General features: G+C 43.8%; 67 protein-coding genes. 35 read left to right on the top strand and 32 right to left on the bottom strand.

What is annotated here, in order from left to right:
• Window positions 1–102 precede the first annotated feature (102 nt).
• Together dsbB and nhaB are read right to left on the bottom strand one after the other, a co-directional pair.
• Window positions 103–627: a disulfide bond formation protein DsbB gene (dsbB, locus tag ED652_RS04195; protein WP_017107302.1), complete on the bottom strand. Its 525-nt coding sequence runs from the start codon at window positions 625–627 to the stop codon at window positions 103–105.
• 397 nt (window positions 628–1,024) lie between these two features.
• The gene (gene nhaB / locus ED652_RS04185; RefSeq protein ID WP_122053567.1) at window positions 1,025–2,617 is read right to left on the bottom strand and encodes a Na(+)/H(+) antiporter NhaB; all 1,593 of its coding nucleotides are present in this window, start codon (window positions 2,615–2,617) and stop codon (window positions 1,025–1,027) included.
• A 640-nt stretch (window positions 2,618–3,257) separates the two neighbouring features.
• Here nhaB and fadR point away from each other — a divergent pair.
• Window positions 3,258–4,097 (top strand): fatty acid metabolism transcriptional regulator FadR, encoded by an 840-nt coding sequence (gene fadR / locus ED652_RS04180; protein WP_065111011.1) that lies wholly within the window; start codon window positions 3,258–3,260, stop codon window positions 4,095–4,097.
• A gap of 138 nt (window positions 4,098–4,235) precedes the next feature.
• Here fadR and ED652_RS04175 read toward each other — a convergent pair whose 3' ends face one another.
• Entirely contained in the window at window positions 4,236–4,715 is a 480-nt protein-coding gene (locus ED652_RS04175; protein WP_017107299.1) for a DUF1456 family protein, read from the bottom strand.
• A 188-nt stretch (window positions 4,716–4,903) separates the two neighbouring features.
• Window positions 4,904–6,964 carry a methionine--tRNA ligase gene (gene metG / locus ED652_RS04170; RefSeq protein ID WP_102472651.1) on the bottom strand — a complete coding sequence of 687 codons (2,061 nt, stop codon included), beginning with the start codon at window positions 6,962–6,964 and terminating at the stop codon, window positions 4,904–4,906.
• A 157-nt stretch (window positions 6,965–7,121) separates the two neighbouring features.
• Between metG and apbC the strand changes: the two genes are divergently transcribed.
• The 3 genes from apbC to ED652_RS04155 all read left to right on the top strand — a co-directional run bounded on the left by apbC (window position 7,122) and on the right by ED652_RS04155 (window position 11,331).
• Window positions 7,122–8,198 (top strand): iron-sulfur cluster carrier protein ApbC, encoded by a 1,077-nt coding sequence (gene apbC / locus ED652_RS04165; protein WP_122053566.1) that lies wholly within the window; start codon window positions 7,122–7,124, stop codon window positions 8,196–8,198.
• Window positions 8,199–8,456: 258 nt separating this feature from the next.
• Window positions 8,457–9,098, top strand: a complete 642-nt coding sequence (gene udk / locus ED652_RS04160) for a uridine kinase (protein WP_004734002.1) — start codon at window positions 8,457–8,459, stop codon at window positions 9,096–9,098.
• Window positions 9,099–9,204: 106 nt separating this feature from the next.
• Entirely contained in the window at window positions 9,205–11,331 is a 2,127-nt protein-coding gene (locus ED652_RS04155) for an AsmA family protein (protein WP_122053565.1), read from the top strand.
• A 220-nt stretch (window positions 11,332–11,551) separates the two neighbouring features.
• Here the strand turns inward: ED652_RS04155 and cobO are convergent, their stop codons facing one another.
• Window positions 11,552–12,157: a cob(I)yrinic acid a,c-diamide adenosyltransferase gene (cobO, locus tag ED652_RS04150; protein ID WP_122053564.1), complete on the bottom strand. Its 606-nt coding sequence runs from the start codon at window positions 12,155–12,157 to the stop codon at window positions 11,552–11,554.
• Between the two features lie 84 nt (window positions 12,158–12,241).
• Between cobO and ED652_RS04145 the strand changes: the two genes are divergently transcribed.
• A complete protein-coding gene (locus ED652_RS04145) occupies window positions 12,242–12,691 on the top strand; it encodes a low molecular weight protein-tyrosine-phosphatase (RefSeq protein WP_122053563.1) in 450 nt (149 codons plus the stop codon).
• A 114-nt stretch (window positions 12,692–12,805) separates the two neighbouring features.
• On the opposite strand, the gene ED652_RS04140 is transcribed toward ED652_RS04145, so the two are convergent.
• Together ED652_RS04140 and rne are read right to left on the bottom strand one after the other, a co-directional pair.
• Entirely contained in the window at window positions 12,806–14,353 is a 1,548-nt protein-coding gene (locus ED652_RS04140) for a SulP family inorganic anion transporter (RefSeq protein WP_102465492.1), read from the bottom strand.
• A 258-nt stretch (window positions 14,354–14,611) separates the two neighbouring features.
• The gene (gene rne, locus ED652_RS04135) at window positions 14,612–17,800 is read right to left on the bottom strand and encodes a ribonuclease E (protein WP_122053562.1); all 3,189 of its coding nucleotides are present in this window, start codon (window positions 17,798–17,800) and stop codon (window positions 14,612–14,614) included.
• 617 nt (window positions 17,801–18,417) lie between these two features.
• Here rne and rluC point away from each other — a divergent pair.
• A complete protein-coding gene (gene rluC, locus ED652_RS04130) occupies window positions 18,418–19,362 on the top strand; it encodes a 23S rRNA pseudouridine(955/2504/2580) synthase RluC (protein ID WP_122053561.1) in 945 nt (314 codons plus the stop codon).
• 240 nt (window positions 19,363–19,602) lie between these two features.
• Here the strand turns inward: rluC and ED652_RS04125 are convergent, their stop codons facing one another.
• Window positions 19,603–20,184, bottom strand: coding sequence for a nucleoside triphosphate pyrophosphatase (locus ED652_RS04125; RefSeq protein ID WP_122053560.1), 582 nt, complete (start codon window positions 20,182–20,184; stop codon window positions 19,603–19,605).
• A gap of 149 nt (window positions 20,185–20,333) precedes the next feature.
• Between ED652_RS04125 and yceD the strand changes: the two genes are divergently transcribed.
• From yceD to ED652_RS04050, 15 genes are all read left to right on the top strand, one after another.
• A complete protein-coding gene (gene yceD, locus ED652_RS04120) occupies window positions 20,334–20,861 on the top strand; it encodes a 23S rRNA accumulation protein YceD (RefSeq protein WP_004733994.1) in 528 nt (175 codons plus the stop codon).
• A 44-nt stretch (window positions 20,862–20,905) separates the two neighbouring features.
• Window positions 20,906–21,076, top strand: a complete 171-nt coding sequence (gene rpmF / locus ED652_RS04115) for a 50S ribosomal protein L32 (RefSeq protein WP_004737376.1) — start codon at window positions 20,906–20,908, stop codon at window positions 21,074–21,076.
• Window positions 21,077–21,085: 9 nt separating this feature from the next.
• Window positions 21,086–22,111 (top strand): phosphate acyltransferase PlsX, encoded by a 1,026-nt coding sequence (gene plsX, locus ED652_RS04110; RefSeq protein WP_012603565.1) that lies wholly within the window; start codon window positions 21,086–21,088, stop codon window positions 22,109–22,111.
• Between the two features lie 5 nt (window positions 22,112–22,116).
• Window positions 22,117–23,067 carry a beta-ketoacyl-ACP synthase III gene (locus tag ED652_RS04105; RefSeq protein ID WP_122053559.1) on the top strand — a complete coding sequence of 317 codons (951 nt, stop codon included), beginning with the start codon at window positions 22,117–22,119 and terminating at the stop codon, window positions 23,065–23,067.
• Window positions 23,068–23,147: 80 nt separating this feature from the next.
• On the top strand, window positions 23,148–24,071 hold the full coding sequence (gene fabD, locus ED652_RS04100; RefSeq protein ID WP_122053558.1) for an ACP S-malonyltransferase: 924 nt from the start codon (window positions 23,148–23,150) through the stop codon (window positions 24,069–24,071).
• A gap of 25 nt (window positions 24,072–24,096) precedes the next feature.
• Window positions 24,097–24,831, top strand: coding sequence for a 3-oxoacyl-ACP reductase FabG (gene fabG, locus ED652_RS04095; RefSeq protein WP_010437280.1), 735 nt, complete (start codon window positions 24,097–24,099; stop codon window positions 24,829–24,831).
• Between the two features lie 166 nt (window positions 24,832–24,997).
• Window positions 24,998–25,231: an acyl carrier protein gene (acpP, locus tag ED652_RS04090; RefSeq protein WP_012603569.1), complete on the top strand. Its 234-nt coding sequence runs from the start codon at window positions 24,998–25,000 to the stop codon at window positions 25,229–25,231.
• Between the two features lie 93 nt (window positions 25,232–25,324).
• Window positions 25,325–26,569 (top strand): beta-ketoacyl-ACP synthase II, encoded by a 1,245-nt coding sequence (fabF, locus tag ED652_RS04085; RefSeq protein ID WP_060467361.1) that lies wholly within the window; start codon window positions 25,325–25,327, stop codon window positions 26,567–26,569.
• 104 nt (window positions 26,570–26,673) lie between these two features.
• Window positions 26,674–27,552 (top strand): aminodeoxychorismate lyase, encoded by an 879-nt coding sequence (pabC, locus tag ED652_RS04080; protein WP_122053557.1) that lies wholly within the window; start codon window positions 26,674–26,676, stop codon window positions 27,550–27,552.
• Window positions 27,549–28,565, top strand: coding sequence for an endolytic transglycosylase MltG (gene mltG, locus ED652_RS04075; RefSeq protein ID WP_122053556.1), 1,017 nt, complete (start codon window positions 27,549–27,551; stop codon window positions 28,563–28,565). The genes pabC and mltG overlap by 4 nt, the downstream gene beginning before the upstream one ends.
• Window positions 28,566–28,575: 10 nt before the next feature.
• Window positions 28,576–29,208, top strand: coding sequence for a dTMP kinase (gene tmk / locus ED652_RS04070; protein WP_122053555.1), 633 nt, complete (start codon window positions 28,576–28,578; stop codon window positions 29,206–29,208).
• 6 nt (window positions 29,209–29,214) lie between these two features.
• Window positions 29,215–30,180, top strand: coding sequence for a DNA polymerase III subunit delta' (locus ED652_RS04065; protein WP_122053554.1), 966 nt, complete (start codon window positions 29,215–29,217; stop codon window positions 30,178–30,180).
• Window positions 30,171–30,938: a TatD family hydrolase gene (locus ED652_RS04060; RefSeq protein ID WP_076656971.1), complete on the top strand. Its 768-nt coding sequence runs from the start codon at window positions 30,171–30,173 to the stop codon at window positions 30,936–30,938. Before ED652_RS04065 ends, ED652_RS04060 begins: the two co-directional genes overlap by 10 nt.
• A 445-nt stretch (window positions 30,939–31,383) precedes the next feature.
• Window positions 31,384–32,814, top strand: coding sequence for a PTS glucose transporter subunit IIBC (gene ptsG / locus ED652_RS04055; RefSeq protein ID WP_122053553.1), 1,431 nt, complete (start codon window positions 31,384–31,386; stop codon window positions 32,812–32,814).
• A gap of 228 nt (window positions 32,815–33,042) precedes the next feature.
• Window positions 33,043–33,447, top strand: coding sequence for a hypothetical protein (locus ED652_RS04050; RefSeq protein WP_122053552.1), 405 nt, complete (start codon window positions 33,043–33,045; stop codon window positions 33,445–33,447).
• A gap of 112 nt (window positions 33,448–33,559) precedes the next feature.
• Here ED652_RS04050 and ED652_RS04045 read toward each other — a convergent pair whose 3' ends face one another.
• Complete coding sequence (locus tag ED652_RS04045; protein ID WP_060982319.1) at window positions 33,560–34,153, bottom strand: outer membrane beta-barrel protein; 594 nt, start codon at window positions 34,151–34,153, stop codon at window positions 33,560–33,562.
• Between the two features lie 145 nt (window positions 34,154–34,298).
• On the opposite strand from ED652_RS04045, the gene ED652_RS04040 reads away from it, so the two are divergent.
• A complete protein-coding gene (locus ED652_RS04040; RefSeq protein WP_122053551.1) occupies window positions 34,299–34,388 on the top strand; it encodes a YnhF family membrane protein in 90 nt (29 codons plus the stop codon).
• Window positions 34,389–34,429: 41 nt separating this feature from the next.
• Window positions 34,430–35,644, top strand: a complete 1,215-nt coding sequence (locus tag ED652_RS04035; RefSeq protein WP_122053550.1) for a patatin family protein — start codon at window positions 34,430–34,432, stop codon at window positions 35,642–35,644.
• Window positions 35,645–35,804: 160 nt separating this feature from the next.
• Here ED652_RS04035 and pyk read toward each other — a convergent pair whose 3' ends face one another.
• Window positions 35,805–37,253, bottom strand: coding sequence for a pyruvate kinase (pyk, locus tag ED652_RS04030; protein ID WP_017107273.1), 1,449 nt, complete (start codon window positions 37,251–37,253; stop codon window positions 35,805–35,807).
• Between the two features lie 320 nt (window positions 37,254–37,573).
• Here pyk and ED652_RS04025 point away from each other — a divergent pair, with 320 nt between their 5' ends.
• Together ED652_RS04025 and ED652_RS04020 are read left to right on the top strand one after the other, a co-directional pair.
• Entirely contained in the window at window positions 37,574–38,791 is a 1,218-nt protein-coding gene (locus ED652_RS04025; protein WP_122053549.1) for an ROK family protein, read from the top strand.
• 168 nt (window positions 38,792–38,959) lie between these two features.
• Window positions 38,960–39,901 carry a chemotaxis protein CheV gene (locus tag ED652_RS04020; protein ID WP_017107271.1) on the top strand — a complete coding sequence of 314 codons (942 nt, stop codon included), beginning with the start codon at window positions 38,960–38,962 and terminating at the stop codon, window positions 39,899–39,901.
• 310 nt (window positions 39,902–40,211) lie between these two features.
• Here ED652_RS04020 and ED652_RS04015 read toward each other — a convergent pair whose 3' ends face one another.
• From ED652_RS04015 to ED652_RS04000, 4 genes are all read right to left on the bottom strand, one after another.
• Window positions 40,212–43,289, bottom strand: coding sequence for an error-prone DNA polymerase (locus ED652_RS04015; protein ID WP_122053548.1), 3,078 nt, complete (start codon window positions 43,287–43,289; stop codon window positions 40,212–40,214).
• Between the two features lie 89 nt (window positions 43,290–43,378).
• Window positions 43,379–44,851 carry a DNA polymerase Y family protein gene (locus ED652_RS04010; protein ID WP_122053547.1) on the bottom strand — a complete coding sequence of 491 codons (1,473 nt, stop codon included), beginning with the start codon at window positions 44,849–44,851 and terminating at the stop codon, window positions 43,379–43,381.
• A gap of 3 nt (window positions 44,852–44,854) precedes the next feature.
• Entirely contained in the window at window positions 44,855–45,562 is a 708-nt protein-coding gene (gene imuA / locus ED652_RS04005; RefSeq protein ID WP_122053546.1) for a translesion DNA synthesis-associated protein ImuA, read from the bottom strand.
• Window positions 45,563–45,716: 154 nt separating this feature from the next.
• Window positions 45,717–46,457, bottom strand: coding sequence for a YciK family oxidoreductase (locus tag ED652_RS04000; protein WP_029225624.1), 741 nt, complete (start codon window positions 46,455–46,457; stop codon window positions 45,717–45,719).
• 137 nt (window positions 46,458–46,594) lie between these two features.
• Here ED652_RS04000 and sohB point away from each other — a divergent pair, with 137 nt between their 5' ends.
• Entirely contained in the window at window positions 46,595–47,662 is a 1,068-nt protein-coding gene (sohB, locus tag ED652_RS03995) for a protease SohB (protein WP_012603584.1), read from the top strand.
• A gap of 169 nt (window positions 47,663–47,831) precedes the next feature.
• On the opposite strand, the gene ED652_RS03990 is transcribed toward sohB, so the two are convergent.
• The 8 genes from ED652_RS03990 to ED652_RS03955 form a co-directional block, all read right to left on the bottom strand.
• The gene (locus ED652_RS03990; protein WP_122053545.1) at window positions 47,832–49,412 is read right to left on the bottom strand and encodes a SpoVR family protein; all 1,581 of its coding nucleotides are present in this window, start codon (window positions 49,410–49,412) and stop codon (window positions 47,832–47,834) included.
• An 11-nt stretch (window positions 49,413–49,423) separates the two neighbouring features.
• A complete protein-coding gene (locus tag ED652_RS03985) occupies window positions 49,424–50,695 on the bottom strand; it encodes a YeaH/YhbH family protein (protein ID WP_017107264.1) in 1,272 nt (423 codons plus the stop codon).
• Between the two features lie 100 nt (window positions 50,696–50,795).
• A complete protein-coding gene (locus ED652_RS03980; RefSeq protein ID WP_029223565.1) occupies window positions 50,796–52,730 on the bottom strand; it encodes a PrkA family serine protein kinase in 1,935 nt (644 codons plus the stop codon).
• Between the two features lie 432 nt (window positions 52,731–53,162).
• Window positions 53,163–53,663, bottom strand: coding sequence for a YfbU family protein (locus ED652_RS03975; RefSeq protein ID WP_017111072.1), 501 nt, complete (start codon window positions 53,661–53,663; stop codon window positions 53,163–53,165).
• Between the two features lie 237 nt (window positions 53,664–53,900).
• On the bottom strand, window positions 53,901–54,641 hold the full coding sequence (pflA, locus tag ED652_RS03970) for a pyruvate formate lyase 1-activating protein (RefSeq protein ID WP_017111071.1): 741 nt from the start codon (window positions 54,639–54,641) through the stop codon (window positions 53,901–53,903).
• 164 nt (window positions 54,642–54,805) lie between these two features.
• On the bottom strand, window positions 54,806–55,807 hold the full coding sequence (locus ED652_RS03965) for a lipid A deacylase LpxR family protein (protein ID WP_122053544.1): 1,002 nt from the start codon (window positions 55,805–55,807) through the stop codon (window positions 54,806–54,808).
• Window positions 55,808–56,016: 209 nt separating this feature from the next.
• Window positions 56,017–58,293: a formate C-acetyltransferase gene (gene pflB / locus ED652_RS03960; RefSeq protein WP_017107258.1), complete on the bottom strand. Its 2,277-nt coding sequence runs from the start codon at window positions 58,291–58,293 to the stop codon at window positions 56,017–56,019.
• A 306-nt stretch (window positions 58,294–58,599) separates the two neighbouring features.
• Window positions 58,600–60,141 (bottom strand): DUF3360 family protein, encoded by a 1,542-nt coding sequence (locus ED652_RS03955; protein ID WP_016767646.1) that lies wholly within the window; start codon window positions 60,139–60,141, stop codon window positions 58,600–58,602.
• 441 nt (window positions 60,142–60,582) lie between these two features.
• On the opposite strand from ED652_RS03955, the gene ED652_RS03950 reads away from it, so the two are divergent.
• The 5 genes from ED652_RS03950 (at window position 60,583) to ED652_RS03930 (ending at window position 65,549) form a co-directional block, all read left to right on the top strand.
• Window positions 60,583–62,079: a flagellar sheath protein A gene (locus tag ED652_RS03950; protein ID WP_122053543.1), complete on the top strand. Its 1,497-nt coding sequence runs from the start codon at window positions 60,583–60,585 to the stop codon at window positions 62,077–62,079.
• A 260-nt stretch (window positions 62,080–62,339) separates the two neighbouring features.
• Complete coding sequence (locus tag ED652_RS03945) at window positions 62,340–63,110, top strand: ABC transporter ATP-binding protein (protein WP_017107256.1); 771 nt, start codon at window positions 62,340–62,342, stop codon at window positions 63,108–63,110.
• Between the two features lie 169 nt (window positions 63,111–63,279).
• Window positions 63,280–64,050, top strand: coding sequence for an ABC transporter substrate-binding protein (locus tag ED652_RS03940; protein WP_122053542.1), 771 nt, complete (start codon window positions 63,280–63,282; stop codon window positions 64,048–64,050).
• Between the two features lie 78 nt (window positions 64,051–64,128).
• A complete protein-coding gene (locus tag ED652_RS03935) occupies window positions 64,129–64,869 on the top strand; it encodes an ABC transporter permease (protein ID WP_004736534.1) in 741 nt (246 codons plus the stop codon).
• 2 nt (window positions 64,870–64,871) lie between these two features.
• Window positions 64,872–65,549: an ABC transporter permease gene (locus ED652_RS03930; protein WP_065111034.1), complete on the top strand. Its 678-nt coding sequence runs from the start codon at window positions 64,872–64,874 to the stop codon at window positions 65,547–65,549.
• A gap of 80 nt (window positions 65,550–65,629) precedes the next feature.
• On the opposite strand, the gene xthA is transcribed toward ED652_RS03930, so the two are convergent.
• From xthA to emrD, 3 genes are all read right to left on the bottom strand, one after another.
• Complete coding sequence (xthA, locus tag ED652_RS03925) at window positions 65,630–66,436, bottom strand: exodeoxyribonuclease III (RefSeq protein ID WP_017076717.1); 807 nt, start codon at window positions 66,434–66,436, stop codon at window positions 65,630–65,632.
• A 169-nt stretch (window positions 66,437–66,605) separates the two neighbouring features.
• Window positions 66,606–68,696: a S9 family peptidase gene (locus ED652_RS03920; protein ID WP_162929895.1), complete on the bottom strand. Its 2,091-nt coding sequence runs from the start codon at window positions 68,694–68,696 to the stop codon at window positions 66,606–66,608.
• Window positions 68,697–69,027: 331 nt separating this feature from the next.
• Window positions 69,028–70,233: a multidrug efflux MFS transporter EmrD gene (gene emrD / locus ED652_RS03915; RefSeq protein ID WP_065678765.1), complete on the bottom strand. Its 1,206-nt coding sequence runs from the start codon at window positions 70,231–70,233 to the stop codon at window positions 69,028–69,030.
• A 513-nt stretch (window positions 70,234–70,746) separates the two neighbouring features.
• Between emrD and ED652_RS03910 the strand changes: the two genes are divergently transcribed.
• Window positions 70,747–72,864 carry a methyl-accepting chemotaxis protein gene (locus ED652_RS03910; RefSeq protein WP_122053540.1) on the top strand — a complete coding sequence of 706 codons (2,118 nt, stop codon included), beginning with the start codon at window positions 70,747–70,749 and terminating at the stop codon, window positions 72,862–72,864.
• 144 nt (window positions 72,865–73,008) lie between these two features.
• Here the strand turns inward: ED652_RS03910 and ED652_RS03905 are convergent, their stop codons facing one another.
• The 5 genes from ED652_RS03905 to dinG all read right to left on the bottom strand — a co-directional run bounded on the left by ED652_RS03905 (window position 73,009) and on the right by dinG (window position 77,893).
• Entirely contained in the window at window positions 73,009–74,142 is a 1,134-nt protein-coding gene (locus ED652_RS03905) for a cupin domain-containing protein (RefSeq protein ID WP_122053539.1), read from the bottom strand.
• 36 nt (window positions 74,143–74,178) lie between these two features.
• A complete protein-coding gene (gene rsmS / locus ED652_RS03900; protein WP_017107250.1) occupies window positions 74,179–74,349 on the bottom strand; it encodes a pleiotropic regulatory protein RsmS in 171 nt (56 codons plus the stop codon).
• Complete coding sequence (locus ED652_RS03895; RefSeq protein WP_122053538.1) at window positions 74,339–74,887, bottom strand: primosomal replication protein; 549 nt, start codon at window positions 74,885–74,887, stop codon at window positions 74,339–74,341. Before ED652_RS03895 ends, rsmS begins: the two co-directional genes overlap by 11 nt.
• A gap of 22 nt (window positions 74,888–74,909) precedes the next feature.
• Window positions 74,910–75,689 (bottom strand): TSUP family transporter, encoded by a 780-nt coding sequence (locus tag ED652_RS03890; RefSeq protein WP_122053537.1) that lies wholly within the window; start codon window positions 75,687–75,689, stop codon window positions 74,910–74,912.
• Between the two features lie 128 nt (window positions 75,690–75,817).
• Window positions 75,818–77,893 carry an ATP-dependent DNA helicase DinG gene (dinG, locus tag ED652_RS03885; protein ID WP_122053536.1) on the bottom strand — a complete coding sequence of 692 codons (2,076 nt, stop codon included), beginning with the start codon at window positions 77,891–77,893 and terminating at the stop codon, window positions 75,818–75,820.
• Between the two features lie 513 nt (window positions 77,894–78,406).
• Between dinG and ED652_RS03880 the strand changes: the two genes are divergently transcribed.
• On the top strand, window positions 78,407–79,366 hold the full coding sequence (locus ED652_RS03880) for a porin (RefSeq protein WP_122053535.1): 960 nt from the start codon (window positions 78,407–78,409) through the stop codon (window positions 79,364–79,366).
• Window positions 79,367–79,457: 91 nt separating this feature from the next.
• Window positions 79,458–80,123: a DUF2057 domain-containing protein gene (locus ED652_RS03875; protein WP_254051680.1), complete on the top strand. Its 666-nt coding sequence runs from the start codon at window positions 79,458–79,460 to the stop codon at window positions 80,121–80,123.
• A 115-nt stretch (window positions 80,124–80,238) separates the two neighbouring features.
• On the opposite strand, the gene ED652_RS03870 is transcribed toward ED652_RS03875, so the two are convergent.
• The gene (locus tag ED652_RS03870) at window positions 80,239–80,967 is read right to left on the bottom strand and encodes a pseudouridine synthase (protein WP_122053533.1); all 729 of its coding nucleotides are present in this window, start codon (window positions 80,965–80,967) and stop codon (window positions 80,239–80,241) included.
• Between the two features lie 339 nt (window positions 80,968–81,306).
• Here ED652_RS03870 and ED652_RS03865 point away from each other — a divergent pair, with 339 nt between their 5' ends.
• Complete coding sequence (locus tag ED652_RS03865) at window positions 81,307–83,532, top strand: NADP-dependent isocitrate dehydrogenase (protein ID WP_122053532.1); 2,226 nt, start codon at window positions 81,307–81,309, stop codon at window positions 83,530–83,532.
• Between the two features lie 323 nt (window positions 83,533–83,855).
• Here the strand turns inward: ED652_RS03865 and cspD are convergent, their stop codons facing one another.
• Window positions 83,856–84,077, bottom strand: a complete 222-nt coding sequence (gene cspD, locus ED652_RS03860; RefSeq protein ID WP_009846336.1) for a cold shock domain-containing protein CspD — start codon at window positions 84,075–84,077, stop codon at window positions 83,856–83,858.
• Between the last annotated feature and the right edge of the window lie 523 nt (window positions 84,078–84,600).

Raw genomic sequence — 84,600 nt, 5'->3', positions numbered from 1 at the left:
ACCACAACGGTATGCTAAGAACAAAAATGCCGTTCACTCTTAAGTGAACGGCATTAGACCTGTTGGTCGACTTTTTCGTTTCTGAACATGATGAGCTAATTGTTAGTCATTCTTTGATTTAACGAATTGAGACACAACAACAAAGCCGAAAGCAACCAAGTTACCCGCGAAGATAATCACTAGCCATTGAGGCATAGAAAGTTCTAAGAACTGCCACACAACCTTGCTGCAGTCTCCGTAAGCTTCAAACATCCACGGAACCCATTTGTTTAGTGGCGCCCAACTAGGGAAGGTCACGAATAAATCACAGGTTGCAAAAGGAGACGGGTTGAACTGGTAATCGACGTGCTCTAAAGCCAGCGTCAAACCCTTGTACGCGCCAAACCCCCAACCAGCAAGACCTAGCCAACGTGATATCGGGTTATTTGGAGCTATAGCGCCAATCATTGCCGCGACACCGATAGCAAGCATGGCAACGCGCTCGTAGATACACATCACGCAAGGGCCAAGCATCATTACGTGCTGGAAGAAAAGGGCACACGCTTCAAAAAATAGTATGAAAGCCAGCAGTAAAAGCCAAGATAAACGTCCCTTAGAGAAGTCTTTGAGCATTGCAAAAAAGTTCACGAATTTAATCCCGTCTATAAAATAAAAAAGCTCTGAATACTCAGAGCTTTTTATCTTGGATAAGTTTCCTAATCAACTAATATTTTTGATTAGCTAGGGAGTGTTAACCTTTCGCGGTTAAATTTTGTTCGAGATAAAAGCGTTTTAATCGCGGCGAGGGGAAAGTAGCCTAGTTATTCTAAGCAAATTCCCCTCAACAAAGAGGAAAACGCTTTTAGCCGAACCCTTCGGGCAGCGTTTGCTGGTTATTTCTACTACGTTATCGGTTTCTCATGTAGGCTAGCTACACATCAAAGCCTCTGCCTTGTATAAATACCCAGCAACTAGCTGCAAAAATCAGCTCGAAAGGTCAACACGCCCTAAATACACTTATTGTGTTTCGCAACACAAAATCAGATTAGTGACCACCAGAAACCACTGGAGCAACGACTTCACCAGTGCGCTGAATAATCCAACCTGCATCGTAGAACCAGGCTGTCATCGGTTCAACAAAGAACACGATACCAGCAAGGCCAACAAGAGCCAGTACGATAGTGTATGGCAAAGCCATGATAACCATGCGGCCGTAAGACAGTCGAATTAACGGGGCAAGTGCCGATGTTAATAAGAATAGGAATGCAGCTTGGCCGTTTGGCGTAGCAACAGAAGGTAGGTTAGTACCTGTGTTGATAGCAACAGCAAGTAGGTCAAATTGGTCACGAGTGATGATGCCTTCAACCAGTGCAGTTTTCACTTCGTTGATGTAAACCGTACCTACGAACACGTTATCTGAAACCATCGATAAGATACCGTTGGCTACGTAGAAGAGTGCGAGCTGTGCGCCTTTATCTTCAACGTGAAGTACTGCATCGATCACTGGCTTAAATAGTCCTTGGTCGATGATTACTGCAACGACTGCGAAAAAGACAGCAAGAAGGGCAGTAAATGGTAGCGCTTCTTCAAAGGCTTTACCCATCGAGTGCTCTTCAATCACACCAGTAAATGCCGTTGCTAAGATGATAACTGAAAGACCAATCAAACCGACTTCAGCGACGTGAAGCGCAAGGCCAACAATAAGCCAAACTGCAATTGCACTTTGAACCCATAGTTTTGCTACGTCTTGTTTTGTACGGTTTGCGCGTTCTTTGTTGTCAAATTCAACTAAGATTTGGCGAACGTTATTTGGCAGTTCTGCACCGTAGCCAAATACTTTGAATTTCTCTACAAGTGCACAAGTGATAATACCGCAGAAGATAACAGGCAGCGTTACAGGCAGCATTCGGATGATAAATTCACCGAACTCCCAACCTGCTTGTTTAGCAATTACCAAGTTTTGTGGTTCACCTACCATGGTCATTACACCACCCAGTGCTGTACCAACACCGGCGTGCATAAGCAATGAACGTAGGAAAGCACGGTAGTTTTCTAAGTCATCACGAGTTAGCTCAGAGATCTCTTCATCATGCGTATGATCGTGCGCAGACGTAGTGCCTTTACCTGATGCGACTTTGTGATAGATAGAATAGAAGCCAACTGCAACGCTGATAACAACGGCGATAACTGTTAGTGCGTCTAGGAATGCTGATAAGAAAGCAGCAGCAACACAGAAAGCGACAGAGAGTAAGATTTTAGATTGGATGCCAAGCAAGATCTTCGTGAAAATGAACAAAAGCAGTTCTTTCATGAAGTAAATGCCAGCAACCATGAATACGAGCAAGAGTAATACAGGAAGGTTTGCTTGCAGCTCGTGATAAACCATTTCTGGTTTGGTCATGCCAATGGCGACTGCTTGAATAGCTAATAGACCACCCGGTTGAAGAGGGTAGCATTTGAGAGCCATAGCTAGAGTGAAAATAAACTCAACCACCAACAGCCAGCCCGCAACAAATGGGTCAACTAGGAAAAAAACAAACGGGTTGATGATTAAAAAGGAAATGATGGCAAGTTTATACCAATCAGGAGCTTTACCAAGGAAGTTCTTGATAAAAGCGTTTCCGAGAGACATCGGCATGTTAATACTCTTTTATGTTGATTATGAATAGACAAGCAATACAACATTTTGAGAATCGAGCTATAAAATTGATTAAAAACTATAACTAACAGTGACTTAGAAAAACTACATTCCATGTAATGTTCTGTGGTCTTGCCAAGTCACTCCCTTAGAAACTCAAGCACTGCTTATTTTTGAGCGCAACTCTACTCTTAGATAACATTTAGTCAACAGGAAAAGCCCTGTAGCACTAAAAATACCTCTTTTTTGTTGAGAAACGCGATCAAAGTAGCGCAAGCATACCACTTAAAATGTGATAAAAACCGACTAGAATCAATATTTCAGCGAAATGATTGAAATCAACATAATAAAGACTGTTTATGTGTGATTATTACAACTTAATATTGCATTTTAATTACCTTGTAAATATGACCAATGCCATTGATTTTTAACGGTTTTTGTTGTGTTAATAAGTTGTTGTAATGGTGGTTTATAGTCACTTGCATTCCAAACTCTAAGTGTAAACGCGTGCTTAACTTTAGAGCTTTAGCTCTATTGTTGTATTTGGGTGAGTAAAGTTTTTGGGGGTATTTCAGCTAGGTAAGACTAGTGGTATGATGAGTAAATTAGAACATAATAATTAAATTGGATTGAAGTGTAGATGGTCATTAAGGCGAAGAGCCCGGCAGGATTTGCAGAAAAGTATATCATTGAAAGTATTTGGAATGGCCGTTTCCCTCCAGGTTCTATCTTGCCCGCAGAGCGTGAGCTTTCTGAACTGATTGGTGTTACACGTACTACGCTTCGTGAAGTACTACAACGTCTTGCTCGTGATGGTTGGTTGACGATCCAACACGGCAAGCCAACTAAAGTTAACCAGTTTATGGAAACCTCGGGTCTTCATATTCTTGATACGTTAATGACGTTGGATGTTGATAACGCAAGTAAAATGGTAGAAGACTTGCTTGCTGCACGTACCAATATCAGTCCTATCTTTATGCGTTATGCATTCAAAGCAAATAAAGAAGCGTCTGAGCGTACGATTACTAACGTGATTGAATCTTGTGAAGCCTTACTTGCGGCACCGACATGGGATGAATTCCTAGAGTCTTCTCCGTATGCAGACAAGATCAAACAGTCAGTGAAAGAAGACGTAGAAAAAGATGAAGCGAAGCGTCAAACGATCTTAATTGCTAAAACGTTTAACTTCTACGATTACATGCTTTTCCAACGTTTAGCATTCCATTCAGGTAACCAAATCTACGGACTGATTTTTAACGGTGTTCGTAAGCTTTACGACCGCGTTGGCAGCTACTACTTCTCTAACCCGGAAGCTCGTCGTTTAGCCATGGAATTCTACAAAGACTTGTTTGTTATTTGTGAAAGTGGTGAGCGTGAAAACCTGCCACTTGTGATTCGTAACTACGGTATCGCCAGCGCACAGATTTGGAACGAGATGAAAACAACGTTGCCAACAAACTTTACTGAAGACGACAGCTAAGTCTTTTCATTTGAGTACGGCTAGGTTTACTTGTTAAGTAAACGACGTAAAGAGCACAAAAAAGCGGCGAGATAATCAAATTATCTCGCCGCTTTTTATTTATCGATAGTTGGTGAAAACTTATCAATAGGCAGTAACTTACCCTGCAAACTCTTCTGAGTCTGGGCGGTTAGTAAACTGAACACCATTTAAGTAATCACAAAGTAATTGGTCTTCACACACTTTGTAGTTCTTATTTTCTGGCTTGCGGAAGTAAGCGCCGATCTCGTACTTACTTAAGCTAACACCAACAACTTCTAGTACATCAAGCACATCTTCAGCTTTCATGTTTAGCGCGATACGCAGCTTCATGAAAATCATGTTGTTCGTTAGTGCAACTTCAGGTTTTGGCTGCTCACCTTCTTTCTTGCCACGCTTCAGGTTGATGAAACCATTTAGAAATACCGCTAACTCTTTGTCTTTCATCGTTGCGCATGACTTGTCGTTATCTTCTTTCAGCCAGTTAATCACTTTATCGTGAGCAACGGTAACGTCAGCTTGTTCAATAGCTTTGATGATTTGTGCATTTTTAAGGTTTAGTGCGTGTTGAATACGACGCAAGATTTCATTGTTAGTCACAGGGTAGTCCTAAAAAGGTATCTGGGAGTGAATATGGCTCCAATCAAATATATTGGATTTGATAAAACACATTTTACTCTACATAGCATAGTTGAGGGCGACTCTAACAGAGAACGCTTATTTTCCATAGATATAAAAAATCCCCATAACATGGCTGTTATGGGGATCTTTAAGTGGCTAAACCGGCATTACATTACGCGCATACCTGGTTGAGCACCTTCGTGTGGTTCAAGGATCCACAAGTCACTGCCACCAGGGCCAGCAGCTAGGATCATGCCTTCAGACATACCAAACTTCATCTTACGAGGTTTAAGGTTTGCTACCATTACCGTTAGCTTGCCTTCTAGCTCTTCAGGTTTGTACGCTGACTTGATACCAGAGAATACTTGGCGAGTCTCACCACCGATGTCCAATTGGAATTTCAGTAGTTTGTTCGCTTTTGGTACTTCTTCACAAGAGATGATACGAGCAATACGCATATCGACTGCTGCAAAGGCATCGAACTCAATCTCATCTGCGATTGGCTCTTTGTCTAGCTCAGTTTGGCTTGCTTGCTCTTTTTCAGCTTCTGCTTTTTCTTTCGCAGCGGCTTCTGCGGCTGCATCTTCTTTAGAAGACTCGATCATTGCTTCCACTTTCTTCGGATCAATACGGCTAAACAGCGCTTTGAACTTAGTGATTTCGTGATCAGTGAGCGGTGTAGTAATAGCTTCCCACGTTAGCTCTTCGTTTAGGAAAGCCTCAGTGCGAGCCGCTAGCTCTGGCATAACAGGTTTCAGGTAAGCCATTAGTACGCGGAATAGGTTAATACCTACAGAAGAAACTTCTTGAAGCTCTTTCTCTTTGCCTTCTTCTTTCGCAAGAACCCAAGGTGCTTTTTCGTCAATGTACTGGTTCGCTTTATCAGCTAGTGCAGTAATTTCGCGGATAGCGCGGCTGAACTCACGAGTTTCGTATAGCTGACCGATACGCTCAGCAGCAGCAACGAATTCGTTGTATAGCTCAGGTTCTGCAAATTCAGCAGAAAGCTTGCCTTCAAAACGTTTCGTGATGAAGCCAGCGTTACGAGACGCTAGGTTAACAATTTTGTTTACTACGTCAGCGTTTACACGTTGAGTGAAGTCTTCAAGGTTAAGGTCAAGGTCATCAATACGGCTGTTTAGTTTCGCAGCGTAGTAGTAGCGTAGACACTCAGGGTCTAAGTGGTTTAAGTACGTACTTGCTTTGATGAATGTGCCTTTCGACTTAGACATCTTCGCACCGTTCACCGTTACGTAGCCGTGTACGAATACGTTGTTTGGCTTACGGAAACCAGCGCCTTCTAGCATTGCAGGCCAGAATAGGCTGTGGAAGTAAACAATGTCTTTACCGATGAAGTGGTAAAGCTCAGTTGTACTGTCTTTCTTCCAGTATTCGTCAAAGTTTAGATCGTCACGCTTGTCACATAGGTTCTTGAAAGAAGCCATGTAGCCAACAGGTGCGTCTAGCCATACGTAGAAGAATTTGTTTTTCTCGCCTGGGATTTCGAAGCCAAAGTAAGGTGCATCACGTGAGATATCCCACTGTTGCAGACCAGACTCGAACCATTCCTGCATTTTGTTTGCAGTTTCATTCTGTAGAGAGCCAGAACGAGTCCACTCTTTAAGCATGCTTTCGAACTGAGGTAGGTCGAAGAAGAAGTGCTCAGAATCTTTCATTACTGGAGTTGCGCCAGAAACCGCTGATTTAGGGTTAATTAGCTCAGTTGGGCTGTATGTCTCACCACAGTTATCACAGTTATCACCATACTGGTCTTCTGACTTACACTTAGGGCAAGTACCTTTTACAAAGCGGTCTGGTAGGAACATCTCTTTCTCAGGATCGAAAAGCTGAGAAATAGTACGGCTAGAGATGAAACCGTTCTTTTTAAGTTCTAGATAGATGTGAGAAGCTAGTTCGCGGTTCTCTTCGCTATGTGTGCTGTGATAGTTATCAAAGCTGATATCAAAGCCAGCGAAGTCTTTTTGGTGCTCTTCACTAACAGCAGCGATCATCTCTTCTGGCGTGATACCCATCTGTTGAGCTTTAAGCATAATTGGCGTGCCGTGAGCATCGTCAGCACAGATGAAGTTTACAGTGTTGCCACGTAGACGCTGGTATCGAACCCAGATATCAGCTTGGATATGCTCAAGCATATGACCAAGGTGAATAGAGCCGTTAGCGTACGGAAGCGCACAAGTTACCAAAAGTTGTCTTGGATCAGTTGCCATACTTAATAATTCGCTTTTTTGATAGGTATAAATTTTGAGAGGTAATACTACTTTATAACGTGTGATACGCCAAGTTATCAGACAAAGGATTCCCCTAGTTTTTTAGGGGTTCAGTCTTCATCTCGTGGGTGATAGCATAAATAAAAAAGGAGCCCCAATGCGTAACTTTACTTCTAAGCAAGATTTCTGTTCATGGTTGAATGAGTTCGAGTCACCAATCCTCATACCAGAGTGGGCGCTACACCAAAATATTGTATCGGTTGATCCGCGTGGATCATTTGTTATTACTTTACCTTTTGCTGCGAATCAACTGGCTGCTGATCTTAAAGACTGGATTAACGCTCAGATCGAACAGCAACTTGTCAGCGCTTTTCAATTCGAAGTGAATGTGAAGCCATCAGCGCTTGAAACTACCGTCGCCACACCATTGAAAGGCGTTAAGAACATTATCGCGGTAACGTCTGCCAAGGGGGGGGTGGGTAAATCGACAACTTCAGTAAACCTTGCGCTTGCGTTATCTAAGTCAGGTTCAAAAGTGGGCTTGTTGGATGCGGATATCTATGGTCCATCTGTGCCTATGATGCTTGGTCAACTAGACGCAAAACCAGAAGTACAGAATAACAAATGGATGATGCCAATCGAAGCTCATGGCATTTTTACTCATTCTATCGGTTACCTTGTATCAAAAGATGATGCGGCTATCTGGCGTGGTCCAATGGCGGCGAAAGCATTAGGTCAGCTCGTGAACGAAACGGTTTGGCCTGAATTGGATTACCTTGTTATCGACATGCCACCGGGTACGGGTGATATTCAGCTAACGCTTTCGCAGCAGATCCCAGTTACGGGTGCGGTAGTCGTGACAACACCTCAAGATTTGGCTTTAGCCGATGCACGTAAAGGCGTGGCGATGTTCGATAAAGTGAGCGTGCCGGTTGCAGGCTTAGTGGAAAACATGAGCTACCATATCTGTAGTCACTGTGGCGAGAAAGAGCATATCTTCGGTGCTGGTGGCGCGGAAGCTATGTCGGAAGAATTCTTCCTTGATATTTTGGCGCAGATTCCACTGCATATTGATGTGCGAGAAGACATCGATGCGGGCTGCCCAACTGTTATACGTCGTCCGGACAGCGAACATACTCGTCACTATCTTGAATTAGCTGAAAATGTGAGTGCGAAGATGTTCTGGACGGGAAAAGCGAGACCGGAAGCGATTAACTTTTCTGTGGTTGATTAGAGTAGATCAGCCTTAAAGCCGTATAAATAATACTTGGGTGAGATAAATAGCTTTTGGATTTGGCTAGATAGTCATTGGGTTTGTGCAAATAGTTGTACGCTAGTGATTCTAAAGCAAACGATTACATTCATTTAATGTATAGATAACATCAATTTGACTGTAATTAGCAAGAATGGCGACTAGAATCTATATTGTTTAGCCCCTATAATCAGGCGGTTTATCTCTTCCCACCACCAAACCATATCGGGTGCAAAATTAATGTCTGATAATAATCAATGTGTCATCGTAGGTATCGCTGGCGCTTCAGCATCAGGAAAAAGTCTGATTGCTAGTACAATTTATAATGAGTTGCGCGAGAAAGTAGGCGACCATCAAATTGGTGTTATCACGGAAGATTGCTACTACAGCGACCAAAGCCACTTGAGTATGGAAGAGCGTGTTAAAACTAACTACGATCACCCAAATGCACTGGATCATGACCTTTTATGTGAACATCTACAGCAGCTAATGAGTGGTAATGCCGTAGAAGTTCCTGAATACAGCTACACAGAGCACACACGTACTTCTGAAACGACTACACTTACTCCTAAGAAAGTGATCATTTTAGAAGGTATTCTGCTTCTGACAGACCCGCGTCTTCGTAAACTGATGCACGCAAGCGTGTTTATGGATACACCGTTAGACATCTGTCTACTACGCCGTGTTAAGCGTGATGTAGAAGAGCGTGGTCGTACAATGGACACGGTACTTAAGCAATATCAAGAAACAGTACGTCCAATGTTCATGCAGTTTATCGAGCCTTCAAAACAACATGCGGACATCATCGTTCCTCGTGGTGGTAAAAACCGTATTGCGATTGACGTGCTAAAAGCGCACATTGCGAAGTTGTTGAAGTCTTAATCGAATAAAATTTTGCCTAAGTGACTCACTTAGCTTTATTTTTTACCGAATCAGTGGCACTTTTATAGTGCCATTTTCTTTTGGAATCTAAGCAAGGAATATGCGGATGAAGAAACTACTCATTTTCATAGCTGTACCAGTGTTTGTTGTCGTTGCAGCAATTCTGGCACTAGTGCTGTTAGTGAACCCTAACCAATTTAAGCCATTAATTGTCGAACAAGCCCAAAAACACACAGGCCTAGAGCTCGTGATCGAGGGCGATATCAACTGGCAATTCTTCCCATCTATTGGCTTCGAACTTGGTCAGACTGAATTACGTAACCCTGAAGGATTCACCCAACCAAACCTGTTTAAGGTTGATACCGTTGGCGTTGATGTTTCTGTTACCCCGCTATTTAGCAACCAACTAGAGATCGGCAACATTACTCTAGATGGTGCAGAATTCTATTTAGAAACGCTTAAAGATGGTCGTAAGAATATCGACGCGCTAACGCAAGCATCAGCTCCTCAAGAGTCTGAGCCTGCAGCTGACGCAAGTTCTGAATCAACACCTGCGCCCCAAGAGCAAAGTGCTACAGACGCATCTGGCTGGACGATCAACCTTGCAGGCGTCACTGTTTCAAATGCATTGTTTGAGATGGACGACAAACAAGCTGGTTCATTCACTAAGCTATACGATGTGTCTTTGAACCTTTCTGAGTTTGCCGTTGATACATGGACAACCGCCACGTTTGCGGCTTCTGGTGAAAACAATCAACAGAAGTTCTCTGCAAACGGCAGTGCTGAATTCAAATTAGCGGAAGGCTTTGCAAGTTACGCACTGCGTAATATTGACTTAAACGCTAAGTTCAATGATCCAGCAACGTCGATTGAGTCAGCAAAGATTGGTTTGAATACGTTTGAGTTCGATAAGGTAAACCAACTGACTTACGCTGTAATCGGTAATGCGGCTGGCCTTGACCTTGATCTTAAAGGTGGCGGTGAACTTACCGTCGATAGCGCGATTTCAAAAGTAACGCTGAACAAATTAACGTTAGACTCAACATTCAAAGGCGACACGCTTCCTCAGTCTCCAATGAAAGTCGACATGCAGTCTGATTTAAGCTTCGATCTTAACAAGAGCCACCTGAGCTTTGTGTTAGAGAAGCTACAAGCTAACGCTATTGCTTTAGACGGTAAAGCAGACGTAACCCTATCTGAAATACCAAAGGTTCGTTTTTCTCTCCATAGCCCGAATATTGATTTAGATGAATTCTTAGGTTTAGGCAACTCAACAGAAACTGCGAGCACCGCGCCTTCAGATTCTGCTGGTGGCTCAACTTCAAGTGCTGGCAGCTCGGCTCCGGCGAAAGAAGTCGAACCTGACCTTTCTGCATTGAAAACGCTCGACGTGAAAGGTGATATCACGATTGATAAGTTCAAGGCGAGCAATGCGAAAATGCAGAACGTTAAAACAGCATTTTCGGTAAACCGTGGTATCGCAGAGCTAACATCATTCACATCGAATCTTTACCAAGGCTCTATTTCTGCTACCGCTAAGCTAGACGCTCGTAAAACACCAGCGACTTACACGGCTAAGAAGAAAATTAAAGGCGTTAAGGTTCAACCGTTACTGGTTGATGTAGCGAATAACGACATGCTGGAAGGTACCGGTAATATCGATGTTAACGTTAAAGGTAAGAGCCTGACGCCAACTGGAATCAAGAAGAACCTAGTTGGAACCATCGCGATTAACTTTGAAGACGGTGCGGTAAATGGCATCAACGTTGCTCAACTGATTCGAGAAAATTACGCTAAGATCAAAGGCGAAAAAGTCGAAAGCAAAGATGAGACTCAAAAGACTGACTTCAGTGCAATGAAAGCGACACTGAAAGTTGATAAGGGTTGGGTTTCAACGAACGACTTATCGGCACAGTCACCACTGCTACGTGTGACCGGCCAAGGTAAAGCAAACTTCATCAATGAAACGGTCGACTTCCTTGTTCGTACATCGATTGTTGGTTCGCTTGAAGGTCAGGGCGGTAAGAACATTGATGACCTGAAAGATGTGACCATCCCAATTAAGGTGACAGGCCAATGGGCTGACCCGAAATTTGCGCTTGTTTTTGATGATGTGTTGAAACAAAAAGCACAGAAAGAGATCGACCGTGGTGTGAATAAGCTAACGGATAAGATCAAAGACGAGAAGACCAAAGAAGCGGTTGATGGTTTGTTGAAAGGCTTCTTTAACTAAACCTTTCTAACTCGCATATAAACGAAGCGCCATTCCTGTTGAAGGAATGGCGCTTTTTTTTGGATGCTTATATTACTTTCGAGAGATTCCCTATGACACTCGTCCCTCGTTCTAGGGAATGACGATCGGTGCTCGTCCTTTATTTAGGGGAGTAACACTGAAGAGTCGTCATCCTCGAGAGGGAAGAATGACCGAGTCGGGGATCTCTAGTTGAATGCGATTACCAGTCAACGCCTTGCAGAGCTTTGACTCCAGATTCAAAAGCGTGTTTTACGTTACGAACTTCTGAAACAGTATCTGCCATCTCCGTTAAAGTGCGGTGCGCGCCACGCCCAGTAATGATTACTGACTGCATTTTAGGGCGGTTATTCAGAGCTTCCACCACTTCATCCAGTTCGATATAGCCATAGCTCACCATGTAAGTCAGCTCATCAAACAGAATCACATCAATCGACTCATCGGCTAGCATGCGCTGACACTCTTTCCACACGCGCTGCGCGGCTTCGATATCTTGAGCCTTGTTTTGGGTTTCCCAAGTGAAGCCGGTTCCCATAACTTGGAATTCCACATCCAGTTTTTGAAGAACGCTCTTTTCGCCGTTATCCCAAGTCCCTTTGACAAATTGTGCAACGGCACATTTCTTACCATGACCAACTGCACGTGTAATGGTACCAAAACCGGATGTTGATTTTCCTTTACCATTACCAGTGATAACCAACAATAGTCCTTTCACTTCTTGCGCTGCTGCAACACGTGCATCGACTTGTTCTTTTACTTTCTGTTGTCTTGCTTTATGGCGTTGTTCTTTGTTGTCTTCGGTCGACATAACAAATCCTTTTAAGTTGTGATTGTGCCTATCATAGCCTAACTTAACGATAGCAAAAACCATCGGAAGAACAGGTGATTACGGATGAAAAAGATACTCGTTGTTTGCATGGGGAATATTTGTCGTTCGCCAACAGGTGAAGCGGTGCTCAGAAAGAAGGCCCAGCAGATGGATATTGATGTAACGGTCGACTCCGCGGGGACGATTGGCTTCCATCAAGGTAACCCACCAGATTCACGTTCTAAGTCAGCAGGTGAAAATCGTGGCTACAGCTTCAAAGGTATTACGTCTCGCAAGGTAGTGATGAATGATTTTGATGAGTTTGATTTAATACTGGCCGCAGATAAGGCAAACTTAGATGATCTAACGGATCAGTGTCCTGCCCACCTCCAATATAAGCTCGCGCTATTTTTGAGTTTTGGAGAGTCGCAGTATCAAGAGATCCCGGATCCTTATTATGGTGAGGGAAATGGTTTTGAATTGGTGTTGGATTTGATTGAAGAGTCTAGCGAAGCGATATTGCGCTCAATGTAGTATGGGGGCAATGTTTGTTGTTGGGTAATAAGTCTAAGGGCTGGCTTATAGGTATAAAAAAGGCCGACATTCAATGCCGGCCTTTCTAAATCTAGCTTTAGGTTATGACTAAGCTTACTTAGACATTACTTTGTAGATTGGGTCTTCTGCAACGTTCGCTTCAACTAAGCTACCGGCTTTGTGCAGCATAGCAACACAGTCTTGGCTTAGGTGGCGAAGGTGAAGTGTCTTACCTAATGCAGCGTAGCGCTCAGCAATCGTGTCGATCGCTTCAATTGCAGAGTGATCAGTCACGCGTGAGTTTGCGAAATCAACGATAACATCTTGTGGATCGTTGTATGCGTCAAACAACTCAAGGAAGTTAGCGGTTGAACCAAAGAAGATTGGACCGTTAACTTTGTACTCTTTAGAGCCTTCAGCGTTAACTGATTTGTCTGCGTAGATGTGTTTAGCATGTTGCCATGCGAACATGAGTGCCGAAGCAACAACACCCACACCAACAGCGACCGCAAGGTCCGTTAGTACTGTTACCACGGTAACCAGAACGATAACGAAAAAATCTTGCTTAGGAACGCGACGCGCAAGCTTGAAGGTTGCCCATTCAAACGTACCGATAACAACCATGAACATTACGCCCACAAGTGCTGCTAGAGGAATCATTTCAATCAATGCAGAGCCAAACAGGATGAACATTAGTAGTGCAACTGCCGCTACGATACCTGAAAGACGACCACGACCACCTGAGTTTACGTTGATCATCGATTGACCGATCATCGCACAACCACCCATCGCACCGAATACAGAACACGTTACGTTAGCCATACCTTGACCAACACATTCACGGTTAGATTGGCCACGAGTGTTTGTCATTTCGTCTAGTACCGTCAGTGTCAGTAGAGACTCGATCAAGCCGATAGCTGCAAGGATAATTGCGTATGGCAGGATGATTTGCAATGTTTCGAAAGAAAACGGAACTGCAGGAATTGAGAAAGTTGGTAGAGAGCCCGCTAGCGTAGCGGCTTCGTCACCAGACATCGTACGTAGGAAGTCAACAACAGTACGAGTTTCGAGATCAAGTCCTACAACCAAAGCCGTTACCGTTACAATAGCAACCAGTGAAGAAGGTACTGCTGTAGTGATTTTAGGTAAGAAGTGGATGATACCCATAGTGAGTGCTACTAGGCCTAGCATTAGTGTCATTTGGCCGCTTGGTAACCAAGTTAACGCTCCCGTTACGTCTGGCGCTTTAAATTGACCAAGCTGAGCAAGAAAGATCACAATCGCCAAACCGTTCACGAAACCAATCATTACTGGGTGTGGAACGATACGGATAAATTTACCTAACTTGAATACACCCGCTGCAATTTGCAGAAGACCAGCCAGCATAACGGCTGCGAATAGGTATTGAACGCCATGGGTTGCTACTAGGCTCACCATTACAACAGCCATTGCGCCAGTTGCACCAGAAATCATACCTGGACGACCGCCGAAGACAGAAGTGATTAAACCTACGATGAATGCTGCGTAAAGACCAACCATTGGGTCAACGCCAGCAACAAAGGCGAATGCTACGGCTTCAGGTACCAGAGCTAGGGCTACTGTAAGACCTGAAAGCACGTCATTTTTTACAGAGTGCTTTGAAAATTGTGGGAATTCGAACATGTTTGCTCAGCTATGCTAAAAATGGATTTACCGACACGAGTGTATTGCGTAGCCAAACAGTGATGGAAAAGAGCGGCAATAGCTAAGTGTCGAAAAGATAAGTGCGCGAATGCTACCCAAAAATGTGACTAAGTTCAAGGTTGAACCTAACTTTGAGTAATATATCTGTTAATTTTTATTCGATTAGTAGATATGAAAAAGGCTGCTTTAATAAGCAGCCTTTGATTCTGTTTACTTGTAATTATTTATTAGTAATCACTAGTAGTTTGGCTTAGTCATACCTGCGCCAGCTTTGTTCGACGCTGCCTGACTGCCTGCACCTTTCGATACAAAACGCTCAGTGCGGAACGGAGCTGCAACAACTTCAATCTCTTTGATCTCTTGTGGACCAGGAGCTTTAGTCATTGGTGAGCCTGCTTGCTTCTTCGCAACCGTTGCTTTTGGTGCAGCTTGAGGAGCTTCTGCTTTTACAACAGGCACTTCTTCAACTTTTGCACTTTCAGCTTTAGGTGCTTCAGCTTCAACAACTGGTGTTGTCTCTTTTGCTGCAACAGGCGCTTCGACTTTCGTTGCTTCTACAATCACTGGAGCTTCAACTTTCTCAGTTTCAACGACCACTGGTGCTTCTTCAACGACTACAGGAGCTTCAGTTACCTGAGCTTCAGAGCGAGTTTCTTCAGCAACAACTGCGTTTTCACGAGAGATGATTACTTTACCCATAGCTAATTCAGGACAAGCAAAACCGCCAGCCATCACTACGTTGCTCTGAGGTGCATTCTCTTGAACTGTATTTTGTTCTTGAGCTTGAACAGCAACTTGAGTTTCAGTAGCAACCTGAGTTTCAACAGCAACGTCCATTTCAGGTTTTGTCTGATTATGGTGAGGTTTTGGAATGAAGCGAGGCATCACTTTACCCATAGCCATCTCTGGAGAAGCTACACCACCTTTACGTAGGCGGAATGGGTTAGGGCGACGATCACGACCGCGACGACGACGTTGACCACTTGCACGTAGGTGACGTGGAGAACGACGGTTACGACGTTGCTTCGGCTCTTCCTGTTCAGTTTGCTCAGAGTTTGCTTGAGTTGCTTCTACTTGTTCCGCAACTTTCTGCTCTTGTGCTACTGATTGATCTTTCGCAATAGACTGTTCTTTAGCAACAGCAGACTCATTTGACGAGTTTTCTGCAGCTTCAGCTTGTTGGTCTTTAATACGAACTTGTTTGTTCAGTTTACGACGCTGACGACGCTCTTTAATCTTAGCTGCTTTCGCTTCTGGCTTAGCCTTAGGCGCTTCTAGTTTATCAGCTTGAGCTTCTGCCGCTAGCTGTAGACCTTCTTCTGCTAATTTAGATGGTGCTAGCTCTTCGCGTTGCTTCTGCTCATCACGTGGCTTATTGCGACGGTCTTGCTTAGGCTTACGAGGCTGACGAGTTTGCTGTGGAGCAGTTTCTTTCTGCTCTTCAGGTTTCTCATCACGAACTGGTTTACGACGGCGTTTGTTGTCACGGTTTTCGTTACGATTGTCACCACGTTCGTTACGTTGTTCGCTACGGTCACCACGCTCGTTACGTTGTTCGCCACGGTCACCACGTTGGTTACGACGGCGGTTGTCGTTACGATCACGGCGTTGACGGTTACCATTGTTGCGATTGTTCTTAGGTTTCTCTTCTTGCTTCTCTTCTTCTTTTTTCTCTTCTTGAGTTGAAGAGAAAAATAAGAAGCTACCGATAGCTTTGAAGAAACGACCAACTAAGCCTGGTTCTTGAGTCGCTGCTGATTCAGATTTTTTCTCTTCTACAGCTTTAGGTGCTGGAGCAGGAGTCGGTGCTGATTGAGCAGGAGCCGCGAAGCCTTTAAGAGCTGGCTCTTCGATCTTCTTAGGACGAATAGTCTGTTCTGCTGGTTCTTTGCTTTCTACTTCTTTTAGAGCTTCTAGCTTGGTAGGCAGCAAGTAAGACAGTAGATCGAACTCTTCACCTTCACGAACACGGATAACCTCAAAGTGTGGTGTTTCCATGTCAGAGTTAGGAACTACAGTGATCTTAACTTCTTGGTTCTTCTCGATGTGGTTTACTGAGCGACGTTTCTCGTTCAATAGGTAAGAAGCGATTGGAACAGGCACAACAGCAAGTACTTGTGCTGTGTTGTCTTTCAGAGCTTCTTCTTCGATCAGACGTAGAACAGATAGTGCTAGTGATTCGTTATCACGAACAACACCAGTACCTGTACAACGAGGACAAATGTGGTGGCTTGCTTCTGCTAGTGATGGGCTCAAACGTTGACGAGACATCTCTAGAAGACCAAAGCGAGAAATACGACCAATCTGAACACGTGCACGATCTAAACGAACGGCATCACGTAGACGGCTTTCAACTTCGCGTTGGTGGCGAACCGGAGTCATATCGATGAAGTCGATAACAACAAGACCACCTAGGTCACGTAGACGTAATTGACGTGCAATTTCATCGGCTGCTTCTAGGTTAGTGTTTAGCGCTGTTTCTTCAATATCGCTGCCCTTTGTTGCACGAGCAGAGTTGATATCGATAGAAGTTAGAGCTTCTGTTGGGTCGATCACGATAGAACCACCAGACGGAAGACGAACTTCACGTTGGAAAGCAGATTCGATCTGGCTTTCAATCTGGTAATGGCTGAATAGTGGCACTTCACCATCGTATTTCTTAACGCGATTCATGAAATCTGGGCGTATTAATTGAATGTGCGCTTGTGCACGTTCAAAAATAGTATTGCTGTCGATTAGAATCTCGCCAATATCACGACGTAGATAGTCACGAATCGCGCGAACGATAACGTTACTTTCTTGGTGAATAAGGAAAGGAGCTGCATTTGAATCAGAAGCTTGCTTAATAGCGCCCCAGTGATTCAATAGAACGTTCAAGTCCCACTCTAGCTCTTCTGCACTTTTGCCAACACCTGCTGTACGCACGATTAAGCCCATGCCTTGAGGAAGCTCAAGAGTGCTTAATGCTGCTTTCAGTTGAGTGCGTTCATCACCTTCGATACGACGAGAAATACCGCCAGCACGAGGGTTATTAGGCATAAGAACTAAGTAACTACCAGCCAAAGAGATGAAAGTTGTCAGTGCAGCGCCTTTGCTACCACGTTCTTCTTTCTCAACTTGTACGATTACTTCTTGTCCTTCTCTTAGCACTTCTTTAATGCTAGGACGGCCTTGGTATGTATAACCTTCAGGGAAGTATTCGCGGGCAATTTCTTTAAGAGGGAGGAAACCGTGACGTTCTGCGCCGTAATCAACAAATGCCGCTTCTAGGCTTGGTTCAATACGGGTAATACGTCCTTTGTAGATATTCGCTTTCTTTGACTCGTGACCTGGACTTTCGATATCTAGATCGAACAGTCGCTGGCCATCAACCAAAGCGACACGCAACTCTTCTTTTTGAGTTGCGTTAATTAACATTCTTTTCATTTAGAAATTCTCATTGTCTTTTCTTATTTTCATCATTGGTCTTATCGCTTTATTCGTTTCTCATGGTGCCAGATCCCATGGCTTTATCGGTGCAGCCTCCCGGCTGGAGAGGGATGCTCTGGGGCACGTCAGTCATCATAGGGAGTTAGCCTATGATCCGCGATGTGGCGGTGAATACTCAACATGAGTGTACGTGAGTAGAGCGATAAGGAACTCAGTTGACCGTGTCTTACGCCGATTGCAGCACTGTCTAATCTGAGTCATCTACTCATTTACTTGCTTATGAATGGTTAGCTGTTTAAATATTAGTCAATCCACTGATAGCAGCTGTGAACTATAGCAGTGGTCGGTAAACACAGCAATCTGCTTTGTCGTAATGCGGTAAAAAAAACAGTTTTTGTTTGGGTTTTGATAGCTCTAACTCACTGTCTATAAATAATTTATCAATTGATATTTTAATTTGCAGGAAGCTTGGTGCTTTTTTGTTCGAAGAATCAAAGAAATATAGAACTTCAATGACCTTTTAGGGATAGATCAGCAGGGATTATAGATAAATAAGTTCAGAATAGGGTTAAGAAAATCTCAATTATCAAAAGTGACAGTGATACAATAGCCCAATGAGCGAAATTAGAACCCAAGTCCAATTTGTCGACATTGACGAAGATATGGCTGGTCAGCGTATTGATAACTTCTTACGCAACCAATTAAAAAATATCCCGAAAAGCATGATTTACCGAATCGTGCGTAAAGGCGAAGTCCGCGTAAACAAAAAACGCATCAAGGCTGAATACAAACTAAAAGCAGGTGATTTAGTTCGTATTCCACCAGTCACTATTGAAGAGAAAACAGAAGAGAACGTACCAAGCACTAGACTCAATAAGGTTTCGGAATTGGAACAGTGCATCATTTATGAAGATGATCACATGCTGATTCTTAATAAACCGTCGGGGACTGCCGTTCACGGTGGTAGCGGGTTAAAGTTTGGCGCGATTGAAGCATTGCGTGCACTTCGCCCTGATGCTCGTTTTCTTGAATTAGTGCATCGTATTGATAGAGATACGTCTGGCATTTTGCTTGTTGCTAAGAAGCGCTCGGCGCTAAGACACCTTCAAGCACAGTTCCGTGAAAAAACGGTTCAAAAATACTACTTCGCTTTAGTGATGGGCGAATGGAAGAACAGCTGTAAAGTGGTTAATGCCCCTTTATTGAAAAACGAAGTAAACAGCATTGTTCGCGTTAACCCGAATGGTAAGGCTTCTGAAACTCGTTTTAAGGTTTTGGAAAAATTCCAAGATGCGACGTTAGTTCAGGCAAGCCCAATTACCGGCCGTACGCACCAAATCCGTGTGCACGCTCAGTATACTGGCCACCCAATTGCTTGGGACGACCGTTACGGTGATCGTCGCTTTGATGCTTACACGGGTAAAGTGGGATTGAATCGTTTGTTCTTACATGCCGCCAACATTAAGTTTACCCACCCAGGTAGCGAAGAGAAGATGGATATCTCGGCTCCAATGGAAAAAAGGCTAGAGAGAGCACTCACTGGTCTACGTAAGCTTTAAGAAGATACGCAAGGGTTAGCTGTTTTTAGCCTTACTTCTCTACTAACAAAAAAGGTTGACGAAATTCGTCAAACTTTTTTGTTTTCATCTGTTGTAGAAGATCCCCAACTCGCTCTTGAGGATGACGACTTTTTAAAGTCAGGTTCTACATCATGAGCTGATTGGATAATGTAGTTATCTTCGTCCTTCCCTAGACTGACGAAGGAAGGAGTCGGGAATCTCCAACAGAGAGAGTACCCGCTATAACACATTCATTCCTTGCGCTTCTAACATATCGACCAGATCGATCAGCGGTAAGCCGATCAAGGTATTCGGGTCTTTACCTTCCATTTTCTTAAATAACGCGATACCTAACCCTTCACACATAAAACTGCCAGCGCAGTAATAAGGCTGCTCTTTCTCAACATAAGCAATGATCTGCTGATCTGTTAAATCACGGAAATGCACGATAAAGGTATCTAAGCGAGTGTCGGCTTTATTGGTTTCACTGTTCCATACCGTTATCCCAGTATAGAAAGTGATGCTTTTACCGCTTTGGCGAGATAGTTGCTCAATCGCTTTTTCACGAGTGTGTGGTTTACCAATGATTTCTCCATCAATCACACACACTTGATCGGAACCAATCACTAGGCTTGGTTTTTCAACCACACAAGACTTGGCTTTTGTCTCGGCAAGACGCGTCACTAACTGTTGAGGTGTCTCTTTTGGAAGTGGCGTTTCATCGCAGTCAGGCTTCGCTGTGACAAAGTCTAACTGTAGTTTTTTGAGGATCTCTTGCCTAAATGGAGATGTAGAAGCTAAAACTAGTTGGTAATTTCTCATTTTAATTTACAATTCGTGTAAGCATTTAGTTCAGGATAACGTAACTTATCCTGCTATTCATAATGCTCTGAACAGGAAAGGTAGGAAAGTACATTTTTTTTGCCATTTCCTTTGACTAAACACGATTTGGAAGATAAGATTCGCGCCCTATGCAAAAGGAAAAAATACCGCGTACAGTTGATCCGGCAAGAACGGCTCAAAAACGACTCGATATGGATGGTATCATTCAAGTCAGTCTTTTGAAGCGTTTAACTGAAACAACTGAAGGCGTAAAACGTGACGCGCAAGTCTCAATGTCATTTGGGCTTGATGAACAACGATTAGTCGTTATCTCTGGTAAAGCTAACGTCGAAGTCGATTTAGAGTGTCAACGTTGTAATGAGGTTTTCGCACATGAGTGCGATGTCCAATTTACTTATACTCCTGTTTACAGCGAGAAAAGTGAAGAGGAAGCACCGGAAGAGTACGATTTGGTAGATCTGAACGAGTACGGTGAGTTAGACCTGATTCAATTAGTTGAAGACGAGTTCATCCTTGGATTGCCACAAATAGCAATGCACGACGATGCGAAATGTAGCGTTAACTCAAATAACTTGGTGTTTGGTGAACTTCCTGAAGAAATTGAGGAAGATAAAAAGCCGAATCCATTTGATGTTTTAAAAAACTTAAAGAAGTAACTTATTAGTAAGTATCTTTAAGAATTTACATAGGAGTAGGGTCAATGGCCGTACAAAAGAGCAAGAAATCACGTTCAATGCGTGGCATGCGTCGTTCACACGATGCGCTAACTACAGCAGCACTTTCTGTAGACGCAACTTCAGGTGAAACTCACCTACGTCACAACGTGACTGCCGAAGGTTTCTACCGCGGCAAAAAGGTTATCAACAAGTAAGGTTGACCTTTGCAAAATCTAACCGTTGCGCTTGATGCAATGGGCGGGGACTTCGGTCCTCGTGTTACAGTGCCTGCCGCCGTGCAGGCACTGTCGTATTTCCCAGAGCTAAAAGTCATTCTAATAGGTGATCGCAACGCGATCACATCTCAATTATCTTCATTAGGTCGAATGCCTGATTCTCGTTTGAGTATCCAGCATTGTGATCGAGTCATTTCCAATTCTGAAAAACCTTCACTGGCCCTACGCAACAGTCAGGGTAGCTCTATGCGTGCTGCTATCGATCTGGTTGCCGAGTCACAAGCTGATGCTTGTGTGAGTGGTGGCAACACCGGCGCACTGATGGCGTTATCTCGTTTCCGACTCAAACTCCTTCCTGGTATTGATAGGCCTGCATTGGTTTCAGCTTTGCCTACCGCTTCTGGCAACCGTACATGGATGCTTGATTTAGGAGCGAACGTTTCTAGTGACGCGGATTCACTGTTTCAGTTTGCCGTAATGGGCAGTGCATTAGCAGAACAACATTTAGGTCGCGTGCCTCGTGTCGCTATCTTGAATATCGGCGCTGAAGAAATCAAAGGCAATGACCTTGTAAAACGATGCGCTGAAATGTTGTCGAATACTCAGTCTGTGAACTTCATAGGCTATATTGAAGGTAATCAATTACTTCAAGATGCTGCTGATGTCGTCGTATGTGATGGTTTTGTGGGCAATGTCTGCTTAAAAACGTGTGAAGGTACGGCTCAGCTCTTTATTGATAAGCTAAAAACGCGCATGATGGCTTCAACAATAAAGGGTTGGATCGCCAGAATGTTGTTTTCTGAGCTATTTACTGAATTAAAAACCTTGAACCCCGACCAGTATAACGGCGCAAGTTTGTTAGGATTGCGCGGCATTGTCATTAAAAGCCATGGAAGTGCTGATGTGTCTGCAGTCGTCAACGCGATTGGTGAGGCAGTACACGAGGTCAAACGACAAGTCCCCAGTCGCATTAGCGATCGTTTGGAAGCGGTTTTACTCGAGAGGCATTATTAGTCTTCATGTATAGCAAAATTTTAGGTACTGGCAGCTACTTGCCATCTCAGGTGCGTACTAACGCAGACTTAGAGAAAATGGTAGAGACTAGCGATGAGTGGATCGTTGCTAGAACAGGTATTAAAGAGCGTCGTATTTCAGCGGAAAACGAAACTGTTGCGGATATGGCGTTTTACGCTGCTGAGAATGCCATTGAAATGGCAGGTATCGACAAAGAAGATATTGATTTAATCATCGTTGCGACAACCAGCAGTAGCCACACATTTCCGTCTTCGGCATGTCAGGTACAAGGCAAGCTTGGTATCAAAGGCTGCCCTGCGTTTGATTTGGCTGCGGCGTGTTCTGGTTTTGTCTACGCACTGTCTGTTGCTGATCAACACATCAAGACTGGCATGTGTAAAAATGTTTTGGTAATCGGTGCGGATGCACTGTCAAAAACCTGTGATCCGACTGACCGCTCTACTATCATCCTATTTGGTGATGCAGCAGGTGCGGTGGTTGTAGGCGCAAGCGAAGAGCCAGGTATTTTGTCTACTCACATTTACTCTGACGGTAAATACGGTGAGCTTCTAAGCTTAGAAGTACCAAAGCGTGGCGGTGATGCAGACAAATGGCTGCACATGGCAGGCAACGAAGTATTTAAAGTGGCAGTAACTCAGCTTTCTAAGCTAGTTAAAGACACATTAGCGGCGAACAATATGGATAAGTCAGAGCTTGATTGGTTAGTTCCGCATCAAGCGAATTACCGTATTATCTCTGCAACCGCTAAAAAGCTGACAATGTCGCTTGATCAAGTAGTGATTACTCTTGATAAGCACGGCAATACGTCGGCAGCAACCGTACCAACGGCCCTAGATGAGGCTGTTCGCGACGGGCGAATTAAACGTGGTCAAACGCTTCTACTTGAAGCATTTGGCGGCGGCTTCACTTGGGGTTCTGCGTTAGTTAAATTCTAACCCCAAGCGATAATCAACAAACAAGGCACATAACTTATGTGCCTTATTCAATTTTTTGCTTTGCTTAAAGGAAAATTACAATGAGCAAATTTGCTATCGTATTCCCAGGCCAAGGCTCTCAAGCTATCGGTATGCTTGCTGACCTAGGCGAACAGTATGATGTTGTTAAAAAGACATTTGCTGAAGCTTCAGAAGCACTTGGTTACGATCTATGGGCATTGGTTCAAGATGGTCCAGTAGAAAATCTAAATGAAACTTTCCGTACTCAACCGGCTATACTCACTGCGTCTGTTGCAATTTGGCGTGTATGGCAAGAGCTTGGTCTAGAGCAACCTGCAAACCTAGCAGGCCACAGCCTAGGCGAATATTCTGCACTAGTATGTGCGGGTGTTATCGACTTTAAAGAAGCGATCAAGCTGGTTGAGCTACGTGGCCAACTAATGCAAGAAGCAGTTCCTGCGGGCGTTGGTGCAATGTACGCAATCATCGGTCTAGATGATGAAGCGATTGCGAAAGCGTGTGAAGAAGCGGCGCAAGACGAAGTTGTGTCTCCAGTTAACTTTAACTCTCCTGGCCAAGTTGTTATCGCAGGTAACAAGGCGGCAGTAGAGCGTGCTGGTGCTTTATGTAAAGAAGCAGGCGCGAAACGTGCTCTTCCTTTACCTGTATCTGTGCCGTCTCACTGTGCTCTTATGAAGCCTGCAGCAGACAAGCTAGCGGTTGCTCTAGAAGCTCTGGAGTTCAACACGCCGGCACTGCCTGTTATCAATAACGTCGATGTTATTGCTGAAACAGACCCTGCAAAAATCAAAAGCGCACTTGTTCGTCAGCTTTACAGCCCAGTTCGTTGGACTGAAGGCGTACAAGCGATGAATGAGCAAGGCGTTGAGAAGCTACTAGAATTAGGCCCAGGTAAGGTTCTTACTGGTCTAACAAAACGAATCGTAAAAACTATGACAGCTGCTGCAGTTAATGACACTGCATCACTAGAAGCTGCTAAGTAAATAAACACTTAATAGAGAAGTTATGATGAATTTAGAAGGCAAAGTTGCACTAGTTACAGGCGCAAGCCGTGGCATCGGTCGTGCAATCGCTGAACTTTTAGTTGAACGTGGTGCTAAAGTTATTGGTACTGCTACGTCTGAAGGCGGCGCTGCTGCAATCAGCGAGTACCTTGGTGAGAACGGTAAAGGTCTTGCTCTTAATGTCACTGATGTTGACTCAATTGCTGCTACACTGAAAACCATCAACGATGAATTCGGTGCGATTGACATTCTAGTTAACAACGCAGGTATCACTCGTGATAACCTTCTTATGCGTATGAAAGACGATGAGTGGAATGACATCATCGATACTAACCTGACGCCTATCTTCCGCATGTCTAAAGCTGTATTGCGTGGCATGATGAAGAAGCGCCAAGGCCGTATCGTAAACGTTGGCTCTGTAGTCGGTACTATGGGTAACGCTGGTCAAGCTAACTACGCAGCAGCAAAAGCTGGTGTAATTGGTTTCACTAAATCAATGGCTCGTGAAGTTGCGTCTCGTGGTATTACAGTGAACACTGTAGCTCCAGGTTTCATCGAAACAGACATGACTAAAGCGCTAAATGATGACCAACGTGCAGCAACTTTGGCGAATGTACCAGCAGGTCGACTAGGTGACCCTCGCGAAATCGCTGAAGCTGTGGTATTTTTGGCGTCACCTGCGGCAGCTTATATCACAGGTGAAACACTTCACGTCAATGGCGGTATGTACATGGTGTAAATTATGTGCAACATTTGTGCATGATTTAAGTCAAGATCATACGTAATTTCGGTTAAAATCGTGAAAATTGTGGTTTGACCAGAAAAGTTGACCTTGCAACTTTCAATAGATTGAATAAACTACGGAAAACATCGCATAAAGCGAACTCTGTAAAGGAAAAGAAAAAATGAGCAACCTCGAAGAACGCGTAAAGAAAATCATTGTTGAACAGCTTGGTGTAGACGAAGCTGAAGTTAAAAACGAAGCTTCTTTCGTTGATGACCTAGGTGCAGATTCTCTAGACACAGTTGAGCTAGTAATGGCTCTAGAAGAAGAATTCGACACTGAAATCCCAGATGACGAAGCTGAGAAAATTACTACTGTTCAAGCTGCTATCGATTACGTAACTAGCGCTCAGTAATAATCTCTCCCAGGCGGTCACCTTGACCGCCTGTGTTTTATCTAACTTATCTATCCTCATCTTAAATCACCTCAATCCCCGGAGTGTAATATCGTGTCCAAGCGTCGTGTAGTTGTCACTGGCATGGGTATGTTGTCGCCGGTAGGCAACACTGTAGAATCCTCTTGGAAAGCCCTGCTAGCTGGTCAAAGTGGTATCGTTAATATCGATCATTTTGATGCAACCAATTTCTCAACTCGTTTTGCAGGTCTAGTTAAAGACTTTAACTGCGAAGAGTATATGACTAAAAAAGATGCTCGTAAGATGGACTTGTTCATCCAGTACGGCGTCGCAGCAGGTATTCAAGCTTTAGATGATTCAGCCCTAACTATTACTGAAGAAAACGCTCCTCGTGTAGGCGTTGCTATCGGTTCTGGTATTGGTGGTCTTGGTTTGATCGAAGCCGGTCACCAAGCTCTAACTGAAAAAGGCCCTCGTAAAATCAGCCCGTTCTTCGTACCGTCGACGATCGTGAACATGATTGCGGGTCACATGTCTATCATGCGTGGTCTACGCGGTCCAAACATCGCGATTTCTACGGCATGTACGACTGGCCTACATAACATTGGCCACGCGGCTCGTATGATCGCATACGGCGATGCTGACGCAATGCTAGCGGGTGGTGCTGAAAAAGCATCGACACCACTAGGTATGGGCGGTTTTGGTGCGGCTAAAGCACTGTCTACTCGTAACGATGAGCCTCAAAAAGCTTCTCGTCCATGGGACAAAGGCCGCGATGGCTTCGTTCTTGGCGACGGTGCAGGCATGATGGTTCTTGAAGAGTATGAACATGCTAAAGCTCGTGGCGCTAAGATTTACTGTGAGCTAGTTGGCTTCGGTATGTCGGGTGACGCTTACCACATGACATCTCCAAGTGAAGATGGCTCTGGTGGTGCACTAGCAATGGAAGCGGCTATGCGTGATGCAGGCATTACTGGTGAACAAATCGGTTATGTTAACGCACACGGTACTTCGACTCCTGCAGGTGACGTAGCTGAAGTTAAGGGCATCAAGCGTGCTCTTGGCGAAGCAGGCAGCAAGCAAGTCTTGGTTTCTTCTACGAAATCAATGACAGGCCACCTTCTAGGTGCTGCTGGTTCTGCTGAAGCGATCATCACAGCGATGTCTCTAATTGATCAAATTGTTCCACCAACAATCAATTTAGATGATCCTGAAGAAGGCTTAGATATTGACTTAGTACCCCACACTGCGCGTAAAGTTAGCGGTATGGAATATGCTGCATGTAACTCATTCGGTTTCGGTGGTACAAACGGCTGTTTGATCTTCAAAAAGATTTAATCATCTTATTAAAGATGTAAACATTCGTAGATAGTCATAATTAGACTTGTTTTTAAACGGCTTGATGCTTTAGCATTGAGCCGTTTCTTTTTATGGGGAAAAACATGTTTTGGGTTGATGGAGAAAGCCAGCAAACTGTCGATATCTTGGATCGCTCGTTTCAGTACGGGGATGGCTGTTTTACCACCATGCTTGTCCAAGAAGGTCAGGTTCAACATTTTTATGATCATCAATGTCGTGTCGACGAATGCCTTAAAGCGTTACGTATTCCGACACTTGATTGGGATGTTGTTAGCCTTTGGATCGATAATGCACTTCAACATATCCAAGATAACGATCTTCACGGAACAAAGAGCCTTTATGGTTCAAAGATCCTCCATGATACAAACAAGCCTCATAATCAAAAAGCTGGGATTAAGCTACACGTTAGCCGTGGGGCCGGCGGTCGTGGCTACAGTGCCAAGAATATCGCCAAGCCAACGATAACCATCAGTACATTTGATTTCCCTCGTCATTATTCAGCGTGGCAAGATTCTGGTGTAGAACTCGGTATCTGCCAACAAGCATTAGGTTTGAGCCCACTGCTCGCAGGCCATAAGCACAATAATCGTCTTGAGCAGATCTTGATGAAAGATGAAATGGATCAGGCCGATGAAGCTGATGGTGTAGTTCTTGATATCTCGGGCAATGTGATTGAAACCACCATGGCCAATCTATTTTGGCGAAAAGGTCAGATGATATATACACCTCAACTCACGCAAAGTGGTGTGGCAGGGGTTATGCGTAAGCAAGTGTTAACCGCGCTGAATCAAGCTGAACTTTCCGTTACAATTAGTGACTACTGCTTATCTCAACTCATGCAAGCTGATGAGATTTTCATGACCAACTCCATCTTAGGGGTTGCCCCAGTTACCCGTATTAGTGATACCCAATTCAACATTGGAACCTTTACTCGTAGCCTTCAAGGACAACTAAACTCGTGATCAAAAAGTTATTTATTTTTATTATCTTGTGCTTAATCGCAGCCGCTGCTGCTGGTTTTTATGTTTACAACCAAGCGCAAGATAACCTGAAACAAGTTATTCAATTAGAAAAACCGCAGGTGGTTACCGTTGCTTCAGGCAGCAGCTTTAACCGTGTTCTAGCACAGTTGATTAACGAGGGGCTTTTTGAAGCTTCTCCTTACGAGAAATTAATCCGTAAGTTACATCCTGAGCTTGTAGACGTAAAAGCGGGTACATTCCTGCTTGAACCCGGTTTAACCCTAGAGCAGGCGCTACAAGTGCTTGTAGAAGGGAAAGAGCACCAATTTACCATTACCTTCGTAGAAGGCAGTCGTTTTGACGAGTGGCTTGTTCAGCTAAAAGACAACGAATTCATTCAGCAGACGTTGAATGATGTCTCTGAAAAAGAGATCGCACAAAAGCTTGGTATCGAAAATGAAAAGCTAGAAGGCCTTTTCTTAGCGGAAACATACCACTATACCTACGGCACAACGGATTTAGATTTGTTGAAACGTGCCCACCGAGATCTAATGAACGTAGTCAATGATGAATGGGAAAATAGAGCCGAGAAACTGCCTCTTAAATCGCCATATGAAGCGCTAATTCTTGCGTCTATCATTGAGAAAGAGACTGCAGTAGCATCAGAGCGTGAACGTGTGTCTTCTGTGTTCGTTAATCGCTTGAACAAGCGTATGCGTCTGCAAACTGATCCAACGGTTATCTACGGCATGGGTGACAGCTACGATGGCAACATCCGTAAGAAAGACTTACGCACACCAACGCCATACAACACCTATACAATGAGTGGATTGCCACCGACACCTATCGCTATGGCAGGCAAAGCGTCGATCAACGCGGCGTTGAATCCAGAGAAGAGCAATTACTTGTATTTCGTTGCGAGTGGAACAGGTGGTCACGTATTTTCAAAGAGTTTGACTGAGCATAACCGTGCAGTACGAGCTTACTTAAAGCAATTAAGAAAAAACAGATAAAGAAATAATTATGAATCAGTCGAAATTTATCGTGGTTGAAGGCCTTGAAGGCGCAGGCAAAAGCACAGCAATCAATGCCATCGTTGAGACATTAAAAGCGTCGGGTGTTGAGGATATTGTTAATACTCGCGAGCCGGGTGGTACTGTCTTAGCTGAAAAGATGCGCTCATTAGTTAAAGAAGAGCACGAAGGCGAGAAGCTTCAAGACATGACTGAGTTGTTGTTGATGTATGCAGCACGTGTTCAATTAGTAGAAAACGTCATCAAGCCTGCACTAGACAGTGGTCAATGGGTATTGGGTGATCGTCATGATATGTCTTCACAGGCATACCAAGGTGGTGGCCGCCAGATCGCACGCACGACTATGGAATCACTGAAATCAACCACGCTAGGCGGCTTTAAGCCCGATCTAACGCTATATTTGGACCTAGACCCTAGAGTAGGGTTAGAGCGTGCTCGAGGCCGTGGTGAGCTTGATAGAATTGAAAAAATGGACATCTCATTTTTCGACCGCACGCGTGAGCGCTATTTAGAAATTGCAGAACAAGATGATTCTGTATTTGTGATTAATGCGCAGCAAGAAATTGAGCAAGTAGCCGCTGATATTAAAGTCGCGTTAACTGCTTGGCTCGACAAACAGTAGGTAGTCATGGCTGAAGTGTATTCTTGGCTCACCCCAGTATGGAGTGAGTGGAAAAAAAGTCTCGATGCGGAGCGTTTCCCTAACTCTGTGATTGTTAATGCACCGGAAGGGCTCGGCGTTGATGCGTTGATTAGCCAACTTACCGACGCATTGATGTGTACGAATTATGAAAGCGAGTCGTGCGGGTTTTGCCACAGCTGCGAATTAATGAAGTCAGGCAGTCACCCTGATTTTCATGTGATCTCACCAGAAAAAGAAGGTAAGTCGATCACGGTTGATCAAGTACGTGCTAGTAACCGCTGGGCTCAGGAGTCTTCTCAGTTAGGTGGTTTGCGCGTTATTTTGCTTGCCCCTGCTGAAGCAATGAACGAATCGGCTTCCAATGCATTGCTGAAAACTCTAGAAGAGCCATCAAGCAAGTGTATCTTTATTCTTTCGACTCGCAATAGTAACCGATTAATGCCAACTATCATCAGTCGCTGTCAGCAATTCAATGTGGTCAGCCCGCAGTTGGAAGCTGGCTCAGAATGGCTTGATGGGGAAGTCGGCAAGGCTGTTCCAGCGTATATTTTAGCGCTTAACGACAACGCGCCTTTAAAAGCAAAAGCGATGTTTGAGCAAGATGGCGTTGAAGCATCAACAAAAGCGCTCGATGGCTTTGTGAATGTGATAAAAGGCACTCAACCTGACATGCTAAAGTTCTCTACAGAGCTTAGCAAAGACCCTTTAATTCAACTTGGCTGGCTTTGGCATTTATTGTCGGATGTACAGAAGCTGCATTTTGGTTTGGCGAACCAAGCTATTACTCCGAGTGCAAAAGCACTGTGTGAGGTGATGTCTTACCAAAGTGCTTATGCAGCATCGAATAAACTGCTGATATTGATTGAGCAGTTAAAGCAACACCCTGGGCTCAATACGGAGCTACTCATAATGAATTGGCTAATAGCCACTTGCGAGGAAACATGTTCGTAGATTCCCACTGTCACTTAGACAAACTGGATTACCAAGATTTACACACCAGCGTAGAAGATGTGGTTAACAAGGCGAAGGCTGCCAATGTAGACCAATTGCTTTCCGTCGGTGTGACACTAGATTCGTTTGAAAACATGCTCGAGATGATCTCGCCGTTTGATAACGTTAAAGCCTCTTGTGGCGTTCACCCTCTCGATGTTGAAAGTGATTTCTGTCTAGAGACAATGCGTGAGTACGCGAGTAACCCTAAAGTAGTGGCGATTGGTGAGACAGGCTTAGATTACCACTATCAACCTGAGACAGCTGAATTGCAACAACTGCGATTTAAGCAGCATGTTGAATTGGCCGTTGAGCTTAATAAACCTTTGATCATCCATACACGTAACGCACGTGAAGACACATTGGCTATTTTACGTGATGGCGGAGCTGAGAAGTGTGGCGGCGTTATTCACTGCTTTACTGAAGATCAAGCGTTCGCTGAAGCGGCAATGGAGTTAGGTTTTTATATCTCAATTTCAGGTATTGTGACCTTCAAACAAGCTACAGAACTCAAAGAAGTTGTTAGGAAGCTTCCTCTCGATAGGCTATTAATCGAGACAGATTCTCCATATTTGGCGCCAATTCCATATCGTGGCAAGCAGAACCAGCCTGCATATGTTGTCGAAGTTGCCGCCTATATTGCACAATTGAAAGGCTTGTCAATGAAAGAGGTTGCTGAACAAACAACCAAAAATTATCAAAAACTTTTTTTGCGATAAAAAACGAAGTAAATAAATAAAAGGGAGCGAAAGCTCCCTTTTTGTGTTTTTGATCACCAAAAATGCTTTTTTTTTTTAATGTTTACTAATTATGTTGAACTTGAGATGGCTATTTATAACATTTGTAATTTTGTTACTAAAAATAACATTCGCCCCTATTTTATTTACCCAGTAAAATAATAGGTCTTGTTAAATATCTCCTTTATTTTCAATAAATTAAATAATTGTAAAGCATTGCATTTCTAGATTTGACATGTGATCCAAGACGTGTTTTGAAACTAAATTTCGTAAGTGACTAGAAAGTTAGCTCCCCATCAATATATATTTAGCGGCAGAAAATATAATGCAATACATGGTTACATTTTCACTGGGTGCTAACATATAGGCTACGGGGGTGTGCCGTTAGAACCCATATAATTATTTTATCTTTATCAGGAGCATAAACATGTTTAAGAACCTTTTTGCTAGCCTGCAGAAAGTTGGTAAGTCTCTGATGCTTCCAGTATCAGTTTTACCAGTTGCGGGTATTTTGCTAGGTGTCGGTGCAGCAGATCTTCCTTTCATTCCAGAAATCGTTTCAAACTTAATGGAACAAGCTGGTGGTTCAGTATTCGGTCAAATGGCACTACTGTTCGCAGTAGGTGTTGCACTTGGCTTTACTAACAACGATGGTGTGGCTGGTCTAGCTGCTATCGTTGGTTACGGCATCATGACTGCTACACTTGGCGTAATGGCTGGTGTAATGGGCGTTGATAAAATCGATACTGGTGTACTAGGTGGTATCCTAGTCGGTGGTGTTGCTGCTTGGGCATTCAACCGTTTCTTCCGTATTCAACTACCAGAGTACCTTGGCTTCTTCGCTGGTAAGCGTGCTGTGCCAATCATCACAGGTTTCTCTGCGATCGGTCTAGCAATCCTACTATCTGTAGTATGGCCACCAGTTGGCGGCGCTATCTCTGCGTTCTCTGATTGGGCTGCTCACCAAAACCCACAAGTGGCGTTTGGTATCTATGGTGTCGTTGAGCGTTCTCTAATTCCATTTGGTCTTCACCACGTTTGGAACGTACCTTTCTTCTTTGAAGCTGGTACTTGTGTAAACGCTGCTGGCGAAACTCAAAACGGTGTTCTTACTTGTTACCTAGTTGCTGATGACGCATCTCGTGCAGCGGGCAATGGCTTCGGTCAGCTAGCTGGTGGTTACATGTTCAAGATGTTCGGTCTACCTGCTGCTGCAATCGCGATTGCACACTCAGCTAAGCCTGAAAACCGCGCTAAAGTAATGGGCATCATGGCTTCTGCTGCGTTGACTTCATTCCTAACGGGTATCACTGAACCAATCGAATTCTCTTTCCTATTCGTTGCTCCAGTACTGTACGCAATCCACGCTCTACTAGCTGGTTCTGCATACGTTCTTGCGAACACTCTAGGTTTTGTACACGGTACATCTTTCTCACACGGTCTAATCGACTTCCTAGTTCTATCTGGCAACTCGTCTAAGATGGGCTTAATGGTTGTATGTGGTATTGCTTACGCTGCAATTTACTACATCGTATTCCGCACTGTGATTAAAGCTCTAGACCTTAAAACTCCAGGCCGTGAAGACGAGACTGAAGAAGAGTCAGTTGCAACTGGTTCTGAACTTGCTGGTGAGCTAGTTGCTGCATTCGGTGGCAAAGCGAACATCACTGGTCTTGACGCTTGTATTACTCGTCTACGTGTTGCAGTAGCTGATACAGCTCTTGTTGACCAAGACAAACTGAAGAAACTAGGCGCAGCAGGTGTTGTTGTAGTTGCTGGTGGCGTACAAGCTATCTTCGGTACTAAGTCTGACAATCTTAAAACAGATATGGATGAATGGATCCGTAACAACGGTTAATTCACTGATTCAATAGATTGAAAGGAGGCCGAAAGGTCTCCTTTTTTGTTTTCTGCTCAATGGCATCCCTTTTTACGCTTACTCTTTTCAACTCAATCAGTTATCGAATAACTCGATGTGCTAATGCTCAATTGCCCGCTTTGGGTACCTCTTATCTTTAACTTTATGATGACAACATCCGTTTTGATTTAAGTAATCTATCTTTTTTGAACACAGTCTGAGAATATTATGAAACATCGTTACCTAATTGGCCTTATGTGTTGCAGCGGAGTATCGCTAGCTCATGCTTCTGAAGCTCCAAACCTAGAAGTTGGCTTAGCCGTCGACCAAGATCTAAGTGTTGTTGTTGAGTTCGATCAAAAGTATCGCGCCACAGTCGGTAATGATGGTGCAGCATTCGATTATATTTTTAAGCGCGGTCAGTTTGAGACTGAAGCGCCTTTAAGCTGGTATGTCGGTGCTGGTGCGTGGGCTGAATGGAATGATGACTTTGGTTTACGCTTGCCGTTAGGCGTGAAGGTTAACTTCTATGAAGGTTGGAATGCTTACGCGCAAGTTCACCCTGAGCTTGACATGTACAGAGGGGTTGAGTTGCAAGTAGGCGGTGCTCTGGGTGTTACCTACAAGTTCTAACTTGAACTAAAAAACGTTTTAATAACGATAAAGCCAGCATTTAGCTGGCTTTATCGTTTCATCAGACACACTTATTTCTTCTAACTCATTTCGTTTGAGAACAGGCTTTGACTTAGAATGTAAAACTCAGCCCGACATTGGCCTGGAATTGGTTCATCCAATCGGTATCAAAGCGGATAATGCAGTCTTGCCCTGTGCTCGGTACACTACAAACACCGGATGTGTCGTTATCGACAACCGTGCCTAGCCAGCGGATTTGAGTGTTTAAAGCTAAGTTGTCACTCAATTTGTACTCTAAACCACCAAAGATAGAGGTGGAGAATCCATACTTATCTTTCGCCCAGTCAACATCAACGTAAGACGCTCCAAGACCTAGCCCTAGATAGCCGGACAATACAGGAGAAGCCGGGTAGTAGATGCTGCTTTGAAAGTGTAGGTATTGGATGGAAGAGCTCAAGTTGAGTGTTTCTAACTCAGATCTCTGATTGGAATAGAAAAATCCAATGCGTCCTTTTTCAAGTGGCGTTTCAATTGCAAAAGTGTAGTTTTCAGAGCCTTTCATGTCATAAGTTTTACCATCCTGGTCTTCGACACTACCGCCGCCAGTATAACCCACCATTGGAGTAATGATGATTTCCGGCGAAGCATTCGCGCTTGAAATGGAAAGAAGCGTAACCAGTGCCATCATATTTGCTTTGTTATTCATGAGTATATCCTTGTCCATACACTTACTAATTGTGATGGTTACATCAATATTGTGCGACTAATTTCAACGATTCTTGAAGATACTTCACACACCTGATAGTACTTAAATAGAGACTCGACAAATTAATAATAAGCCAGAGGTGTCTATGGACCATAATCTGAAAAATGCTCTACAAATAACAGCGTTTATCTACACCATCATTCTTTCATTTGGCTTTATTGCGATTGGTAGCTAATACCATCTATTGCGAGGCTGAGTTTTTATACTCAGGGAATAATGAATAGTGGGATTATAACCAATATTGATTCGGCAATAGACTTAGATTACTACGCTAAGTTTATTGCTGGAAAAACAGCACTGGTTGCCCAAGGCGGCGGACAGCGAAGTATTTTTACGGCTGGTGTGCTGGACGCATTTCTTCTTTCTAATTTTGACCCCTTCGACGAATTCTTTGGCACCTCAGCGGGTGCGCTTAATTTGTGTGCCTATCTGTGCCGTGATAAAGGGCTAGGTCGTTCTTTTGTTCTTGATTTAACGACGGCTCCAGAATTCTTCAATCTTTTCTCCTATATACGAAAGCGCCAAAACTTAGGTTTAGAGTGGGCCTTAGAACAAATCATGGCTTACCCATACAAGCTTGATCTTGATTTGGGACGACAAACCTTAGGTGACCGACATTTCTCTGCAGCAGTAACCGATTCCAAAGACTTACGAGACCACTATTTTCCGTTGATGGGAGAAGACTGGTACAAGGTGATGATTGCGACCTGTGCTATTCCTCGTTTGTACAATGATGAAATCTTCATTGGTGACAGTGCTTATGTTGACGGTGGCGTGTCTGCGTCTATTCCTGTGCAAGAAGCATGGCGTAGGCAAGCTCGCTCAATAGTCGTGATACGTACTGAGCCTGTATTGGAAGAGGGTGCTGAGCTATCCAATGAGATTCAACGTAAACACGCCTTAGTGAAAGCACCTCAGCCAATATCGGCAGAGGAGTTGGAGTGGTTCCGTGAGTCGTTTGATAGTGTGCAAGACCATTGGCAACAAAAAGTAGATCAATGGAAAACTGATTGGACGTCATTCTTTCAGCAGCAAATTCTCCGTTCAAAGGAACAAAAGCGCGATAGAGGGCACCTTGATCTGCTCAATGGTGGACGATGGCTATTTGGTGCTGATGATATTTACCGTTTAAGTCATTTGATTGGCGATAAGTTTGATTCTGGCTTAGCTGACATGTTGATGGTTCATTATCAGACCTACTCATTAACTCAGAACTTTTTGAACTCTCCACCGGACGATGCGTTTGTTGTTCAAATTGCACCCAGCAAACCGCTTAAGTCGAGCTCTTTGATGAGTGACAAGGAAGACTTGCTGTACGATTACGAATTAGGGTTAGAGGCGGGTTACCAGTTTGTAGAAACCTATACTTTAACGGAAAACGCTCGCAGTTCACACATGCCACAGTTGGTGACTTGCGCTGCTGATAAGTAATATTCGAAATTGCTAAATAATACTCGAATTTGAAAGTTAGTACGCAATGAGCTAACAATATTCTGAAGTGAGAAAGGGTTACTGAACTTAGTTCAATAACCCTTTTTTGGTCTTGGCAGGGTCGCTGAGCAACGAACTGACCTAATCAAATACAACCATGTTAAGTGACAGGCAAGATTCTCATGCAGTTGGTTGAACCCGCCACATCCATAATGTCGCCTTGAGTGACGATCACTAGGTCACCAAATTTAAGGTGTCCTTTCTCTTTCAAGCAAGTGAGCGTAGACAGTGCGATATCAAAGCTGTCTTTGGCTTCTGTCTCGAAGTAGATAGGGGTAACACCTCGATACAAAGTACAGCGGTTCAGCGTTCCTTCATTACGAGATAAGGCGTAAATAGGCATATCGGCACTTAGGCGCGACATCATCAGAGCAGTGCGGCCTGATTCGGTTAGAGTCACCACACCTTTAATGCCTTCCATATGGTTTGCAGAATAGATGGTTGCCATGGAGACAGTTTCTTCAGCCGTCACAAAGGTACGGTCAATACGGTAATTAGACTGGTTGTTAATGCCCGCCATTTTTTCAGCGCCGATACAGACTTCGGCCATTGATTTCACCGTTTCAACGGGGTAATCACCCGCTGCGGTTTCACCTGAAAGCATCACGGCATCGGTGCCGTCTAGTACGGCGTTGGCCACATCCATTACTTCTGCACGAGTTGGCATTGGCGCGGAGATCATCGATTCCATCATTTGAGTTGCGGTGATCACTGTTCGATTAAGCGCTCTAGCACGGCGTATAAGCTGTTTTTGTACTCCAACTAATTCTGGGTCACCAATTTCCACTCCGAGGTCACCACGAGCCACCATGACGACATCTGAGGCCATTATGATGTCATCCATGTTCTCCACAGTGGCAACGGTCTCTGCTCGTTCCACTTTCGCAACAAGGTGAGCTTCTAATCCTGCTTCTCGTGCTAACTGACGAGCGTAGTGCATGTCTGCGCCGTTGCGTGGGAAAGACACGGCCAAATAATCGACTTGGATTTGAGCGGCGGTGATGATGTCTCGCTTGTCTTTGTCGGTGAGCGCTTCTGCAGACAATCCTCCGCCTTTCTTGTTAATGCCTTTGTTATTCGACAGCGGGCCACCAATGGTGACTTCAGTATGAACGCGACAGCCTTCGACTTCGGTGATTTTTAATTGAACGCGACCATCATCAAGCAACAGTACATCGCCAGCTGACACATCGTTTGGTAACTCTTTGTAATCAAGGCCTACGGCTTGTTGATTGCCTTCACCTAAACCTAGGCTACTGTCGAGCGTGAACTTGTCGCCTACTGCGAGTTGGATTTTACCGTCTTTAAAAGTAGACACTCGAATCTTGGGACCTTGTAAGTCGCCGAGGATTGCGATTTGAGTACCGAACTTTTTCGCTATTGCTCGGACTTTTTCAGCGCGTTGAATATGGTCATCGCTGCTGCCGTGAGAGAAGTTCATACGGACGATATTGGCGCCGGCTTTGATGATCTCTTCAAGGACGTTACCTTTATCTGTTGATGGTCCTAAAGTGGTGACGATTTTTGTTTTTCTTAATTCTGATGTCATGAATGCTCCGAAGGTGAGACCTAGAAAATCTTGTACAAGACAGAATTAAGTATATGCATTAATTGATAATTTATTGGGAGCTAGGAAGATATTTCTGTATTTGCTGTTATTTATTGAATTTAGGACTCAAACACGATGTTTTTTTATGAAAATTAAGTCTCAAATTATCGATGTGGGTGTTAATTTTTCTTAAACTATTTGACTAGATACACAAAGATTCATGTATATACGTGATACTGGTCACGGCGATATATCAAGTCACTTCACAATTACTTCGCAAAGTAAAAAAATTAACCCGTTGATGATTTCTGGAGCGTAAAATGTACATGGCTCAACCGGGCCATATTGATCATATCAAACAGGTCAATGCTGGTCGTGTATATAAACTAATTGACCTTAAAGGTCCTATTTCTCGTATCGAACTGTCCAAGCAAAGTGAGTTGGCTCCGGCGAGTATTACTAAAATTACCCGCGAACTTATTGAAGCCCACCTTATCCATGAGACGACGGTTCAAGAAGCCACGACTCGTGGACGTCCTGCTGTGGGTTTGCAAACCAATAATGAAGGTTGGCAGTTTCTGTCGATGCGTCTTGGTCGTGGGTATCTCACGATCGCGCTTCATGAGTTGGGTGGCGATGTACTTATCGATACTAAAATTGATATTCACGAACGTGACCAAGAGGATGTGCTTGCTCGTCTTCTGCATGAAATTGATGAGTTTTTCCAAACCTATGCGGAACAGCTCGACAGGGTAACCAGTATTGCAGTCACTCTGCCGGGTCTCGTGAATTCTGAGCAAGGTATTGTGCTGCAGATGCCGCACTACAACGTTAAAAATTTAGCGTTGGGCCCAGAGATCTACAAAGAAACGGGTCTACCGGTCTTTATTGCCAATGATACTCGAGCTTGGGCATTAGCTGAGAAGCTGTTTGGTCACTCACAAGATAACGATAATTCAGTTCTTATCTCGATTCACCATGGTGTCGGTGCTGGGATTATCCTAGATGGCCGAGTTCTACAAGGTCGCCACGGTAACATCGGTGAATTGGGTCATATCCAGATCGAGAAAGAGGGCAAGCTTTGTCATTGTGGTAACCGAGGCTGTTTAGAAACGGTGGCGAGTTCGAAGGCGATCCGTGAGCAAGTCAAAGAACGATTAGCCAATGGTGGAGAATCCACACTTACTGTGTTTGAAGATGTCACGATTGAACAAATCTGCGCTGCCGCAGCGGCGGGTGATCCGCTAGCGGTAGAAGTGATTGAACAATTAGGCCGTTACCTAGGCTCTGCGATTGCGATTGTGATTAACCTATTCAACCCTGAGAAAATCTTGGTGGGTGGTGTTATTAATCAGGCTAAAAGCGTGTTGTACCCTGCGATTCAAAAGTGTATCGAAGAGCAGAGTTTATCGGTTTACCATCAAGATTTAGAGCTGGTGGAATCTCGATTCTATAAACAAGCAACCATGCCGGGTGCTGCGCTTGTTAAACAAGCTTTATACGATGGTCAATTATTGATGAAAGTCATTGAAGGTTAATCCCTCTTTACTCTTCCTATAGCCTTACCTAACTCTTATCATCTCCTTAAACTATGTATAACGTTATTTGTTGTACTTAGTTTAAGCATTCTGTGCAATGGCGCTTTGCTTTAACCTATTGAAGTAGGCTATTGTAGCCTCAGTTATTATTTGTCACTAAGGTGTTGTATGTCTGGCGTTTTAAATTCGGTTGATCAGAGAACCAAACTAGTCGGTGAAAACCGTCTGGAACTCTTGTTATTCAGCTTAAATAGTCGTCAACTATTTGCGATTAACGTATTTAAAGTGAAAGAAGTCCTAAAAGTGCCAGTGTTAACTCGCTTACCAGGTTCTCACCATCATATTACGGGTGTGGCTTCTTTACGTGGCGAATCGGTGCCTGTTATCGATTTGCGCAGCGCGATTGGCTTCCCTCCATCTCGTGATGAGACTCAAGAAAATAACTTGATCATCACGGAATACAACCGAACCGTACAAGGCTTCTTGGTTGGACAAGTGCGTAATATCGTGAATACGACGTGGACTGAGATTCAGCCGCCGCCAAAGACAACGGGTCGTGCAAACTACTTAACTGCTATCACGCACATTCAAGAAGAAGAGCAACATAAGATCGTTGAGATCATTGATGTTGAAAAGGTACTCGCTGAAATCATCGATTATGACGTTTCGATTTCTGACGGTGTTTTAGATGAGCAGCTTGCTAATGAAATGGTTGGGCGTAGTGTGCTTATCGTTGATGACTCTTCAACCGCGCGCAATCAGATCAAAGGCACCTTATCGCAACTGGGTTTGAACATTATTGAATGTTGCGATGGCCTACAAGCGCTTAATCTGCTGAAGGGGTGGTGTGACGAAGGCAAAGACATCAATCAAGAAATACTGCTGATGATCACCGATGCCGAAATGCCTGAAATGGACGGTTATAAACTGACTCATGAAGTGCGTACTGACCCTAGAATGCATGACTTATTTATCACGCTAAATACCTCATTAAGTGGAAGTTTTAATGAAGCCATGGTTGAGAAAGTAGGGTGTAACCGCTTTATTTCTAAATTCCAACCGGATCTCTTGGTTGAAGTGACTCAAGAGCGAATGCGCCAGATTTTATAATTAATGCAGCTGTACGGTTTGTTTTGAGTGACCTTATGGAAAACGTTTGCTAATATTGACGGAGTATATTTTTCTTAACAAAATATGCTCAACTACTAGCGTAACTTTTCACTCACAATCTAAAGTAGTTCCTCTTAATGATATGGTTGACTTCAAAAGTCGTAATGACTTTGAGCTTATTACTATATAGGGAATTTAAGAAAAGACGTACGGAAGCTGAAGTTGAGTCATAACTCAACGATTTGAATTGAAGGGAGGCTGATGCCTCCCTTTTCCTTTTCTGGTGTTTATGAAAGGGTTATTTGAAGCGCTAATGAAAATCTCGAGATTTGGTGTTCAAGCCAACAATTTCATCAGTTATATCGATAAGCTTCCCCGCAATCACATGCACGACTTCGCCTTCCTTCTCTAAGACTCCTTGTACCTTTAAAGCCTTCGCTGTCAGATAAGCTTGCTGCTGTGCGCGTGCAGTGGCTCCCCATACCACCACGTTAATATTGCCTGTGTTATCTTCTAATGTGACAAAGGTGACACCGGCTGCGGTACCGGGTGATTGCTTGCCAGTGACCAATCCAACAACCGTGACCATGGATTTGTGTCTTTGTTGTTTTAAGTCTTTCATATGGGTGAATCGACCAAGTCGGTTCGCTTCTTCTAGCAAGGTGATAGGGTGTTTGTTTAACGATACGCCGACGCTGGTGAAATCCTCCAATAGATCCTGCATCTCATTTGGTTTATGCAAGGCGTGCTCTACCTTGTCATAAGCCTGACGAAATAGAGGCAGGTCAGAAGCGGAGTCCATCAGTGCCCAACGAGTTTGGAAACGATCCCCGGAAACATTGTGCAGCGCATTAGCCGAGGCGAGCAGTTCGATGTCTTTTTTATTGATCGATAGTTGTTTAACCTGACTCGGATGGCGATAACCGGAGCGTGGGCGATTGGCGAGCATACTCTGAATGCCATGTTCGCTTAGGCCTTTGATTTGCCTCATCCCTAATCTGAGCGCCAAACCATTCTGGTGAGATATCACGGTGTGATCATCTTGTGAGGCGTTCACACACACAGGAAGAACCACCACATTGTGTCGTTGTGCGTCTTGTACCAACTGTGATGGGCTATAGAACCCCATAGGTTGGCTATTGAGCAAGGAAGCGTAGAAGCATTCTGGGTAGTAGCATTTCAACCAAGCTGAGCAATAGGCTAAAACGGCAAACGAGGCGGAATGGCTTTCTGGAAAACCGTATTCACCAAAGCCGCATATCTGTTTAAAGATTTGTTCGGCAAACTCTGTTTCATAACCGCGTTTTTGCATGCCTTCGATGAGCTTGTTTTTAAACTTAAAGACGTTGCCATTTTTCTTCCAAGCTGCCATGGCGCGTCTGAGCTGATCCGCCTCTCCACCTGTGAATCCTGCGGCAACCATCGCGAGCTTAATCACTTGTTCTTGGAAGATCGGTACACCCAAGGTGCGTGACAGTACCGATTCAACATCCTTAGATGGATAACTGATTGGCTCAATGCCATCTCGACGCTTGAGAAACGGATGAACCATATCGCCCTGAATAGGTCCAGGACGAACGATAGCGATTTGAATCACTAAGTCGTAATAAGTCTTCGGTTTAAGCCTTGGCAGCATGCTCATTTGCGCGCGTGATTCAATTTGGAATATCCCGACGGTGTCTGCTCGCTGAATCATGCCATAAACCTGAGGATCGTCTTTAAGGCGAGTGATTTCAGCGATAGACAGGGAGCGTCCATGGAAGTGTTTGATAAGGTCGAAGCACTTACGAATCGCAGAAAGCATACCAAGCGCGAGCACATCGACTTTCAGCAAGCCTAAGGTTTCAAGATCATCTTTATCCCATTGAATAATGGTTCGGTCGTGCATCGCCGCATTCTCGACAGGAACCAGTTCATACAAAGGCCCAGAAGAGATCACAAAACCACCAACGTGCTGAGACAGGTGACGTGGAAAGCCAATAATTTCATTAACCAAATGGATAAACTGTTGGCCTTTTAAAGAGTCAGGTTGCAGTCCTAATTGAGTCAATTGTGCCTGCCAACCTAAGCTTTTGTCTCTGCGGTTGGTGTTTTTTATGAAGTAATCAAGCTGGGTTTCTTGTAGCCCTAATGCTTTGCCGACATCTCTGACCGCGCTTTTAAAGCGGTATGAAATGACAGTGGCGGCAAGTGCTGCGCGTTCTCTACCGTATTTCTTGTAGATGTATTGGATGACTTCTTCACGGCGTTCGTGCTCAAAATCGACATCAATATCGGGCGGCTCATCGCGCTCTTTACTGATGAAGCGTTCAAATAGCACTGAGATTTGTCTTGGGTCGACAGAGGTGATTTCTAAGCAGTAACAGACCACGGAATTGGCCGCTGAACCTCGACCTTGGTAAAGAATCCCTTGGCTTTTGGCAAACATGACGATGTCGTGGATCGTGAGAAAAAAGAAAGGGTAGTCAAGCTCGTCAATCAGCCCCAGTTCTTTCTCTATGATTTGTTGAATGTCGTTAGGCACGCCTTGCGGGAAGCGAGCTCGTTTTCCTTTCTCGACTAACATGCGTAGATAACTCATGGGTGTCTCACCTTGAGGAATCAGTTCGCTTGGGTATTCGTAGCGCAAGCTGTCTAAATCAAATTCGCATAGTCCAGAGATTCGGTTGCTTTCTTCTAGCCATTCAGCTTTGAATATATGAGAGATCTTATTGATGCTGCGTAAACAGCGCTCGGCATTGGCGAGTAAGTGACTGCCCACTTCAGTAATGGGACGTTGGTACTTGATTGCAGTGAGTGAATGCTGCAAGGGTAAGCGATTAGCGTTGTGCATCAGCACGCCACCACAGGCAGTAATCGGTAGTTGGTGATGTTGTGACAGCTCAACACAGTAATCCGTGTACTGCTGGTCGGTTTGTTTTAGGTGTCGTTGTAAGCCAATCCATAATCGACCGGAGTGGTGTTGATAAAGCCATTGCCCCCAATGTGCGTCTTCATTTTTCTGTTGAGGAAGCCAAAGAATGAAGCAGTGTTTAGCCGACATGATATCCCACTCAGAGAGCTGATAATGTCCTTTGCTACTACGACGTCTCGCGTTGGTAATAATACGACACAGCTCGGCATAGGCTTGTCTATTCGGACATAACAAGACAACTTGGCACTCTTCATTTAACCAAAACATGCTCCCGACAATTTGCTTGAGCGACAGTTTATGTTGCTTGATCGCAGAGTGAACCTTAACGATGCCCGCGACTGAGCACTCGTCAGTAACAGCGAGTGCTTTGTAGCGTAAAAAGTCGGCCTGTAAAACAAGCTCTTCCGCATGCGAAGCTCCCTCTAGAAAGGAGTAATTACTTTGGCAGAAGAGCTCTGAGTATTGCTGAGACATAACGTAATCTCACTTAACCATTGCGGATGAACATGATTGAAAAGGGGCGTTTAAATGAAGCAAGTAGCAAGAACGACTTACTAAACTGACTAGCTGAACAAACCGTGTAAGAACCACTGTTTATCGGGTGTTCTGAATACCCATAGCCATCGACCGTTTTCACTGTGAGCAATAAAATAGTCACGAATGATTTTCTCGCCATCCCACCATCCAGAAACAATGCGCTCAGGGCCTTGAGACAAGGTGACGCTTTCGGTTAGGGCTTCGGGCGCTGGCAGTAAAATACTCGGTCTGAGTCGTTGTTGGCTGATGTTGGGAGTTGTCGCAGTTTGTTGCGTGACCTCTTGGGAAATTTGTCCCTTTTTTACCGTATTCCCCAGTGTCGGCAGTGAATATTGGTTAGCTTTTTCTGGCCTAGGATCGTGCAGTATTTTGGGAGTCTGAATACAAGCTTGCCCAAGCTTTGCTTGAAGCAGCGAGAGCAAATCTAGCGCAGCAAGCGTTCCGGTATTGCCATCGAAAAGATCATGGTAGGCGACTTGCGGTTCTCCATGACGAATCAAAGAGAGAGTCAGTCCCTGTACGGGTGCTGTTATCTTCAGTGACTCTAAGGTTAGATGGGTTAGGTTCGCCCATTTGGCCGCAAGGTAATCGCCCTGTGCAGAATAAAAAGAGACATGATGATCGTCTTTATCCCTTAGGTGTAAAGTCAGCGTTAACTCGAAAGCAACTCGGTCACGTAACCTCAAAAAGCACTCGAGCTGATTCAACAATTTCAGCAAAGGCTTTTCGATGAACAGGATGTTTTCAATATCAAACAGCAGCTCCAAATATTGTTGGAAACTCTCTGGTGGGTGATAGAAATCAATCGGGTGCTTGAACTGCCCATTAAGACGACCAACGTAGTTCACCAAGTCGATATCAAAGCGGCGCGCGACATCTTGCAAAGGCAGTTTTAACAAGTCTTCAACGACATTGATACCAACACGATTCAGGCGCTCAACTTGTTTAGCAGGCAGTTCGCTTGAACTCAGTGCTTGTTGATTAACCCAAGCTTTCATTTGTTCAACATTGTTCGTCGCTTGGTTGATGGATTGTTTACCTAAAAGGATTGCAGAAAGCGGCGAATAACCTGTAGCAAAGCTGAACTGGATATTGAGCGTTTCTAAATGGCTTTTTAGTTCATGCCAGTAGTTATCTAGCCCATCGTAAAGCGACAGCATGTTAGAGGCCTTAATCAATAATCCATTTGGCGGCAGTAACGCCATGTCGGATGTGACCAGATAGGCCCATTGAGCAATCTCTTTCAGCTTACTTTTTTCTAGCTCAATGCTGTAAGGGTGGACGTGTAAGTTATGGCAAAGCGCGGCCGCAGACCCTAGCCCCATGCCGAGTGTGATACCCGATTGCAACGCGGCTTGGTTAGCTTGCAGCACACGATGATCTTTCTCATCGACGATGATAAGAGGCTGATTGTGTGAATCTTCGTTAGAACCCAATTCATTAGAGTTAAACAAGGTGTCCAATTGTAGGGATGAGAAATGCAGATACAGCCACAGCATACGCTAGCCTTGCTTCGCAATAGGAAAAGCCAGCACCGTGTTACCAGACAACGCCTGAGTTGAGCTGTTTTTATCGATGACTTTTTCTGTGAGTAACGGCCAGTTCTGGCTCATGTCCAGAATAAAACTGCCATACGACCAGCTGCCTTTTCTTTTCGTGACTTCAACCTTTAACCCTTGGGCGTGAGAAGACAGCTTCATGCTTAAAGAAACGGGTAGGGATAACTGATTATGGCTAGTGGCTTTGAAATGAAATTGCAGACACTTGCCCGTTTCGCTTGCCGCTTGCAGGCGCTTGGTTTGGTGTATTTCGAGATCGGCTCCCCATAACAATACGGAGTGACAAGCTCCGCTTTTTAGGCACTGTTCGGCAGCCCATAAGGCATCGAGACCGCGTTGAGGCTCGATCACCAAGATGTTATCGAGCTCGATTCCTTGGTTGCTAAAAAACTCGGCACAGATCTTCCCTGGCGGGTTAATGAATATGGCCAGTTTTTGTGAGTTTTGTTGAGCTAAATAGGGCATAAGGAGACGAAGTTCGCCGATCCCTTGTTGTGATTCAACCTCAATAACGCCGTGCGTCGGGAAGCCGCCATCAAGCTGTTTATCCAATTGAGGATAGCCTGTCGAAGTGGTACTTCCTTGCGTTGTTGATTGTAATCCTTTCCAGATTAACTGGCGGTCTTGTAAGTTTTTTATTAGTTCATGCATAATTAAACACCTGTATATTTATACAGTATATTTAACAATGAAAAAGATGCAAAGAGAAATGACGAAAATTAGCGGAAGTAAGTGTTAGTTGATTGATTTAGATACAAAAAAAGCCGCTATTAAAGCGACTTTTTGTTATTGCTCATAATATCAGCTACTTAGGTTGAGCATCGATACATTGGCCATTAATGTCTGTCACACTTGGGTTCATTAAGTGTAGATACAGCGGGATGATGTCGAGTGGCGTTTTTAACTTGTTCGCATCTTCACCTGGGTACGCTTTTGCACGCATGCGTGTTTGAGTGCCACCTGGATTAATCGCATTAACACGGATATCAGTACCTTCAAGCTCATCGGCTAAGATCTGCATCATGCCTTCTGTAGCAAACTTTGAAATCGCGTAAGTACCCCAGAACGCGCGGCCAGAGTGACCAACCGTTGAAGAGGTAAAGACAATACGACCCGCTTCCGCTTTCTTAATGACCGGCAGTAACGCTTGAGTCATTAGAAATTCAGCCTTAACGTTGATTTGCATGACGCCATCAAACGTTTCTTCATCGATTTGATCGAATGGACTTAACGTGCCAAGCACACCTGCGTTATGCAGTAGACCATCTAAACGACCGAACTGTGATTCAATGGTTTCAGCCATGTCGATGTAGTTCTGTTTTGTCGCGCCTTTTAAATCCAATGGGATAATCGCAGGCTGTGGGTAACCAGCACTTTCGATTTCGTCGTAAATTAATTCAAGGTTTTTGACATTGCGGCCTAACAGAATAACAGTTGCACCATGTTGAGCGAAACTTAGCGCGGCTTGGCGACCAATGCCAGCACCGGCACCTGTAACCAAAATTACTTTATCTTTGAGGGCATCTGTAGAGATTGGGTAATCCACTGTGCTTATCCTTCTTTCTTTTATTATGTTCGTCATTCCATTGATGTTTAATCACACAGATAACCGCAGGAATGATGAGAAATTCTTGGTAATCGTGACAAGATGGTTACAATACACTAATTCATACAATAGGGGATATGACATTGGAATTTTTGTTGGACTACGGCTTGTTTTTAGCCAAGATTGCGACCGTTGTAATCGCCATCATTGCAATTTTAGTGATAGCTAAATCTGTGGGTGGAAAATCAAGCGCGATTAAAGGTGAGCTGGAAATCACGAACCTATCTGAGCACCACAAACAAACGATTGAACAACTAGAGCACCATTTGCATGATGATGCTTTCATCAAAGCACGTGATAAAGCAGAAAAGAAAGCGGAAAAAGAAAAAGTAAAATCACGTGGCAAAGAAGTGAAGAAAGCAGCGAAAGAGGGTGAGCTTGATAGCAAGCGCGAACCACACCTATTCGTTCTTGATTTTAACGGCAGCATTGATGCGAAAGAAGTGGCTTCATTACGTGAAGAGGTGACGGCGGTTCTGGCTGTGGCTCGTGAAGGTGACGAAGTGTTGCTTAAACTGGAATCTGGCGGTGGCATGGTTCACGGCTATGGTTTGGCGTCTTCTCAACTTGACCGTATCAAAGCGGCAGGTCTGCCTTTGACTATTTCGGTAGACAAAGTAGCAGCAAGTGGCGGTTACATGATGGCATGTATTGCAGACAAAATTGTGTCTGCACCTTTTGCTATTGTTGGTTCTATTGGTGTTATCGCTCAACTACCAAACTTCAACAAACTGCTTAAAAAGCACGATATTGAGTTCGAACAGCTAACGGCGGGTGAGTACAAACGCACGCTTACTATGTTTGGTGAGAACAGCGATAAAGCACGTGAGAAGTTTAAAGAAGAGCTAGAGGAAACTCATGGTTTGTTTAAAGACTTCATTCGTGACCATCGACCTGCGCTAGATCTTGAAAAAGTAGCAACCGGTGAGCACTGGTTTGGTACACAAGCGCATGAACTTGGGCTGGTGGATGAGATTAGCACTTCTGATGATTTAGTCGTAGCGGCATGTAAGGATAAGACGGTTCTAGCGATTCACTACGTACAAAAGAAAAAACTATCAGATAAGCTAGCAGGCGTTGCAGGTAAATCTGCAGACAGCGTGCTGATGAAGCTGATTGAACGCGGCCAAAAGCCGATTGTTTAAGCTTATTTAGTTCTAGGTTTTCATTTAAAGACGTTTAAGCCTTAAAAAGAAAGCGCATAAGTCATCAGACTTATGCGCTTTTTTATTGCTCCACTTCCGAGCGGGTTTAACCACTATGTTGTAGGGGGAGCGGAGTCTTATACCAATCACTTACTTATTGTGATTAGCATTAAATCTTGGCTCCATAATCATTTCGCTTCGGACAGGTGGTCAATATTTCTCTATGACCTGTGTCTTTGAGCTCTTCCAAAATCACATCAAAGCCCCATAAGCGATAAAGGTGTTTTAATACTTCATCGTAGCCTTTATCTAGCGGGATACGGTCATGAGGCACATATTGCAGTGTCATTGAGCGATCACCACGAACATCGACATTAAACACCTGAATATTCGGCTCAAGGTTGCTTAGATTGTACTGCGCCGCGAGCTTTTCTCTAATCAGGCGATAACCAGGATCATCGTGAATCGCACTGACTTCAATGGTGTTTTTACGGTCGTCGTCGAGTACTGAGAACAGCTTAAAGTCACGAATGATCTTTGGAGAAAGGTATTGGCTGATGAAGCTTTCATCTTTGAAGTTGTGCATCGCAAAGTGCACCGCTTCTAACCAATTACTTCCGGCTAATTCAGGGAACCACTCTTTGTCTTCATCGGTGGGCTCTTCGCAGATGCGTCGGATGTCTCTAAACATTGCAAAGCCAAGTGCGTAAGGATTTATCCCACTGAAATAAGGGCTGTTGTAGGCGGGTTGAGCAACCACACTGGTGTGACTGTGTAGAAACTCTAAGATGAACTTATCACTCACCAAGCCTTCGTCGTAAAGGTGGTTAAGAATGGTGTAATGCCAGAAGGTTGCCCAACCCTCATTCATTACTTGAGTTTGTTTCTGAGGATAGAAGTATTGGCTTACCTTGCGAACAATACGAACACACTCTCGCTGCCAAGGTTCAAGCAGTGGGGCGTTCTTCTCAATAAAGTAGAGAATGTTTTCTTGAGGCTCACTAGGGAAACGTATCTTGGTTTCTTCTTCCTTACTTTTGTTCTGAGGAACCGTTCTCCAAAGTTCGTTCACTTGAGATTGCAGATACGCTTCACGTTCTTCTTGTCTTGCGGTTTCTTCTGCAATGGAAATCTTCTCTGGGCGTTTGTATCTGTCTACGCCGTAGTTCATGAGAGCATGACAAGAATCGAGAAGTTTCTCGACTTCAGCTACACCGTATTTTTCTTCGCAATCGGTAATGTATTTTTTCGCGAACAATAGATAGTCGATAATCGAGCTTGCATCAGTCCAGGTTTGGAATAGGTAGTTGCCTTTAAAGAAAGAGTTGTGGCCATAACAAGCGTGAGCCATTACCAGCGCCTGCATTGTGACCGTGTTCTCTTCCATTAAGTAAGCGATACACGGATCTGAGTTGATCACGATCTCGTACGCTAACCCCATTTGGCCGTGTTTGTAGTTTTGCTCGGTTTGGATGAACTTCTTACCAAAAGACCAGTGGTTGTAGTTGATGGGCATACCAATACTGGAGTAAGCATCCATCATCTGCTCAGAGGTAATCACTTCAATCTGGTTCGGGTAAGTGTCTAAACGGTAATGCTGCGCCACACGCTTAATTTCTACGTGATATTGCTCTAAGAGGTTGAACGTCCAATCTGGGCCATCAGGCAGCATCTTGTCGTTTCTCTTCTGTGTCGCCTTGTCTCTATCGGCAATGTTTGATTTTTCTGCAACGTTTGATTTCGCTGTCATGGCAAGCCCCCTTACGCTGTCTCTTTCTGGAACAGTTCTCTAAACACAGGAAAAATATCATCCACCGTTTTAATGTTCTTCATGGCGAAGTTATCGAAGCTAGCTTCTAGCTTCTCGTACTCGTGCCAAAGCGTTTGGTGTGAACGGCGCGTAATCTCGATGTAAGAGTAATATTGGCAAGTCGGCAATAGCGTGTTGACCAGTAGTTCTTTACAGCGAGGCGAGTCATCAGCCCAGTTATCTCCATCAGAAGCTTGTGCTGCGTAGATATTCCACTCATTAGCAGGATAACGATCTGCGACAATTTCTTTCATTAGTTTCAGTGCACTGGAAACGATGGTACCACCGGTTTCTTGCGAGTAGAAAAACTCATGTTCATCGACTTCTTTTGCCTGAGTATGGTGGCGAATAAACACAACATCGACGTTTTCGTAGGTGCGGTTTAAGAACAGATACAGAAGGACATAAAAGCGCTTAGCGATGTCTTTGGTAGCTTGATCCATTGAGCCCGACACATCCATTAGGCAGAACATTACCGCTTGGCTAGATGGAATAGGGCGCTTCTCGTAGTTTTTGTAACGTAAATCGAAGGTGTCAATGAATGGCACGCTCTCAATGCGTTTACGCAGTTCGGCGATCTCTTCTTTTAGACGTGTTTCTTCAAAGGGTTGTGCAGGCTCAGTCATTTTAACTTGGTCGAGCTGCTCCATTAGAGTATTTAATTCCCGCTTTCTGCCCGCCGTCATCGCTGTTCTTCGAGCGAGAGATTGTTGTAGAGAGCGGACAATAGCGATGTTGGATGGAATCCCCGCACTTTGGTAACCAGAGCGGTGTATCTTCCACTCAGTGATTTTGTTGACCTGGTTTTTTTCGAGATTAGGGAGTGCCAAATCCTCAAAGAGAATGTCTAGGTACTCATCCTTTGATATTTGGAAGGTAAATTCGTCTTGGCCTTCGCCATCAGGGCTTGCATCACCTTGACCTGAACCGCCACCTTGACCACCACCTTTAGGGCGTTCGATCTTGTCACCCGTGATGAACTGGTCATTACCTGGGTGAACACGTTCTCTTACGCCGCCTTGGCCTTGATGAAAGCTAGGCTCTTTGATGTCTTTATGGGGAATAGTAACGTCTTCACCCGTTTCAGTATTGGTGATTGAGCGTCGGTTAACTGCATCGGCCACAGATTCTTTGATTTGCTCTTTATGGCGTCTTAAGAAGCGCTGTCTATTTACAGCACTCTTATTTTTGCCATTGAGCCTCCGATCGATAAATTGTGCCATAAGAACTCCCTCTCAGCTGATGTCGCGATCCTACTTTTATAGGTTGTAAGAGTTATTGGTTTGTATGAGCTGCTCGCTTGAACAGCTCAGTACAGTTTGGTTATGAGGATTTACGAACTCTTAGGTACCACTCGGATAGCAGTCTCACTTGTTTCTCGGTGTAGCCTTTTTCCATCATACGAGCAACGAAGTCGTCGTGTTTTTTCTGATCATCCGTTGAGGTCTTAGCATTGAACGAAATAACAGGAAGCAACTCTTCTGTGTTGGAGAACATTTTCTTCTCAATCACAGTGCGCAGTTTCTCGTAGCTCGTCCAAACTGGGTTTTGACCGTTATTGTTGGCTTTGGCACGAAGCACGAAGTTCACAATCTCATTTCGGAAGTCTTTAGGGTTACTGATACCGGCAGTTTTCTCGATTTTCTCAAGTTCACCATTCAGAGAAGCACGGTCAAATAGCTGTCCTGTTTCTGGATCACGGTACTCTTGGTCTTGAATCCAGAAGTCAGCATAGGTGACGTAACGGTCGAAGATATTCTGTCCGTACTCAGAGTAAGACTCTAGGTAAGCGGTCTGAATTTCTTTACCAATGAATTCTACGTAACGCGGTACTAGGTATCCTTTCAAGAACTCAAGATACTTCTCAGCGGTTTCTTGAGGGAACTGCTCACGTTCGATCTGTTGTTCAATAACGTAGAACAAGTGAACCGGGTTTGCCGCCACTTCGGCTTGGTCGAAGTTGAACACGCGAGACAGAATCTTAAAGGCGAAACGCGTTGATAGCCCAGACATGCCTTCGTCAACGCCAGCATAATCTCGGTATTCTTGGTAGCTCTTCGCTTTTGGATCGGTGTCTTTTAAGGTTTCACCATCGTAAACACGCATTTTGGAGAACAGAGAAGAGTTTTCAGGCTCTTTCAGTCTCGAAAGGATACTGAATTGCGATAGCAGAGCGAGTGTACTTGGTGAACATGGTGCATTTGAGAGTTCACTGTGCTCAAGCAATTTCTGGTAGATCTTCACTTCTTCAGAGACGCGTAGACAGTAAGGGACTTTTACAATGTAGACACGGTCGAGGAAGGCTTCGTTGTTCTTGTTGTTACGGAAGGTTTGCCACTCTGACTCATTCGAGTGAGCCAAAATCATGCCATCAAACGGCAGCGCGGAAAGCCCTTCGGTACCGTTGAAGTTACCTTCTTGTGTTGCCGTAAGTAGAGGGTGCAATACCTTGATTGGTGCCTTGAACATCTCCACGAATTCCATCACACCTTGGTTGGCTTTACACAGCGCACCAGAATAGCTGTAGGCGTCAGGATCATCTTGAGAGAAGTGCTCAAGTTTACGAATATCGACTTTACCTACAAGTGAAGAGATATCTTGGTTGTTTTCATCACCCGGCTCTGTCTTCGCGATCGCAACTTGATCTAGAATCGAAGGACGCAGCTTGATGACTTTGAATTTAGAAATATCACCACCGAAATCATGGAGGCGTTTTGCCGCCCAAGGTGACATGATAGAGCGGATGTAGCGCTTCTCTATTCCGTACTCTTGTTTCAAAAGATCGCCATCTTCGTTTACGTCGAACAGACAGAAGGGGTGATCATTTACTGGGCTTCGCTCACCATCAGCAGACAGCACATAGATTGGCAGTTTTTGCATCAGTGCTTTTAGCTTTTCAGCAAGAGAAGATTTACCACCGCCCACAGGGCCGAGTAGATAAAGGATCTGTTTACGTTCTTCTAAACCTTGTGCAGCGTGTTTTAGGTAAGAAACAATCTGTTCAATCGCATCTTCCATGCCATAGAAATCTTTAAACTCGCTGTAGCGCGATATGACACGGTTCGAGAAAATACGACTTAGATGGGGGTCTTGAGCGGTGTCTATAACCTCCGGTTCGCCGATGGCCAGTAGTAAGCGCTCAGCAGCGTTAGCGTAAGCACTTTTATCGTCTTTACACAGCCCTAAGAACTCTTGCAATGTGAGCTCTTCTTCCTTGGCTGCTTCATAACGTGATTGATAGTGGTCAAAAATACTCATAGTCACATTCCCCTTGTTAACCAGTCAAAACTGATGAGCGATTGAAAAATAGGCTCTCCCTACATTTTAAGATTAGACCCGCTTCCACAATTTTGCTTAACAATTATGCATTTATTTACAACTTTGGGTATGAGAAGCATCGTCAAAGCAATGCGTAACTTGAGCTGAGTCGAATGAAATTATTTTGTATTCGAGGGGGCTGGGCGTTTGTTTTATGATTTGAGGAAGCTTTCCAATTTCCGTACTGGATTTATGTGGATTAGATGATAATTGAGCCTTATGGATTGGCCTTAAATAAAAGGCTATATAACGCACTTAATTATTAAAAAATCGAGCAGGAAAAAGGGTTACTCATTATGAGTAACCCTTTTGTAAAAACGGATTTTTTACATCAATTTTCGTAGTTGAAACCTTATGCGGTTAGCACAAAGCTTAAGCACTAAAGATTTGAGATAGCTCTGTCGCACATAGGTGATACTGGCGAGGGCAATTGCGCCATGTTGTTAACATGCGGCGGTATTTCTCTAGCATTGGCATTTGGCTGTTGAAGTGGTGATCAGCTTTGTCAAATTGAGGGTAAAGACCTTCAGAGTCAACAAGGAAACGTACGTAATGTACGATCTGCGCTTCAGAAGCGATATCGAAACCTAGGAACTGCAGGCGGCGTTGATCAACTTCAGCACGTTCTTGTTCTGCTAGCATTTTGTTTGACTCTTGCATGGCATGGTACATCTCCATGATGTCGATAACTTCGCGACATTCGGCTTCAGTCAAACAACCAAATTCTTTGTTAAGTTCACGCATTTGAAGTTCGTAACCACGCTCTACAACCGTTTGTAGACGTTGGTATTTAGCTGAGTTCTCAGGATCCATTTGAGACATTAGGTAATATTGATTTGATAGAATTAGACGCTGAGCATTGGTCATTTCCATGGGAGGAGCCTCACTAAAAACTAAATGTTATATTCTTTTGTTGCAGTAAGAGTAACAGCATTCCTACGAGTGGAAACATGATCTCAACACGGATTTAATATGATTTTTTGAATTGATAAACAAAAGTTGTAAAGAAAAGTGAAAGGGTCGTTTTAGCCATAAAACAAAACGCCCCAATCGAAATTGAGGCGTTTAAAATAGAGGTTGAGCACCGTCTTTATTCGAACTTTATCAGTATTAGTATTTTACGTTTGAATGGTACTGACTAAGGACAGCGACAATCTCGTCCATTTTCTCTTTGCTTGGCGGGTTTGTGCCTTCAAGCGGGTAGTCGTAACCCAGAGCTTCCCATTTATGAGCACCAAGCTTGTGGTATGGAAGAAGTTCTACTTTCTCGATGTTATCCATGTCTTTGATGAATTCACCAAGAAGATGAGCATCTTCAGGCGTATCTGTGTAACCAGGAACAATCACGTAACGAATCCAAGTCTTCTTACCGATTTTGTGCAGGTAGCGTGCAAAATCCAGAGTACGTCTGTTTGATACACCAATGAAATCGTGGTGTATCTCGTCTCGCATATGTTTTAGATCCAACATGACTAGATCAGAGGCCTCTAGTACTTCATCGACCACTTCAGTGTGCTTACGAATGTAGCCATTTGTATCAAGACAAGTGTGAATGCCTTCAGCTTGAGCTGCTCGGAAAAAGTCACGAACAAACTCAGGTTGTAGCATCGCTTCACCACCAGAACAGGTGATACCACCACCAGAGGCTTTCATGAAATGACGGTATGATTTTGCTTCGTTGATGATCTCTTCGACCGTTACTTCCTTTCCGTCGTGAAGATCCCATGTATCGCGGTTATGACAGTACATACAACGCATTAAGCAGCCTTGAAGAAACACAATGAAGCGGATACCAGGGCCATCGACGGTACCACAAGATTCGAATGAGTGAATGCGACCAGTTGTAGACATGAGCTATTCTCGTAGAGGAATTTATACTGTTTATTTTATTACAAAAACGGTACATAAAATAGGGTCAAATGGTAACGAGACCTTTAAAAATAAAGGCAATCATCGGTGATGATGATTGCCTTTATTAAACTTGAAAAGTAAAGGACGAAAGCCCTTGCTGGTGGCTAGAAGAAAGCAAACATTGTGATGCCGCCAGTGGTGTATACCGACTCTTTTGCTTCTTCGTAATCAGGTGTTTTTGCGGTTAGCGCGAAAGACGCACCGACGTATTGGTTGTACCAAGCAAAACCCAATACAGCGGTCGCTTGGATGTTCTCTAATGTCACGTCGTAGATAGCGGGATCTTGGTTATTTTTATTGGCGTACTCGTCAACACCTGAACGATCACCTTCGATTGTTAGGTCGTTGAATCGGTAACGACCCTCAAGGCCAGCATAGGTAAACCAACCGCTGTTTGATGCGCCGATCATGCCCGGTTTGAATGGGTTTTCCGTGGTTATGTTGGCTGCACCAAAGTTGCCGCCCAAGTCAGTACCCCAACGGAACATAAAACCAGTCGAGATATCACTTCTAAAGTTACCCACGTTGATCTCTGAAACGTTAGAGATCTCGTAGTCAGTATTTGCTAGCGCTTGATTACGCATTAGGTTGAAATGGCTCAAATAGCCAACGCTACCTGCGTACTCATCATCAATTTGGTATTCCCAACCCATAGGCTCGTCTGATTTAGTGATCGAGTGAACCAGCTTTTGAGCGTCTTCAGAAAGTGCGCGCTCGCCCGTTGTACCAAATGTAATGTTAAAACGTTGGGCTTGCTGTGGGTTCAAGCTGATGTAGTTGAATTCCGTGTGCAAGTAACCTGCGTATGGGCGATCATTAGCCGATGGCGTTTCTAACTCAATGTCAGAAGGCGTATACATTTTGTGGCCAATGGTGATTTCCCACTTATCTAAGGAGCTTGCGCCCCAATAGGAAAGACTTAATGGCTTGACCCAATCGTATGGGGTAATACTTGATGATGTGTAACCCAGGAATAAACCGTTGGTATAATCTTGGTCGACACCAAAGATGCCATCGTTGTCTAACGCAAAAGTTAACGTAGAGCGTTCAGATGCCAATGATGAAAAAGAGAGAAGAATCAGTGGTAAACAACGAAGGTATTTCATGTAGCAGTTACTCTAAAATTATGAACCGAGATAGTACCGTAGTTTGCGCAAATTTGTGGAAAAAAAGTGAATAGAAGAGGGCTTTTTCTGCTCAATCTAACATTTTGAGAGACTGGTGAAGTTAGTTCGATTTATGTCAGATATAAAAAAGCCCCGCACATTGGCGAGGCTAATTATTATTACTGAATGGTCAGCTTAAGCGTTTAGGCTTATAGAGATTCAGTAAATGTACGTGCGATTACGTCAGCTTGTTGCTCTGTAGTTAGAGAGTTAAAGCGTACAGCGTAACCAGAAACACGGATTGTTAACTGAGGGTATTTCTCAGGGTGCTTAACTGCGTCTTCAAGAGTTTCACGGTTAAGAACGTTAACGTTAAGGTGTTGACCACCTTCAATGCCAGCTTCGTGGTGGAAGTAACCATCCATTAGGCCTGCAAGGTTAGCACGTTGGCTGTCTTGTTCTTTACCTAGTGCGTTTGGCACGATAGAGAACGTGTAAGAAATACCATCTTGTGCGTCAGCAAACGGTAGTTTACCTACAGACGTTAGTGAAGCTACAGCGCCTTTCTCATCACGACCGTGCATTGGGTTTGCACCAGGAGCGAAAGGAGCGCCAGCACGACGACCGTCTGGAGTGTTACCTGTTTTCTTACCGTAAACCACGTTAGACGTGATAGTAAGAACTGACTGTGTAGGGATAGAGTTACGGTAAGTCTTAAGCTTACGGATTTTGTTCATGAACGTAGAAACTAGTTCACAAGCAATATCATCTACACGAGAGTCGTTGTTACCGTATTTAGGGTAATCGCCTTCGATTTCGAAGTCAGTTGCGATACCGTCTTCATCACGGATTGGCTTCACTTTAGCAAACTTAATTGCAGACAGTGAGTCAGCAGCAACAGACAGACCAGCAATACCACAAGCCATAGTACGACGAACGTCACGGTCATGAAGAGCCATTAGAGACGCTTCGTAGCTGTACTTGTCGTGCATGTAGTGGATGCTGTTTAGCGCAGTCACGTATTGCTTAGCTAACCAGTCCATGAATGTGTCGAGGCGACCCATTACGTCATCGTAGTTAAGTACTTCGTCAGTGATCTTGTCGCCAACTGGGCCAACTTGCATTTTAAGCTTCTCATCAACGCCGCCGTTGATTGCGTAAAGCATAGTTTTTGCAAGGTTAGCACGAGCGCCGAAGAACTGCATTTGCTTACCAACGATCATTGGTGATACACAACAAGCGATTGCGTAATCATCAGAATCAAGGTCAGGACGCATTAGGTCATCATTTTCGTACTGGATAGAAGAAGTATCGATAGATACCTTCGCACAGAAACGCTTGAAGCCGTCAGGCAGTTGCTCAGACCAAAGAACAGTGATGTTTGGCTCTGGAGAAGGACCCATTGTGTATAGAGAGTTAAGGAAACGGAAGTTCGAACGCGTTACTAGCGTACGACCGTCGATGCCCATACCACCCATAGACTCTGTTGCCCAGATTGGGTCGCCAGAGAATAGCTCATCGTACTCAGGAGTACGTAGGAAACGAACCATACGCAGCTTCATTACGAAGTGGTCGATCATTTCTTGAGCTTGGTCTTCTGTGATTTTACCAGCAGCGATATCACGCTCTAGGTAGATGTCTAGGAAAGTCGAAGTACGACCTAGAGACATTGCAGCGCCATTTTGAGATTTAACAGCAGCTAGGTAGCCGAAGTAAGTCCACTGAATCGCTTCTTGAGCAGATTGAGCTGGCTCAGAGATATCGAAGCCGTAAGTCGCTGCCATTTGCTTGATTTGACCTAGAGCACGGTGTTGCTCAGAGATCTCTTCACGCAGTTGCATTGTAGCTGCAAGATCTTCGCCGTTCTCGAAACGCTCTTGTAGAGAAGCGAATTGAGCTGCTTTGTCTTTCATTAGGAAATCAATACCGTAAAGTGCTACGCGACGGTAATCACCAATGATACGACCACGGCCGTAAGCATCAGGAAGACCAGTCAGAACACCAGACTTACGACATTTTAGGATATCAGGCGTGTAGATATCGAAAACACCAGCGTTGTGTGTTTTACGGTATTCTGAATAGATTTTTGAAACCATCGGGTCAAGAGTTTCACCGTATGCTTTACAAGAACCTTCAACCATACGTACACCACCGTTAGGGATGATTGCACGTTTTAGTGGTTTTTCAGTTTGTAGACCAACAATTGTTTCAAGGTCTTTTTGGATGTAGCCCGCATCATGAGAAGTGATGGTAGAGATAACAGAAGTATCGAAATCTACAGGTGCTTTAGTTGCGTTTTCCTGTTTGATACCTTCCATTACCGAAGCCCAAAGCGTATTAGTCGCCTCAGTACCTTCAGAAACTAGGAAAGACTCGTCGCCTTCATATGGCGTGTAGTTCTTTTGAATGAAATCACGAACGTTTACTTCGCTTTGCCACTCACCTGCAGCAAAATCTTCCCAAGCTTTAGCAAATTGCTCTGCCATGACATACCTACCTTTTTAGTAGAAAAAATTCGTACTTAACACTGTTGAGCCAGCGCCCCTCGTAAGGGTAGTACACTCTTATTAATAACAATATATATGAGCATATAAGCTTCATATGGTTATATATATTGTCACTACTTTTTATATGTTGTCTTTACTCTATGAATTCAAGACTACGCTAAAAAATTCCTGCAAACCTTAAACTAAATCAATAAATACCAAAAAAAGTTGAAAAAATTTGAGTGACAGGGGTTGCCACCCAAACTTTTTTTTAGTCTCAATACTACTTTTGTGTAGTAAAGACCATTATAGCCAAGCTTTTAGACCATATTGGCTTTCTAGCATACCAACTGCAAGCATTGCTACTAGACAGATAACCAGAACACCGACTGGGATAACAATCTTGTCGACAAATGACAGACGCTTCGCACGCTCTTTATCACCAATCAGACCGTTGTTATCAAGCAGCATTGTTAAAGCCCAAGCTAATACCGGGTTAACAACTGCTGAACCAAAGATACAGATACCAGCAGCTTGTGAATCTTTTGAATCCTTAACCATCTGCATACCTGCTTCAAGTAGAGGTAGAGATACACCTACAAGTAGCGCAACACGCATTACTGGTGGCCATACTGCTACGTCCATTGGGAAACCAAGAATCGCAACGATGATACATAGTGAACCAAGTAGAATCGCACCGCCTGGAATAGGACGCTTCGCGATTGCTGCTGGGATCATGTAAGTACCCCAAGAAGATGTGATGTTACCACCACCCACTGCAGTACCCACCATTTGACGCACAGAACACATCGTCATTGTGTCATCAACATCCATCAGAACTTTTTCAGAACGTTTAGGGTAGTTCAGTTCTTGGAAGATACGGTGACCTAGGAAATCTGGCGACCACATTGCTACGGCAAGAATTGCGAATGGTAGAGAAGCGATGAAGTGTTCAACGTTTGGCAAGCCAAGCATCCAACCTTCAGAAGTAGAACCCCACCAGTAAACTGGGTTTAGGTTTGGAATACCCATTTCAGTTTCGAATACGATATCGAAACCAGCGCCCAATGCTAATGCAATAGCAAGACCTGTGAACGCACAAACTGGGATAGCTAACCAACGCTTGTTCACTTTCGCTAAGAAAGCGTAGATAGCGATAGTAATAGCAAGAACGATTAAACCAACGTAACCCATGCTACCCGCTTCAACAGTAGAAGATTGAAGACCAACCGCCCATGCTTGAATCGAATTAATTTGGCTCATGGTACCGGTTAGGCCTAAGAAGATAAGCAAGCCACCTGCCGTACCTTCTGAAGTCAGGTTAACAAGTTTAGAGCCGCCTTTAAGGAAACTTAGGATTAGACCAAAGACACCGATAAGGATTGCCAATGCAAGAGGGTGAGCACCAGCAAGAGCGATGGTACCGATAAGAGGGATCATTGGGCCGTGGTTGCCGGCAAGGTTTGCTTTAGGGTTAAAGAAACCAGAAGCAAGAATACAGAACAGCAGTGCAGGAATAAGCATTTCTACACGAGCAACTTCAATCGCGAAGTCTTTACCCAAGTTTACGTGATCCCAAGCTTGAGTTAGGCCATCGGCCCAAGACATCATTACTGCTGAGTACATCGCAATGATACCAATGGTACCAGCAAGTGCAGGAACAAGATCTTCAAGTTCAAAACGGAAATCACGGCCTGGAAGGTTTAGGCCAAAACGACGAGGCTTCATGATTTGAAGTTCGTGATCTAAGTAATCTGAGCGGCTCTCAAATTCAGAAGCAGGGCGGTGAAGCTCTTTATAGCTTTTCTCTTCTACTTCAGAGTTCGCATTATTGACAACGTCTGACATAGATTCCTCATATTTTATGTTAGTAATTCTAAAATTGAATTCTATAAGTTCGCGTAATTGCGTAATTGCGTTATTTCTTAGTTATAACTTATTAACATTATGTTGCACGTTTTTGATGTGCTTTATGCAGTTAAGTTAAAAGAAATATTTGGCATTTTTAATGCCTTATTGTGTGCTGAGAAGTCTAACAAGCTTACTCTTTAGGGTGATTGATCTTGATCACTTTATGAGTGTATGTGAAAGAAAGCTACAAAACGAAGCGTTTCATTAACTTCTCATTGATGAATTATGTAATTTTTTTTCACAAACTGACGTTTTTATCGTCTTGTCACAGTTCTTATCCTTAGTAAATTCCATTTTTAATGATTGGCTTACTTTTTGCTTAATCGCTGATAGATATTTAATTTTGGCGAGCTGTTGCCACAAACAGGACGAAAATCGATGAAAAAGACACAAATGTTGCCACTAGCGGCAATAATCTCAGGACTACTGGTTGGTTGTGGCGGCGGAAGCGGCGGTGGAAGCGGCGGTGGAAGCGGCGGCGGCGCGCCCGCAACCCCGAAATATACCTGGCAATTATTGAGCTTGAGCTCTGTAGAAAGAAGCGTGGTGGGAAGTGGGTGTTCGATCATTGGTCAGGATGAATCTGATGTAAACGGGACAAAGGTTATTGCAGCTTATGAAGCTACCGCTAACTATAATATTTTGTTCCATGACGAGAATGGTGTCATTACCGCAACAAATCAATCAGATACTGATGGTCGTTTCGTTATCGATAGTAAAGATGTTCCTGATGGAGGTTATGTATCTCTAGAAGAAATCGATGGATCTATCCAAGGAACGCAAGATGTATATATGTTTACTGTAGCGAAAGAGCTCCTTTCAGATATGACATTAAATGTTCGTCAGCACTATTCGACGTACTCTTGTTATCAGGGTGAGCAGTCACAAAAAGTGACTAATGATCCGAATTCGGCAGTAAAAGTTGACCAAGTAGATGCCAATACAAGTTACTACCAGAGTAGCTATATCGATAACTCTGTTAACGGCAATACAATTGCAAGTGGTATAAAAGTCAATTCAGATGTCCCGGCATTAAATAACGTATTAGTTACCTTGTTTGATACTTACAGCAGTGGTGAAAGTAGAGGTTTGAGTCACTATGCTGTTGTGGATTCTAGCTATATCTATGATTCATCTCAGGGTAGTGGTAACAAAAGTGGGTTGCCAACTGATGAGAATATTGTCGAGCCAGTATTTACAGCTACTGGGTTGACGTTGAATAACACAAGTAAAATTGACGTTGAAATAGATAATGAGATCCATACTTGGCAGCCGATTTACGAGTCAGGACAAGTTTATAGTGTTATTGACGGTACATCAGTGATTGATAATTGGTCGTTTGATATTGAAGCGAGCACTGATGGAGCTTCTGGTAGCTGGAATGCCAAAATCTATGATTCTGTAGATTCAACAGGTACTACAGTCGTTTTACCTACTTTGAGTACATTGAACGTATCTATTACTAACTCTGGCTGTGCTGGCTATTGTTTGAGTGCTGATGGTTACAGGGTATCAGAATATCAAATTCAAAGAACACACTTAAGATCTTCGAACAACAATAACCGAAACTTCTATCAAACTATTTTTGCTGCGCCAAATAAAGATCAGGTGTTGATGAGTAGTACGGATGAAGTGTTACTCATTGATAATAACAGTGACCGTCTAGAGTTGTCTTTAGCCCAGTTAGACACGGAAAGTGAAGCGCAGGTGAAGCAGTTTTTTGCACATAATATCGACCCTCAAGTCCTAATTTCGTCGACTATTCCAAATTACAATGATGTGAATGGCCTACTATCTATGGCATCAGGTGATAAGTCGAGAAGAATCGAGATCATGGGAAGTGAGGTACAGTTTTATCAGCAAGGCGTAAACTAACTGACAACAGTAATGTTCAAATAAATGAACTTCACATTTTGTTAACTAAAAAGCCCCGTTAATTGGGGCTTTTTTATAAGTGCTATTCATGTAATTGAGATGAAAACGCTACTTAGTGCATAATAAATCAGAGATAAGTGCTATTTATTCCTTAATGATAGGTTAATAATTTGTTGCATGTTATTCCGTGTGGTGCTAGTTTGTATCGCATGAAAAGGTCGGAGTACCTTGCATTTTCACAAACTTGGGAGAGAAAGCGCATGAAAGATGTACCAGCGCTGGACATAAAGGATCTACACAAAACGTTTGGTCAAAATGAAGTTTTAAAGGGAATTTCACTTTCTGCGCATAAAGGCGATGTAGTCTCGATTATCGGATCTTCTGGGTCGGGTAAAAGTACTTTCCTTAGATGTATCAACCTTTTAGAGACACCTACCGCCGGCGAAATTTGGGTTAATGGCGAATTAATTCAAATGAAAAATAACCGCCAAGGAGTTTCCGTTCCTGCAAATGAAAAACAAGTTCAACGAATCCGTTCTCGTTTGGCTATGGTTTTTCAAGGCTTTAACCTTTGGTCTCACCTGACCGTTCTCGAAAATGTTATCGAAGCACCCGTTCATGTCTTAGGCGTACCTAAAGCACAAGCAATTGAAAATGCTGAGCTGCTACTGAAGAAAGTAGGACTATATGAACGCAAAGATTACTACCCGGGTCATTTATCTGGCGGTCAACAACAGCGTGCTGCGATTGCAAGAGCGTTAGCGGTTGATCCTGAAGTAATGTTATTTGATGAACCGACATCTGCACTTGACCCTGAGTTAGTAGGGGAAGTTCTTGGTGTAATGCGTGACTTAGCCGAAGAAGGAAGAACCATGCTTGTGGTAACACATGAAATGGCTTTTGCTCGTGATGTATCCAACCACGTGATGTTCTTACATCAAGGTCTAGTGGAAGAACAGGGCGATCCAGCTAAACTGTTTACGGCACCTGAATCAGAGCGTCTACAACAGTTTATCTCTTCTATCTACTAATAAGCAGCTATGTACGCAGTCGATTGAAGTAAATAAAAATTGAAATATTGTTGTTAAGGTCAATGACAGCGGTATAAGCAATAAAACACAACAAGTAATTTAATAAGTAACAACAAACACAATATTAAAATTAGCAAAACATAAAAACCTAAATCACAGGAGTAGGGATATGAAAAAGTGGTTATTAGTAGCGGCACTTGCTGCAACTGCTGCAACGGGCGTAGCTCAAGCAAAAGAATGGAAAACAGTACGCTTCGGTATTGAAGGTGCTTACCCTCCATTTAGCTGGACTGAAGCTGATGGTTCACTAAAAGGCTTTGACGTCGATATGGCGAACGCACTTTGTACTGAAATGCAGGTGAAGTGTAAGATCGTAGCGCAAGATTGGGATGGCATTATTCCTTCTCTACTTGCTCGTAAATATGATGCGATCATCGCGGCAATGTCGATTACAGAAGAGCGTAAGAAAAAAATCGACTTTACTGGTAAGTACGCACTTATCCCAAACAAGTTCATCGCTAAAAAAGGTGCAGGCCTTAACTTTGATGATCTAAGTGGTCAAAAAATTGCCGTTCAACGTGCAACAACTCACGATAAGTACCTAACAGACAACTACGGCGACACAGTAGAAATCGTTCGTTACGGTTCATTCGATGAAGCTTACCTTGATCTAGCTAACGGTCGTGTTGCTGCTGTTCTGGGTGATGCATCGGCTCTAGAAGAAGGCGTACTCAACAAAGCGGGTGGCGGAGACTACGAGTTTGTTGGTCCATCTCTAACCGATCCTAAATGGTTCGGCGATGGTTTTGGTATTGCTCTACGTAAGCAAGACAAAGATCTGACTAAACAGTTAGATGCTGCAATCCTTTCACTACGTGAAAAAGGCATCTACCAAGATATCGCGGCTAAATACTTCAACTACGACGTATACGGCCAGTAATTTCTAGCGTCACTTCTTAAGGGAGAGGTTACCCTCTCCCTGTCTACCAACTTTTTCGCAGTTCTGTTGGAATTCATTATGTTTGATTTACAAGGATATGAAGCTTCGATCCTGAAAGGGGCGGTGCTTACGATCGAAGTTGCCTTGCTGTCGCTAATTTTAGCTATGGTTCTTGGTATGCTAGGTGCCTTAGCTAAACTCGCGCCTTATCGCTGGGCTCGTGCTATCGCAACCCTCTACACAACCGTTATTCGAGGCATTCCTGACCTCGTATTGATGATGTTGATTTTCTTTGGTGGACAAATCCTTTTAAACAACAGTTTGTACTCCATCAATGAGTGGCTCAATGAATGGTTCACGTCGAGTGACCCTAACCATGAGTGGACCGCTTACTTACCTGATTATATCGATGTCAGCCCATTTATTGCCGGCGTCTTAACGATTGGCTTTATCTTCGGTGCTTACATGGCTGAAACCTTCCGTGGTGCCATCATGGCTGTTGATAGCGGCGAAATGGAAGCGGCAAAGGCCTATGGTATGGGCCCTGTATTAGCGTTCCGTCGTATCCTGCTTCCGCAAATGATTCGTCATGCACTGCCGGGTTTTGGTAACAACTGGTTGGTTCTACTTAAGACCACCGCGTTGGTTTCGATTATCGGTTTAGAAGACATGGTACGTGTTAGCGCATTGGCTGCAGGCTCAACCAAAATGCCATTTACCTTTTATATGACAGTGGCACTTATTTTCCTATTCTTCACCAGTGTTTCGACGGGCTTGCTTAAGTTGGTTGAACGTAAATTCAGTATCCACGCGAGGTAGTTATGGACTTTTCATTGATAATTGAAAGCCTGCCGATTTACCTTAGTGGTTTATGGACAACGGCTTGGATGGTTTGTGTAGCTTTGATTATTGGCTTATGTGTAGCCATACCATTAGCTATCTCTCGCAACAGCCCAAATATGCTGATTAACGCTCCTGCTTGGTCGTTCATCTATTTCTTCCGTGGTACGCCATTATTGGTGCAGTTGTATCTGATTTACTACGGTATGGACCAATTTTTCCCAGTGAAAGATACCCTATGGGAAAACGCATGGTTCTGTGCATTGGTTGCGTTTATTCTGAACACGTCGGCTTATACCGCTGAAATCATCCGTGGTGCGATTAACGGTTTACCGAAAGGTGAAGTTGAAGCAGCAAAAGCATATGGCATGAGTACACCGAAGACATACCGCCGTATCATTCTGCCAAGTGCTCTTCGTCGAGCGTTACCGGCTTACAGTAATGAAGTGATATTCATGCTTCACGGCTCTGCAGTTGCAGGTATCGTAACGATTATGGACTTGACTGGCGCAGCACGTTTGGTTAACTCACGTTACTACGCTCCATTCGAATCTTTCTTAACAGCAGGCCTATTCTACATGGCGCTAACGTTTATCATCATCGCGATTTTCAAGTTCGCAGAGAAACGTTTCCTAGCTTACCTAAGACCGCTTAGCTAATAAGTACACAGTAACAATTTCAGTTCAACAAACGGCGCTTTCATAGCGCCGTTTTTTATTGATAATAACTAATTTACTCGTTACTTAAACGTCGACCAAATCGGCGCATGATCAGACGGTTTTTCGATACCACGTAGCTCATAGTCGATACCTGCTTCAGTACATTTATCAGCAAGTTTCTGAGTCGCCAGTACTACGTCAATTCGTAGGCCGCGGTTGTCCACGAAACCTTTTGAGCGGTAATCAAACCACGAGTATTGGTCGTTTACTTCTGGATGTAGTAAACGGAAGCTATCTACAAAGCCCCAATCCATCAGTGTTTTCAACCATTCGCGCTCTTCTGGTTGGAAAGAACACTTGCCTGTTTTCAACCAACGTTTCGCGTTAGGTTCACCGATGCCGATGTCTGCGTCGATAGGGCTGATGTTAATGTCGCCCATCACAATGACTTGTTCATCCTTGTTGTGATAGTCATTTAGGTAAGTCATCAAGTCTTTGTAGAACTGGCGCTTGTATGGGTATTTAGTCTCGTGTTTGATGTTATCCCCTTGAGGGAAGTAGCCATTAAGCACGGTAACTTTTTCACCGTTTTCGTCTTCAAAAGTCGCCATGATCATACGCTTTTGATGGTCTTCGTTGTCAGTAGGAAAACCCTTCTGCACAGAGATAGGTTCTTGCTTACACAGCATAGCCACACCGTAGTGTGCTTTTTGGCCATGGAAGTAAACCTTGTAACCCATCGCTTCAACATCAGCGAGCGGGAAGGCTTCATCGTGCACTTTAATCTCTTGAAGACCAATCACGTCGGGTTGGTGTTTGTCGATAATCGCTTGCAGTTGATGAAGGCGGGCTCTAAGGCCGTTGATATTAAAGCTAATAACTTTCATTTGTTTTTATACCTCTCGGAAACCTTTGTACTGCGAGTTTTCAAAGATTTTTTGATTTGGTTGATTTCATGGTTCATCGTATTTAACCATGCTTAATAATTTCTGTCGCCACTTTATAAAGACAAAATGGCGACATTAAATGGTGTGAATACCTACAGTTACGTTGAGCCTACTGAGTTTTTAGCAAGTCTAAAAAGAAGGCATATTCAAGTGCGTCTTCTTTTAATCGTTTAAATCGACCAGAAGCACCACCGTGACCGGCTTCCATATCGGTTTTGAACAACAGCACATTGTTGTCTGTTTTTATTTCACGTAGTTTCGCCACCCACTTCATCGGCTCAAAGTACTGTACCTGTGAGTCATGCAGACCTGTTGTTACCAACATATTCGGATAGTTTTGTACTTTAATGTTGTCGTATGGCGAGTAACTCAGCATGTATTCGTAGTAGGTTTTATCGTTCGGGTTGCCCCATTCGTCATATTCGTTTGTGGTTAGAGGAATTGATTCATCAAGCATGGTTGTTACCACGTCTACAAACGGAACGTGTGCACCAATACCACGGTACAGTTCTGGTGCTTGGTTGATGATTGCGCCCATCAATAGACCGCCGGCAGAACCACCAACGGCGAACACTTTATCTTGTGCGCCATAGCCTTCTTCAACAAGCCCTTTGGTTACATCGACAAAATCGTTAAATGTGTTTTGTTTGGTCAGTTTCTTGCCGTCTTCATACCAAGGGCGACCAAGCATTTCTGAACCGCGAATATGCGCGATTGCATAAACGAAGCCTCGGTCAAGTAGGCTTAGACGAGCTGAGCGGAAGGTAGGTTCAATCGTCGAACCGTAAGAGCCGTAGCCATATTGGTAGATTGGGTTAGTACTGTCTTTCTTGAATAAGTCTTTACGATAAACCAAAGAGACAGGTACTTGCTTACCATCGCGAGCCGTTACCATGATTCGCTCTGATTGGTAGTTTTCCGCTTCGAAATCACCCAATACAGGTGTTTGCTTCATTAGCTCGGATCCACCTGTATTCAGGTCGAAATCATAGTAAGTGCCTGGCGTGGTTAAGCTGCTGTAGTAGACACGAACTTTTGAATTATCTAATTCATAGTTACCAGTCAGGTAAGCGGCAAAAGCGGCGTCATTGAACTCAAGTGGGAACTCTTTGCCCGTTGAGAGTTGGCGTACTTTCACTGTAGATAAGCCATTTGCACGTTGCTCGTAAACAAGATGGTCATCAAATAACTCGAAATCGACAAGTTGAGTATTATCATCGGCTGGGATGACATCGACCCATTTTGAACGGTCGTGCATATCTTTGGTTGTGACTTTCATTAAGCGGAAGTTGACGGCTTGGTAGTTGGTGTAGATGTAGTACCAATCACCTAGCTTAGCGATGCTGTACTCAATGCCCGTTTCCTTTGGGTAAAAAGGTTCTGCTTTCGCGTTTGGGTTGCTGGCATCGATGACTGAAACGCCGCTGGTTTCTGTGCTCGAGTGCCAAATGTACACCTGTTGACCATCTTTACTCTTACTTAAGCCAGTGTAGTAAGCAGTGTCGGTTTCTTCGTAAATCAACTCATCGTTTGTCTGAGGTGTGCCTAAGACATGGCGGAAAACTTGGTAACCCAATAGCGTTTGTGGATCTTTCTTGATGTAATAGAAGGCCTGGTTGTCGTTTTGCCAGGCAATTGAACTCGAGGCACCTTCAATTTCATCAGTTAGGTATTCACCGGTCGTGAGGTCTTTAATCTTAATGGTGTAAACACGACGGCTCAGCGTATCTTCGCCATAGGCCAACAAGTTTTCGTTTGGACTGATCGTTAAGCCGCCAATACTGAAGAATTCGTGTTCTTTTGCCAGTGCGTTAACGTCTAAGATGACCTGCTTATTTGTGCCTGCAAAGTCTTTTGCGCGCAAGTGAACTTCGTATTCGTTGTCGCCCGTGACTTCATTCGAATAGAAGTAGCTGCCTTTACGAACTGGTACCGAATTGTCATCTTTCGCGATTCGGCCTTTGATCTCATCAAATAACTGTTCTTGTAATGCATTAGTGTGTTTCAACACGGTCTCTGCGTACTGATTCTCTTGCTCAAGGTGTTGCAAGATCTCTGGATCTTGGCGCTCATCATCGCGCATCCAGTAGTAATCATCGATTCGGGTGTCACCATGAACCGTCATTGCATGAGGGACTTTCTTAGCTACGGGAGCTTGGGTTTGATGTGCGATGAGTTGCGATGGAGAGTTGTGGTCCATGGTTGTTATTCCTTGATTGCTGCATCCGGCGACAAGTGCGGCCGATACGGCTAATGTGGTTAAAGCGAAACGCATCTGTATATCCTATTGTGTACCTTACTCGTTTTAATGCCAGCATCCTTTAGTGGTTAGTTTTCTTCCAGTGATGTTATTTATAATGGGATTCTGGATTGGTACTTTCAGCGTAAGTGTCTGTTATTGTTTTCAATAAATCAAAGTAATGTTTAATGGAATCGATGGTGGATGTGAGCTGGGGGCAAACGTGCAATGAAAAAGGGACACACTTTTCAGTCTGTCCCTCTTCGTTGTTTGAGCTGAAGTAGAGTTTACTTTAGATAGCCAATGGCATTTCGTTTGAATGGTCAGGTTTACGATTAACCCAACGTAAACCAAGCATGGCGATGAATGACATTGCAATCATCAAGCAACCGAGCGGCAGTTGGTCTTGAGCTGGGAAGAACGAGGCCAGTAGTGTTGCGATGCCAGCACCTAGGTTTTGCATACCACCCAAAATCGCACCTCCAGTACCTGCGTGGTACGGGAATGGCGAAAGCGCCCCTGTTGTTGCCGCCGGGAATAAGATACCAGCGCCCAAAAAGTAAATCGTAGCACCGCCAATCAAAGTTAATGCTGTTGTTTGACCAAATAGACCTGGTATCAACACCACGGTAGACCCTACCAAGATAGCAACTAGTCCAACATTCAGAGCGCGGCGCTCACTGCTACGTTGTGCGATGTAACTGGATAGGCCAGCACCGACTAAGTAACCTGGAATGGGTAATACAAACAACAAGCTTACTGTGGTTGCTGGCAAGCCAAGTACCCCGCCAAGTAATACACCTGCCGCAGCTTCAAATACCGCTACACCTGCAAATGTTGCGACCAATACCAATAAGAAACCTTGGAAACGTTTGTCAGATAGAACGAATTTGTAGCTGTTGGCAACCGATTCATGTTTGCGTCGTTCTTTTGGCAGAGTTTCCATCATGCTCGTCATCATGGTGATCACCACTGCGATTCCAAACAGCGCCAGGAACAAGTAGCTAGAACGCCAACCGAAAGCTTCTGTTAAGTACCCACCTAATACAGGAGCCATCAATGGTGAGAAAATCACACACATGCTAATTAAGCTATTTGCACGGTGCAGTTCTGCGCCTTCAAAACAGTCGCGAGTCAATGTACGAGACATCGCACCACCACAACCGATGCCCAAACCTTGTATAAAGCTACCTGCTAAAAACCATTCATATTCGTGAGCAAACAATGCCACCAAAGTACCGATGATGTAGATGATCAAACCGACGACGATGATTGGTTTGCGACCTAGGCGATCAGAAAGTGGACCGTATGCAAATTGCGACAGACCATAAGGGATCAGGTAGCACGCCATCACAGCTTGAAGCGAAGATGCTGAAACCAAGAACTCACCCGCCATATGACCGATAGAAGGCACGTACATCGTTTGAGTCATTTGACCCACGGCAGTCAGGATAGCGATTAAAAAGGTAAGTTTCGCTAATGGAAACGAGGCGGACATTTGCGTATCTCTCCAAAAATTAGGACGTAAAAAGCCTTGGCGTTCCATTAAGGAGAGCCAAATAAGTAAAGTAACCTGGGAATCTAGGCGCGAGATATTAGAGATTGAGCGTCTACTTAGCAACCAAAAAGTGTGAAGTTGATCAAGATAAAAATCTATAGATTGGATTATAAAAACTAATCCGAATTTATTGAGGTTATAAAATAATAAGGAGTCATTGTCTTCCTTGAAATGTTGCAATTACTCTGAATAAATTTGCGTTATTCATGACCGGAAGCGTAGGCACAAAGAAGCCTAAGTCTGACAAGCTGAAAGCTCTTGAAATCAAAGCAATAACAGACAAAGTACACGATTTATTAACATTTCTATAAACTTTCGTTTTATATGCACGTAATTTGTGCTGTAATTATCCGCTAAGCTATTCGTCTAACTCATTCACATTGTGCATAGCAATTTGTTACTAATGTGATGGTTACGGTTATGGAAGTCTTTTGGCTTAAATAAGGATATTAAATGCGCTCTCTATCAGTACAGTGGAAAATAACCCTCTTAGCAGGTTGTTGTTTAATCATTACGTCACTGTCTCTCATTGGTTTCTCGATCTACAACGCGACGAGCAATCAACAGGTCATAAAATCTCAAAGCTCAGAATCGGTGATTAACAAAACTCAACAGTTGTTGGCATCCGTTTCTCAGCTTAATGCTCAAGAAACTCAACGTTATGTCGATGAAGCTATTTATCGAGCAGAAATGTTGGCCTCTAGTGCTCAGTTTCTAAAGAACAACGCAGACGAAAACTTTACCCCAAGTGAAGAGCTTCGTACTGCGTTAGATGAAATGGTTCGTCGTTCCGTTTTGAACTTTGATTCTATTCAAGGGGCTTACCTAGTCTTCAAGCCCGATTTACTTGATGCTGAAGATGCGAATTATGTCGATGCGGATTATGTCGGCTCGAATGAAAGAGGGCGTTTTGCTCCTTATTGGAAGGTCGCAGATAATGGCGAGAATGTTCTTCCAAACGTGTTATCAGAATCAACATTGAGTGATAACAGCAATAGCGAACGCTTTTTCTGTCCTTTGTCATCTGGACAAACGTGTATTAGTACGCCAAGAGTTGTGAGTAGCGGTGGTCAAGAACTGCTTACGTCTTCGATTTCGGTGCCTATCATCGTTGATGATGTAGCGATTGGTTTCTTGGGCATCGACTTAAGGCTCGATGGTTTGACCAATGTTGTCACTCAATCGGATCAAAGCTTGTTTGAAGGTGCAGGCGCGGTTTACGTCGTGAGTTTAGATGGTTCCGTTATCGCTTCTGATGATCAAAGTATTGCGGTTGGTTCGAGTTTTCAAAGCAACAATACAAGTGGCGATCTAATGACGGACTTTATCTTTGGTGGTGAAGTCACGACTCAATGGAGTGAGAATGGTGAGTGGTTACTCGCATTTGCACCTGTTGTTGCCGCCAACCAAACTTGGGGTGTGCTGTTTGAGATTCCAAGAGCGAGTGTGGTTGCTGACGCGAATCAATTGGATGCCATTATTAGTACTAAGCTAAGCGAAGGTATTAAGACTGAAGTGATTGCGGGTATTAGCTTTATTCTTTTCGGTCTAGCGATCATCGCTTTTGCTTCACTGTCCATTGTTAAGCCTATTCGACAGGTAGTTGAGAGACTGAACGATATTGCTTCTGGTGAAGGTGATTTAACGCAACGCTTGGAAGTGAAATCTCAAGACGAAATTGGTCAGTTGTCACAAGGGTTTAACCTGTTCTTAGACAAGCTTCAACACACTATTAAAGAGGTGATTCAGACCACTGAGCAAGTGGCGAGCACGACAAGCCAGGCGAAGGCCTCTGCATCAAGCACTCGTGAAAGTAGTGAGTCTCAGTTTAAAGAAGTGGATCTTGTGGCGACCGCGGCAGAAGAGATGACTCAGACTTCGGGCTTAGTGGTACAAAATGCTGAAATAGCCGTTGATGCCGCTTGTGAAGCGAATCGTTCTGCTCAGCAAGGCCAACAGGTTATCGAACTTTCTGCCGGTGAAATGAGAAAGCTGGTGGATCGTATGTCGAGCGCCGTGCCTATTGTTGAAGAGTTGGCTAAAAATAACGGTAACATCACTGAGATCTTAAGTGTGATTGAAGGGATCTCTGAACAAACCAACTTACTGGCATTGAATGCCGCGATTGAAGCGGCTCGTGCAGGTGAGCAAGGTCGAGGTTTTGCCGTCGTTGCTGATGAGGTAAGAAATCTCGCAAGCCGCACACAGTCATCGGTTGGTGAAATCAGAGCGGTGATCGACAAAGTCCACGCGGGCACTCAAGATGTCGTTGAAGCGATACAAGAAGGTAATATTCTCGCTAACGACACGGCATTACATGTTCAAAAAGCGGTCGAAGATCTGGGTTCGATCTTTACTTCTATAGCAGCGATCAGTGATATGAACAACCAGATCGTGAGAGCGGCAGAAGAGCAACAATCGGTTTCCGGTGAAGTGAACCAAAGTGTCGTTAATATCCGTGATTTGAGTGCGAAGATCTTGGATCAAGCCGCAGCTTCTGAACAAGTGGGTAGCGAAATTGATCAACTGTCCCAACAGCAGCAGAAATTGGTTAATCAGTTCAAGGTTTAGTCTAGTTGTTCACTGTATAGCTTTTAAGCTTAGTTAACAATTGAATAGAAAAAGGGACAAATGAAGATTTCATTTGTCCCTTTTATTTTTCTTGGGCTCTAACGCTTTAGGGCTTGGCGATATCCGCGAAACCGATTAACGAAGTTAGTCTTCGATAAACCAGTAACCTTTATTCACCAATTCCGTCACGACGGTTACACCTGAAGGAGAAAGGTTAGTTGTTGAGTTAATTACCGAATCATCACACAGTACGTTTAGTAGCGAAGAATCAGCCTGTTCAACTTTAACGACTTCCCCATTGATGTAAGCTGTGTTGCTTTCATTCTCATGGTATAGCGCCTTTAACCCCGATACTCGACAGATCTCGCCTTCTGACTCTAAGTGTTGGGCGATTTCTTCTTCTGTCCATAATGGCTCAGGCGCGACGATATCTAGCTGGTGGCGTGATTGGCTTAGCAGACACCCCATGAATTCACTGATGGTTTCAGGTTGCTCTAGTGCAGATTTCAACATGTCAGTGAGATTGCTTAAATCCGATGAACGAATTTTGCCGTAGCCTTCTTGTGTTTTGAACTCTGGATCATGCAGGTGAACATCACCCATATCATGCGCCAGTACAAAATCCGCAAAGTTGCTGATTAGCTCTTGTTCTTTTGGTGAACGGTAACCAATAGAGTAGCTCATTGAAGGTTCTAAGGTAGTGCCTTCATGAGGAAAACCTGGCGGGATGTAAAGAATATCACCGGGCTCTAAAGTTTCATCAATGATTGGATCAAAGCCTTCAATTTGACGAAGAGCAGAAGCTTGAATGGTTTCTTGGTACTGACCTACGTCTTTTGCTCCAACCTTCCATTGTCGCTTACCTTGACCTTGGATGATGAACACATCGTATTGATCGATATGTGGGCCTACGCCACCTTGAGGTGCTGAGTAGCAGATCATCAGATCGTCGAATAACCAGTTTGGCAATTGTTGAAAAGCTTCAGTCAGCTGGTTAGCGCCTTGGTGCCAATGGTTTGCTGCTTGCACGACTAGTTGCCAATGAGTTTCAGTGAGTTCACCGAACTTATCTTCAGAGAAAGGGCCGTGTTCTGCTTCCCATTTATTATCAAGGTTAGATATAAAGCGAGAATCCACTTCTTCTTCCATCGATAAACCAGCAAGTTCTTCTGGTGAAATAGGGTCGACGAAGTTTTGGAATCCACCTTTTAAGATGGTTGGTTTTTTATGCCAGTAATTTTCAAGAAACTCGGGCATAGAAAAGCTAAGTTGGTACATGTGAATCCTGTCTATATTTATGCTAGATGCTAGATGCTAGATGCTAGATGCTAGTTTGGCTTGTAAATCTTGTTGGACAATTTTAATTGCCTCTAACGCTACTTTTGGGTCGATTTCGTTGCTTTCGAGCAGGTAGATCAGGTCGACAGCTAACTTAACTTCTTCTGGGGCGTTGTCCAGTGGGGATGGTGAGTTATCAGTGCTCATTTCGCTTAGGGTTCTCTAAGTTGATCAATCTTTCAATATTTTTCATGGAGTCTTCGCAGCGTTCTAATCGTTCTTTTGCTAATTGCCAAGCCTCGTCCGCTTTTTTCTTACTGTGGCGAGGCGCAGAGTCAAACGCTAACTTTCGTACTCGAACTAAATCGACTAACCGCTTTTGCCAATCTTGATGTTGAGCGAGTTCGTTATATAGGTCGTTAAGATTTTTTCCTGACTTACTTTTTCGATCTAATCTTAAATCATGATTAGCTAACTCTCTTTGGACAGCTGCTATTTGATTGGTTAACTTTTCGGTTAGGTAAGTCGCTCGAGATGCAGTGAGCTGATTATTAGCCTGCTCTCGCAATATGGTGCGGTAGGTTGTCTGAGCTTCCATTGCGTAGGGAAGCAAAATAGACGCGCTACATTTAAATAAAGTTCTGTCGAATAACGCTTGATGGTAAGCGCCCCTCGATTTATCAACTTGAGAGCAATGGCCAATCAAGGTATCAAGAACACTTTTAAGCTTTGAAAAATGATTCATGTCTCTTCCCGAATGCTGGTGGCTATAAGTTTACAAACCAAGCTTCGTAAGCCAGCTTAATCGCAAGAACGCTAACAACGGTTACAAACACAGGCCTTATAAAAGTAGCGCCAAAACGAATGGCTGAGTGTGCCCCTACGAATGCACCTGCCATTAAGCATACACCCATGGTTAAACCAAGCACCCAATCAATATGACCAAGAATAGCGAAGGTCACCAAAGAGGTAAAGTTACTGGTAAAGTTCATGGCTTTGGATAGACCAGAGGCAAGTAAGATGTTTAAGCGATAAAGCGCCATCGAGCTTACCGTCCAAAACGCGCCAGTTCCTGGGCCAGCAACCCCATCATAAAAGCCAAGAATGAATCCTTGGTACTTTTGTTTTCTCTTAAGCACAGGGCAAGGCTTAGGAGACACATTATGGCTCACATCTGGAGTCTTATGAAAAATGGTATAGACTGCTGCTGCAAGAATGACTAGCGGTAATACCTTCTCTAACCACTCTGTGCTTATGGCATCAACAGTCAGGGTGCCGATTGTTGCACCTATTAAAGTAGATATGAATGCATTTACCCAACATTCAGGTTTGAACAGCTTCTTGCGATAGTAAGTAAAAGCGGCTGTTGATGAGGCGAATGTTGCGGCCAGCTTATTAGTACCGAGTGCAATGTGTGGTGGTAAACCAAGCGATAGCAAAGCTGGTACAGTTAACATTCCTCCGCCACCGGCGACAGCATCAATAAAGCCTGCAGCAAATGCAACCAAGGCAAGTATGACCAACATGGTTGGCTCAATCATTTCCATAAATAGCTAGTGTTCTCGTTATCGGCTGTTCGGGCAGCCACATGAAGAATCGAGGGATTAGTCATGCTGGGTTGTGAATGCAAGGGCCTAGCGATGGCAGGCCCATAACTACCACGAGGGTAGGAAAATTAGTATTTTATTGTTCTTTTAAAAGGCGGTAGCGAATCGAGTAGGGACTTTCCGTATCGCTTCGTGACTATGCGTCTATCAAGGATCGTGACTTTACCAGAATCTCGTTCTTTACGCAGCAATCTACCCACAGATTGAATAAGCTTTTTACTCGCTTCTGGAACAGTAATCTGCATAAAAGGATTACCGCCACGAGATTCAATATATTCTGAATGTGCCCGCTCTACAGGTGAGGTAGGAACACCAAAAGGAATCTTGGTAATAACAAGGTTTTCAAGCAGCTCGCCAGGCAGATCAAGACCTTCAGAAAAGCTACCCGTTCCAAAAAGAACGCTTGTTTTACCTTGGTCTATGAGCTTTTTATGTTTTTTTAGGATTTCAGTTCGTGAGGTATCCCCCTGAACCTGTAACGCCCACGACTTTTTAACGAAATCTGTTGCCAATGCTTCGGCCACTTGGTTCATTTGCCAATAAGAAGAGAATAGAATGAGATTGGCTTTGTTGTCTTCTATTACCTTAGGCAAAATTTCAATAAGATATTCGGTAAACTGAGGAGCTTGTGGTTCGTACTTCATTGCAGGTACCACTAATTCAGCTTGGTTCTGATAATCAAACGGCGATGCCAAAGCAAGAAATTGTACGCCATCTTCTGCTTTTTGGCTGATACCTGATTGATGACAAAAAAAGCTGAAAGAGTTGAGCGCCCTCATGGTCGCAGATACTAACACTGCACCAACACAACGACTCCAAATCTGTTGGTCCAGTTGCCAACCGACTTCTAATGGTGAGACATTAACAACAAAGTCCCCCTCGCTTTCTTTGCTTAATTCAAGCCAACGAGCCAAAGGCGCCCCTTTCTCTCTCTTAGGTTCAGCCATTAATCGCCAAACTTGAGCAAGGTTTTCTGTTCTTTGTATATAGAAGCCAATTTCTGCAAGCGCAGGCTCTGCAAGCTTTGCTGAAAGCTCTCCGTCTTTAACTCGTTCTGCAATCAAGTCGGCAATTTTTGCTACGGCTTGGCTCGCCTTTTGCGTTAATTGCTTGAGATCTTTCGATTCACTTTCTAACCATTCAGGTAAGTCGCCATGCTCGAAGCGATACAAGCCATCTTCAAAGTGGTTAGCGTCAAACTGTTTGCTCATTTGAGTCAGAGTCGGGATCAGTTGTTGTACTGAGTCTTGCAACTCATTTCTAAATCGATGGACACGCTTTTCGTCTGCTAGCCCCGAAAGCTTAGTGATCGATTGATTCAAACGCTCTAACCAAGAGGCAGCACCTTTTAAGCTTGCGGCAGCAGAGGAGTGATCTCTCGCTACGTGTGGCAAGTGGTGAGCTTCATCAAATATATAGATGCTATTTTCTGGTTCTGGCAGTATCACACCGCCGCCTAGGTCCGCATCAGCCATCACTAAACTGTGATTGGCGATAATCACGTCTGCTTTATCTAGCTCTGAACGCGCTTTTTGGAAAGGGCAGTCTCGATGAGTCGGCATACTGTTGTTACAGCTGTGCTTATCACTGACAATCATCTGCCAAATCATGTTGTCGATAGGTTTTGGCCACGAATCACGGTCGCCATCCCATTTACCTTGGGTGAGGCTGCGGTACATGGTTTGGAGTTGTTCGATGTCTTTCTTTTTTGGTTTGGACTCGAACATGGCCATTTGACCGCCATCAACCCCACACGCAGCAGCTAACTTCTCAGTACAACAATAGCGCTGTCTTCCTTTCGCCAAGATGAAAGAAAACTCTCTATCAGTAAGCCGTCTGTATAGAGGGAGATCTTTATTGACGAGCTGTTCTTGTAGCGCAACCGTAGCGGTTGAAATGACGATTTTTCGATTGTTGAGCACGGCGACAGGAATTGTTGCCATTAAATAAGCCAGTGACTTCCCGATCCCGGTACCTGCTTCAGCAACAATCATGCGATTACTTTTGTGGTATTGACCACAAAGTGTCTTCGCTATTTCTGCAACAAGGTAATTTTGAGCACGTCGGGGTACAAAGTTATCCAACTGATCTTGGAGGTTTTGATAACTGGTGCGTATAGAATTTTGAATTTTAGTAGTTAGCATACTGTGACCTACGTAACGGAGCGAGGATAGTAGCACATATCACTAGTCGGTACATTTACCGCAAAATAGCTTGCTTTTGAATCAAAGGTAGATCTCGTTCACAAAAAAAAACTGAACCTTCAGGAACTTAACGATTTTATTTATGTTACGAAATATATATATTAAAAAATCGCACAATCCAGTTATTAAGTTCTGTAAATTGCACTTTAAATTAATTATAGCGGAGTGTTGCACTGTTTTGTTCTTTATTTGGGCTATTATATTTCCCTTGAAAATTAAGGGTAAGTTGCTCGTAAAATGATGAAAAAAAATGTAAAACACTGATTTTTATGTATTTTTGTTTTTTTTAGGTTTGTTTTTAGTTTATTTGACACGCAGGATAATCTTTTGCAATCTAGACCACGAAATTTAGTGGCGGTGATTAACTACCAAAGAGTAGTAATGACCAGTCATAAAAAATAAAAGGGAACCGGGCAAGGATCTCCCATTCTTAGAAAAGGCAGTGGATTTATTATGAAAAAGACTCTATTAGCTCTAGCAGTTATGACAGCAGCTGGTTCTGCAAACGCAGCAATCGAAATTTACAACCAAGACGGCGTTTCTGTTGACCTGAAAGGCGACATCGAAGTTGTATACAGCAACGAGTACAAAAAAGGTTCTTCAATGGAACAAAAAATCGAAGATGCTGACTTCGGTTTTGATATCAAGTACATGGTAAACGAAGAGTGGAAAGTTGGCGCTTACTGGGAATTTAACGGTTCTTCAGATGCAAACGCTACAGCTACTAAAAATGGCGATACATACGTAGCGGCATACAACGACACTCTAGGTTCAATTAAGTTTGGTCGCCTATGTACTGCTGTTGATGACCTAGGTATCGGTAAAGATGAAGCTTACGGCATCTCTACACTTCTAGACAACGCAACTAACGAGTGTGCTGACGAAGCAGTTCGTTACGATTACGACAATGGCGCTCTATACGCGACATTAGGCTACGTACAAGACAAACTAGCAGCTGACGGCGTTGAAGGTACTAACTCTAATTACTTCGATGCGCGTATGGGCTACCGTTTCGCTGATTTCGACGTTTCTGCGTTTGTTGCTGATTTCGACTCTACCAAAGCAAAAGGCGATCACCAAGGTTACGGTGCTGAGCTAGTATTCTCTGGTATCGAGAACGTTTACCTATCTACAGCATACTACGGTGTAAACTCTGATACTGCGAACGATGACAACGCAACAATCGCATTTGCTGCTGGTTACACTATGGGTCTTTGGGGCTTCAACACTGGTTACTCAATCGGTGACCACGATGTAGATCTTAAAGACGAAGATCGTTGGTTCGTTAACTCAACTTACGCAATCGCGCCAAACACTAAAGTGTACGCGGAAGTTGGTGGTATCGATTCAGACGACAAAGCAACATACAAAGCTGATAACGGTCTAGCAATTGGTGTTGAAGCATCATTCTAATGACCTCGTAATCGAGTTTTAGAAAAAAAGCCACCTTAGGGTGGCTTTTTTGTTAGGATAAAGAACAGTTTATTCGATTTTAAAGAGAGACATGATGAAGAAAGTATTGTTAGCTTTGGGCTTGATTACAAGCGTTATTGGCAGTGTAAGTGCGGCAACTTTAACGCCTCAGAAAGGCGTATCAATTCTGTACATTAATGGTCAAGCTGCTCAAAGTAAAATCAGTGAAAACCAGATAAGTGAAGGTTTTAACCAGGTTTTAGTTCGCTTTGATAAAAAATTTGGTAACAGCGGTGTTTACTCTTCGGCACCTTATGTATTGAATTTTGATGTTACTGGTGAAGAGGTTGAAATTAAGTCTCCAAAAGTACGTAGCTATATGGAAGCTGAGAAGATCTTTGAAGCTGTGAATCCATCATGGGTAGTTTTGCAGGATGATGTAGCCATTAAATATCAACAGGATGTCATTGAACGTAAGCCCGGTTTTGCACCGTTTGGCGGTCTAGAGTCTCGACTGGCTGAGCACAATGCAAGTAAGGCAGTCTATTTTAAAGATGGTGTGTTACTTGATAAGCCAGCTGAAGCGGTAGTATTAGCTTCTGTGGTAGACAATACGACAGCACAGACAAGCGGCAAAGCTCAGAAACCAGTGAAACTGGCTGAGACTCAGAATGTTGAGCAATTGCAGGCTTGGTATATCAAAGCTTCTAAGCAAGAACGTAAAGAATTCCGTAAATGGATGATTGACCAAGAGTAATCAATCTTCATCTACAAAAAAAGCGAGACTAATAAGAGTCTCGCTTTTGCTATATTGGTACTTTTTCTGTATCGATACTTTTTCTGTATCGATACTTTTTCTGTATCAGTAAGAGCTAAATCTCTTTCCATTCACCTGGCTGAAGCTGACCCACATCCATATTACCCATTGAGTAGCGAATTAGACGCAGGGTAGGGAAGCCTATGTTTGCCGTCATTCGTCTTACCTGACGGTTACGCCCTTCAATGATAGTAATCGCTAACCATGTTGTCGGTATTGCGGCTCTGAAACGCACTGGAGGGGTTCTTTCCCACACAACAGGTTCAGACATCACCTCAACCTGAGCAGGCAATGTCATACCATCTTTTAGTTCAACACCTTTTCTCAATTTATCTAAATCTTTCTCAGAAGGTGCGCCTTCGACCTGTACCCAGTAAGTCTTGGTCGATTTTGAGTTCGGCTGAGTCAACTTGGCTTGAAAGATGCCATCATTGGTCAAGACCAATAAACCTTCACTATCGCGGTCTAAGCGACCAGCAGCATAAACATCTTTTACGGGAATAAAATCCGCTAGCGTTTTTCTACCTTCGCCATCAGTGAACTGGCTGAGAGTATCGAAAGGCTTATTGAACAGAATTACTTTGCGATCTTCGGGTGCTACCTTAGGCTTTGCGTTGGTAGGTTTGCCTTTATATCGGTGTTTGCTGGAGTGCGGTTTTTTGTGTGAACTGCCAGTGTCATTTTTGCCACTGTGTTGATTCTGTCTATTACCGCTTTGTTTTAATGTGGTACCAGAACGAGCCGGTTTGTCTGAACGAGATGCGCTGCGTGAGCGAGTAGACATGTTAACTACCTTGCAAAAATGTAAACGAAGTGTGCCGAAAAGTTTTCATAGAAACGGAATTGAGCTATCATTTGCGCGCCTAAAAGACACAAAATAGAACAAGTTGATGGACTCTTAAGCCTGATTTGTTTAATTATAACTTCGTGTTTTATTATAACTGGCTCTTTTATTAAAACAATGCACTCACGGATTTGGCTCATGCTGTCATCAAGATTGCATGAAAAATAAGATAGAGTACGACTATCGAGTAAGCAGTTTTCACTCTCAGAGTGGCTTACTGGTCAATTTATAACACTCTCACTGCTTTAAGTGAGCTTGTAAGAACTATAGGGAAATTTCATGCCTACTGAAAAACCAACGATCATCTATACCATTACTGACGAAGCTCCGGCGCTAGCAACTTACTCTCTGCTGCCTATCATTCAATCTTTTACGGCTTCTTCTGGTATTAACGTTGATACTCGCGACATTTCACTTGCAGGGCGCATTATTGCCAACTTCCCTGACTACCTGAACGAAGAGCAACGTATTGGTGATGCATTAGCAGAATTAGGTGAGTTAGCTAAGACACCTGAAGCGAACATCATCAAGCTTCCAAACATCTCTGCATCTGTTCCTCAACTTCAAGCAACAATCAAAGAGCTTCAGTCAAAAGGTTACGCACTTCCTAATTACCCAGAAGAAGCAAACACTGACGAAGAGAAAGCCGTTAAAGCGACTTACGATAAAATCAAAGGCAGTGCTGTAAATCCTGTGTTACGTGAAGGTAACTCGGATCGCCGCGCTCCACTTTCTGTTAAAAACTACGCGAAGAAGAACCCACACTCAATGGGTGCTTGGTCTGCAGATTCTAAGTCGCACGTTTCAAGTATGGACGACAAAGACTTCTTCGGTAGCGAAAAGTCAGTAACGATTGAAGGTGCTACAGAAGTGAGCATTGAATTCGTTGGCAAAGATGGTGTGAAGAAAACACTGAAGCCTGCTTTCGCACTTCAAGATAAAGAGATCATTGATGCGTCAGTAATGAACAAGGCCGCTTTGGTTGCGTTCTTCGAAAAAGAAATCGCATCGGCTAAAGAGCAAGGTGTACTGCTTTCTCTTCACATGAAAGCGACGATGATGAAAGTATCTGACCCTGTGATCTTTGGTCACGCGGTTAAGGTTTACTACAAAGACGTATTCGCTAAACACGGTGAGCTATTCGAAGAACTCGGTGTTGATGTTAACAACGGCATCGGCGATGTATACGCAAAAATTGCTGCGCTTCCTCAAGATCAGAAAGAAGCGATCGAAGCTGACCTACAAGCGGTATACGAGACTCAACCACCACTAGCGATGGTAGATTCAGACCGCGGTATTACCAACCTACACGTACCAAGCGATATCATTGTTGATGCATCTATGCCTGCAATGCTGCGCTCTTCTGGTCAAATGTGGGATCCAGAAGGTAAGCAAAAAGACACGAAAGCTATGATCCCTGATCGCAGCTACGCAAGCATCTACCAAGCTGTCATTGATTTCTGTAAAGAGAACGGCGCTTTCGACCCTACAACGATGGGTAGCGTACCAAACGTTGGCCTGATGGCTCAAAAAGCGGAAGAGTACGGCTCTCACGATAAGACTTTCATCCTTGAAGCTGCCGGTCAGGTTCAAGTGGTTGACGCTTCTGGTTCTGTTCTTCTTGAGCAAGACGTAGAGGAAGGCGATATCTTCCGTATGTGTCAGGTTAAAGATGCACCAATTCAAGACTGGGTTAAGCTAGCGGTAACTCGTGCTCGTGCTTCGGGTGTTCCTGCAGTATTCTGGCTAGACGCGTCTCGCGCGCATGATGCTCAGCTTATTAAGAAAGTTGACGCTTACCTTCCTGAATATGATACCGATGGTCTTGAAATTAAGATCCTTGCTCCTTTAGAAGCAACTCAGTACTCACTGGTTCGTATCAGAGAAGGCCTAGATACTATTTCGGTTACAGGTAACGTATTACGTGATTACCTAACAGATTTGTTCCCGATTCTCGAGCTTGGTACGTCAGCTAAAATGCTATCGATTGTTCCACTCATGAACGGTGGCGGCCTGTTTGAAACAGGTGCTGGCGGCTCTGCTCCTAAGCACGTTCAACAAGTAGAGAAAGAAAACCATCTGCGTTGGGATTCTCTTGGTGAGTTCTTGGCACTAGCGGCATCTCTAGAGCACCTAAGCGTAGTAACGGGGAATGCTAAGGCACAAGTTCTCGCTGACGCGCTTGATAAAGCGACTGGTGAATTCCTAGATAACAACAAGTCTCCTTCACGTCGAGTGGGTGAGCTTGATAACCGTGGTAGCCACTACTACCTTGCTGCATACTGGGCGAAAGCGCTGGCTGAGCAAACGGTTGATGCTGACCTTGCTGCTGAGTTCGCAGGTGTTGCAACTCAATTAGCTGAAAGTGAAGAAGCTATTGTTGCTGAGCTGAATAACGCTCAAGGTCCAGCAGGCGACTTAGGTGGTTATTACCTACTTGATGATGCATTGGTTTCATCACTAATGCGCCCAAGCTCAACGCTAAACGCATTTATTGACGCATAGTGATTGGACTCATCGTTAGTAAGTCATGAACATGATTTACTAACGAGTTGCTTGGTCTGGCAGTTAAGTCACAGATAAAGTCAAAACGAAAGACGCTTTAACGATAACGTTAAAGCGTCTTTTTTTATTCATAATGCTTCCTAGGTCTAGACCTAGCTAAAGGGATCTCTCGGACAAATTGTACTGTGAATAGCTTTTAGCTCTCAGATCGAAAAACCGCCCATTTAAGCCTGTATTACAGGTATGAAATGAGCGGTTTCAATGTTCTGCTTACCTGACAGTCGTTTATTAAGACTGATAGAGGTTACATGTTTGGCAAGCGCCTATTTTACGGCGCTGCCTTCTACAGGAACAACGGAGCTAGCATGGGAGCCTTTAGGTCCACTTTCTACTTCATAATCGACCTGTTGACCTGCCTTTAAGGTTCGATAACCTTCCATTTGTATTGTGGAGTAGTGCGCGAAAATATCGCCATCTTCACCTTCTGGACAAATAAAGCCAAACCCTTTGGCATTGTTAAACCATTTTACTGTACCTGTAGCCATGCTATACATCCCTCATGCATTTTGTTACTAACGTTGTTATATCAAATCAATGTAAGTTCGATTGATATTGTTCCTATCAACTAAACAATTTCAGCTGATAGCTTGAATCTCATACATTGCTTACGGAAATTAACGCTACCCTGCGTAATTATTCCTTATTATAAATTTTTAACGCTTATTACTAGGTTTAGAATCGTGTTACGAAGTTGTATCAGAAAAACCTTTTAGCTCCAATGTAGCTAATGATTGAGTACAGTCAATAGCAAATTGGTATAAAAATGATCAATTTTAATAACAAATCACATTCGAGATTGACGGCATACTATTAACTAAATAGTAACTTAACGACGATCTTATCGTCACCATCAATAGTTGTGGTGTCTTTTTAATCAATCACATATGTTAATCCTGTTAATCGAGATCTTTTATTTGCAGCGATGGAAATGGTGGATTAGGCTCAGTATAGAGGAATATTTTTTGGTACTGTTTCTTGGTGCAGTTTCTTAGTACACCGTAATGCGTG

Origin of the sequence: Vibrio sp. Evd11, assembly GCF_900382755.1 — a bacterium.
In the GTDB taxonomy this organism is placed as follows: Bacteria; Pseudomonadota; Gammaproteobacteria; order Enterobacterales; family Vibrionaceae; genus Vibrio; species Vibrio lentus.
Note: the sequence above shows the minus strand (reverse complement) of the source record. Positions and strands in the feature narration are given on the sequence as shown.

What these genes read in the sequence shown, in the direction of transcription:
- pyk (WP_017107273.1), bottom strand. Translation starts at nt 37,253, where the DNA reads ATGACATCAGAATTAAGAAAAACAAAAATCGTCACCACTTTAGGACCA.
- ED652_RS03985 (WP_017107264.1), bottom strand. Translation starts at nt 50,695, where the DNA reads ATGGCACAATTTATCGATCGGAGGCTCAATGGCAAAAATAAGAGTGCT.
- tmk (WP_122053555.1), top strand. Translation starts at nt 28,576, where the DNA reads ATGAATCAGTCGAAATTTATCGTGGTTGAAGGCCTTGAAGGCGCAGGC.
- yceD (WP_004733994.1), top strand. Translation starts at nt 20,334, where the DNA reads ATGCAAAAGGAAAAAATACCGCGTACAGTTGATCCGGCAAGAACGGCT.
- fadR (WP_065111011.1), top strand. Translation starts at nt 3,258, where the DNA reads ATGGTCATTAAGGCGAAGAGCCCGGCAGGATTTGCAGAAAAGTATATC.
- dinG (WP_122053536.1), bottom strand. Translation starts at nt 77,893, where the DNA reads ATGCTAACTACTAAAATTCAAAATTCTATACGCACCAGTTATCAAAAC.
- pflB (WP_017107258.1), bottom strand. Translation starts at nt 58,293, where the DNA reads ATGGCAGAGCAATTTGCTAAAGCTTGGGAAGATTTTGCTGCAGGTGAG.
- ED652_RS03865 (WP_122053532.1), top strand. Translation starts at nt 81,307, where the DNA reads ATGCCTACTGAAAAACCAACGATCATCTATACCATTACTGACGAAGCT.
- metG (WP_102472651.1), bottom strand. Translation starts at nt 6,964, where the DNA reads ATGGCAACTGATCCAAGACAACTTTTGGTAACTTGTGCGCTTCCGTAC.
- ED652_RS03965 (WP_122053544.1), bottom strand. Translation starts at nt 55,807, where the DNA reads ATGAAATACCTTCGTTGTTTACCACTGATTCTTCTCTCTTTTTCATCA.
- nhaB (WP_122053567.1), bottom strand. Translation starts at nt 2,617, where the DNA reads ATGCCGATGTCTCTCGGAAACGCTTTTATCAAGAACTTCCTTGGTAAA.
- acpP (WP_012603569.1), top strand. Translation starts at nt 24,998, where the DNA reads ATGAGCAACCTCGAAGAACGCGTAAAGAAAATCATTGTTGAACAGCTT.
- fabD (WP_122053558.1), top strand. Translation starts at nt 23,148, where the DNA reads ATGAGCAAATTTGCTATCGTATTCCCAGGCCAAGGCTCTCAAGCTATC.
- ED652_RS03870 (WP_122053533.1), bottom strand. Translation starts at nt 80,967, where the DNA reads ATGTCTACTCGCTCACGCAGCGCATCTCGTTCAGACAAACCGGCTCGT.
- xthA (WP_017076717.1), bottom strand. Translation starts at nt 66,436, where the DNA reads ATGAAAGTTATTAGCTTTAATATCAACGGCCTTAGAGCCCGCCTTCAT.
- rne (WP_122053562.1), bottom strand. Translation starts at nt 17,800, where the DNA reads ATGAAAAGAATGTTAATTAACGCAACTCAAAAAGAAGAGTTGCGTGTC.
- ED652_RS03930 (WP_065111034.1), top strand. Translation starts at nt 64,872, where the DNA reads ATGGACTTTTCATTGATAATTGAAAGCCTGCCGATTTACCTTAGTGGT.
- ED652_RS03950 (WP_122053543.1), top strand. Translation starts at nt 60,583, where the DNA reads ATGAAAAAGACACAAATGTTGCCACTAGCGGCAATAATCTCAGGACTA.
- rpmF (WP_004737376.1), top strand. Translation starts at nt 20,906, where the DNA reads ATGGCCGTACAAAAGAGCAAGAAATCACGTTCAATGCGTGGCATGCGT.
- fabG (WP_010437280.1), top strand. Translation starts at nt 24,097, where the DNA reads ATGAATTTAGAAGGCAAAGTTGCACTAGTTACAGGCGCAAGCCGTGGC.
- ED652_RS04125 (WP_122053560.1), bottom strand. Translation starts at nt 20,184, where the DNA reads ATGAGAAATTACCAACTAGTTTTAGCTTCTACATCTCCATTTAGGCAA.
- ED652_RS03920 (WP_162929895.1), bottom strand. Translation starts at nt 68,696, where the DNA reads ATGGACCACAACTCTCCATCGCAACTCATCGCACATCAAACCCAAGCT.
- ED652_RS04015 (WP_122053548.1), bottom strand. Translation starts at nt 43,289, where the DNA reads ATGTCTCAGCAATACTCAGAGCTCTTCTGCCAAAGTAATTACTCCTTT.
- ED652_RS04025 (WP_122053549.1), top strand. Translation starts at nt 37,574, where the DNA reads ATGTACATGGCTCAACCGGGCCATATTGATCATATCAAACAGGTCAAT.
- ED652_RS04140 (WP_102465492.1), bottom strand. Translation starts at nt 14,353, where the DNA reads ATGTTCGAATTCCCACAATTTTCAAAGCACTCTGTAAAAAATGACGTG.
- udk (WP_004734002.1), top strand. Translation starts at nt 8,457, where the DNA reads ATGTCTGATAATAATCAATGTGTCATCGTAGGTATCGCTGGCGCTTCA.
- ED652_RS03975 (WP_017111072.1), bottom strand. Translation starts at nt 53,663, where the DNA reads ATGGAAATGACCAATGCTCAGCGTCTAATTCTATCAAATCAATATTAC.
- rsmS (WP_017107250.1), bottom strand. Translation starts at nt 74,349, where the DNA reads ATGAGCACTGATAACTCACCATCCCCACTGGACAACGCCCCAGAAGAA.
- ED652_RS04035 (WP_122053550.1), top strand. Translation starts at nt 34,430, where the DNA reads ATGAATAGTGGGATTATAACCAATATTGATTCGGCAATAGACTTAGAT.
- ED652_RS04065 (WP_122053554.1), top strand. Translation starts at nt 29,215, where the DNA reads ATGGCTGAAGTGTATTCTTGGCTCACCCCAGTATGGAGTGAGTGGAAA.
- ED652_RS03890 (WP_122053537.1), bottom strand. Translation starts at nt 75,689, where the DNA reads ATGGAAATGATTGAGCCAACCATGTTGGTCATACTTGCCTTGGTTGCA.
- ED652_RS03905 (WP_122053539.1), bottom strand. Translation starts at nt 74,142, where the DNA reads ATGTACCAACTTAGCTTTTCTATGCCCGAGTTTCTTGAAAATTACTGG.
- ED652_RS03955 (WP_016767646.1), bottom strand. Translation starts at nt 60,141, where the DNA reads ATGTCAGACGTTGTCAATAATGCGAACTCTGAAGTAGAAGAGAAAAGC.
- ED652_RS03875 (WP_254051680.1), top strand. Translation starts at nt 79,458, where the DNA reads ATGATGAAGAAAGTATTGTTAGCTTTGGGCTTGATTACAAGCGTTATT.
- ED652_RS04020 (WP_017107271.1), top strand. Translation starts at nt 38,960, where the DNA reads ATGTCTGGCGTTTTAAATTCGGTTGATCAGAGAACCAAACTAGTCGGT.
- ED652_RS04105 (WP_122053559.1), top strand. Translation starts at nt 22,117, where the DNA reads ATGTATAGCAAAATTTTAGGTACTGGCAGCTACTTGCCATCTCAGGTG.
- ED652_RS03910 (WP_122053540.1), top strand. Translation starts at nt 70,747, where the DNA reads ATGCGCTCTCTATCAGTACAGTGGAAAATAACCCTCTTAGCAGGTTGT.
- apbC (WP_122053566.1), top strand. Translation starts at nt 7,122, where the DNA reads ATGCGTAACTTTACTTCTAAGCAAGATTTCTGTTCATGGTTGAATGAG.
- pflA (WP_017111071.1), bottom strand. Translation starts at nt 54,641, where the DNA reads ATGTCTACAACTGGTCGCATTCACTCATTCGAATCTTGTGGTACCGTC.
- ED652_RS04045 (WP_060982319.1), bottom strand. Translation starts at nt 34,153, where the DNA reads ATGAATAACAAAGCAAATATGATGGCACTGGTTACGCTTCTTTCCATT.
- rluC (WP_122053561.1), top strand. Translation starts at nt 18,418, where the DNA reads ATGAGCGAAATTAGAACCCAAGTCCAATTTGTCGACATTGACGAAGAT.
- imuA (WP_122053546.1), bottom strand. Translation starts at nt 45,562, where the DNA reads ATGCATGAACTAATAAAAAACTTACAAGACCGCCAGTTAATCTGGAAA.
- ptsG (WP_122053553.1), top strand. Translation starts at nt 31,384, where the DNA reads ATGTTTAAGAACCTTTTTGCTAGCCTGCAGAAAGTTGGTAAGTCTCTG.
- cspD (WP_009846336.1), bottom strand. Translation starts at nt 84,077, where the DNA reads ATGGCTACAGGTACAGTAAAATGGTTTAACAATGCCAAAGGGTTTGGC.
- cobO (WP_122053564.1), bottom strand. Translation starts at nt 12,157, where the DNA reads ATGTCGACCGAAGACAACAAAGAACAACGCCATAAAGCAAGACAACAG.
- ED652_RS04040 (WP_122053551.1), top strand. Translation starts at nt 34,299, where the DNA reads ATGGACCATAATCTGAAAAATGCTCTACAAATAACAGCGTTTATCTAC.
- ED652_RS04145 (WP_122053563.1), top strand. Translation starts at nt 12,242, where the DNA reads ATGAAAAAGATACTCGTTGTTTGCATGGGGAATATTTGTCGTTCGCCA.
- ED652_RS03880 (WP_122053535.1), top strand. Translation starts at nt 78,407, where the DNA reads ATGAAAAAGACTCTATTAGCTCTAGCAGTTATGACAGCAGCTGGTTCT.
- ED652_RS04050 (WP_122053552.1), top strand. Translation starts at nt 33,043, where the DNA reads ATGAAACATCGTTACCTAATTGGCCTTATGTGTTGCAGCGGAGTATCG.
- ED652_RS04010 (WP_122053547.1), bottom strand. Translation starts at nt 44,851, where the DNA reads ATGCTGTGGCTGTATCTGCATTTCTCATCCCTACAATTGGACACCTTG.
- sohB (WP_012603584.1), top strand. Translation starts at nt 46,595, where the DNA reads ATGACATTGGAATTTTTGTTGGACTACGGCTTGTTTTTAGCCAAGATT.
- pabC (WP_122053557.1), top strand. Translation starts at nt 26,674, where the DNA reads ATGTTTTGGGTTGATGGAGAAAGCCAGCAAACTGTCGATATCTTGGAT.
- ED652_RS03990 (WP_122053545.1), bottom strand. Translation starts at nt 49,412, where the DNA reads ATGACAGCGAAATCAAACGTTGCAGAAAAATCAAACATTGCCGATAGA.
- ED652_RS04060 (WP_076656971.1), top strand. Translation starts at nt 30,171, where the DNA reads ATGTTCGTAGATTCCCACTGTCACTTAGACAAACTGGATTACCAAGAT.
- emrD (WP_065678765.1), bottom strand. Translation starts at nt 70,233, where the DNA reads ATGTCCGCCTCGTTTCCATTAGCGAAACTTACCTTTTTAATCGCTATC.
- ED652_RS03945 (WP_017107256.1), top strand. Translation starts at nt 62,340, where the DNA reads ATGAAAGATGTACCAGCGCTGGACATAAAGGATCTACACAAAACGTTT.
- ED652_RS04155 (WP_122053565.1), top strand. Translation starts at nt 9,205, where the DNA reads ATGAAGAAACTACTCATTTTCATAGCTGTACCAGTGTTTGTTGTCGTT.
- ED652_RS03935 (WP_004736534.1), top strand. Translation starts at nt 64,129, where the DNA reads ATGTTTGATTTACAAGGATATGAAGCTTCGATCCTGAAAGGGGCGGTG.
- ED652_RS03980 (WP_029223565.1), bottom strand. Translation starts at nt 52,730, where the DNA reads ATGAGTATTTTTGACCACTATCAATCACGTTATGAAGCAGCCAAGGAA.
- ED652_RS03940 (WP_122053542.1), top strand. Translation starts at nt 63,280, where the DNA reads ATGAAAAAGTGGTTATTAGTAGCGGCACTTGCTGCAACTGCTGCAACG.
- ED652_RS03895 (WP_122053538.1), bottom strand. Translation starts at nt 74,887, where the DNA reads ATGAATCATTTTTCAAAGCTTAAAAGTGTTCTTGATACCTTGATTGGC.